We start from the raw sequence: 115,343 nt of genomic DNA, 5'->3' as shown, positions 1-115,343 counted from the left end.
CTTCGTTTGCAGAATAGTGAACCGCGCATTCATTCGACTGCACAGCTTAAAGGCTCCAAGTTGGGACGCTATGCTGACATTGGTGAGCGTGTAATACTGCGCGAAGTGACGGTTGGGGACTTCACCTATCTGGAGCGCAACAGTGAAGGCATTTACGCGGAGATCGGTAAGTTCTGCTCAATTGCCTCCAATGTACGGATTAATGCGCTTGAGCACCCGATGGAGCGGCTGACGACCCATAAGGTGAGCTATCGCCCGAATGAATATTTTCGCTATCTAGGCGTGGACAGTGCGTTCCGTGAAAGGCGACAGGCAAAGCGCGTGACAATCGGCAATGATGTCTGGATTGGCCATGGCGCGGTGATCACGCCCGGCATCAATATTGGTCATGGCGCGGTGATCGGCGCCAATGCTGTTGTGACGAAAGATGTGGCACCTTATCGCATCGTGGGCGGTGTGCCGGCTCGTATCATCCGAAAACGCTTTGATGATGCCATCGTGGATCGATTGCTGGCTCTGTGCTGGTGGGATTGGCCGGTAGAAAAACTTTATGAAGCAATTCCTGATATTCAGACGTTTGAAATCGAAGCGTTTTTGGAAAAATGGGGCGGTTGAGGCTTGCTCTCTTGCAATGCCTGATTTGCTACTCCACCTTTGAGAATGAAGTTGTTGGAGAGATCGAATGTCAAAGATGAACAGGTTCGTAGGATTGCTTGTCGCGCCCATGCTTTTGCTTGGCGCTTCTGCTGCCGTATCGGCTGAAGAAGTTGGCAAGGTCGGTGTTGACTGGCTCGGCAATGACATAGCAATCGATGCAGTTCAGGATCCGAAGGTGCAGGGTGTAACCTGCTATCTGGCATCGTTTTCGCGGGGTGTTATCGATCGTTTGCAGAAGGGCAACTGGTTCGAAAACCCGTCTAATGCATCGATTTCCTGCGAGCAGTCCGGCCCCATTACCATCGGCGACATTAAGCTTGGTAAGGGCGGTGAGCGGGTCTTTGCGGAGCGCACCAGTCTGATCTGGAAAAAGCTGGTTATCACCCGTATCTATGACCAGAAGAACAATACGCTTCTTTATCTCGCCCATGCGACACAAGTTCAGGATGGATCGGCTAAGACATCGCTATCGACCGTTCCGCTGTTCAAGGGTGATGTGACCTGGGAAAAAGGAAAGCCGGAGTAAACTCCGGCTTTTTTGTCTTAAAAGTTATGCGCGCTGAACGAAGCTGTCGAGAACGCGCTTCTGACCGGCCTTATCGAAATCAATGGTGAGCTTATTGCCATCGATAGTCGAGATTGTGCCATTACCGAATTTGATGTGGAACACACGGTCGCCGACGAAATAGGCGGATGGCTTATCGGTTGTTGATTTTGCAACCAGTTCGCCGTCAATCGTGCGCCCTTTTATCGACCCACGACCCGCACCAAAGCCGGAATCAGTTTCGCCATAGCCGACGCGTTCGACATTCGCACCGGAGCGAGAGCCCCAATTGTTACGCGTTGCATCTGAACGGTTCTGTTGCGCGCGCTGCCAACCGGGCGTTGAATAAGAGTTTTCAAACGGGTCGGCCTTGTCGAAGCGCGATTGTCCGTAACTGCTATTGCCATAGCCGCCGTAATTGCCTTCCATCTCAGCCACTTCGACATGCGTTTCGGGAAGTTCTTCCAGAAAGCGTGACGGAATGGTCGACTGCCACATGCCGTGGATGCGGCGGTTGGAAACAAACCAGATATGCAGGTTCTTTTTCGCACGCGTCACGCCGACATAGGCGAGGCGGCGTTCCTCTTCGAGACCGGAACGGCCACCTTCATCGAGTGCACGCTGATGCGGAAACAGACCTTCTTCCCAGCCGGGCAGGAAGACGGTTTCAAACTCAAGCCCCTTCGCAGAATGGAGCGTCATGATGTTGACCGCATCCATATCGGTATTTTGCTCAGCATCCATGACGAGTGCGATGTGCTCGAGGAAGCTGCGCAGACTCTCATAATCCTCCATGGAACGGATCAGTTCCTTAAGGTTTTCGAGACGTCCCGGCGCTTCCGCTGATTTGTCGTTCTGCCACATGGCAGTGTAGCCAGACTCATCAAGAATGGTTTCTGCGAGTTCTGTATGCGGGGTGTTGTCGAGAAGCGTTTGCCAGCGGCGGAAATTATTGACCACTTCGCGCAGCGCCGAACGAGGCTTTGGTTTCAGCTCTTCGGTTTCCACCAGATCACAAGCGGCTGCGAACATCGAGATGTCGCGCGCGCGCGCATAGTCATGGATCAGGCGAATTGCCGCTTCACCAAGGCCACGCTTTGGCGTGTTGCTGATGCGCTCTAAAGCCAGATCGTCTGCGGGCTGGGCCACGACACGCAAATAGGCCATGGCATCACGGATTTCGAGACGCTCGTAGAAGCGCGGTCCACCGATGACCCGATAGTTGAGGCCAAGCGTTACAAAGCGATCTTCAAACTCGCGCATCTGAAAAGAAGCACGAACAAGGATCGCCATGTTGTTGAGCATTTGCCCCTGACGCTGCGCCTGTTCAATTGCTTCGCCAACGGCGCGGGCTTCTTCTTCCGAATCCCATGCTGCATGGATTTTGACTTTTGGATCATCGGGATTAGGCGCTTCGGTAAAAAGCGTTTTGCCGAGACGACCTTCATTATGCGCAATCAGATGTGCGGCCGTGCCCAGAATATGCGCTGTCGAGCGATAATTACGCTCAAGCTTGATCACAACCGCGCCAGGGAAATCCTTGTCGAAGCGGAGGATATTATCCACTTCCGCACCGCGCCAGCCATAGATCGACTGATCGTCATCACCGACGCAGCAAAGGTTTACTTTATTGTCGCTCAAGCCTGATGAGGCCTGCCGAGCATCTGCCGGAACTGGAGCCGTGCTTTTCGATTGTGGCCTTTGAGCAAGCAGACGCAGCCACATATATTGGGCCGTATTGGTGTCCTGATACTCGTCCACCAAGATATAACGGAACTTCGCGTGGTATTCGCGCAGAATGTCGGGATTGTTGCGGAAGATACGGATCGGATGCAGCAGCAGATCGCCGAAGTCGCAGGCGTTCAACGTGCGCAAGCGTTCCTGATAAGCCTGATAAAGCTCGCGGCCCTTGCCGTTACCGAATGAACGCGCGTCACCTTCGGGGATATCAGCTGGCCCAAAGCCCTTGTTTTTCCAGCCATCAATCATGTTCGCAAAAGTGCGGGGTGGCCAGCGCTTGTCGTCGAGACCCTCAGCCTGAATAAGCTGCTTGATGAGACGGATCACGTCATCTGTATCAAGAATGGTGAAATCTGAAGTGAGATGCACCAGTTCTGCATGTTTGCGCAGAAGTTTCACGCCGATGGAGTGGAACGTGCCGAGCCAAGGCATGCCTTCAACCGCACCACCGACCAGATGGCCGATACGCTCTTTCATTTCGCGTGCGGCTTTGTTGGTAAAGGTCACAGCGAGAATTTGGCTTGGATAGGCGAGGCCAGTCGTCACAATATGCGCGATGCGGGTTGTGAGCACGCGGGTCTTGCCGGTGCCTGCACCTGCGAGAACAAGAACCGGACCTTCGGTGGTCAAGACGGCCTGACGCTGCTCAGGGTTGAGACCCTTTAAATAATCGGGTTCGCCACGCTGCTGGTTGCGTGCTGCCATAGCGCGCGCGGCAATTCCGCCTGTCGCAGGTGTGCGGTCAGCCGGTGTGTCATTGCCGAAAAACGGCATATCATCGGGAAAATCAGACATTGCTACCGAATGTAGTGATTCGTTGATCAAAAACCAGCGAAAGCGTTAAATTACTCAAGCTGTGAGATGCGACGGTCGGTGAAATTGAGCCGATGTGAAGCAAGCGCTTCGACAAGGCCGCGCATTTCCGGCTCGCGTTGCAGCAGTTCATCAAGCTCCGTCATCTGGTTCATGGCGATCAAACGAAGAATATCGTCGCGGATCATTCCATCTTCCCGACGCGGCAAATGCGAAACCGGCTGGATGAGTTCAAGCTTGGTGCCTTTGAGCCGCGCACGCAGGCTTTTTTCGTCTGCATCGGCAGTTTCAACAAAGGCGTAGAGGCCGACGCCTTTGGCGGGCAGTGAATAAAGCGTGAGCGCGACGTCTTTCACACGCGGATCAGACTTGAGAGCCGCCATAATAGCCGGGCCTTCATTGTCGATACGGTCGCCGGTACCTTCACCATCGGACCAGTTGAAAATGCCGCGCGTGATGAAGTTATAAACCTTCTTGCCCGTAGCAAGCCAAATGCGTGACGGCAGCGAACGACGCGCCAAAATGCGCTTTTCGGTCGGTGTCATCAGATCGGGCGCAAAGGCGCGCTTCTGTTTGATCAGGTGACGGAAATCTTCATAGGCGAGCAAACGATAAAATCCGCCACGACGGCGATGCACGCTTGCCAGCTGAAAATCGATGACGGCTGCTTCGCCTTCCGGCGTCATCAGCCAGTTTTGCGGCTTGGCCAGATCGTTGTGAGTAACGCCCATGCGGCGCATATCACGCAGGATACGATGCGCGGTGCGATACCATTTGAGCTGCGCCGGACGCGCAAGGTGCAACGGTGTGCCTTCCGTCCATGACCGATAGAGGCCGTCCTTGTCGGTATAGAGAAGTTGAGGAACACCTTCGATGCCGCGCACGGTTTTCAGGCCGCGAATTTCACGTCGTGCCAGAATCCAAGCCAAAGGCTTCGACCACCAAGGCGCTGCACTCACCACACGACGGATAATTCTTGTCTCGGGATCGCCCGCAAAATAGCCTGCGCGTGTTTCGGAAAAAACATCGCGTTTGAAAACTGCGGTCTCCACAAATTGCGGTATGCGGTCGCCTTGTGCGGGTACATCAATATTTGGGTTCTGAGCCATGCAGTTCCACTAGCCGCTTGCGCTCAATCAATCAAGTTTGATGGTGGCGTTCCACGGTTGCAATCATGTGAATGAGGGCGCAAAAGAACACAATAATTGTTTTGGGAATGGTTTTGGGGAGAAAGCGGATCATGGCGCAAAGCGACGACATCAAGCAGATCATCCGGCAGGAACAGGCGCTTATTTTCACGAGCTTTACGGAGAATGATGCGTTTTCCCTCGGTCATCGGCTACGCGATATTGCGGTGAAACAGAAGCTGGCGGTTGCGATTGATATTTCGCTCTGGGACCGCCGTTTGTTTTTTGCAGCCACTGCCGGAACGACCGCTGACAATACCGAATGGTTGCGGCGTAAGTTTAATGTCGTGCGCCGCTTTCACGCTTCGAGCTATCGCCTTGTTCTGGAACAAAACCGCGAAGATAAAATGTTTGCAGAACATAAGGCGCTTGATGTCGCCGATTATGCCTTGGCGGGTGGCGGATTTCCGATCCATGTCGCAGGCGCGGGCGTAATAGGGACGGCGATTGTTTCGGGCCTTCCGCAGCGTGAAGATCATAACCTTGTCGTGCGTGCCATTGCCGAGCATTTGGGACAGGATCCTGTCGCGCTGGCCTTAGCCGCAGCGTAATTTGAAATACGGAGAATAAACGATGTCGCTTCAGAATGTGGTTGCCCTTCAGCGTAATGAAGAGGGCATTGCAGCCGCAGTTGCACTCCTCAAGCAGCGGTTTGGTGAACGCGCCCAGACTGGACAGGCAATCCGCGAGCAGCATGGCCACACGACGACTTATGTGCCGACGCAGGCGCCCGACATTGTCATTTTTGCCCAAACGACCGACGATGTGCAGGATGTGGTCCGCATCTGTGCCGAGCATAAGGTGCCGGTGATTGCATTTGGTGCTGGTTCCTCACTTGAGGGGCAGGTAAATGCACCTGCGGGTGGCGTGTCGATTGATCTCACACAGATGAACCGTGTTTTGGCAGTTCATGCGGAAGACCTTGATTGCGTGATTGAGCCGGGAATTACGCGACGCGAACTCAATGAATATTTGCGCGATACCGGGTTGTTTTTCCCAATCGATCCGGGCGCGAATGCGACCCTGGGCGGCATGGCTTCAACTCGGGCGTCTGGCACAAACGCCGTGCGCTATGGCACAATGCGCGAAAATGTTTTGGCGCTGAAAGCGGTCATGCCCGATGGTCGCCTGATCGAGACGTCAAAACGCGTGAAGAAGACTGCCGCAGGCTATGATCTGACAAGGCTGCTGATCGGTTCTGAAGGCACGCTCGGTATCATCACGGAACTGACGTTAAAATTGCAGGGGATTCCGCAAGCTGTATCGGGCGGGATTTGCCCATTCTCGGATGTTGAATCGGCCTGTCGTGCCGTGATCGAAACTATCCAGATGGGGATTCCGGTTGCGCGCATTGAGCTTGTGAACAAGCTTCAAATGGAAGCGCTTATCCTGCACTCCAAGCTGCCCTATGAGGCGCAGCCTTATCTGTTTGTCGAGTTCCATGGCACGGAAACAGGCGTTGCCGAACAGGCGGAAATCTTTGGCGAGATCGCTGCGGAAAATGGTGGCGGTGAATTCCGCTGGACCAATGATCCGGAAGAACGCGACCGCTTGTGGCGTGCGCGGCATGACGCTTATCTGGCATCCTTCCTTTTGCGTCCCGGTGCGAAGGGTGTTTCGACTGATGTTTGCGTGCCGATTTCACGGCTTGCCGATTGTATTGCCGAGACTGAAAAAGACCTTGCTGAAAGCGGGTTGATTGCTCCTGTCGTTGGCCATGTCGGAGACGGTAATTTCCATTTGCTGCTTTTGCTCGATACGGACGATGCATCGGAAATGGAACGTGCCGAAGAGTTTATGGATCGTCTGGTAAAGCGTGCGCTTGCCATGGAAGGTACGTGTACCGGCGAGCATGGTATCGGGCAGGGCAAGATGAAATATCTTGCAATGGAGCTTGGTGACGCGACCGACTACATGCGGATGATCAAGAAGGCGATCGATCCAGATAACATTATGAATCCGGGAAAAATTCTGATTTCGTGATTCAAATCAGTCGTTTGAATCGTCTTTTTAAGAAGGCGATTCAATGTCGCGGCTGAATCAGCGATTGCGCAGGCAATTTGCCTTGTTATCGCCGGATCGATCCCGCTATGTTGCACCGATAAAAATCGCGTGATTCAAGATTTGCATCACGCTTTGCATCTTATCGGAGTTTCGCTTGGGCCGCATATTCGTCATCGTGGGTGGGGTACTGGTACTGTTTTTGACCGCAGCGCTGGTCGTTCCGCCATTTGTCGACTGGAGCGGCTATCGTGCCGAGTTCGAGCGCGAGGCAAGCCAGATTCTTGGACGTCCGGTTCATGTGACGGGTGACGTCAGCGCCAGGCTTTTACCGTTTCCATCAGTGACATTTTCTGATGTGCGGGTTGGTGCAGACAATGCAAATCCGGTGATGACCGTCGACAGGTTTTCGATGGATGCGGAACTGATGCCGTTTTTGCGCGGCCAGTTGCTGATTTTTGATATGCGCGTTGAGCGCCCCAATACGATTATTTCGCTCGACAAGGATGGTAAGGTTGATTGGGCCATTCGTCCTACCACGCCACTTGATCCAGCGCAGATCAAAGTCGAGCGGCTCTCAATTACGGACGGTACGGCGACCCTCATCGATGAAGCGAGCGGACGTGTTCATAATGCCAGCGATATAGATGCGGTCCTCTCCGCAAATAGTCTTGCGGGGCCATGGCTTGCAAACGGCACTTTACAAATTGAAGGTCATAAGCTGGCGCTTGATCTTACCAGCGGCGAAGCCAAGCCGGACGGGTCGCTGCGCTTGCGCGCGCGCATATCGCCCGAAGCGGTGCCTGCTTCGTTTGAGACTGATGGTGACATTACGCTTGATGATGGTCGCCTAAACTATGCTGGCAGCTTTTCACTGCGTTCTGCTGACGCGATGGGATCGGCGTCCAAGAACCAGCACGAGCCAGTACAGAAGCCGTTTTTCAGCGATCTCCGTGTCAGTGGCAAGTTTTCTGCAAACAAGAGCCATTTCGATGCTAGCGAATTTCGCATGGAGCAGGGGCCAGCCGATAATCCTTATGTGGTGAACGGCAAGGCACTCATTGACTACGGTGATAAGCCACATTTTGAAATCAGCGCTGATGGCCAGCAGATATTCTGGGGGCCTGTCGAGACGACACAGGATCAGCAACCCGCACCTGTCGCTGACGGCGAACGCCTTGAGACGTTACGGCGGATACTTGAGCAATTGCCGATCCCCGGAATGCCCGGTAATGTTGATTTGCGGTTGCCTGCTGTAATAGCTGGTGGCACGACTATTCGTTCCGTGACAATCAGTGCGGAGCCTGATGGCAATGGCTGGAATATTGGTCAGTTCGAAGCGGATCTGCCGGGACGTACAAAGGTTGAAGCCAAAGGCAGGCTTTCGGTCGGGCGCGATTTCGGCTTTGAAGGCGATATGCTTGTGGCGTCACGCCAGCCATCCGGGCTTGCAGCATGGCTGAATGAAACGGTTGATGAATCCATTCGTAAACTCGATAGCGTGGGCTTTTCAGGCAAAGTCAATTTGCGTGAAGGCATGCAGAGTATTGATAGTCTCGAAGTTGGTATGGGCCAAACGACGCTGAAAGGTACATTCCTGCGGCAAGTCGCAGGTTCTGCCGAACCAGCGATTACGTTGCGGTTGCAGGGGGGATCAGTTGATAGCAATGCGCTCCGCGCATTTACCAGCTTTTTCTCAGGCGGTCATGGCGTTGCTTCACTTGATGGACAGGCACTTGATATTGGTTTCACCGCCGGCCCCGTTCAATATGAGGATATGGAAGCGGCGAGTGTTGACGTTGCCGTCCGTATTCACAATGGCCGTTTTGATTTTGACCGGCTGATGATCAATGATGTTGCAGGAACGACGCTGACTGCAACAGGTACGTATGAGCCTTTTGCAGCAACGCCGTCCGGCAAGCTTGATGCCACTTTGCTTTCCGCTGATCTGTCACATTTTTTGACACTTGCAGCACATCGTCATCCGCAAGTTCCGTTTTTCCGCTCGCTTTCAGCGCGCGCTGATAATTATCCCGGTCTGTTTGAGGATACAGAGATAAATATCATCGCTAATGCCGTAGCACCTACGGGCAACGGTGTCGCTGCCGCGCCAGTTGCGGGAAGTGCCAAAGGATCACGCGCTAAGGAAGTGCCCGCAAAAACACCTGCAAAGGGTGGCGAGGCATCATTTAGTGTGACGGGCAAAGCAGGCGGCATGAAGCTTGATTTGTCTGGGACGACCAGTGGCGGAAGTGCTGAAAACGATCCAATGCAAATGCAGCTCAACGGAACTGCAACGTCCACAAATGGCGAGACGGTTCTGGCTTTGTTGGGTGTTCCAACATTGCCGCTGGGACTTGCTGGCGAATTGACGGCTGATCTTACCATGCAGGGGGCGCCAAGTGCTGGTATGCGGACGCAACTCAGGCTGACTGCGCCCGACGGTACGGCTGTTGCGGATGGTATTCTGTCGATGGTTGGCGGTGATATTGCGGCAAGTGGTAAGGCTCAGGTGAAATCTGCTGATCTGCAACCTTTTATTGCAACAGCGGGTTACACGCTTCCAGGATTTGGCGAAGGGCTGTCTGCCGATCTTTCGAGCGACTTCCAGTTTGCCAAAGGTTTGCTTCGGTTCCCCAATTTTGCGGGTAAGCTTGGCGGCGATGATATTTCCGCTCGTCTTGAAGCGAATTTCTCAGATAGTGGACTTCCGCAGATCAAAGGTGAGGCAAAACTGACCTCTGTTGAAATTGATAGCCTTGCAGCAATCATGCTCGGTCAGGATGCACTTGAGCCATCTTCGCCGCGTGAGGCTTCTATCTGGCCAAATACGCCATTTGCAACACGCCCGTCTTTGCCGCTGCTGATGGATATGAAGCTGACTGCGGCGCAAGCACATATGGATGGCTTTGGAACCGTGAGCGATTTTTCCACGCGCGTTCAGAAGAATATGGATGGGCTGGCGCTCAATGAGCTAACCGGAAATTGGGCCGGCGGATATCTGGTTGGCAATGTTTCTTTACGCAACAACGATAAAACAGCGCTGCTGTCTTCTGATCTTAAATGGAGTGGTGCACGGCTTGAAGATTTTTATCATTCTTCCACGGGCAGCAGCCCATTGAATGGAACGATCAAAGCTGCTCTGACTTTGAATGGTAGCGGCTCAAATGTTGCCGAACTGGTTGCGTCTCTTGCGGGTTCAGGCAGCGTTGATGTTGAGAATTTTGTAATTAATGGCCTCGATCAGGGGGCTTTTCCGGCAATGTTGGCTGAGGCTGATAGCCTGGGAGATCAGCCCGCAGGTGCCACGCAGCTGGATGCAAAGGCGTTTGGCGCATTGACTAATAAGGCAATTGGTCAGGGCCGGTTTGCGGCTGGTAATCCGCGCTTTGATTTCACAGTTGCAGGGGGTATTGCACGATTTTCGCCAATCAGTCTTGTAACGGGCGATGCAACATTGAGCGGCGATATGCAGATTAATCTGTCTACGTTGGGTCTTAGCGGTGAGGGAAGTTTCGCATTTGATCAACAGGACGACGCGCAGTCATCTACGTCACCAAGCCTTCGTTACACAATCGGCGGAACCTATGATGATCCTACGGTTCAATTTGATCGGCAGCCGCTGGTTCAGTTTCTGACGCAGCGCGCATTGGAGCGCGAGCAGGAACGCGTCGAAGCGATGCAGGCGAGCATCATGGAAAAGCAGCGGCTGAGACGCCAGCTGGACCTGCTGGCCTCGGATGCCAAAGAACGAGAGCGTGTGCGTCTTGAGGAAGAGGCTCGCAAAAAAGCAGAGGCAGAGGCTCGTGAACAGGCTGCTAGAAATGCATTGGAAGCACAGAAGTCAGCCGAGGGAAGCAATCTACCTGCGCAATTAAATGGGCAGGGTGGTCAGTCCATCAACGAGTTTTTGAAAGAACTTGAGCAGGCGCCAAATGTTGCGCCCAATTCTCAGCCTTGAGACTGAATTTTCGATTTTAGCCAGTCGAGGATATAAAGCCTGAGAGCAGAAGAGAGATTGACGCTCCGTTCGCGCTGTCCGTCGATCTCCGTCACAAGCGATGCGACAGATACTTGCCGCGTGTTTGCTATCTCTTCAAGCAGCTCAAAGAATGGGTCTTCAAGCGTATAGCTTGTGGCATGTCCACGAATACTCACAGAGCGCTTTTTGAGCCGTCCTGTAGTGCTGACGTAGCCGTTCACTTTTCAGCTTTCGGCTTGTCGATTGGCTCAAGCTTATTGTTTTTGAGAAAGTTATTGGTTTTGCGCGTTTCCTCTTTTGCGAAGCTTTTTTCGGCTTTCGTTCGGCCAAACAGAATGCGGTTCTGATCGGCTTGTTCTTCCCGCGAGGCACGCGCTTTGTTCTTTTTGAACTGACGCAGATTGATAATTTCACTCATGAATGCCTGCCATGGATATCAGAGCGCATTTCGATCTGAGTTAATCAGATCTGCGCCCTCAATGTTTGTTTGAACGCGCATCTTTTCCCGAAAACCGTTCACACCTTTCAGGATGCGCTCTTGTGGGCGTCGTCTTATTTGTTCGGTGATTTTGGATTGGTCACCCACCAGATGATCAGCGAAATTACCACGAGCAGCAATAGTCCGAAAGTCATTTGCCACATCGAAAAGTTTGGCGTGTCTTTAGCGACGAAGAAACCGGCAATAATACCGCTAAACCAAAGAACGATCTGAGCAATAATCCGCAACATGGTGGGCCTGTCCTGTGATGCGTTGTTGGTGAACCCAGTTTTAAAGAGCATTTGTTGAGATGCCTTGATCGAAGTCAAGAGCATCACGACTGCTATAAAAAAACACCGGCGGGATGCTCAGCCGGTGTTTGGTATCTCTAAGGAAGACGATGCTTATTTTTTTCGGAAAGAATCGAGTGAAACCACGTCTGCGGATGGTTTGGCTTCAGCTTCTTTACCCTCAGATGCAGGCTCGTCTTTTGCAGCGGTGTCACCCTTATCAGCAGCAGGCTTGCGCGACTTGGATTTAGGCTTGGCCTTTTCGGGCGCATCTTCTGACGAGATCAACTCGATTGAGGAGACCTTACCACCTTCGTCATTATCGCTTGTTGGCTGGACAACCGATACATCGAACTCAAGTTCAAAGTTGACAGATGGGTCGTAGAAGCCACGAATGGCAGAGAATGGGATTGTCAATTTTTCCGGCACATCACCGAAAGACAAGCCGATTTCAAACAGCTGATCAGTGACAACCATGTCCCAGTATTGATGTTGCAACACCACTGTCATCTGCTCAGGATATTTTTCCTTAAGCCGAGACGAAATGCGTACACCGGGCGCTCCAGTAAGGAACGTGATGAAGAAGTGATGATTGCCAGGCAAGCCAGTTGCTGCCACTTCCGCAAGAACCTTGCGAATGACGCCACGGAGGGCTTCCTGAGCGAGAATATCGTAACGGATGAGATCCTGAACCATAGATTGCTTATCCCACGGATTCGCAGGTTGATGTCAAGTTTGTTCTCTGACAAATCTAAAATAATTCAAGAAAAAAGTGAGGCCGGGAAGGTGCTGAAATGCTTACGTGCGCGCACCAAAGGCCATCAAAAATGTTCGAACACCATTGATCGCACTTTTCTCGATGATGGAATCATCAACAGCCTGACCAGTTAGCAGGTGATAATGAATATCCGCATTGATGAGAGCCAGATAATGACGTGCTGCCAAATCAGGGTCTTCAATGACCAGATTGCCAGCCAGTGCTAAACGCGACAGATGGGCGGCAATGGCCGGAACAGCCTGTGCTGGGCCTTTTGTGCTGCAAACATTGCCATGCAGGGGTAGGGCATCTTCATCGGACTGAAACAGTTTGCGCAAGAATACGGTAGAAGAATCATGCACGCAATTGCGGCTCATCCTGATCGAAAATGCGATCAGGTCTTCTTCGAGGTTTTCACCAGACTGAGGAAAAGTCGCGAGTACAGCAAAGAGACCAGACGACATTCTGTCGAATGCGTCCTCAACAACAGCTGCCAGCAGCGCTTCTTTGTCCTTATAGTGATTGTAAATGGTCTGACGCGATACGCCCGCTTCGCTGGCAATCAGATCGATGCTGGCACCCTGAAACCCATCCCGATAAAAAACGCGTGCTGCCGCGCAAAGAATGAAGTCGCGCTTCATGCATTGACCGGGTTTTAGCCCCGATTTTGAGGATGCAGAATTCGCCCCTTCAGAAACGAGAGGGCGTCTGTCTGCCAGAACGGCACTATCGAGCATGTCAGTAGGTTTCATATCCATAACATAATGCGGCTTGACGGTTTGGACAATAGTGTCTAATTTTACAGTAGTGTCAAAACAGTTATTAAAACTCGTCCATAATGGGGATGGCTACACGCTTTTGAGAGATTACGATGCCCGGTTGGGGGCTGAGAATATCGCAAATTTATCGAAATTATGTAGCATAAACATGTGGATAGTTGCCTAGTTGCGATATTTGGTCCCGGCTTACCCATCCTCCCAAGCGATGCGCTGGAACTAAACTCGTAACGGGTGACTCACGAAACATTGATGAAAGTACGCCCCCAATGAGTTCAGGCTCTCCCACTTCAGGTCTCGTGCGCAACGCGATTATTCTCGGTCTTCTTTCGGCAATTGGCCCATTTGCCATTGATATGTATCTGCCCGCATTGCCAACCATTGCGACCGATCTCCACGCTGAGACCGGTGCTGTGCAAATGAGTCTTTTGGCGTTCTTCATTGCTTTGGCGCTTGCGCAGCTTTTTGTTGGCCCTCTGTCGGACATGGTTGGACGCAAGCTCCCGCTTTATGGCGGACTTGCGCTGTTTGCTGTTGGTAGTATCGGTTCAGCTCTTGCGACCAATATCGATATTTTGGTCTTGTTCCGCTTCATTCAGGGATTAGGTGCAGCGGCAAGCTCGGTTATTCCGCGTGCCATTGTGCGTGATCTTCACACAGGCGTTGATGCGGCAAGGCTGATGTCGCTGCTTATGCTCGTCTTTTCTATTTCACCTATTCTTGCGCCGTTGAGCGGTTCATTTCTTATTGATTTCTTCGGTTGGCGCGGAGTTTTCTGGGCTGTGTTCGTGGCAGCCATTGTAGGCGTTGTGTTGATAGCAACCGCACTTAAAGAGACGAGGGGTAGTGAGGCGCGGCTTGATAGCAATATCAGCAGTGCACTTGCAGGTTATGCCCGGCTTCTCAAGGATCGCTATTTTATGGGACTGGCCTGTATTGGCGGCTTTGGCATCGCGTCATTCTTTGTTTATCTGGCGAACTCATCGTTTATTCTGATTGATCATTACGGCCTTAGCCCAAGCCAGTATGCGATAGCGTTTTCGATCAATGCCGTTTCGTTCTTTAGCGTTTCGCAGCTCAATGGTGTCTTGGGTGCGCGTTTTGGGTTGCGTCGTGTGATGCAGGTTGCCGTTTCGGGCTTTGCAGCTGTTATGCTTGCAATGTTTGCGGCAGTCTTGATGGGGCATACCGGCCTTTGGTTGATCGCTGGCTTTCTTTTCGTTGGATATGGTTTTCTGGGGCTTGTCATTCCGACGACCGCTGTGCTGGCACTTGAAGATCACGGCGCGATTGCTGGAACAGCATCGGCGCTGCTTGGAACGTTGCATTTCGTCATAGGCGGCATTGCGATTGGTGTAACCGGCGCATTCTTTGATGGTTCTGCCAAACCGATGATCGGCGGTATTGCGATCTGTTCACTTATCGCATTTTTTCTGAGCCTCGTTGTGTTTGCACGCAAAACACAGCCAGAAGCGGAAGTGGCAACAATCTAAAGATGGGAAAAGTGGAGGCTTCTGTTGCCAGGTGCCTCCGAACCCCGCCTCAAGGTGCTAACCAGAAGGACTTAGGTTGGGTTTCCCGCACCGCGATTAAGCAGCGAGAGCGTAACCCTGAGCTTTGTTGTCATTTGCAACTACTCAATTGACCCGATAACGGTGGTATCATGCCGAGCAAAAGAGCGATCTTTACACCCTTGTCGATCCTATTTCGCCCCCGCCACAGCGCAACTCGCGTTGAATGCTTCTTGCGTTCTGGTGGAGGCGCCGGGTACCGCCCCCGGGTCCAATAGGTTTATTACATCGTCCGTTTATCACCATAGTCAGCTTGCGCTGACACGACGTATATAGGCGTCCTTCTCCACGATTGGAAGAGGGGAGTTGTGATTTAACAGGTTGTTGACGCTCGTTTGTCTTCGCTTTTTGCGTTCATTTTTCATTGACAGCAATCACAGGCTGGTCAATCCTGAGAAGACTAGCGGTGCATGCCGGATCGGGATTGTCATTGTCCGGCTGTAGCGGAGGTTTAACCGGGGCTAAAGCCAATCGAAGGAGAGTGAATCTATGAGTGACTATCTCGCGGATGTCCGTCGTTATGATGCCGCTGCTGATGAAGCCGTTGTCGAGAAGATCGTAAAGCATCTTGGCATTGCGCTGCGTAATCGCGATTCCTCTCTTGTCTCTGCAACCGATCCTGAAGAACTTAAGCGCGTCCGCGACAGCTGGGTTCACAAGAAGCTTGGCGTTGCGGATGAAGCGAAGGCCGTTGAAGTGGTCAATCATGTTGCAGAAGTTATGAAGGGCGATCGTAACAAGGGTCGCGTCACCTTCTATTATCTGGTTGCGAAGCAGCTTGGTAAGCTCGGCGATCTTTAATCGTCGTCCACAGTCCAGACGGAAAACCCCGGTGTTATAAGCCGGGGTTTTTCTTATATTGGGTTAAGACGAATCGGCCCGGAAAGTACCCCTATGCGCACCTATCTCGATCTTCTCCAGCATGTGCTCGACAATGGTTCAGACCGTGGTGACCGCACAGGGACAGGCACGCGTTCGGTTTTCGGTTATCAGATGCGTTATAACCTGGCCGAAGGGTTTCCGGTTCTCACCACCAAGAAGCTGCATTTGCGCTCAATCATTCATGAACTGCTGTGGTTCCTGAAAGGCGATACCAATATCGCCTATCTCAAGGAAAATGGCGTTTCGATCTGGGATGAATGGGCCGATGAGAATGGCGATCTCGGCCCGGTCTATGGTTATCAGTGGCGCTCATGGCCAGCGCCGGATGGTCGTCATATCGATCAGATTGCGAATCTTTTGAAGATGTTGCGCGAAAACCCTAATTCACGACGTTTGATCGTTTCAGCATGGAATCCGGCGCTGGTCGATGAAATGGCTTTGCCACCGTGTCATTGTTTGTTTCAGTTTTATGTCTCGGATGGCAAGTTGTCTTGCCAGCTCTATCAGCGTTCGGCGGATATTTTTCTTGGCGTTCCGTTCAACATTGCGTCTTATGCGCTGCTGACCATGATGATTGCGCAGGTTGCAGGCCTTCAGCCGGATGATTTTGTGCATACGCTGGGGGACGCACATATTTATTCCAATCATTTTGAGCAGGCACGCCTGCAACTTACCCGCACACCGAAAGCTCTGCCGACCATGCGGATCAACCCGGATGTGAAAGATCTGTTTGCTTTCCGTTACGAGGACTTTGAGCTGGTGGGCTATGAAGCCGATCCGTCGATCAAAGCTCCGATTGCGGTGTAAGATATGATCAATAACAAAGCCGCTCTTTCAATTGTTGTTGCCGCGTCCGAAAACAATGTCATTGGCCGCGAAAATGATATGCCGTGGAAGCTTTCGACCGATCTCAAACGCTTTAAGGCGCTGACACTCGGTAAGCCCGTCATTATGGGACGAAAGACATGGGAATCCATCGGTCGCCCGCTGCCCGGCCGTCCCAATCTTGTTGTGACGCGCGATACAGCATTCAAAGCGGACGGAGCGACTATTGTCAGCTCGCTTGATGAAGCAATTGAACTGGGGCGCAAGCTTGCGTCTGAGCTTGGCGTGGATGAGGTTTGCGTCATCGGTGGTGGCAAGATTTATGTGCAAGCATTGCCATTTGCTGATCAAGTGCATCTGACGCGCGTTCTCGCGTCGATTGATGGCGACACGTTTTTTCCGGAACTCGATTCGAAAATCTGGAAAGAAATCAGCTCCGAAGATGTGCCTGCGGGTGAGAAAGATAGTCATCCGACACGCTATATTCGGTACGACCGACACGTTATGTAAATTATAACGCAGGAAATTTGCCGCTTCACGTTGAAAGCGGCCCTCGCGATGCCTATAAAACGGTAACATTAGTTGATGACGGGAAATTGAACAGGATTTTCCGTCTCCCGGACGAGAGGTGAGGATGCCCTGGAGTAATCAGAATGGCGGCGGCGGTGGCCCATGGGGTGGCGGCGGCGACAACAATAATAATGGCGGCAATGGCGGTAACGGTGGCCCTTGGGGTCAAGGTCCGAAAGGTCCACGCAATGGCGGTCAGAACACGCCTCCTGATCTTGAGGACATTCTTCGCAAAGGACAGGATCGTCTGAAAAAAGTTTTCCCGGGTGGGAGTGGCGGTAAAGGCGGAAGCAATCGCGGCGTATTCTTTCTGATTGGTGCTGCATTGCTTGGTCTTTGGGTGTATCAGTCGGTTTACACCGTGCAGCCCGATGAGCTTGCTGTCGAACTCGTTTTTGGTAAACCAAAGGCAGAAGTTTCTGAGCCGGGTTTGCATTTCCTGTTCTGGCCGGTTGAGACTGTTGAAAAAGCGCAGATCGTTGAAAAACAGATTAATATTGGTGGCCAAGGCTCGCGCAACGCGACACAGGGCCTGATGCTGACCGGCGATCAGAACATCGTCAATGTTCAGTTTTCGGTTCTTTATCGCGTTGCCAATCCGCGCGACTATCTGTTTAACGTCGAAAGCCCTGATGCGATGGTGCAGCAGGTTTCCGAAAGTGCGATCCGTGAAATCGTTGGCCGCAGGCCGGCACAGGACGTTTTCCGTGACAACCGTGCAGCGATTGCACAGAGCGTTCGCGATATTATTCAGGCAACGCTTGATCGCTATAAATCCGGCATCCAGATCAACGCAGTTTCCATCGAGGATGCAGCACCACCACGTGAAGTGGCTGATGCATTTGATGAAGTGCAGCGTGCTGAACAGGACGAAGATCGCTTTGTAGAAGAGTCGAACCAATATTCGAACCAGAAGCTTGGTCAGGCACGTGGTCAGGCTGCACAGCTTCGCGAAGAGGCAGCAGCTTATAAGACCCGTGTTGTTCAGGAGGCGGAAGGTGAAGCACAGCGTTTCGGCTCTGTTCTTTCCGAATACCAGAAAGCACCGGAAGTGACGCGCAATCGTCTTTTCCTCGAAACGATGGAAGACGTGCTTGCTGGAACGAAGAAGGTTATCGTGGAAGCCGGTAAGGATGTTGTCCCCTACCTTCCATTGAGTGAACTGATGCGCCAGCAACCGCGATCGGGTGCTGCTGATGCAACGACGAATAGCGGAGGTAACTAATCATGGCCAATAACAGGCTTCCGTTTATTTTCGGTCTTATCGCCGTCGTTGCTCTTGCAATCTATTCTTCTGTCTTCATCGTGAATGAACGCCAACAGGCAATCGTTCTGCGCTTTGGTCAGATCGTTGACGTGAAAACCGAACCGGGTATCTACTTCAAAATGCCATTCGGTTTCCTTGATGCCGATACAGTTCAGTTGATCGATGATCGTCTGCTACGTTTCGATCTTGACGATATCCGCGTTCAGGTTTCCGGTGGCAAATTCTATGACGTAGATGCGTTCCTTGTTTACCGCATCACCGATCCACGCAAGTTCCGCGAAACTGTTTCGGGTAGCACATTGCTTGCCGAACAGCGTCTGCGTACGCGTCTTGATGCTGCATTGCGTGGCGTTTACGGTCAGCGTGGCTTTGAAGCTGCTCTTTCCGAAGAGCGTGGCGATATGATGCGTGAAGTTGCCAATCAGCTTCGTGCTGACGCGACATCGCTCGGCATCACTATCGAAGACGTTCGTATCCGTCGTACGGATTTGACGGCTGAAGTCTCGCAGCAAACTTATGACCGCATGAAAGCAGAGCGTCTTGCTGAAGCAGAGCGTCTGCGCGCGCGTGGCCGTGAAGCTGCTCAGCGTATTCGCGCTATTGCTGACCGTCAAGTCGTTGAAACCATTGCTGAGGCGCAGAAGGACTCTGAAATCCTTCGCGGTGAAGGCGAAGCACAGCGCAGTGAAATCTTTGCAAGTTCTGCAACGAAAGATCCGGGCTTCTATGCCTTCTATCGTTCGATGGCCGCGTATCGCAAGGCACTGGAAACACCAGATACAACATTGGTCATTTCACCGGATTCGGAGTTCTTCAAGTTCTTCCGTGATGCTGGTGGAACACTTCCAACACCAAAGCAGTAAGAGAGATTATCGCATATGAGCGATTTTCTAGCCGCCGTAGGACTTCTCTTCGTATTCGAGGGGCTGCTCTACGGCGGCTTTCCTTTGATTGCCAAAAAGCTGGCGCGAGACGCATCTCATGCGCCTGAAAGCATATTGCGTATCGCCGGGCTGTGTGCACTAGCGATTGGCGTGTTTATTGTCTGGCTTGTCAGGGGATAAGCCCACTCATTCATTATATTTCTGCTCTCCACTCTATGCGGGGCCGTAAACAGGCCGTATTTTGCAGCGATCTAATCTTTTCGCTGTTTCATGCAGACAAAAACGGAGCGGAGCTTCATGGCAATTGCATCCAAGGCGGGATTTGGCCGCACCCTTTTAGCAACCGTCGCTCTTGGAGCGATGAGTTTTACAGGGACAGTTGCAATTGGCATATCTCCCTCTTTTGCTCAGCAAACAGCGCCGATCAGGCAGGGGCCTGGCTCTGTGGCCGATTTGGCTGAAGGTTTGCTTGACGCAGTCGTGAATATTTCAACATCGCAGACGGTTAAAGATGACGGCGAAGAGGACAGCGGCGTGCCGATGCCACAAGTGCCGGAAGGTTCGCCGTTTCAGGAATTCTTCAACGATTTTTTCAATGAAAAAGACGGTGACAAGAAAGGCGATTCGCGAAAAGTGCAGTCGCTCGGTTCTGGTTTTGTGATTGATGCCGAAAAGGGCTTTATCGTCACCAATAACCACGTCATTGCTGATGCCGATGAGATCGAAGTCAATTTCGTTGATGGTTCCAAGCTCAAAGCGGAGCTTGTCGGTAAGGACACCAAGACAGATCTTGCCGTGCTGAAGGTTGATCCGACCAAGCATAAGCTCAATGCCGTTGAGTTCGGCAATTCCGATAAGGCGCGTATTGGTGACTGGGTGCTGGCAATCGGCAATCCGTTTGGTCTCGGCGGTACGGTGACTGCGGGTATTATTTCCGCACGTAAGCGCGATATTCAGTCTGGCCCTTATGACGATTTCATTCAGACCGATGCTGCGATTAATCGCGGTAATTCTGGCGGTCCGCTGTTCGACATGGATGGGAAGGTGATCGGCATCAATACAGCGATCTATTCACCGTCTGGTGGCTCGATTGGTATTGGTTTTGCGATCCCCGCAGAAATGGCCGTCGGCGTTATTGATCAGCTCAAAGAATTTGGTGAAGTGCGTCGTGGCTGGCTTGGTGTTCGTATTCAGCCTGTAACCGATGATATCGCGCAGAGTCTTGGCCTAAACGATGCTAAGGGCGCGCTTATCGCAGGTCTCATAGAGAATTCAGGCGTTGATAATAAAGCGATCAAGGCGGGCGATGTTGTTATCCGCTATGACGGTAAACCTGTCGAGCGTGCGCGGGACTTGCCGCGTCTTGTGGCCGAAAGCGCTGTGGGCGATGAGGTTGAGATTGTTGTCGTGCGCGATGGCAAGGAGCAGGCCGTCAAGGTTAAGCTCGGCCGTTTGATCGAAGACGATAAAAGCACAGATGAGGCAGTCGAAGATCAGGCTCCTCCGCCAGATATGGAAGAAGGTGAGGAAGGACAGGAACTTCCGGATGCCCCAAAGCCCGATGCCAAGAAAAAAGAGCAGAAGGAGCAGGCAGCTGCAACGGTGCTTGGCATGAAGCTCTCGGAGCTCAATGAAGATGTGCGCGGCGAATTTGGCATTGCTGAAGATGTCGAGGGTGTTGCCGTTCTTTATGTTGTGCCGGGTTCTGCTGCCGGAGAAAAGCGTATCGAAATGGGTGATGTGATTGTCGATATCGGACAGGTCACTGTAAAGTCGCCGGTTGATGTGAAAAAGCGAATTGATGCGCTGCGCCGCGAAGGTCGGAAAAACGCGCTTTTGATGCTTGCGTCGCGCTCTGGAGAACTACGTTTCGTGACAGTGCGTATCGACTAAAAGCCATTTTTCTTAACAAAAAGGCGTCGCAATGCCTGCGACGCCTTTTAAAATGAATGCCTTTGCGTTTTGGAGCAGAAGCTTATTGCAGATTGACTGCTGTATTGTTTTCCTCTGCCGCTTTTTTCAACGCCTTCGCCTCTTTGTCTTTGTCGTAGTGCCACTTAATGGCAAAAAACATTGCGATACCCAAAACAACGAGCTTGAACGAACCGGCGACTATAGGGAACCATTCCATTTTCTGAACATTTCCGTGTTGCTATCTTCTCGCAGGTCGTTAGCACAATTTTTGTGATGGGGTAGTTCATTTTTGTTTGATTGCTATTTTCACAATAAGGGCGCGCCTAAATCTCTGCGAACTTTACAATGTGGTTGAGCCGGGTTTCCGTTTGCTGTTCGGACTATCGGAGCGAACCGGCACTTGACGATATCTAGATAACCCTCATTCCACGAAATCCGATTTACGATAACCTTGAATATAAAGAAGAGCAGTGAGATCGCCATGGTCGATGCGCACTTTTGCCTGTGCTGCGACGGCTGGTTTTGCATGAAGGGCAACGCCAGTTCCGGCAAGCTGGATCATGCCAAGATCATTTGCGCCGTCACCCACAGCGATCGCATCCTGTGGTGTGAGACCAAGACGCTCTGCTATCTCGACCAGCTTTTCGACCTTAGCCTCGCGGCCCAAGATCGCATCGGAAACGGTGCCGCTTAGATATTGGCCGTCATGAAGGAGCGTGTTGGCGCGATCTTCATTGAAGCCAATCATTTCTGCAACGCGCTTTGTAAATGATGTGAACCCGCCGGATACGAGTGCTGTATAGGCGCCGTGCTTGCGCATTGTACGGACGAGTTCCACACCACCGGGCATAAGCGAAATGCGGGTCGAGATAACTTTGTCGATAACCGAAAGCGGCAGGCCTTTGAGAAGTGCCACGCGTTCGCGTAGAGCTGGTTCGAACTCAATTTCGCCGTTCATGGCACGAGCGGTAATTGCCGCAACATGTTCACGCAGACCAGCTTCTTCAGCCAGTTCATCAATGCATTCTTGCTGGATCATGGTGGAATCCATGTCGGCAATCAGAATTTTCTTGCGTCGGCTGTCCTGTTCCTGCACCACGACATCAATTGGTGCACCATCAAGAGCGGCTCGCAGAGCTTGCTCAGCCTCGTCTGAGGTGATGGTTGATGGAAGTGGTATATCGCAAGCAATGCCATCGGCCAGCCAGTAAAGTCCGGTTGCATTCACTGCCGCCGAGGCTTTAATCCCCAGCGAAGGAATAAGCTGTGCTTTGGCTGGATTGGCAATCAGTGTAGCAATAAGAGAAGCGGATCGGGACATGAGGAGCATTTCCTGCGATGAGTGAAGCGGCGAAGGATGCAATCCTGATAGCTGGCCCGACGGCCAGCGGCAAGTCGGCTCTTGCCCTTCATCTGGCAAAGAAGACTGGCGGCTTCATCGTAAACACCGATTCCATGCAGGTTTATGGTGTACTTGATCTGCTGAGCGCTCGCCCACAGCTCGATGAGTTGCGTGAAGCTGAACATTATCTTTATGGGCATGTTGCTCCATCTGTTTCCTATTCAACCGGCAAATGGTTTGCTGACGTGGAGGCGCTGCTGTCGCGCAGCGACCTTAAAGGGCGCACGCCAATCTTCGTTGGCGGGACGGGACTCTATTTTCGTGCTTTGCTTGGCGGGCTTTCGCAGATGCCGGAAGTGCCTGCTGATGTCCGCGATTATTGGCGCAACAAAATAAGCGAGGAGGGCGCGGAAGCTCTTCATATCATGCTCGCGGAGCGAGATCCGGAAATTGCTATCACGTTACGGCCGACCGACAGTCAGCGTATCGTGCGTGCATTGGAAGTGTTTGAAGCAACTGGAAAGTCGTTGCTGCACTGGCAGAAAAATACAGGAACGGCACTGGTCGACGATGCGAGCGCGAACAAGATTATTTTGTTGCCAGATCGTCAATGGTTGGGCGAGCGGATTGCACAACGCTTCAATCTGATGTGGGATCATGGTGCACTTGAAGAGGTGCGTGCATTAATAGCGCTGGACCTTGATCCGGCATTGCCGGCTTTAAAAGCGATTGGCGTACGCGAGATTTCTGCATTTTTTTCCGGTGAGATGACGCGTGAAGAAGCCATCGAGCTTTCGGTTATTGCCACGCGCCAATATGCCAAACGACAATCAACATGGTTCAGAAATCAGCTCGATGATAGCTGGAAACGCTATATTTCGGGGCAAGATGCGCTGCTAAGGCAATAATCTTATCGAAGTTGCTCTTTTTATATAAGAAAATATCACGTTTTATGCATTTTCGCGTTGACGGCGCGATTTTCGCTGATTACTCTCGCCGCCATGAACAGAACAGCTCTTATTCTTGTGGTACGTACGCGCATGGGCAGGATGGTGTAACCATCCGGCGAAAGCTCCCATGCGCGAAAGACAGGCTCCCTCGGGGGCCTTTTTTGTTATCTGAACATCAACGAAATTGAATATGTTAAGCAGACGGGAAGTGACGACGATGACGGCAGCAAAAAGCGAGGCGGCGACGATCTCCGCAGGGCAACGCGAAATGACCGGCGCGGAAATGGTGGTTCAGGCTATGATCGATCATGGCGTGGAGCATCTTTTCGGCTATCCGGGCGGTGCCGTGCTGCCGATCTACGACGAACTTTTCCAGCAGGATAAGGTTGAACATATTCTTGTTCGCCATGAGCAGGGCGCTGGCCATGCTGCTGAAGGCTATGCCCGTGCAACCGGCAAGGTTGGCGTTATGTTGGTTACGTCTGGTCCGGGTGCCACCAATGCGGTTACGCCTTTGCAGGACGCCTTGATGGACTCGATCCCTCTGGTTTGCATTTCTGGTCAGGTTCCAACATCGCTGATTGGTTCTGATGGTTTTCAGGAAGCTGATACTGTTGGCATTACGCGCCCTTGCACCAAGCACAACTGGCTGGTTCGTGATGTAAATGATCTGTCTCGCATTCTGCACGAAGCGTTCCATATTGCTTCAACGGGTCGTCCGGGTCCGGTTCTGGTTGATATTCCAAAGGATATTCAGTTTGCGACCGGCATTTATACGCCACCGCAGACATCGCCGCGTACCAGTTATCGCCCAACGATTGAAGGCGACAAGAATGCTATAGCACAGGCGGTTGAAATGCTGCTGACTGCGAAGAAGCCGATTATCTATTCAGGTGGTGGGGTTATCAATTCTGGTCCTGCAGCCACGAAATTGCTGCGTGAACTGGTTGAGATTAGCAACTTTCCGATCACATCAACACTGATGGGCCTGGGTGCCTATCCTGCATCGGGTAAGAACTGGCTTGGTATGCTGGGCATGCACGGGACATACGAAGCCAATATGACCATGCATGATTGCGATGTCATGCTGTGTGTTGGTGCACGTTTTGACGATCGCATCACCGGTCGCCTCAACGCGTTTGCTCCGCATTCGCGCAAGATTCATATCGACATTGATCCATCCTCGATCAACAAGAATGTCCGCGTTGATGTTCCGATCATTGGTGATGTAGCCCATGTTCTGGAAGACATTGTTCGTCAGTTCCGCGCGTCCTCTAAAAAGCCGGATGCAAACGCAATTGGCGCATGGTGGGATCAGATCGATCGCTGGCGTGCGCGTAAGTCATTGGCTTATACGCCAAACAAAGATGTCATCATGCCGCAATATGCATTGCAGCGTTTGAACGAACTGACGAAAGACCGTGATACCTATATCACGACCGAAGTTGGCCAGCATCAGATGTGGGCAGCGCAATTTATGGATTTTGAAGCGCCAAATCGCTGGATGACATCGGGCGGTCTTGGCACCATGGGCTATGGTCTGCCTGCGGCCCTTGGTGTTCAAATTGCGCATCCAGATGCACTGGTAATCGATATTGCAGGTGACGCGTCGATCCAGATGTGTATTCAGGAGATGTCGGCAGCCATACAGTACAATGCGCCAATCAAGATTTTCATTCTGAACAATCAGTATATGGGTATGGTTCGTCAGTGGCAGCAGTTGCTGCATGGCAATCGCCTGTCGCATTCTTATACCGAAGCAATGCCTGATTTCGTGAAGCTTGCAGAAGCTTACGGTGCGCATGGCATTCGTTGTGACAAGCCAGCTATGCTTGATGATGCGATCATGGAAATGATTGAAATCAAAAAGCCGGTCATCTTCGATTGCCGTGTTGCCAATCTGGCCAACTGTTTCCCAATGATCCCGTCGGGCAAAGCGCATAATGAAATGCTGTTGCCAGATGAAGCGACTGACGAAGCTGTTGCCAATGCTATTGACGCCAAGGGCCGTTCCCTAGTCTGATCCGGAGTAAAGAACATGAACGCACAAAATCTAGCATCCGGCTCGGCATATTTCATTGCAGCGGATACCCAGACACCAGAAACGCATACGCTTTCGGTTCTCGTTGATAACGAACCGGGCGTTCTAGCACGCGTCATTGGCCTGTTTTCAGGTCGTGGCTACAATATTGAGAGCCTGACGGTTTCTGAAACCGAGCATGAGCAGCATTTGTCGCGCATTACGATTGTAACGCGCGGCACGCCCAATGTGCTTGATCAGATTCGCCATCAGCTGGAGCGTATTGTTCCGGTACATCGCGTGGTTGACATGACCTATCGCGCTGTTGAACTTGGCCATGAGCGTCCGATTGAGCGCGAACTGGCGCTGATCAAGGTTGCAGGCAAGGGCGAGGCGCGCGCCGAAACTCTGCGTCTGACCGATGCTTTCAATGCAAAGATTGTTGATGCAACGACCGAGCATTTCATCGTCGAGATTACCGGCAAGACAGCAAAGATTGATCAGTTCATTTCGCTCATGAAGCCACTTGGTCTTGTGGAGATTTGCCGCACTGGTGTGGCTGCAATGAACCGTGGCCCGCAAGGCCTCTAAGCTTATTCCGCACTGATACAAAATCCTTTGTAACCGGCACAATGTTTTCATTGTGCCGGTTTTTTATTGGGCTAACTTCTTCTCACCAAAAAGCTGCTGATTACTGAAAAGGTGAACGATGTTTCCGCTTCCGACCTATGATGATGTGGTATCTGCGGCTAGATTGATTGAAGGTCATGCGCATAGAACGCCAGTCTTCACGTCATCGACCATTGACGCCCAAACAGGTGCACAGTTCTTTTTCAAATGCGAGAACTTTCAGCGCATAGGTGCGTTCAAATTTCGTGGCGCTTACAATGCTTTGGCGCGCTTTACGGATGAACAGAAGAAGCGCGGCGTGCTTGCGTTTTCGTCTGGCAATCATGCGCAGGCGATTGCCCTATCTGCAAAGCTTCTTGGTATCGGTGCAACGATTATCATGCCAGAAGACGCTCCGACTGCAAAACTCGACGCCACACGCGGCTACGGCGCAAAGGTCGTCACTTATAATCGTTATACCGAAGATCGTGATGCGCTTTCTAAGAAGCTTGCGGACGAGGGCGGTCTAACGCTCATTCCGCCATTCAATCATCCTGATATTATTGCCGGGCAGGGCACCGCAACCAAGGAACTCATCGAAGAAGTTGGGCCATTGGATGCATTGTTTGTCTGCCTCGGCGGTGGTGGTCTGCTGGCAGGATCAGCTTTGACTGCTAAAGCGCTTGCGCCATCATGCGATGTTTACGGTGTAGAACCAGAAGCTGGCAATGATGGCCAGCAGTCATTCCGCTCAGGCCAAATCGTACATATTGATGTACCAAAAACGTTGGCCGATGGCGCGCAGACACAGGCGCTCGGCGAAATGACTTTTGCGGTCATTCAGAAAACTGTCCGTGATGTTTTGGCTGTCAGCGATGATGAACTGGTGCAAGGTATGAAATTTTTTGCCAGTCGTATGAAGATGGTGGTTGAACCGACGGGTTGCCTTGGCTTCGCGGGAGCTTTGCAGATGGTGCCAGAACTAAAAGGCAAACGCATCGGCGTGATCGTCAGCGGTGGCAATGTTGATCTTGAGAGATTTGCAACACTGATTGGTTAGGCTATTTGATCACGGTTTGATCTTGTTTTTAAGTGCCGAATCCTGTCTGAACAGGGGATGCAATTTTCACCAGAACAAGATCAGGCTTTAAAAGCCGTTGGAAAATGGCTGAAGGAAGGGCGCTCGCCTATCTTCAGGCTGTTTGGTTATGCCGGAACAGGTAAAACCACACTTGCGCGCTATTTTGCCGAGCATGTGGATGGTGAAGTGCAGTTCGCAGCCTTTACCGGCAAGGCCGCGCAGGTTCTGCGGTCCAAGGGCGCGAACAATGCCCGCACGCTGCATTCGTTGATTTATCGTCCGCGTGGTGAAGAAGCCATTGAAGACGAAACGACTGGCAAGACATCGATTGCTCCGACGTTTTCGCTAAACCGTCAAAGCCCGGTAGCCAAAGCAGCACTCATCGTTGTGGACGAATGTTCGATGGTCGATGAGCAGCTTGGCCGCGATCTGATGACCTTTGGCACGCCTATTCTCGTTCTGGGTGATCCAGGGCAGTTGCCGCCGATTTCGGGCGGTGGCTTTTTTACTGAACATGAGCCTGATTATCTGCTGACTGAAATTCATCGTCAGGCACGCGACAACCCGATTATTCGTATGGCGCTGGATGTCCGCGAAGGCCGCGAGCTCAGCTATCGCGATGAAGGTCGGGCAAAGATTATTTCCAAGTCTGAGGTCAATCAAGATCTGGTTCTTTCTGCCGATCAGGTGCTTGTGGGAACGAACCGCACACGCAAGCGCTATAACCAGCGACTGCGCGAGCTGAAAGGCTTTAGCGCTGAGTATCCGCAGGCAGGCGATAAGCTTGTGTGCCTGCGTAATGATCCGGCCAAGGGACTGCTGAACGGCTCGCTATGGAAAGTCATGACGTCTTCCAAGGAGACTGTTAAGCCCGGCATTAATTTGCTTGTTTCGCCAGAAGATGAAGATCGCGGCGTTGCCAAGATCAAGCTGCTCAAAGCCCAGTTTGAAGATCCGGATGCTGAAATTTCGTGGCAGACCAAGAAACGCTTCGATGATTTCGATTATGGTTATGCCCTAACAGTGCATAAGGCGCAGGGTTCACAGTGGGATAATGTGGTGCTGTTTGACGAGAGCTATGCGTTCCGTGACACGCGTGAGCGCTGGTTGTACACAGCTATAACCCGCGCGGCAGAGCAGCTTACAATCGTCAAATAATCATTGATCAACGGGTTCGGCGTTTAGCCATTCCCATGCTTTTGGTTCGTCCTCGGATTCGAATGTCTTCATTTCAATAGAAAGAAATGGCTGCATTAGCGTGACGCTTGCCTGTATCCATAGTGGTCCACCGACAATTGCGTAGCGACGCAGGTGTTTGAGGGACTTAGCGCGCATCGACAGCATACTTTCCGAGAATGCAGAACCCCAATCGACACCTTCATATCCGGTCAGACGAATGAGAAGATCAATTTCTTCGTGTCCTTCATAGGCTGCGTCGAGCAAGCCATAGAGATTTTCAAGGGCTGCATCATCGAGATGTCCTTCGATTGCAAAGGCAAACACATCTTCACGATTGGTTGGAATGCGACGGATGACCGGAATGTCTTCATTGCGCATAAGAACCTCCATTTGTAGAGCAGTGCTTTTTGTAAACGTCATGTCTTTTTGTGATCTTAACGTTTTTGATGGGGCAAAAGTTGCGTTCAGACGGGTAAAATTTGAGTAATGTATTTCTTGACGATTCATTGTGGGGTGCGACGGGAAAGCACTGACATTTTTTACTATCGCGGGATATAAAGCCATATCCTTATTTGTGGGAGCGATGCCCTATGCCTGCCAAATTGTCTGTCAATCTCAATGCTATAGCCATGTTACGCAATCGCCGTGACTTGCCATGGCCAAGCGTTACAGGCCTTGGGCGAGCAGCGCTTGCAGCAGGTGCCGCCGGTCTGACGGTACACCCACGCCCCGATCAGCGCCATATTCGGTTCTCCGATCTGGGTGATATTCGCGCGCTCATTGATGACGAGTATCCGCAGGCTGAGTTCAACATTGAAGGTTTTCCAACAGAGGCATTTCTTGATCTGGTTGACAAACACCAGCCCGAACAAGTGACGCTGGTTCCCGATGATCCGATGCAGGCGACGTCTGATCACGGTTGGGACTTTGAAACCAAATCTGATTTCCTGGCTCCGATTGTTCAGCGCCTCAAGGCAAACGGTATGCGTGTTTCGCTGTTTGCTGACCCTGATCCGCTTGGCTATGATAAAGCTAAGGCCATTGGTGCTGACCGTATCGAGCTTTACACTGGGCCTTATGGTGCGACTTATGACGATCCTTCAGCTGCAACGCGGGAACTTGCCCGTATCGGTAAGGCAGCTGATGCTGCAGCCAAACTTGGACTTGCAATCAATGCCGGGCACGATTTGACAGTTGAAAATCTGCCAGCGCTGGTCAAACGTGTACCGCAGTTAAGCGAAGTTTCTATCGGTCATGGCCTGACGGCAGATGCTCTGATGTATGGTATGCCGGTTACGGTCAGTCGCTATATTGCAGCGCTGGCGGGATAGGTGGTGCGTAAAACGCATGGCTGCTAAACAAGCCGTGCGAAATCTGCATTTGTGCGCGGACGTAACAAGTTATAGACCGCGCGCCTGATGTTTATGTGCTGGGGGCATGCAGGATCAATTAAGGGAAGCATAAATGAAGTTTTCCGCAGTCCAAGATTTGTACCCCGGCGATTGCTTAAGTTATCCGAAGTTTGTTTTCGTCGAACTGTTGAGTTGTTAGCGGACTGAACGAGGAACTTTTACGTCTGGCCAGAGTTTTTTCTGACGAAGATTTTCCTCTTTTTCTTTTTTCCTGCAGGTTTACAAATTACGGCCTTGTGAGGTGTCTGCATATGAGCAGCGAGAATACCGATAAGAACCAGCCAGTTGCCGATGAAGCACAGGCCGGATCTCAAAACACGCTGCCTGTTGGCGTTATTCCTGAAAACGGTACAGTTTCCGAAGAGAACGATCATTCGCACGACAGCATGAAAATGCTCGTGCTTGGGGCATTGGGCGTTGTTTACGGCGATATTGGAACCAGCCCGATTTATGCGTTCCGCGAAGCATTGCACGCCGCGACATCGGACGGTTTTCTGTCACGAAGTGATATTCTTGGCGTCGTTTCCTTGATTTTCTGGGCGCTTCTGCTCGTTGTAACCATCAAATATGTGATCTTCGTGCTGCGTGCCGACAATAATGGCGAAGGCGGTATTCTCTCTCTGATGGCTTTGGTACGGGCTGCCTTGAAAGGGCGGCCCGATGTCATTTTGGCAGCTGGCATCTGTGGTGCAGCGCTGTTTTTTGGCGATGCGGTGATTACACCTGCGATTTCTGTGCTGTCAGCTGTGGAGGGTGTGCAGATCGTTGCGCCCCACATGACGCCCTTTGTGGTGCCGATTACGGTGGTGATCCTTGTCGTTCTGTTTTCGATTCAGAAATATGGAACGGGCAAGGTCGCGATTGTTTTTGGGCCGATTATGGCCGTTTGGTTCTTGGCGCTCGGCGCTTCGGGGCTCTGGCATATCTTTGATGACCCGACCGTTATGGCGGCCCTCAATCCTTACTATGCTTTACGGTTTCTAGTGGTTAGTCCCGGCGTTGCCTTCATCACGGTTGGTGCAGTTTTTCTTGCGATGACGGGCGCTGAGGCGCTTTACGCTGATCTTGGCCATTTTGGACGCAAACCCATTGTCCGTGCATGGCTTTGGATCGTGTTTCCATGCCTGTTGCTTAACTATTTCGGGCAGGCGGCATTCGTGCTTTCGCATGGCGAAGCGGCGGCTCTGCCATTCTTCGAGATGATGCCGGAATTTGCACTTTGGCCGATGGTTTTGCTTGCAACTGCTGCAACAGTGATTGCAAGTCAGGCGGTCATCAGTGGTGCGTTTTCAGTGGCACGTCAGGCCGTGCAGCTCAATATTCTGCCGCGCTTAGAAATTCAGCATACATCGGAAAAGCTGCATGGGCAGATTTATATTCCGCGCGTCAATCTTCTGCTTGGTCTGACTGTTATCATACTGGTGCTTGGCTTCGAGAAGTCGAACAATCTGGCTTCCGCGTACGGTATTGCTGTGACGGGCAATATGCTGGTCACGACCGGGCTCCTTTATTTCGTCATGACGCGTATCTGGAACTGGCGCGTCAGCCGCGCACTACCAATTATTGTCGGCTTCCTAATTGTTGACCTTCTGTTTTTCAGTGCCAACATCATTAAGGTGCATGATGGCGGGTGGGCATCTATCCTGTTTGCTGCCATTCTTGTGATCATTATGTGGACATGGGTACGTGGCACGCGCCACTTGTTCCAGAAAACACGCAAGGCCGAAGTGCCGCTTGATCTGATTGTCGAGCAGATGAACAAGCGTCCGCCTACGATTGTGCCCGGCACAGCTGTGTTCCTGACCGGCGATCCCAAGAGTGCTCCTACTGCGCTAATGCACAGTCTCAAGCACTACAAAGTCCTGCATCATAACAATGTGATTTTGACTGTAGTTACGGCATCTAAGCCCTGGGTTTCGAGTGCTGACCGTGTGCGTGTTTCGCAATATAATGAGCGTTTCATGCAGGTGACGTTGACGTTTGGCTACATGCAGCAGCCCAATATCCCGCGAGCCTTGGGGCTTTGCCGCAGGCTTGGCTGGAAGTTTGATATTATGACGACGTCGTTCTTCTTGTCGCGCCGCTGGCTGAAAGCATCGGCGCATTCAGGCATGCCGCTCTGGCAGGATAAGCTGTTTATCCTGCTTGCGCGCACGGCATCCGATGCGACGGAATATTTCCAGATTCCAACAGGTCGTGTTGTGGAAATTGGAACGCAGGTGAATATCTGATATTGCAGTTATAAAATCTCTCAGGGCGTCTTCTCAGGAATTGATTCCAGAAGACGCCCTTTCTTTTTGAATTTGCTGGCTTCTTTTTATTGCCGGACACAGTGTTCGGATCACAATTCTAAAATCTGCATTCGCTTTGAAAAATCCTGCTTGACGGTGACCATATCACACACTAATAAACGGAACCGTACCGTACGGTACAAGTTGGAGGGATTAACCGGTGACTGATAAAAGCGAAGAATTGCAGGCTCAGAAGCAGCCGTCTTTCTCGCCGCGTCAGAACGAAGTTCTGGAGCAGGCGTTGCGCCTTCTTGTTGAAGGCGGGGACCGCGCTTTGACAACGGCAAGCATTGCGCGTGCTGCCAATTGCTCCAAGGAAAGCCTCTATAAATGGTTTGGTGATCGAGATGGTTTGCTGACGGCGATGGTTCGCTGGCAGGCATCGAAGGTTCGCGTTGTGCCCGTGGCACGCGAGAAGCTGGATGCTGAATCGCTTTTCTCCAGCCTTGAACATTTTGCTCGTGACTGGTTGCTGGTTTTGTCGGGGCGCACATCCGTTGCGCTGAACCGTCTGGCCGTCAGTCACTCTGCCTCTGGTAAGTCGGCATTGGGTGACATCGTTCTCTCAAATGGTCCGGTTGCCATGGCCAAGCGTCTTAAGCCGATCCTTGAAATGGGACAAGAAGCAAAGCTTCTGGCTTTTGACGATATTGATGAAGCTTTTCGTGCGTTTTTCGGGCTTGTTGTCCGGGATATGCAGATCCGGTTGCTGCTTGGCGACCGGCAGGAACTAACTGACGCGGAGGTTATCCGGGACGCCCGGCGCGCCACCAAGCAGTTTTTCGCTCTTTATGGAGCTTAATCTTCTGCGGATAAGAGGAAGCCGCAGAGCAATTTGAATGAAGGGAATATCGAAATGCGCGTTTATTACGATCGCGATGCAGACGTAAACCTGATCAAGTCGAAGAAGGTTGTGATTGTCGGTTACGGTAGCCAGGGTCGCGCTCATGCGCTGAACCTCAAGGACTCCGGCGCTGCCAATGTGCGCATCGCTCTTCGTGAAGGTTCGGCAACTGCAAAGAAGGCAGAAGCTGATGGCTTCGAAGTGATGAATGTTGCTGACGCTGCCAAGTGGGCCGACCTGCTGATGATGGCAACCCCTGATGAACTTCAGGCTGACATCTACAAGGATCACATTCAGGACAACATCCGTGACGGCGCAGCAATTGCTTTTGCGCACGGCCTCAACGTTCATTTCGGCCTTATTGAGCCAAAGAAGACCGTTGACGTTGTCATGATCGCACCAAAGGGCCCAGGCCACACTGTTCGCGGCGAATACCAGAAGGGCGGCGGCGTTCCTTGCCTTATCGCTATCCATCAGGATGCTTCGGGCAACGCACATGACCTCGCTCTGTCCTACGCTTCGGGCGTTGGCGGCGGCCGTTCGGGCGTCATCGAAACCACCTTTAAGGAAGAGTGCGAAACCGATCTGTTCGGTGAGCAGGCTGTTCTTTGCGGCGGCGTTGTTGAACTCATCCGCACAGGTTTTGAAGTTCTGGTCGAAGCTGGTTACGCACCAGAAATGGCTTACTTCGAGTGCTTGCACGAAATGAAGCTCATCGTAGACCTGATCTACGAAGGCGGCATTGCCAACATGAACTACTCGATCTCCAACACTGCTGAGTGGGGCGAATACGTCACTGGTCCACGCATCATCACTGCAGAAACCAAGGAAGAAATGAAGCGCGTTCTGAAAGACATTCAGACCGGTAAGTTCACTTCCGATTGGATGCAGGAATATCGTGCAGGTGCAGCGCGCTTCAAGGGTATCCGTCGCAACAACGACAGCCATCAGATCGAAGAAGTTGGCGAAAAGCTCCGCGGCATGATGCCATGGATCGCAGCGAACAAGCTCGTCGACAAGGCACGCAACTAAAAATCTGAGATATTCAGGCTTTCGCTGTCTGCAAATGGCATTTTGTTTCACTTCCGGTGCTCACGTACTCTATGTACGCTCCGCTCCGGTTCTCACAAAAAACCATTTTCGCCAAGCGAAAGACCTGAATCTCATCAGATTTTGCAGTGCTCTACGATCAGAGAAAAAGAGGGGCGTTTCTTACGCCCCTTTAGCACATGGCAATGAACTGGTTTTTCAGTGTGGGTATTCGCGCACGAAAAGATCGTCTGATGCTTTTGGAATTTATGTTTTGTGCGTTGTTTAGCCAAAACAATTCAGAATATCTTTATTCCGTCTGAGCATGGAAGAAAGTGTTCTCGTTAGCAAAAAATTGCGCTATCGCTAGAACTTTATCTGGCGAGTTTGAGGAGGCTTTGCCTCCATCGTATTGAGGAGATTTCCGGTGCTGGACTGGGAAACTGTATTTGCAACGCGCTCGAAGCGTATGCGCGCTTCTGAAATCCGTGAACTTCTGAAATTGCTGGAGCGTCCGGATATTATTTCCTTTGCCGGTGGCATTCCGGATCCGGCGTTGTTCCCACATGCTGAATTTCAGAGCGCTTATCAGGATATCTTTGGTGGTCCTGAAGCCAATGCAGCTCTGCAATATTCGGTATCCGAAGGCTATAAGCCACTGCGTACATGGCTGGTAAGCGAACTCGCTAAGATCGGCATTCCATGCACTGAAGATAATGTCTTCATTACCTCCGGTTCGCAGCAGGCGCTCGATTATCTCGGTAAGCTTTTCATTTCACCTAATGATACGGCGCTAGTGACCGCGCCGACCTATCTTGGCGCTTTGCAGGCATTTAATGCCTATGAGCCGACCTATGATATTCTCTCGCTCAACGGGAATCGCACACCGGTTTCTTATAAGCAGCATGCGGAAGATGCTGGCGGACAGGTCAAGTTCGCGTATCTCTCGGCAGATTTCAGCAATCCAACCGGCGAAACCGTTGATCTCGCAGGCCGTAAGAAGCTTATCGCCGATGCGGATGAGCTTGATATTCCGATCATTGAGGATGCTGCCTATCAGTATCTGCGTTATAATGGTGAAGCCATTGCGCCGATCCTGTCGCTCGATATAGCGCGTAACGGCGGTGACATCGAAAAGACCCGCACGATCTATTGTGGCTCCTTCTCAAAGACACTCGCGCCCGGTTTGCGTGTCGGTTACGTCGTTGCTTCGCAGTCGGTTATCCGCAAGCTCGTTCTGTTGAAGCAGGCTGCTGATCTTCATTCTTCGACCATCAACCAGATTGCTATTCATCGAGTTGCGTCGACCGGTTTTGATAAGCAGGTTTCAAAGCTGCATGGTGTTTACAAGCATCGCCGTGACAAGATGTTGGAAGCACTGGCCAAGTATATGCCGGAAGGCACAGACTGGACCAAGCCTGAAGGCGGTATGTTCATCTGGGTTACGCTGCCAAAGGGTATGGATGGTGCGGCACTGCTTGCTGCTTCTATTGAAAGCGAGAAGGTTGCATTCGTGCCGGGCAAGGCATTCTTCGCAGATGGCACCGGCGCGAATACGTTACGTCTTAGCTATTCATGTGCCAATGATGAAATGATTGATGAAGGTATCATGCGGCTCGGTCGCTTGATCCGCACGCATTCCAAATCGGAAGCTGCATAAAATCAGAAGCCGGGCATTGCCCGGCTTTTTATTTATTGGAATGGGGAATTACAGCCGGTGCGCGGCCCTGCCAACGGCTGATAGGTGTTATCCGAAGTGCGATAGCTGCGGTAGTGGTTCGAACACCATGAAATATGGTTGCTGCTTGGACCAAAAGTTTTAACAGCTGTACGATCAGCGGGGCGAACCTGAAGCGGATCGCCATTTTTGTAGATGGGGATGCCTTCACGCGAGATGTAATTGCCGCTGTCGCGGCAACCTGCGCCATAGCATTTGGGCGATCCGGCCTGTGGCTGATAGGGGCGTGGCAAAGCCCCAGCGATAGGCGGCGAGCTTGGGCGCAAAGACGGCACGTATGGCGTGTTCAAATCAACAGCCGCCGCGCTGCCGATGAGGCTTGCGGCAAACAGACCTGTGCAAATCGCAATGCGTCCTATCTTTCCAAGCATCTCGTTATCCCGATTTAAAAATAGTATATGGTGACTTTTCAGAGCAAAACCAGCGTGGCTGTAAATTCCTGAAAAGAACCACTTGCTAATTGTAGCGCAAGTCGCGAGATTGCGCAGGCATGTTTACGATAGCCACATTTAATGTTGAAAATCTGATGCGCCGGTTCGATTTTTCCGGTTTTCGTAATGAATTGTATCAGGATCGCTCGCTTAAGCTCTTTGAGATCAGCGATGAAAATCAATATCGTTTGCTTGAGCAGGCGCGGGCGGTTGCGCATGCCGACGACACGCGGCAAATGACTGCTCTGGCTATTGCTGAAACGCGTGCCGACGTGCTTTGCCTGCAGGAGGTCGATAATGTCGCAGCACTTAATGCCTTCGAATATGGCTATCTTTTCAAGATGGTCGGGCAGGGCTATCGCAATAAATATCTGATTGATGGCAATGATAGTCGCGGCATCGACGTTGCCGTTATGGCGCGGGATACGACGCGCGATGGTCAGCGTATTGAAGTGCTTGAAGTCACCAGCCACGCGCATGTGACCTATAAGGAACTCGACCTTTATCAGCCGGTGCTGGCTGAGCTGGGGTTAGAGCCGCATGACCGCATTTTCAAACGCGATTGCCTTTGTCTTGATATGCGTATCGACGGGAAGCCGCTGACATTGTTTGTCGTTCATCTGAAGTCGATGAGTGGTTCGCGTAACGGGCTGGATGGGCGTACTGCGTCATTGCCAGTTCGGCAGGCTGAAACGCGGGCGATACGCCATATCATCGAAGAGAAGTTTGGCGCGAACAATACGGCAGATAAGCGCTGGCTCATTTGCGGCGACTTCAACGATTATCGCGAACGGATCATCATCGAGGGTGATGAGTGGAACGGTTATCAGTTCTCACCAGTCAAAGAAGCGGCCAGCGCGCTCGATACTTTGTTGAGCGATGGCTTTGCTATCAATCTTGTGGAACGTCGCGCTGAAATGGATCGCTGGACGCTTTATCATACACGTGGGCCACAGGAGCGGCATCTTTGCCAGCTTGATTACATCCTCGCATCGCCAGCGCTGGCAGACAAGAACGGTGGTGCGATCCCGCAGATTATCCGCCGTGGTCAGCCATGGCGTACGGTTTTTCCGCCGGGACAGGAAGTGGATCGCTATCCACGGACTGGATGGGATCGTCCGAAAGCCAGCGACCATTGCCCGGTGGCTGTGACGCTGAACATCGTTTGAGAATGAGTCGGCTGATGCAGAATGTAAAAGAAAACACGGTTTATGAAATTGACCATGTGAATGTGCAGATTTTGCCGGGGCGGCTCGATTATGTGCAGGTGAACGAGGATGCCATTGCCAAAAATTGGCAGCGCGAGCGCGAGGCCAACCCGACATTGTTTGATGGTGAAATTTATCTGGCGCCTGAAGCACGCCTTGAAGGCCGCTCATTTACCGCCGGTTTTCATCGTACCAGCTTTGCAACGCTTATGTATTGGCGCAAAGACGTCCAGAATGTGCGGCCATGGCACATTTTTGGTGTGGGCGTGATTGTATCATCTGAAGGACACCTTATTGCCGCGCGTATGAGTTCGCATAATGCGGTCGCTGGACGTGTTTATTTTCCGGCGGGCTCTATTGATGACAATGATATAGTCGATGGACATGCGGATTATGAAACCAATATGGCGCGTGAAGTCTTTGAGGAAACGGGCCTAAAACTTAGCGATGCCAAGGTAGAAGCAAAGACGCATCTGGTTATGGCTGCAGGGAGCATCGCGCTTTTTCGCCGATATTACTTTGAACTTTCGACGGCTGAATTGTTGAAACAAATTGAGGCCAATCTGGCGTTACAAGTTGAACCGGAGCTTTCGGAAATCATTCCGGTCACACAGGCGGGGGTAATGGGGCAGGCGACGCCGTCTTATGTGCGGGCGTTTGCCGACTGGCATTTTGATAATCAACAGTAACGATTGGTTCTTACAGATGACAGCGCCGAGAAATTGGCTATGCTCGCAGCTTAAGGCTATTCGCCGACTGTGATCTGAGGGAGACGTGAACGATGACCGAAGTTGCCAGTACCGGCCGGTATTATGAGGTTTTTGATGTTTTTGCCGATAAGGCATTGGCAGGAAACCCGCTGGCTGTCGTTCATGACTGCGAAGGTCTGACCGATGCGCGCATGCAGGCAATCGCGCGCGAGTTCAATCTGTCTGAGACGGTCTTCATTTTTGCGCCTGAAAATCCAGTGCACGAAGCGGCGGTTCGTATTTTTACACCGGATTACGAGCTGCCTTTTGCCGGACACCCGACTGTTGGTGCCGCCGTATCATTAGCACGACATCGCCGGACAGGTGATGAGTCCGACCGGATTGTTACGCTCGAAGAGAAAGTCGGCGTTGTTCGTTGCGGTGTAATTCTCGGTGAGAATAGCGCCTTTGCCGAATTTGATCTGCCACGCTTGCCAGAAAAGATCGATATTAAAATCGAGAAAGAAGAAGCGGCTGCCGCTATCGGACTTGGAACGCATGAAATCGGTTTTGAAAACCATATCCCTGCGATCTGGAGCGCTGGTACACCCTATCTGCTGGTGCCGGTTCATAATCTGATTGCAGCTGCAAAGGTCTCTATCGACCCCGTCTATGTGAGTGAAAGCCTGCCGCATGTCGGCGACCGGCCATTGCCGATCTATGTCTATTGTCGTGAGACTATTCTGTTCGATAGCAACTATCATGCACGTATGTTTGTGACCGGATCGAATGTCTATGAAGACCCGGCAACTGGGTCTGCGGCAGCGGCTTTTGCGGGTATGATTCTAGTCAAGGACAAGCCGGTAGACGGAAGTTCACAATGGTGGATTGAGCAGGGCATGGAAATGGGCCGACCATCGCGTATTCGTCTTGAGCTTGATGTATCTAAACAGGTGCTTACCGGCGCGCGTATTGGCGGGACGGCTGTAAAAATTGCTGAAGGGCGATTGTTCGTCTGATTTTCATGTTTTGATTGCAGTCAAATCGCAATCGTTGCTTCATAGTAATCTATTGATAGGTTGGATGAATAGAGGACACTGAATATGTTAATCAAAGAAATGTCTGACATTGATGTCCGCAATATGATCCAGCATAGCGAGATTGGGCGGCTGGGTTATGTGCTTGATAATCGGCCCTATGTCGTCCCGCTCGGGTTTAAGTTCAGCGGCGGCGCGCTCTATTCTTTCACCACAGATGGCCAGAAAACTGAAGCCATGCGAAAGAACAATGCCGTCTGTATTTTGTTTGATCAAATAGTATCAAAGACGCAATGGCGCAGCGTTGTCGTGAATGGTCATTATCGCGAAATCACGCGGGATCAGGAAAAGGCCGCCATCGTGAACATGCTCTCAAATGAGCCAACGTGGTGGGAACCTGCCTACACCAAGACGATTACCAGTGGCGGCACACAACGCAAACTGGAGCCAGTTTTCTTCCGCGTTGATATTGAAAGCGCCACTGGGCACCAAACGGCTTAATTCTCTCTTTCGCCCATTATCCCACACAAAATCGCTTCGCAATTTTGTTGGAAATGCTTTAGCGAACGACCAGCACCGGCACCTTGCTGTGCGTCACGACTTCATAAGTCTGACTACCAAGCAACATGCCCTCGAGGCCACGGCGACCGTGGGACGCCATCACAATCAGATCGTTGCGCAGTTCTTTGGCGGTTTCGATAATCGATGTCGCCGGATGCTGGGCTACGACGTGCAATGTTTGAATTTCAACACCTGCTTGATTTGCTAATTCGCGGGCGCGCGCGAGAGCCGCGTCGGCATAGTCGTTCCACTCTTCTTCATAACGTTCGATGAAAGCTGGACTATCAGTAAATCCACCCGGAAGTCCGGTAAGCGAATAGGGTGCAGTTACTATGAGGACGGTAGCTTTGCTGCCCATTGCTTTTGCGGTGTCAAACCCATGAATAAGACCGCGTTCGGCAAATTCCGAACCATCGGTGGTTAAGAGTATATTCTTATACATCGTGCCCTCGCTTTGACTATTTGAACCTATAAATTAGGTAGCAATTTATCCATATCAAACTGGATATAGCGTTCAAATTGAATAAAGCAGGACTTGAGAGTTTTATGCCACTTGATTGCGATACATTTCATGCGAGCTGGGTTGCGACTGTTCTTAATCTGGATTGGCCATCCAGAGATTCGACACAGATTGAAAACGATTCCGAGCGGGTAAAGCTTCAGAAGCAAGAACTGGTGCGCATGTTTGATGAGGCAACCGAACATGGCATCAATGCCGTTATTTTTCAGGTTTCGCCTGCTGCGGACGCTTTTTATAAATCAGATTATCTGCCTTGGTCGTCTTATCTGACAGGTACGCTTGGAAAAGACCCGGGCTTTGACCCGCTGCGCTTTGCAATTGCGGAAGCGCATAAGCGCGGCATTGAGCTTCACGCATGGCTTAATCCTTACCGCGTTTCGATGGATGTGCGGCCTGCTACACGAAAAGAGCTGAAGAGTTCTTCGAATGATTCCCCGCCGAGCGTCTATAAGACCAATCCGGAATGGGTGGGTATTTCAGCGGATCGTTATGTCCTTGATCCAGGCATTCCAGCTGTGCGCCAATGGGTGAGCAATATCACTGCCGAAGTCGTTCAGAAATACGATGTCGATGGTATCCAGTTCGACGATTATTTCTATTATGAAACCCAAGGCTCGCCGCTCAAGGACGATAAAACTTATAAGCGTTTTGGGACGAAGTTCGCCAGTAAGTATGACTGGCGACGTTATAATACTTATACACTGGTGCAGGAAATCTCGGATCGGATCAAGGCGATCAAACCGCATGTTCGCTTCGGCATTAGCCCGGGCGGTGTCTGGCGCAATCAGGCGGATGATCCGCGAGGTTCCGCGACGCGTGCAGGCAAAACCAATTATGATGGTGATTTTGCTGACACACGTGCTTGGGTCAAGGACGGTTTGATCGACTATATCGCGCCGCAAGTTTACTGGTCTTCTGGACGCAAAGATGTGCCCTATGGTCCGATCGTCCGCTGGTGGGCGGATACTGTGCGCGGCACGAAGACTGATCTCTATATCGGTATGGCGCTCTATCGTGCCGGCAGTTCTTCGAAGTCCGAACCAGAGTGGGTTGAGGGAAATGGTGTTGATGAAATCAAGCGGCAACTTGATCTCAACAACTCCATACCAGAAGTAAAAGGCAGTATTCTTTTCCGCCAAGGATTTCTGTCTGACCCCAAACTTAAAAGCGTTTCTGCATATCTGAAAAAGACTTGGGGTAAGTGCCGCCCGCAAAAATAGCGGTCGAGGTTGCTGATATTTATTATCTAATTGATTTAAATCAAAGAAAGCATTTGTGCACTGGTGCTAGTGATTGATCGTTGTCAGGTTCCACCAGAACTGACGGCCCGGGATGTCGAGGCCCAACCTAAAGCGACATCCCGGCTAAGAATTTCTCATTAAAGGATCTGTCGAGCGCACCAGCGCGATCTTTTTTTGCAGTGTTGCCCTGATCGACAGTCAGCGGGTGCTGTCAACATTGCCCTCCATCTCTCTCAATCAGCACCCGCGAATTTTCTTCAATATTCTGATATTTTAGCCATGAAACTTCGCAGCATTTGAGTATAGTTGATTGTAATCAAGGCACGTATTTTCAAGTAAAATACAGCTATTTCAACTTGAGTTAGATTGGTCAGCATATCGATTTACTGTGCTGCCTAGAAAATGATGATGCGGAGGTCATTTCGGATGGGCTTTAATCGCAAGCAGTGGATCGTAACGGGTGTCGTCGTCGCTTTGGCAGCTGGAGGCTATTATGGCTGGAAAACACTAAGCGATCCCGGAATGCCGGAAGGCTTTGCAGGCGGTAATGGTCGCATCGAAGCGGTTGAGATTGATGTCTCAACCAAAAGCCCCGGACGTATTCGCGAAATTCTTGCCGATGAAGGGCAGTTTGTCGAAGCAAACGCCGTTCTGGCGCGGATGGATACTGCCCAGCTTGAGAGCCAGCGCAAACAAGCAGAAGCGCAGCTTCGTCGTGCGCAAATCAGCATAGACACAGCGAAAAGCTTAGTTGCGCAGCGTGAGGCGGAGCAAATAGCCGCGCAGGCGACTGTCGCACAACGGGAAGCACAGCTTGATGCTGCTAATCGCCGTCTGGCTCGCTCGCAGCAACTGTCAGAATCACGCACCGTCTCTCAGCAGGTGCTCGATGATGATCGCGCTACTGCGCAGGGTGCTGAGGCAGCCGTTGGAGCTGCAAAGGCACAGTTGGCGGCTACAGCTGCGGCGATCAGTGCAGCGAAGGCGCAAGTCGTCGATGCGGAGGCCTCAGTGGAAGCCGCAAAGGCGGCTATTGCGACAATCGATACGGATATAAACGATGCCACTTTACGCTCGCCAAAGCCGGGTCGTGTGCAATACCGCGTTGCGCAACCTGGCGAAGTGCTGTCGGCTGGTGGACGTGTGCTTAATCTTGTTGATGTCAGCGACGTCTATATGACTTTCTTCCTGCCGACTTCGCAGGCTGGCCGGGTGGCGATTGGTGCTGATGCTCGAATCGTGCTCGACGCCGCACCGCAATATGTGATTCCCGCTAAAATCAGCTTCGTCGCCGATGTTGCGCAGTTCACGCCGAAGTCGGTTGAGACGGAGGAAGAGCGTCAGAAACTCATGTTCCGTGTTAAGGCAAAAATTCCGCAGGATTTGCTTCAGAAATATATTCAGCAGGTTAAGACGGGGCTTCCGGGCATGGCTTATGTGAAACTCGACCCTAATGCTGAATGGCCGAAGAACCTTGCGGAAACCGTAAAATGAGTGAGGTTTCGATAAGGGCTGGCGTGGGCGACGACAGCTTTGTCGTTCGCGCAGAAAGCGTGGAGCTGTCCTATGGATCAGCTCAAGCACTGCGCGATATTTCGCTTAATATCCCAGCCGGGTGCATGGTTGGCTTGATTGGCCCCGATGGCGTTGGCAAATCGAGCCTTCTATCTTTGATTGCTGGCGCTCGTGTTATGCAGCAAGGCAGGATTGACGTGCTTGGAGGGGATATTGCCGATAAGCGTCATCGTCAGTCCGCCTTCCCGCGTATCGCCTATATGCCGCAAGGTTTGGGCAAAAACCTGTATCCGACACTTTCCGTTTTTGAGAATATCGAATTTTTTGGGCGGTTGTTTGGCCATGACAAGCAGGAGCGGGAACGCCGTATCGCTGATCTTTTGGCGAGAACCGGAATGTCTCCTTTTGCGGATCGTCCGGCGGGTAAGCTTTCGGGCGGCATGAAGCAAAAGACCAGCCTTTGCTGTTCGCTGATCCATGATCCTGATTTGTTGATCCTTGATGAGCCGACCACGGGCGTCGATCCTTTGTCGCGGCGTCAGTTCTGGGAATTGATTGACGATATCCGAAAAGACCGTCCGGGTATGAGTGTGATTGTGGCCACAGCCTATATGGAAGAAGCGGAGCGCTTTGACTGGCTGGTGGCGATGAATGACGGCCAGATTCTGGCGACGGGTACGCCGCAAGAATTGCTTGAGAAGACGAAGACGCCCAATTTGGATGCGGCTTTCATTGCGCTTTTGCCGGAAGAATTGACTAAAGGGCATAGCGAAGTGGTTATGCCGCCGCGCAATACGCAGACAGATACCGGCATCGCTATCGCAGCTGAGCATGTCACGGTACGATTTGGCAATTTTACTGCGGTCGATAATGTGAGTTTCCGTATTCCACGCGGCGAGATTTTTGGGTTTCTCGGCTCCAATGGCTGTGGCAAATCCACGACGATGAAGGTCTTGACTGGCTTGTTGCCAGCAAGTGAAGGCACGGCAAGGCTGTTTGGACGCGAAGTCGATCCAAAGGATATCGATATACGCCGTCATGTTGGTTACATGTCGCAAGCATTTTCGCTCTATTCGGAACTGACAGTTCATCAGAATTTGGAGCTTCACGCCAAGCTGTTTGGCATGGCGGAAGAAGACACCAAACGTAGAATCAAGGAACTGGCCCAAAGGTTTGATTTGGCTGCGGTTATGGATGATCTGCCCGACTCGATGCCGCTCGGCATTCGTCAGCGCCTGTCGCTGGCTGTCGCGCTGATCCATTCGCCGGATATTCTTATTCTTGACGAGCCGACCTCGGGCGTTGATCCGGTTGCGCGTGATGCGTTCTGGCAAATTTTGGCTGATCTTTCGCGCAACGATAATGTCACGATCTTCGTCTCAACCCATTTTATGAATGAGGCGGAACTCTGTGATCGCATTTCCTTGATGCATGCTGGCAAGGTGTTGATCAGTGATACACCAAAAGCCATCACAGCAAGCCGCAATGCAGCAACACTGGAAGACGCTTTCATTGCATATCTCGAAGAGGCGATTGGCGAAACAGCGCCTGAGAAAGACGTTGAGGAGACGGTGAAAGCTCAACCAGAAAAGGTTGAGAAAAGCAAAAAGCCGTCTTCCAGTTGGTTGCCAAATCCCCGGCGGGTACTGGCTTTTTCTCGTCGGGAAGCACTGGAGTTAAAGCGCGATCCGATCCGCGCGACGCTCGCTATTCTTGGCACTGTGATCCTGATGTTCGTTATCGGATACGGTATCAATCTGGATGTTGAGGATCTTACATTCGCTGTTCTGGATCGCGACGATACGACAATCAGCCGGGATTATACGCAGCAGCTTGCTGGTTCGCGGTATTTCACCGAAAAAGCGCCCATAACCGATTATGATGATCTTGATCGGCGTATGCGCGAAGGTGAAATCAGTCTGGCAATTGAGATCCCGCCGAATTTCGGCAGTAATGTCGCGCGTGGCCGTCCTGTCGAAATTGGTGCCTGGATTGATGGTGCGATGCCAACGCGCGCTGAAACCGTGCGCGGTTATGTGCAGGGAATGCATGCCAATTGGCTGACACAAAAAGCACGCGAGCTTTATGGCAGCGCTGCCACTGTCGGCAATTTCAATCTCGAAATTCGTTATCGTTATAACCCGGATGTTCAGAGCCTTGTAGCGATGGTTCCAGCCGTTATCCCGCTACTTCTCCTGATGATACCGGCTATGCTGGCAGTTCTGAGTGTCGTGCGCGAAAAAGAACTTGGCTCGATCATTAATTTCTATGTGACGCCGGTGACTAAGTTCGAGTTTTTGCTGGGTAAACAGTTGCCTTATATCGCGCTTGCCTTCCTCAATTTCCTGATGTTGACGGCCTTTGCAGTGTTCATTTTCCGTGTGCCTTTCACAGGCAGTTTCCTGACCTATGCCACAGCCGCGCTGCTCTATGTCATCATCACAACCGGGATGGGACTGGTGATCTCGACTTTCATCAATAGCCAGATTGCAGCGATCTTCGGCACCGCATTGCTGACGCTTATTCCGGCAGTGCAATATTCCGGCATTATCGATCCCGTTTCGTCTTTGCAGGGGGCGGGCGCCTTTATCGGCAAGATTTATCCGACGACTTATTTCGTGACGATCTCGCGCGGGACTTTCTCAAAGGCGCTCCATTTCTCTGATCTCGCCGGATCATTCCTGCCGCTGCTAATTGCTATACCGGTTCTGACCGTTCTCGGCATTGTTCTTCTCAAGAAGCAGGCGGGTTGAGATGCGGATTTCCAACATATTCCAGCTTGGTGTGAAGGAACTGCGCGGACTGGCGCGTGATCCCATGCTTTTGCTGCTGATCGTTTATGCTTTTACGCTTGCGATCTACACGGCTGCAAAGGCAATGCCTGAAAACCTCAACAATGCGGCTATTGCGATTGTCGATGAAGATCAGTCGCCCGTTTCGGGCCGTATTACGACGGCGTTTTATCCGCCATATTTCGTGCCGCCAAAACTCATCTCATCTCATGAGATGGATAAACGGATGGATTCGGGCCTTGATACATTTGCACTCAATATTCCGCCAAATTTTCAGCGTGACCTGCTCGCCGGACGTTCGCCAACGATCCAGCTGAATGTCGATGCAACCCGTATGAGTCAGGCCTTTACGGGTGGCGGTTATGTGCAGTCGATTGTTTCGAGCGAAGTTAACGAGTTTGTTAATCGCTATCGCGGTGAGGCAGAAGCGGTCGTTGGATTGGGCTTACGTGCGCGGTTCAATCAGGATTTGAACAAAGGCTGGTTTGGTGCGATCACCAATGTCATATCGTCGGTGACGATGCTTTCCATCATTCTGACGGGTGCGGCTCTCATCCGGGAGCGTGAGCATGGCACGATTGAACATCTGCTTGTTATGCCCGTCACACCACTTGAGATCATGGTCTCAAAAGTCTGGTCAATGGGTATGGTTGTGCTGGTGGCAACCGCTTTCTCGCTGATCGTGGTTGTACAGGGCATTCTGGCCGTGCCGATCAATGGCTCGCTGACACTGTTTCTGGCGGGTGCTGCATTGCAGCTCTTTGCGACCACAAGCCTTGGCATTTTTCTCGCAACGATTGCCGGTTCCATGCCTCAGTTCGGGCTTTTGTTGATGCTGGTTCTGCTGCCGCTTCAGGTTCTTTCGGGCGGTACAACGCCGCGCGAAAGCATGCCGGAAATCATTCAGAACATCATGCTGGCTGCACCCAACACGCATTTCGTGATGCTCGCGCAATCGGTGTTGTTTCGCGGCGCGGGATTGAGTGTCGTCTGGCCGCAATTGCTCGCCATGATCGTTATTGGAAGCGTTTTATTCTTCTTTGCGCTTCGCCGTTTCCGCGACTTCCTCAGATAAAAACTCATATGATTCAACCCTCTGGATCACTTCATTCGAAATGTGATTCAGAGGGGCATTATGTTGCAGTTGATAATCTATCGTGCCCTTGCTATCGCTCATCCTAGGATACGGTTCTGCCCGTGAGGGTGGATGAAAAGGGAACACGGTGAGGCTTATTTGAAGAGCTGAGACCGAGACTGCCCCCGCAACTGTGACCGGAGAGTCGTCCTCCCATGATCGGTATCGCGATCATAGCCACTGAATATTCGTGTTCGGGAAGGCGGAGGATTGATGAAGACCCGGAAGTCAGGAGACCTGCCGCATCCAGTCACCCATGGCTGACACGAGGGGTGTTCAGTCGCGGCCGTCCGTAGCGGTGACATTGTGAAATGTTGCCGTGGGACAAAGACGGGGTGCTTGCGCCCTGATTTCTGACACCTGCGGTGAAGCAACGCTTGCGCGCAGGAAGTAAACTAATGCATATTCTCAGACTATCGGCCTATCTCGCATCAACCATTTTGGTTGCTATGCCGCTTGACGCATTCGCTCAGACGAACGTGAATGCTCAGGATATCCTTGTGCTTGATACGATTGTCGTCACACCGCTTCGTCGTGCGACGTCTTTGCAGCGTTCTACGTCATCCGTTACGGTGATCGACAGTCAAGAAATAACTCGTTCGGCAGCGCCCGACTTGCAATCGCTCCTGCAACATTATCCCGGTATTTCGATTGCCACAAATGGCGGACAGGGATCGTCTTCCAATCTCTATATTCGCGGGATGTCGTCAAAACAGACCGTTGTTTTAGTCAATGGCGTGCGAACTGCATCGGCCACGACTGGTGCCACATCGCTTGCCAATATTCCGCTGAGTTCAATTGATCGTATTGAAATCGCTAAAGGTGCGCATTCCTCACAATATGGTGCGGATGCGATGGGTGGTGTGATTAATATCATTACCAAGCAGGGCGGTGCCTGCGGTGAGCGTTCTTTCTGTGGCAGTGTCACGACAGGTGTTACGCATCCATGGGGCGGCTATGCGTCTGCGTCTATGCAAGGCCAAAACAAAGACGGTATAGATTATGCGTTTGGTGCGGCGGTAACAGGCACGCAGGGGTATAATTTCAAACAGCCTGGGACGTTCGGCTATGAACCGGATCGGGACGGATTTCTGCAAGGCTCGTTCAATTTCTCCCTCGCAAAGGATTTCGACTGGGGCCGGATTTATACGGATGGTCTGTTGACCCGCGGGCGTAACCAGTATGACGCAACAGCGCCCTCTTTTAACGAAGCTTATACGACCGCGTTCAATGGAAAAATTGGTACACGTATTGATCATACAGACGATTGGTCTTCGACGATTGAATTAAGTTCCGGGCTGGATCACAGCCGGAATTTTCGTAAGAACGTGAGCGGGTCTGATCTGTTTGAAACCAAGCGCTATGGCATTTTTGCTTCGACTGAAAAGCAGTTTGAAACAGGCAGCATTTCTCATGTGGTGACGGGTGGCGTTGAAGCTTACCGCGAGGAAGTGAATGCGACGACTGTTTATGCAGAAACGAGCCGTGATTTGGCGGCTGTGTTCGGGCAATATTCGCTGGACTATGATGCGCTACGCTTTGATGGCGGCGTGCGTTATGATCACAATGAGCAATTTGGCGACGTTGTGACTTACAATGCCGGAGCGAGTTATGAGGTTTTGCCTGATTTGGTGCTGCGCTCGTCATTTGGCACAGGTTTTCGAGCGCCGACCTTCAATGAGCTTTATTATCCCGGCTACGCAAATCCTGATCTTCAACCCGAAAAATCCCGTTCTTATGAAGTTGGTCTTAACTGGCAGGCAACAGATAAAACCAGCATCGATATGGCTTTTTATCAAACCCGGTTGCGCGATGCGATCATGAGTACAGCACCATCCTATCTGCCCTATAATGTTGCCCGGGCAAACATTACAGGTTTTGAAGCCACGCTGTCTCATCGTTTTAATGAGAACTGGGGCGTGAAAGGCTCTATTGATCTGAAACGCCCGATTGATGAAGACAGTGATAATGATCTGGCTTATCGCGAACGGGTCAAGGCAACGGCAGAAGTTAGCTACAAGCCGGTCGAGAAGCTCGATCTGACTGCACGGCTGCTCTATGGCGGTTCACGTTTCACAAATGCTGCCAATACCAACAAGCTTAATCCATATGTGACGGCAGATTTCATTGCGCTTTATGACTTTGATGCACAGTCGCAACTTAAGCTCTCTGTGGAGAATATCTTCGATAAGGATTATCAGACGACGTCAGGTTACATAGCTCCAGGACGCACCATAAATATTGGGCTAACGCGGAATTTTTGATTGAAGATGATGTTGGCGTGTAAACAGGCGGTTGTGAAGAATATCAGGCTTTGTCTTCTGGCAGGCCTGTTTCTCGCTGGCTTTCATTCTGCATTCGCAGAAGATCGGCCTCAACGCGTCGTGTCGATCAATGTCTGCACGGATCAGATTGCGATGTTGGTGGCTGATCCCGCGCAGTTGCAATCGGTGTCCTATCTCTCGCGTGATCCGCTTTTATCGGTGATGAGTGAGAAGGCAAAGCGATTGCCAGTGAATCATGGGCAAGCCGAGGAAGTCTTTCTCATGAAGCCTGATCTTGTGCTGGCAGGTACATTTTCTTCGCGTGCTACGGTTGGGCTCTTGCGTGACTTGGGTGTGCGGGTTGAGGAGTTCGCGCCAGCACGATCATTTGAGGATATTAAAGCGCATATGAAGCGGCTGGGAGAATTGTTGGGGCGTGAAGAAGAAGCTGAACGGCAGATTGCTACTATGGATGCGGATTTATTGGCGATCAGAAAACCTGATCGCAAGCAAACTGTGGCGCTGTATTATGCCAATAGCTATACGGCGGGGCGCGGCACGCTGATTGATGAGGCGATCCGTCTGGCAGGGCTTGATAATATTGCAGACAAGGCAGGCGTTCGCGGCTCAGCCATGCTGCCGCTGGAAATGCTGATAATGGAGAGACCTGATATTCTTGTTCGCGGTTCGCGCGGGCGACCGCCTGCATTGGCCTTTGAAAATTTCGAGCATCCAGCATTGCGTGCTCTTGAAGGCCATACGCGGATGGTGGCGCTCAACGATAATCTGACAGTGTGTGGCGGGCCATTCAGTGTTGAGGCTGTCGCAAAACTCGCGGAGGCTGCGCGTGACTGAAACTGGCCGTTTTTATCTCCTGCTTGTTGGTCTGGGTTTGCTGGTCGTCGCGCTCTTTGCGCTCTCGCTGCTGGTTGGTCCGGCATCGATAAGTGTGGGTGAGAGTATCCGAGCGCTTTTTACCGGGCAGGGCGATGTGATTGCGCTGGTCATGCGTGAGATACGTCTTCCACGTGCAATCCTCGCCTTGCTGATCGGTGCTTCGCTTGGGCTTTCAGGCGCGGCCCTTCAGGGCTATTTGCGCAACCCGCTGGCAGAGCCGGGATTGCTTGGGGTGAGTTCCTCCGCATCCCTTGGTGCAGTGATCGCAATCTATACCGGGCTTTCACAGGTTTTTCCGCTGGCTCTGCCATTGTTGGCGCTGCTCGGTGCGTTTCTGTCAGTCTTTCTGGTAAAGGCTCTCGCGGGCCGTCATGCCGGAACGTTGACGGTTATTCTTGCAGGCGTTGCCGTAACCAGTCTCGCCGGGGCGATGACGGCACTTGCGCTTAACCTTTCTCCCAATCCATTTGCGGCGATGGAAATTGTATTCTGGATGCTGGGCTCTCTGGCTGATCGTTCAATGACGCATGTGTGGCTTGCAGCGCCATTTATCTTGATTGGCTGGGTGATGTTGTTTTCGCTCGGACGGGCGCTCGATAGTCTCACATTGGGATCGGATGCTGCCGCCAGTATGGGCGTTAATCTTTCCCGCGTTCAGGTCATGGCGGTTCTTGGCACTGCGGCCAGTGTCGGGGCCTCGACTGCCGTGGCGGGTGCAATCGGTTTCGTTGGACTTGTGGTGCCGCATTTGCTGCGTCCGCTGGTTGGATCAAGACCATCGCGACTGCTGGTTTCCAGCGCCTTTGGTGGGGCGGCATTGTTGCTGGCTGCCGATGTTCTTGTGAGAGTTATCATGCCGGGGCGCGAATTGAAGCTTGGTGTGCTGACCGCAATCATCGGCGCTCCATTCTTTTTGTGGCTTGTGTTCAAATATCGGAGACGGCTGGTATGACTATGCTCTCTGTCAAAAACCTTGATGTGTCGCTTGGCCACAAAGCAGTTCTTGAAGCTGTCAGTTTTGAGGTGCGTGAAGGCGAATTTATCGGTCTCATTGGGCCGAATGGTGCGGGTAAGACAACACTTTTGCGCGCTGTGCTTGGCCTGACGCATTCATTAGGTACTCTTTCGCTCAATGGTTCAGATTTGAGACGCATGCACGTCGCTGACCGTGCCAAGGCAATCGCCTATCTGCCCCAGGAGCGTGATGTTGGCTGGCCTGTTACAGTGCGGATGCTAGTATCGCTTGGACGCTCGGCGTTGAAACCGGTTTTTGCCGGTTTGGATAAGGGCGATGAAGCTGCCATTGAAATAGCAATGCAGCGTATGGGTGTGGCAGAGTTTACGTCGCGCCCTGCCAATGAATTATCGGGTGGTGAAAGAGCGCGCGCTTTGATCGCGCGTGTTTTGGCGCAGGATACACCTATCATCATGGCAGACGAGCCGGTGGCTGGGCTCGACCCCGCGCATCAGCTTGAATTGATGGAAGTGTTTGCGGGACTAGCCGCCGAGAAAAAGACAGTGATCGCCTCGCTGCATGATCTTGGTTTGGCTGCAAAATACTGCACGCGGCTGATTGTTCTTGATCAGGGAAAACTCGTTGCAGATGGCATGCCGGAAGAGGTTCTTACGCCTCATTTGCTCAACGATGTTTATGGAATCGATGGGCAGTTGTTGAAAATCGATGATGATTTCGTTCTGCATACGCGCAAACGACTAGGCTAGATTTTTACAGTTTTGATTGAATGAATTTGTAAAATTGCGGGCATTTTTCCACCGGATGGTCAAAAATCCCAAATTTCGGCCAATCCTGCTTGCTCTTACAATTTCTTGTGATTAACCAATTGCCCATCAGATACCGTTGAAATTGCGCTGAAAGGATGAGAAATCGTGGAGCAGGCAACGAGCGGAAAACGCAAAAGCGGACGCAAGGCGCTTTGGGCAGCCGTAGCAGTCATCGCCATCGCCGCTGCAGGTGCAGTCGGATACAAGATTACACTCGAAAAGACGATCAATGCTCAGCTTGAACGGCGTGGCGGTAAAGCTGCTTCAATTTCAGCTGACTTCCTTGGTCATATCAAGCTGACTGACGTCGTCCTGCCTCTTAAAGATGGCAAGGATATTACAATTGGTTCGATTGAAGGTCGTCCAAAAATCCTGTTCCTGAATGGCATGCTGGACGCCAAGGACATCAAAACTGAAGTTGCGCAGTTCAAAATCGCACTGCCGAGTGTTCTTATTGACGACGCCGATTTCGACATTGCAATGTTGCGCGATACTTTTGGGAATGGCGAACTGACCCTTGCCGAGCGCGTTGGTCGTTTTTCTGCAAAACGCATGTCTATTCCTGAAATCAATGTCGTTCAGATGCTGAACGATAAGGAACAGAAGACGTCCTACAAGGATGTTATGTTTGAAGATATCGTGAATGGTCACGTGGCGCGGTATACCTCGTCTGGAGCGACCTTTGATCTCGATCTGTCATTGCCGAATGAGGCAGGCAAGATTGAAGAAGAGCGCATGACGGGCACGATCGGCGTTTCAGAGGGTAAAGATATTGACGGTGTTTTCATCGCACGTCTTTACACTGAAGCTGCGGGTCCAAACGATACTGAAGCCAAGCCGGTTTATGGGCCGTTCTCTGCAAAAGATATCGTGATCAAAAGCACGAAATCGAATTTTAGCTATGCTGAAATCCGTAGCAATGGTTTCACGATGCGTCTGCCAGCGGAGCCGTTGACGGAGACTTTGCAGAAACTTGAAACTGCTAAGGATATTAATGCGCTAACGCCTGAAGAGCGCAAAGAGTTCTTTGTCCGTCTGATTGGTCTTTTTGATACGATTGGTAAGGGCGACGTCGAATTGTTTGGCATGAAGATCCAGCCCGGCGATCTTGAAAAGGGTCAGGGTAGCATCGAAAAAATGTCGATGGCGTTTGACAATAAGAAGTTTGATATGTCGCTCACCGGTTTCTCAGCTGGTAACGCTAAGGATTATTTCAAGTTAGACGAGTTTTCGCTTAAGGGCTTCAATTGGGCGCCTTCAGCAGAAGCGATAACGAAGTTTGCCGCTTTGAACGAAGAGGAAATGGAGAGTTTCCCGTTCACGACCATGCTGCCAGAGTTTGGGACAATCGTTGTCAAAGGTATCGAAGCCGATCTTCCTTATGATAATAACGCGTATGATGATATCGATATTGAGGATGAAGACGGTAATCCGGTGCCAAAGCCTGATGGCCTGCCGCATCGCTTGAAAATTGGCGTTAAAAGCTATGAAGTCGCACTGAATAAGCCAGTGAATGGTATTCCGTCTGATATTCGTATTGCCTATGAAGATATGTCTTTGCCTGTGCCAGCGGATAGCAGCGAAGAAATCTATCAGCAGCTGCGCAAGCTTGGTTATGAGCGCGTCACGATTTCTTCAAACTTGGAAGCGAACTGGGACGAGCCGACGCAGAGCCTTATCATTAAGGACATTTCTCTAAGCGGCAAAGATATGGGTAAGATTTCCATGTCTGGTCTGATGGGTGGCTTCTCTAAGGAGTTTTTCTCTGGTGACAAGGTGCTTGCTCAGGTTGCGCTTCTGGGGCTTAAAGCGCGTGAAGTGAAGCTGAAGGTGGAGAATGAAGGTCTCGCTGAAAAAGGACTGAAGCTCTATGCAGACCAAAACGACATGTCTGTTGAAGAAGCACGCAGCACACTCACACTCATTGCGAGTGCTGTCTTGCAGGAACTTGCTGCCGATCAGCCACAGCTTGAAGGTGTAATCTCGGCGTTCAATACGTTTTTGGCCAAGCCGAAGAGCTTTGAAGTGACTGCAAAATCCAAGTCTGAGCGCGGTATCGGTGCATTGGAAATGATTGCGGTTTCTCAAGATCCGATGTCGATCCTCGATAAGATCAATATTGAAGCAACTGCCGACTAAAACAAGCGTTCTTCAATAGCTGAACAAAAGCGCCGGCTCATGTAGCCGGCGTTTGCATTCTGAGCCGAATTTCAGATAGGGTGCGCAAATTAAAATTCATCATTCGGAATTCATCAATGCTCAAAAATATAAACCCACTGCTGACCGGTTCCCTTCTCGAAGTGCTTGCGGATATGGGCCATGGCGACGATCTGGTTATCGTTGACGCCAATTACCCTGCACAGGCTTCTGGCGTTCAGGTGATCGATTTGCCGGGCATCAGCGCAACTGACGTCGCAGAGGCTGTTCTGTCGCTTTTACCGCTTGATGACTTTGTCGATCTGCCTGCGGCTGTCATGGAGTGCCCTAGCGAGACGCCTGCGATTTTTGGTGAGTTTGAAGCGATTATTGAAAAGGCTGAAGGCCGCAAGATCGCGGTAGAGCAAATCGAACGCTTTGCTTTTTATGATCGTGCAAGTGCTGCGTATGCTGTCATCCGTTCGGGTGAAAAGCGTCTCTATGGCAATATTATTTTCAAGAAGGGCGTTATTCGCTCGTAATTGAAACTAAAAAAACCCCGCGATGCGGGGCTTTTTTATTCATGCTGTTTTACTGCTGAGGCTTTGGGTGATGATGTTCCATCTTGCCCTTGCCACCGTGATGCGGACCTTTTGGGCCGTGGTGGTGTTTCTTGGCAGTACGCAGCTCATGGCGGTCAAGCTTGCCGTCTTCATTACGATCAAGCGCTGCAAATTCCTTCTGGCGCTGCTTCTCAATCGCTTCCAGTGTGATTTTACCGTCACCCTTAACGTCAAGGCGGCGTTCTAAGCGATCTGCTGCACGGCTTACCATGCGCTTAAGGGCAAGAGCTTCGATTTCATCGCGAGACAGAACACCGTCACCATTGGTATCTGCGGCTTTTAGTTCATCCATGCGGGAGAACTTTTCCAGATCAATCGGTCCGCGCTTGCCTTTGGTTCCATCAGTTTGCGTAATGGAAGTATCCGTCGCCGATTTTCCTGTATTTTCGGTTGCTTTTTCCTGCGCAAAGGCCGCGGTAGAAAGCAATGCTGACGCGATAACTGCAACATACAAGGTCTTCGATTTCATGGTTCTATAACTCCATCACTCTATACAAGGGCGCCATTGATTGGCGTGTGAGTAATGTCGGCCATTTTAGGTGAACCTGATATGAACAAGCCAATTAATAATTGGTAATGTTATGTCGCCCGTTTTGCGCGCAATCTTTCTCTGAACATTGAGAAGAGGCCCGCTGCCACAACAATGCTTGCGCCTGTCAGGACGTTCCAGGTTAGTTGTTCGTGGAAGACCAGCACTGCAATCAAAGCGCCCACAACCAGCTGTAGATATGTCAGCGGCTGCACTTCAACGGCTTCAAGAATGTCGTAAGCGCGAATAAGGCAATAATGGCTTGCAATACCAGTTACGCAGAGCGCTGCCATCCATGGCCAATCGTGCAGAGCGATAGACTCTACGTGGAATAGGCCAACCATGGTGAGGACAACTGCGCCGCCAATGCCAGTATAAAAGAAGCTGGTCATTGAGGTGTCGGTTTTACTGACAGCGCGTGTTGCAATGGCATAAAATGCAAATATGACGGTGGCGCTAATCGGAAACAGCAGTGCCCAGTCAAACTGGACATGGGTCGGGTCGATAATGAGCAGGACGCCAAATAAACCCACGAAAATAGCCAGCCAGCGACGCCAGCCAACCTTTTCGCCGAGCAGTGGCACTGAAAGCATGGTGATCAGCAGCGGGGCTGCCTGAAAGATTGACTGCGTCATCGCCATACCGACACGGCTGAGACCGTAAACAAGTATAACAATTTCTGCTGCGAGCAGTATGCCGCGAAGAACCTGCAAGACTGGACGTTGTGTCGAAGCTGCGCGCGCAATTCCCCCTGAGCGCGTTGCTACAAGAATCACAAAGGCTGCAAAAACCCAGTAACGCACCATCGTTATAAAGATGGGCGAATAATGTGAGCCGAGATACTTCGAAATGCCGTCCTGTGTGGCGAAAATTGTGACAGCGAGAAGAGTGAATGTGTAGCCAAGGCTTTTGCGGGTCATGAGGCACTCATAGTACCGCTGCACCAGTTTCGCTATGTCTATTTGTACGGAATCGTTCTTTTAAGCGAACAAAAAATCGACAAAGAATAGCTAGGAATTTTTCGAAAGAGTTTATCCGTTGCCCTTGCTCGGGCATTCGGTAATCAGCGGTAACTCTTTGTAAGAAATGAGAAAATGGTGGGTGATGTAGGGATCGAACCTACGACCCGCTGATTAAGAGTCAGCTGCTCTACCAACTGAGCTAATCACCCACTCGCTTCTCCGAGGCAGCGGCCCCGGTGAGGTGAGCGGTTCTATAAAGGCCGCTTTTCTTTGTGTCTAGCCTTCAATTGAAAAAAAACGAAAAAAAGTTCAATGAATTTAAAAAGGCCCAGAAATGATGGGTTTTTCTAAATTAACATTTGCGCGTATATGGTGCACATCTTTGATCTGCGCCTTGTGATTGCCGGCCCGGGGCCAAATCCAGGGAATCAAATTGTTCATGATTCTGTTTTTGAAACATTTTTTCGGTGTGTGGTTGCAACGAAGCGCCTGAATTTCCATATGCATGAAGCTCAAATCACATGGGTTTGTGTATCGTGATGAGGATCGCTTCCGGCTTTTCATGAGCGCGCCGCAAATGTCGCAGTCATGTCATCAATTTTTGATGCTTGTCTGAGATGCTTCGGCATATAAAAGACTTGATAGGCGAATATGATTTTTGCCATTGAGAAGATGCTGCAAGCGTTTGTTACGAGCAGGCAGGCGAGGGGTTCACGCACCGGATTGTCCTCGTTTAAGAAAACCCGAAGCCGCACCCCATGTTGGGATGCGTTTTCATAATCCGGTTCGCGGCATTTTGAGGACGGAATGGAAAGCATAATCAGCGACCTCGGACAGTTCATCTCCGATCATCGGGCATGGGCCGCTCCTATCGTGGGCGTAATCGCCTTCGGCGAGTCCCTCGCTATTATAGGTATGCTTATTCCAGCGACGCCGATCATGCTCGCAATTGGTGGCCTCGTTGGTGCTGGTATCGTTGAGCCATGGCCAATTATCATTGGTGCGATTATCGGTGCCGTTATCGGTGATATCGTTTCCTATCTGCTCGGCTGGTGGCTTGGTCGCAGCATTATTCACAAATGGCCGCTCAACAAACACCGCACAGGAATTGCGCGCGCACGCTTGCTGTTTCGCCGTTATGGTTTTTCCGCTGTCTTCCTCGGACGCTTCTTTGGTCCGGTGCGCTGCACCGTACCGATGGTCGCAGGCATGATGTCGATGGATCAAAAGCGATTCCAGACGGCAAACGTTCTTTCTGCTATGGTCTGGGCACCTGTTATGTTTTTGCCGGGCTGGCTCGCTGGTCGTGGAATCGGTGTCTTTGCCAAGATGGATGGCGACCATATGTTCTGGGCCGTCGTCGGAATCACGCTTGTGACGATTGTTGCAACCTTGGTTGGCATGCGCTTTTTCAAGGGCCGTCCGCGTCGTGAGCGTAAGCGCGGCGTTCATGTTTCTCCCGCAGAATAGCATATGGCCTTGCGCGTGAGCCGCGCGTCTGCATAATGCAGCAAACTTATGCTTATTTAACAACATGGCATTTGAGGGTGAGCAAGCAGCTCCCTTCGTGTCTTTTGAAAAGGTTCATCGCGCTTTATGCCCGACGACAGTTCTGACGATCCGTCTTCACGAAGTCCCGCTCCCTTTCAGGGAGCGTCGGACTTAAAAGGCTCTGAGCTTACTCACGCCGTTTGCAATTTCTTCTCGCCGTTCCGTGTTTCTACGGTTCGAGGAGGAAACGCATGCGGCGTTTTTTCTGTTTCCTCGTCTTTTTGATTTTATAGGAGCCGACACATCATGGATTGGTCCATGGACTGGATTGCCGACCCCAATGCCTGGATAGGTCTGGTAACATTGGTGGTGCTTGAGATTGTTCTCGGCATCGACAATCTCGTTTTTATCGCAATTCTCGCCGATAAACTTCCGCCGCATCAGCGTAATCGTGCGCGTATAATTGGTCTTACACTGGCCCTAGTCATGCGCCTTGCGCTTTTGGCGTCGATCTCGTGGATTGTGACGCTGCGCGAACCGCTGATTAGCGTCATGGGCCTATCATTCTCTGGCCGTGATCTCATCATGTTAATTGGTGGTCTCTTCCTTCTTGCCAAGGGCACGATGGAATTGCACGAACGCCTTGAAGGTGCCCATGGGCCAAAGAACTCGCGCGTTGTCCATGCTGTTTTCTGGCAGGTTATTGTTCAGATCGTTGTTCTTGATGCGGTATTCTCGCTCGATAGCGTGATTACAGCTGTCGGTATGGTGCAGCATCTTCCTGTGATGATGATTGCCGTTATCATTGCTGTTGGCGTTATGATGCTTGCATCGCGTCCGCTGATGGACTTTGTGAATAAGCATCCGACGGTTGTTATTCTCTGTCTTGGCTTCCTGATGATGATCGGCTTCAGTCTGGTTGTTGAAGGTTTTGGCTTCCACATTCCGAAGGGCTATCTCTATGCGGCAATCGGCTTCTCGGTATTGATCGAGGCAGCAAACCAGATGGCGCGTAAGAATCGTGAGAAGCTGGTGACGACCAACGATTTGCGCGAAAGAACCGCTGGAGCGGTCTTAAGGCTCCTTGGTGGTCAACGCGATGACAGTCCTCTCTCGGATACAGTGGATGTGATTGCACAACAGACGGCGTCCAGCGATATCTTTCTTCCCGAAGAGAAGGAGATGATTCGTGGAGTTCTCGATCTCGCAGATCGTCCTGTTCGCACCATCATGTCTCCGCGTAATGAAATCGAATGGCTCGATCTGGATGAAGACGAGGCGGAATTGCATCAGGCAATTCGTGAGCTTTCGCATTCGCGAGTCGTTGTAGCACGTCGTCAGGTTGATGAGTTCGTCGGTGTGGCGCTGGTCAAGGACTTGTTGCTCGATATGAGTGACAAGAAGCCGATTGACTGGGACAAAGTGGTCAAGCAGCCGCTTGTGGTGCATGAAAATGCGAATGTTCTGCGCGTTATGGAGCAGTTGCGTGTTTCGCCGGTACAGCTCGCCATTGTGGTTGATGAGCACGGTTCATTTGAAGGCGTGGTTACGCCGACCGATGTTCTTGAAGCCATTGCTGGTGAGTTTCCTGATGAGGACGAGGAAGCGTCCGTTGCAGAATCAGATGGACAGGGCGGCTATCTCGTTGATGGCTTTACTGACATTCGCCGGCTCAGCAGCATCCTGCAACGCGATCTCGTGGATGACAGTGATCGTTACACGACGCTGGCCGGTTATGTCATCTGGCATCTGGGGCATTTGCCGCTGGGTGGTGAAAGTTTCACTGCTGATGGGTACGAGTTTACGATCCATGCGATGAATGGTCGCCACGTCGAAAAGGTTCATATTCGGCCTGTTGACGATTACGAGGTGTAAAATGGAATAATTTTGCGAGCAGCTGAAAGGTTGCTCGCAAAATATTTCACCCTGTTAATTCCTATAGAATAAGTAGGATATTGACTTTTTCAGCCAAGCCTTCAAAATTAACACATCGTTCAATGTTGTGGCGAAAACACGGCCTTGAGGTGATGGTATTAACGGGAGGCTCTTATGAACCGCAAATTTTTATTGCTGATTAAAAGCCTGAAAAGTGGTGGGCTGGCAGTCATGTCCTCTTTGGAGCAACCTTGGCGCGGCATGAAGCTGAATGCGGAGGAAATTGCACGGCGACGCCGTAATCGCGTTGAACGCGGCGAGCAAAATTTTCTCTGGTGCTGGCAGCATCGCGGGTTCTGGTAGGCATTAATAGCCGGAAAAAAGTTTTGAAAGCCGGAAGCAAAAGCTTCCGGCTTTCTTGTTTTTGTTGCGCGTCTTAAAGACTCTTTGGAAAATTATTCTCCATCAGACTTTGCTGTTAGGCAGGGTTTTCAAGAATAGCTCCGAAGGTAGTTTATATATTTAAATCAATGATTTAGATTGATTCTTGTCTATCTCTCTGTAGATTTGTTTCCCAATGGAAGTCGATTTATGGGCGCTTTGCGCAAGCAAAGTGAGAATGGTGTAATCTATGAAGAAAATTATTCTATATGCCGCAGTGGCGCTCGGTTTGGGTGCAGTTCCTGTGCAGGCGCAGGAGCAGCCGAAAGAAATCCTTAATGTGTCTTACGACATTGCGCGTGAGCTTTACGAGCAGGTCAACAAGGCGTTCGTTGCTGATTGGAAAGCCAAGACGGGTGAAGATCTCACCGTCAATCAGTCTCATGCCGGTTCTTCCAAGCAGGCCCGCTCCATCTTGGAAGGTTTGGAAGCTGATGTTGTTACTTTCAATCAGGTTACGGATGTTCAGGTGCTGCATGACAAGGGCGATCTGATCCCTGTTGACTGGCAGAAGCGTTTGCCGAATAATTCATCACCCTATTATTCGTTTCCCGCATTTTTGGTGCGTGAAGGCAACCCAAAGGGCATCAAGAATTGGGATGATCTGGCGCGTGAAGACGTGAAAGTTGTGTTCCCAAATCCTAAGACTTCGGGCAATGCACGCTATACCTATCTCGCTGCCACGGCCTACGCGAACGAAGCCTTCAACGGAGATCAGGACAAGGTTCACGAATTTATCGGAAAGATTTTTAAGAATGTACCGGTGTTTGATACTGGCGGTCGTGGTGCAACCACTACCTTTGCTGAACGCGGCATCGGCGATGTTCTTGTGACATTTGAAGCGGAAACCCGTGGAACTGAAAAGGTTCTTGGCGCTGACAAATATGACGTTGTCGTTCCTGAAGTGAGCCTGCTCGCTGAATTCCCGGTAACGGTTGTTGATAAGGTTGTCGACAAGCGTGGATCGCGCAAGATTGCTGAAGCTTATCTCGATTATCTCTATTCCCCTGAAGGTCAGGAAATTCTTGCGCAGAATTTTAACCGGGTCCACGACAAGGATGTGATTGCGAAGCACAAGGATATCTATCCTGATGTTCGTCTTGTGACTGTTGAAGATGCTTTCGGCGGTTGGGAAAAGGTTCAGAAAGAGCATTTCGCCGAAGGTGGTGTGCTTGATAAGCTGTTCACTGCCAAGTAAATAAAACTACCCGGCGGGGGGGGGGGTATTCGATCCCCGCCTTTCTTTTGAAAAAATCTAAAGTGCATCCCGAAAAGTGTGAAACGGTTTTCGGAGTAAGATGCACGTTAAACTAGATAGAGCATTTCAAATGCCTCAAACTATATTGGAAATGCTCTCGTGTCACTTCTGAGCATGAAACGTAATTCAGTGCTGCCGGGGTTCGGGTTGACCCTCGGTTGCACCTTGCTTTATCTGGCAGTGATTGTTGCCTTGCCGCTGTTGGCGATGATCCTAAAAACTGCAAGCCTCGGTTGGAGCGATTTCTGGAGGATCGTCACCTCAGACCGCGCTTTGGCAACATTTCGCATTACGATTAGTGCCGCAGCGGTAGCTACTGTCTTTAATGGGTTGTTCGGCTTGCTGTTGGCATGGGTTTTGTCACGCTACCAATTCCCAGGCAAGCGGCTGATCGATGCGGCTGTTGATCTGCCATTTGCACTTCCAACCGCTATCGCTGGCTTAGCGCTTGTGACGCTGTTTGCACCAAATGGCTGGTTTGGACAATATCTTGAGCCGATGGGCATCAAGGTTGCCTATGCACCTATCGGCATCATGGTTGCGATGTTTTTCACCAGTATTCCCTTCGTCATCCGCACAGTGCAGCCAGTGTTGGAAGATATGAGTGCTGATGTTGAAGAGGCTGCACGCAGCCTTGGTGCAAAGCCGTGGCAGATTTTCACGCACCTCATTTGGCCGACCATCTTTCCGGCGTTTCTTGCGGGTGCTTCGCTGTCTTTCGCGCGTAGTCTTGGCGAGTTTGGCTCGATTGTTTTCATTTCCGGCAATTTGCCTTTTGAAACGGAAGTGACCTCGCTGCTCGTCTTCATCAGGCTCGATGAATATGATTATCCGGCAGCGGCTGCTTTGGCTTTTGTCATGCTGTTGATGGCGTTCTTCATGCTTCTTGTGACCAATCTTATTCAGGCAAGGCAGCTTCGCTATGCAGAGCGCTAGTGTTCAGGCGCGCAATGCGCCCGGTCCTGTCCGTAACCTGCTGATTGGCCTTGCAGCTATTCTTTCCGCGATCTGCATTGGCGCGCCTCTGGCAATTATCTTTTCCTATGCGTTCAGCAAGGGCGTCGATGTTTTTTTCAGTGAAATCTTAAAGCCTGATACCTTGCATGCGGTCTGGCTCACGATCCTGACGGCAATTGTCGTTGTGCCAATGAATATGGCCTTCGGCGTTTGTGTGGCATGGCTTGTCACGAAGTTTCGCTTTCCGGGGCGTAGGCTTCTGATTACCTTTGTCGAAATTCCATTCTCGGTGTCACCAATTGTTGCGGGTGTGACTTATCTCTTCTTATATGGCTCTCAGGGGCTGCTTGGCCCGTTGCTTGAGAGTTACGACATCAAGATCATGTTCACGGTTCCAGCGATCTTTCTGGTGAGTCTGTTCGTGACATCGCCTTTTGTGGCGCGGGAACTGATTCCGCTCATGGAAGTGCAGGGAAGCGATGAGGAAGAGGCCGCTCTGACGCTTGGAGCGAATGCCTGGCAGACATTTTTCTATGTCACGCTGCCGAACATTAAGTGGGCGCTGCTTTACGGTGCTGTGCTTTGTAATGCGCGTGTGATGGGTGAGTTCGGAGCTGTATCTGTTGTTTCAGGCGCTATTCGCGGTAAAACCAATACGCTGCCTTTGCAGGTCGAACTGCTGTTCAATGATTACAACGTAGCAGGCGCTTTTGCTGCCGCTTCGACTTTGGCTGGCATTGCACTTTTGACACTGGCTTTAAAAATCTGGCTTGAGCGCAAACAGCATAGCTGAAGCGCATCCCGAAAAGTTTTAAGCGGTTTTTGGCGAAGATGCGCTTATGAAAAATGAAACCGCCCGACTTCAAGAAAGCGGGCGGTTTGCGGTCACGCTGCTTGGGAGAGCGTGTGTGTTATTGGTTCTCTTTGTAGCGACGACGCGAGGATTGCGCCTTCCGGCCAATGCGTAAAGCCGCTGGCTACATTGATATGTCCTGCATGGCCAATATCAACAAAGCCTGAACCCCAGACATTGGCGATAGCTTCGGCCTTTGCAAAGCTCATATATTCGTCATCGCGGCTGGCGACGACAATCGACGGAAACGCCAGTTCATGACGCGGTAAAGGTGCGAAGCTCGCAAAGCGACTGTCGCGGCGCGACATGGTTTCCACGTCTGCCGGAGCGACCAGAAGCGCACCCGCAACATGCGCCGCAGCCGGACGACTTGCGAGATGCGAAACAAGAATACAACCAAGACTATGGGCAACCAATACTGCACCGGGATTTTCGGCGAGCTTGGCTTCGAGCGCGTGCATCCAGTCGGATAGCACCGGATAGTGCCAGTCGTCCTGTTCGACGAGCACTGCTGACGGATCGTCATGCAACCATTGGCGCTGCCAGTGGCCTGCTTCCGATCCCTTATAACCGGGGATGATCAATGTCGCAGGCATACGTTAGTTCCTCTTGGAAAATGCCTTGGGAGGCTGTTTTTGCTCTGTATTGGGAGGCTTTGCGAAGCAATTTCCAAGATAAGGGCTATTTCATATCATTTTAAGGAAAATAAATTCAATTAGAGGCGGGAGTGTAAAAAATAATCCCGCCTCTGCAATCCTATTTCTTTTGCTTATCGTTCCAGCGAAGCACGAATTGCGATTTCTCGAAAACGAGTACGACAATCAACGACATTGCAAATGGAATGAGAAGATAGAGCAGGCGGAACACGATGAGAGCCGCCAGAACATCAGCTGGGTTCATGTCCGGCAAGCCAGTGAGGAACACGAGTTCAAGCACACCGAGGCCGCCGGGTGCGTGCGAAATAAGCGCTGCTGAGAATGACACCAGAAAGATGCCAAGAATGATCAGGAAGCCCGGATTTCCAGCTTCCGGCAGTGCGAAATAGATGATGCCAGCCGCCCCAATCAGCTCCAGTGGAGCGACGATGAGCTGCTGTGTCACGACAGGTAGACGCGGGTATTCCAGACGAAATTTGCCAATCTGCAAAGGACGAAGCTGTAGCCAGCTGCCAAAGACATAAAGCAAGACAAACGCCAGCATAGCCAAAGCAATAATGATCGAAATGGTCGGTGTGAGTTCTTCATTGAAGCGCATCAGAATATGCGGTTCCAGAAGCAGAACGATACTCGAAGTGATGATCACGCCCAGAATAAACGTGAAGGAACAGAAGGCAATCAGGACGGCAATTTCGCTGCCGGGCATGCCCTGTGAGGAATATGCACGGTAACGAACCACAGCACCTGATACGACCGATGCACCGATATTGTGCGACAAGGCATAGGTTGTGAACGAGCAAAGGGCGATGAAAAGCCAGGATATTTTCCGACGCAGGTGAAGAAGCGCGATGCGATCATATCCAGCGAGCGAGCTATAGGCGAGAAGTGCAGCTGCTGCAGACAGAAGCCAATGATGCGCGCGAATTGCGTAAAGACTATCCAGAACGTCGTCGAGTGAAATGCTACGCAGTTCCCGATAGAGAAGCCAAACAGATATAGCGACTGCACAAAGGCCAATGATCGGCCAAATATAATCCTTGAATTTCATTAACTGGCCACCGCACCTTCAATTCGCATTCAATTCCCCTTTGTCATGCGCCCCGGACTTTCCGTTTATCGTGGAAACGCTCGTAATCCGTTGTTCCTTCTTTATCGCCTTTTCCATTGCTGCGGCGATTTCTGCTTCGCCGAGAATGACAGAGTCTGCACCTAGATCATGCAGATATTGAGCTTCGGCTTGCGAACAGGCACGCACAACAATGCGCACATTTGGGTTCGCCTGCTTTGCAAGACTTGTGATGCGTCCTGCCTCGAAAGCGTTCGGAATTGCAATCACAACATTTTGGGCAAAAGATGGATTCGCCGTCTCCCATATTTCAGCATCCGAGCCGTTGCCCGCAATAGCTTCAATGCCGATTTCTTTCAATCTGAAATAAATCTTTGGCGAATCTTCGACAACAAGGAACGGAATGTGATTTTCCTGAAGACTTGCTGCCACGCGACGGCCAATCTGACCATATCCGACAATCACCGTATGATCCCTGAGCTTGCTCTGCGGCAGTCGTGCAGGCTCAGAAATGCTGACGTCTGCCTCCGTGCTATCGCTATCGGATGGCTGAATGCCAAGGCGTTTTTCGATCCGTGGTCGCAGACGGTCTGCGGCTATGAACATAACCGGATTGAGGAAGATCGATAGGATTGCGCCTGCAAGGATCAGGTCGCGTCCTTCTGGTGGCAGTAAATTGAGCCCAACGCCGAGCCCCGCAAGAATGAACGAGAATTCTCCGATCTGCGCTAGGCTTGCAGAAATGGTGAGTGCTGTTCCGACAGGACGTTTGAATGCGCGAACGATAAAGAATGCGGCAACCGACTTGCCCACGAGGATGATGGCAAGCGTTGCAATGAGGGGCAGGGGATCACGGATGAGGCTCATCGGATCAAACAACATGCCCACGGATATGAAGAAGAGAACTGCGAAAGCATCACGTAGCGGCAGAGATTCTTCTGCGGCGCGATGGCTGAGTTCAGATTCACTCATCACCATGCCAGCAAAGAACGCACCGAGCGCGAAGGAGACGCCAAAAAGATGCGCTGCACCAAAGGCAACGCCAAGGGCAATCGCCAAAACGCCTAAGCGGAACAATTCGCGCGAGCCGGTTTGAACGATGACATTTAAAAGCCATGGGATGACCTTGCGTCCCACAACCAGCATGAGCGCTATGAAGACGACAACTTTGGCAATCGTCAGCAGAATAATGCCGCCAATGCCAAGGCCCAGCCATTGAGCAATGGGATCACTTGTCGCGGCATGGCCGGCTTCACTGCCGATACTCGCAAGCGCTGGCAGAAGCACTAATGCCATGACCATAGCGAGATCTTCCACAATCAGCCAGCCAATCGCAATGCGGCCGCGCTCTGTATCAATGAGGCGCATATCCTGCATTGCGCGCAGGAGGACGACGGTACTTGCCGTCGAAAGCGCGAGACCAAAAACCAGACCGGCTTTTACGTCCCAACCGAGCGCTAAGCCAAGTGCGGTACCGAGTGCTGCGGCTGTCGCAATCTGCGCCAAAGCGCCAGGAACGGCGATAGCTTTAACGGAGAGAAGATCTTTGAGAGAGAAGTGCAGGCCGACGCCGAACATCAGCAGAATAACGCCTATTTCGGCTAGCTGAAGGATGAGATCCTGATCTGCAACGAAACCCGGTGTATGCGGACCAGCAATGACACCTGCGAGGAGATAGCCAACAAGGGGAGAGATTTTTAGTCGGGTGGCGATAGTGCCGAAGATGAATGCCAGACACAGGCCAACGACGATTGTCGCAATCAGAGGCGTGTCATGGGGCATAGCGGGGCCTTCCCGATTTCAATCATGCAAAGTTTTATGGGAGAAGCCGGGCATGGCGAAAACCATGCCCGGCCATGAGTTTACTTCTGTGGTGAAGTGCCGTTTTCAAGAACAGCCTGATGCGCTTCCTGACGACGCTGCCACCAGTTGCCCAGCAGAAGCAGGATCGGTGCTGCAATGAAGATCGACGAGGTTGTTGCGATAAAGATACCGAACAGCATTGGCACGGCAAAATTATGCACCGCGCTTCCGCCCCAGATTGCCATTGGCAGCAAGCAGAGGAATGTCGTCACAGAGGTATAGATACAGCGGATGAGAACCTGATTGATACTCATATCCACGATCTCGCGCAGCGGCTTCGACTTATAAAGACGCATGTTTTCACGCATGCGGTCATAAACCACAACCTTATCGTTTACTGAGTAACCAATGGCTGTCAGCAGTGCTGCAATAGCCGTCAGGTTAAAGTCGAGCTGTAGGAGCGCAAAGAAGCCTACCATCTTGGTTGTATCGAGAACGAGCGTGATAATCGCGCCAACTGCGAAGAACCACTCAAATCGCCACCAAAGATAGATCAGCATACCGAGAGCTGATAACAAGACTGCGATGAAGCCTGAACGCGCGAGTTCGCCGGAGACTTTCGGGCCAACAACTTCGGTACGCTCGATTTTTGCGCCAGCATCGATTGCCGCAATTGCCTCACGCATTTTGTTAACTGCAACGGTCTGTGCTTCTTCGCCGCCATCTTGTCGCTGAATGCGGATCAGCACGTCGTTCGGACTACCAGCTGACTGAAGGGCAACTTCACCCAGTCCCAAGGCACCGAGTTTTTCACGCAATTGCGCGAGATCTGCTGGTCGTGATGTGGTTATTTCAGCCTGAATACCGCCCTTGAAGTCGATGCCATAATTCAGACCCGGCTTAAAGAACAAGCCGATTGAAGCGAGCGACAACACAATAGAGGTTGCGATACCAAGGTAGCGCGCATTCATGAAGCGGAAATTTGGATTTTCCGGAGCGATCCTCATAAATGGCTTGATTTCAAGTACCTTCAATTTGCGCTTGCGGACATACCAAGCCATCGCCATGCGAACGAGTGTGACGTCAGTAAACATCGAAATGACGATACCGAGCATCATGGCGACAGCAAAGCCGCGTACAGGGCCAGTGCCGAACATGAAGAGCAGGAGTGTCGAAATCAGCGAGGTGACGTTCGAGTCGACAATCGTAGCAAAAGCTGCATGGAAGCCTTTATCGAGCGCCGCCATAGCGCCAAGGCCTTTGCGGGTTTCTTCTCGAATACGCTCGTTGATCAAAATATTCGCGTCAACCGCGATACCGATACCCAGAATAATACCTGCAATACCGGGCAGTGTTAGCGTTGCTCCGATAAGACTGAGGGCTGAGAAGGTGAGGACGGTATGGAGCAGAAGCGCTACGTTCGCAATAAGACCCCAGACGCCATAAAGCAGCTGGATAAAGACCGCGACGAGGATAAAGCCTGCGATACCGGTGATCAGACCCATCTTAATAGCGTCGCCGCCAAGGTCAGGTCCGACCGTACGTTCTTCGATAACTGTCAGCGGAGCAGGCAATGCGCCAGCGCGGAGCAGTGCAGAAAGTACAACACTGTCCTGAACCGTGAAGCTGCCGGTGATCTGACCAGAGCCGCCTGTGATTGGTTCATTGATACGCGGAGCAGTTAGAACTTTGCCATCAAGGACGATGGCGAAAGGACGGCCTGTGTTCTTGGTTGTAATATCTGCGAACTGACGCGCGCCAAGGCTATCGAAGCGAAACGAAACGATTGGCTCGTTGGTGCGTTGATCGAATCCTGCACGCGCATCGGTCAGGCGTTCGCCTGAAAGCGCGATCTGATCTTCAACAGGATATTTGACGTTTGGGTCTTTAGAATCCGGCAGGATGCTGACACCGGGAGGTGGTGGGTCATTCGGATTTACGTCTGCGACCATGTGGAAGCTCATCTTCGCGGTGCTGCCCAGCAGCTGGCGAAGATGTGCTGGGTCTTGAAGACCTGGAAGCTGAACAACGATACGGTCAGAGCCTACGCGCTGGATCGATGGTTCGGCCACACCGACCTGATCCACACGCTGACGGATGATTTCAAGGCTCTGCTGGAGAGCCGCATCAAGGCGGTATGTAAAGCCAGCCTGTGTTAGCGTCAGACGGATCTGATTGTCACTGCTGGTTACATCAATGTCGTTGATCGCCGTGCCAAAGCCAGTCGTGTTAACCTGAGAGATCAGAGTTTTAAGAGCTGTATCGGCCTTCGCGCGCTGATCGGCATCCGGGATTGTCACGATGACAGAGTCGCCAACAGCACGGATGGATTGAGGCTGAATGCGTTCAGCACGCAGCTTTCCACGCGCATCATCAAGCAGCGCGCGCATACGGTCACTCTTGAGGCTCGCTGCATCCACTTCGAGAACGAGGTAGGAGCCGCCACTCAGATCAAGACCCAGTGTAACCTGTCGTTTTGGGAACCACGAAGGCATTGCTTCGAGTTGTGTTTTTGTGAAAAAATTGGGCAAGGCAATGATGATACCGATCAGAACGATCAGTCCATAAAGCACTGCGACCCATTTAGAAGTACGCATAAGTCTAAATTCCGGATATTGAGTGCTATAAGTTTGTATTAAAACAAAGGCTTATCGCACATTTTTTCGTAATAGATTCAGGGTTGGCCGAAGCCGCCTTCAAAAGAAGATTTCACGCCATCGCTGGCGGAGCGCGTGCAGAAACAAAACTGCTTTGCGAAAGCCTCAAAAAATGTGGGTTTTGGGCGGTTTGGACGGGCTGCCCGTCGTAAACGACAATCTCGCTGGCGAGAGTTGCGATCCCATCGCCATTCCCGTGAGGATAAGCTGCCTTAATTTTAGCTGCAATCGCATCTGTCAGGACAGCACGCATCGGCTGGGTTGCCGGTGTGGATTGCTGACGTGGGGGAAGTGCAGGTGCGTTATCGACCTGCTGCGCAGCCATTTTTCCGGGGAGCGAACGGCTCGCTTCGCCGCCGAGTGCAGAAAGGTCAATTGCGAACAGAAAAGCGGCGAACGACAGAACGCACGTCACAACAAGCATGAAACCATGCTGATGAGAACGATCAGGACGCTGATCTGCGTTGTTCATGCCTTTAATCAAAATGCCCGAACTTTCTTCGACAGCCTTTCCGCAGAAAGAAGCCAGTTTCAGAATGATTTTGCCTATAGCTAAACCGTTCTGTTTATTCGATTTTATGCAATGCCCGATTCAAAAACATCGTATTTTTACCAAGGCTTAGCGATGACACCTACAGCATCGATTCAAAAAAGGGAATCGTTTTCTGTATGGGGCTGATCATGCATTGAAATCACTGAATAAAATCACAAGCTCATTTTGGTATCGAGCCTGCCATAGTATTGCTTCTGTTATCATGCGCTGTATGTTCAAAAGCAGATCGAGAAACCGGCAGAGTTCAAATTGACATATTTATCGATGTTCCGTGCAGTTGCATTTGCTCTGGCTTTTTCGCTGGGCGCGATGGGGCAATCAAATGCGCAAGATCCCAAAGTGTCAAAGCCGCAAGCTCCCGTAGCTGCTCAACAGTTGGCACCTGAACAAAAAGCTGTTGTTGAAAATAACACACCCGTCTTTGATGTTGTGCAGCAGCAAAAGCCGGTTATCAACGATCTCAAGCAGCAGACGAAAACGATCAGTGATCAGTTGCAGAAATCTGTAACAAACGATGAAGCTCTTGCTAATTTCAAGCTGCAGCTCGATGGACTTTCCAAGAAGCTGCTTGATGCTGGCGTTGCTTTTCGTCCACGTCTGACGGAAATCAATACACGGCTGGAACAGTTGGGGGCTGCGCCTTCCGGTGATCAGGCAGCGGAACCAGCAATTGTTGCTGAAGAGCGCGCACGGCTGATCGCTGAAAAAGCCGAAATCAATGCTGTTATTGGCGAAACAGAAGATGCATCACTTGCGGTCAATCAGATGGCTGCAAAAATCGGCAATATGCGCCGTGATCTGTTTGCACAAACTTTGTCGCAACGTGTGAACCTTGATCTTACGCTTGGTTCGGAAGTGACCGCCGCCGCGAGCAATCAGATGGTTTCACTGTGGAGTATCGTGAAATCATGGTGGCGGTTCGTTTTCACCTTCAAGCTGAACTCATTTCTGGCTGCGGCTTTCTTTGCTGTTATTGCCGCTTTGGTTATTCAGCTCGGTGCTCGACGGGTTTTGGGATCGCTTTACGAACGAGATGTTACCAACGAAGCGCCTTCTTATCTCAGCCGCTTGTCGGTCGCCTTCTGGTCAACGGCGATCCCTTCGGGCGCGGTCGCCGTTTTCCTAGCTACGACCTACTTCTGTCTCGACTATTTTAACGTACTTAGGCCCGACATTGGGACGCTGTTGCAATCGCTCTTTATTGTGCTCGGTATTGTCTTCTTTATCAGTCGTTTGGCCTTTGCCTGCATCAGTCCTTACACTCCCGCATGGCGGTTGGTGCCTATTGCGCCGCGTCCGGGCAGGGCGCTGGTTTGGTTGATTACTGGTATGGCACTGATTAACGGGCTGGATTCGTTTTTCAGCAAGGTCAACCAGGTTCTGTCGTCACCATTGTCTTTGACTATGGCGAAAAGCCTGCTGTCGACCGTTGTGATTGGCGTGCTTATTCTCATTATAGCGCTTGTAAAGCCGGTTGAGAGAAATGTTGGAGAGGCGGTTCGCCCTTGGCCGAAAGCCTTCCGCGTTTTTCTCATCTTGCTTGGTCTCATCCCGATTGTTGCGGCCTGCTTGGGCTTCATTGGCCTTGCGCGCTTTATGGCGCAACAGATCGTTGTCACCGGCGCATTTCTCGTAACGATGTATCTCGGCTTTTTGACCGGACGTGCGATTTCGGAAGAACAGGCCTTTGCGTCCAGCCCAATTGGCCGGGTGATGCGTGATCGCTTCCATTTTGACGAAGCAAAGCTGGATCAGCTCGGGCTTGTTGTCGGTATTCTTATCAATCTCGCAGTTGCCTTAGTCGGCATACCGCTGGTGTTGATGCAGTTCGGCTTCCAATGGGTCGAACTCAAAAACACGTTCTATCATTTGATGACAGGCTTCCAGGTTGGCAGTATTTCCATATCGCTGATGGGAATTTTGACCGGTGTAGGCTTGTTTATCATCGTCTATCTGATGACACATTGGTTCCAAAACTGGTTGGATAGCAAGGTTCTTGCGCGCGGCCGCGTCGATTCTGGCGTTCGCAATTCTATCCGCACTGTTATCGGTTATGTTGGGCTGGTACTCGCCGGGTTGGTCGCAGTATCTGCCGCTGGTTTCAATCTATCCAGTTTGGCTCTTATCGCTGGTGGTCTGTCGCTTGGTATCGGTTTTGGTCTTCAGAATATTGTCCAGAACTTTGTTTCCGGTCTTATTTTGCTGGCAGAACGTCCGTTCAAGGTCGGGGACTGGGTGGAAGCGGGAACAGTCAGCGGTATTGTCAAAAAGATCAGCGTCCGTGCGACCGAAGTTGAAACCTTCCAGAAACAGTCGATTGTCGTTCCAAATTCGACACTGATTAACGGAAATGTCGGTAACTGGACGCTGCGGAATAAACTGGGCCGTATCGATATCAATGTGCAGGCGGCCTATACGGATGAGCCGCGCCGTGTTCACAGTCTGCTGTTGGAAATTATTCGCGGCCATCCATCGATTTTGAAAAATCCAGAGCCGTTTGTTGCACTCCAGAGCATGACGGATTCCTTGCTCGTATTCGATGTTTATGCGCATGTCGCAGATATTACATCGACGGGTGGTATCAAGAATGAGCTGCGGTTCCAGATTGTTGAGCGGTTCCATGCGGAAGGGATTCAGCTGGCGTCTTCTTCAACGGATCTGGTGCTGGGTATGCCGGAAATTGAAAAGCTTTCTGATCTGATGAATAGAGAAGCATCACGCGCCGTAAAGCCGCGAAAAGAAAAGGCTGCGGAAGCAGACAAGCCAGAACATGATGACAAGGTATGAACGGCGTGTTCAGTTGCGGTTCAGTTTTGAAGTCTTATAAGTAATCAAGAATGAGAGCAGAGGACTGCTTAAACGAGTGGGGCCGATTTTCGGCTTGTAGCGGGAGCGGCGGTAACGCTGAAAAAGATATGAATAAGGTTCACGTCCATTTTGCTGGCAAAGTCGCACTTGGCGCAGTGCTTGCACTCTCTTTTGCTGTGCCAAGCCTCTATGCTGCCAGTGTTTCCAATAACGATGCAGCTCAGCAGACAATTGTAGTGACCGAAGGCGTAGCAAAGCGCGAGATGCTTATTGCTGCTGGTGAGACCGTCGAATTCTGTGACGGTGGCTGCTTCGTAACGTTTCCGAATGGTGATCGTGAAGCGCTGAAAGGCGATGAAAAGATTGTTATTTCCGGCGGTAAGGCATCTTTTCAATAGTTTCGGTTTTTGAATGTAAAAGCCGGGGTTTTGCCCCGGCTTTCATTTTTGCGCATGTCGTTACCGGAAAACCGGGTTCCACTTTTCCGCGACATGCGTTAGCTTCGCGGCTTAAGATTTTCGGGGTCGTAAAGCGGTTTATAACCAATCGATACGACTTCGACAGGGTAGGTCTCGCCAAAATATTCCACATTCAGCTTGCGGCCTTCCTGACAATAGGACCATGGCAGATAGGCGAGCGCGATATTTTTGCCAATGGTTGGTCCATAGGCGATGGACGATGTGAAAGAGCGACGACCGAGTTCATCGACAAGTGTTTCACCTGTTTCAGGATGGAGCACCGGCAAAATGCCGACCGGATAGCGTGCAACGCCTTTGGAATCGACGTTCTCGCTCATGACCAACGTGCAGAGCATTGCTGGCTGATGTTCGCGAGCTTTATATTCAAGGTGCTTTGCCTTGCCACAGAAGTCTGCTTCCTTAACCTTCGGGCGGGCAAGGTCGGCTTCCAACAGGTTATATTCCGTGAGCAGGTCTGCATTTTGAAGACGCAGACTTTTTTCCATGCGGCGTGTATTGGCGTAGGTTTCAACGCCAACAGCAATGGCACCCGTTGAGCGCAGCGCATCCCAGACGGCAAGCCCGTCTTCGTAACGCATGTGCAATTCCCAGCCCTGTTCGCCGACATAGGAAATACGGAACGCGGTAACGTCTTTACCTGCAATGCGGATTGGCTTGATCGCTGCAAAAGCGAAGTTTTCGGGATCAAGACCATCCGGGTCTTCGACAACTTTTTTGAGATTTTCGCGAGCATTCGGTCCCCAAATGCCAATGGTGACGTATTTTTCCGTCACATCGGTGATGGTGACATCAAAGCCTTTATCCTCAGCAACCCGGCGCATGTAATGGAAATCGCGGGGACCAGCATCTGCACCGTTGATCATACGAATGCGGTCAGCCATGCGGATTGCGGTAAAATCGGCGCGCACCATGCCTTCACTGTCGAGAAAGTGTGTGTAAATGCCTTTGCCGATATTCGTATCGCCGCCAATTTTGGCAGCACAGAGCCATTCCATCAGGTCGACATGGTCCGGGCCTTCAATGTCATACATGGCGAAGTGCGAGAGATTGATAATGCCGCAATCTTCGCTCAATGCGAGATGCTCGGCATTGGAGACACGCCAGAAATGGCGGTTATCCCATTCGTTTTCGCGGACGGGAATGCGGTCACCATATTTTTCCAGCAGATGTTCATTGGCTGCATAACCATGCGCACGCTCCCAGCCGCCTAATTCCATGAAGTAGCCGCCGAGTTCTTTTTCACGCTCATAGAAAGGCGAGCGGCGAATATTGCGGCCTTTGGAGAATGGCTCACGCGGATGTACTGCTGGATTATAGACCTTCATCGCGGTTTCGGTGCAGCGATCCCAGATGAACTGCTCGGTCATTTGGTGCGGATAAAAGCGCGAATAGTCGATGGCATGATGATCAATTGACGTCCGGCCATCGGTCATCCAATCGGCAATGAGCTTGCCCATGCCGGGGCCGTCCTTGACCCATATTGCAACAGCGTACCAAAGACCGCGCACTTTCTGGCTTTCGCCCATCGATGGGCCGCCATCGGTCGTCACTTGAAGAAAACCATTAAAAGAATGGCTCTCATTATAACCAAGTTCGCCCAGAATGGGGGTCAGTTCAATCGCGCGTTCGAGCGGTTCGAGCACCTGTTCCATATCCAGATCGCGCTGTGAGGGCGACAGGCGGGCTTCGTGCTTTTCAAGCAGATCGCGGGGGTGGCAAAGGCGCGGATTGGTTTCCTCGTAATAGCCCCACTCGATTTGGCCGCCTTCGGCAGTCTTTGGGTCGCCCGTGTCACGCATATAGGCCGAATTGCCCTGATCCCGCAGAAGCGGCCAGCCGATTTCCTTGCCGGTGCCTGCAAACTCATTATAGGGTCCGAAAAAGGTGAGCGGATGATCGATCGGCATGACTGGCAGGTCTTCACCAACCATTTCGGCAATCAAGCGGCCCCAAAGTCCGGCACAAATAACGACATAATCCGCTTCTATAGTTCCGCGATGCGTAACAACACCTTTGATGCGACCATTTTCAACAATCAGCGACTGAGCGGGCGTATTCGCAAAGCTCTGTAGTTTGCCAGCGGCTTCTGCCTGATCGATCAGCTTGCCAGCAACGGTTTGTGACCGTGGAATGACAAGGCCCGCATCGGGATCCCAAAGAGCGCCCTGAACGAGGCTTTCTTCGATGAGTGGGAACTTCTCTTTGACTTCGGATGGCTCCATCAGTCGAGCGCGAGTGCCAAAGGCTTTGCCAGATGCGACCTTGCGCTTCAGCTCTTCCATGCGGGAATCATCACCGACGCGAGCTATTTCGATGCCGCCGACACGGGCGTAATGCCCCATCTTTTCGTAGAAATCGATGGAGTAAAGCGTGGTCCAACACGATAGAAAGTCGTGACTGGTCGCATAACAGAAATCGGAAGCATGTGCTGTGGAGCCGATATCCGTCGGGATACCGGACTTATCAATGCCGACAATGTCGTCCCAACCGCGCTCAATCAGGTGGTGGACGACCGATGCACCGACGATGCCGCCAAGTCCGACAATGACGACTTTTGCCTTCTTAGGAAACTCTGCCATTTTATGCGATCCCATTTATAATTTGATGGAATCATAGTGATTGGTGTGGGCCAACAATAGTCATTCTACGACATAATCAGAGCGTCCGGCGACCGAAGTTAAATGTGTTTCTGATTGAGCCATAATGTTGATTTCTATATGCATAAGATATTGAGATTTTGATCCATGAGGCGTGGCTATCGCCCTGATTTAAAATCAAAAGCCACGCTAAGGAGCGTGGCTTTTAATGTGATCATGCTGCTATAAGCATTTTACGATCAGCTCGCTCCTGCTGTGGTGAACGGCCATAAAGTTCGCGGTAACACTTGGAAAAATGCGACGCGGACACAAACCCGCATGCAACAGCCACTTCCACCACCGGCATAGAGGACTGCAATAGAAGATGCCGCGCCCGATCAAGACGTATTTCAAGATAATATCTGGCCGGTGAACGGCCCATTTCCTGCCGGAACAGCCGTTCAACCTGACGGCGCGACAGACCTATACTATGCGCCACATCAATAAGAGTTTCCGGCTCCGAAAGATTGGCCTCCATCATTTCGATGATGGTGAGAATTTTTGAGTTTTGAATGCCAAGGCGCGCACGCAGTGGCAGGCGCTGACGATCGTGTGGATTGCGGACGCGGTCGGTTAGTGCCTGTTCGCAGATACGATTCACCAGATTGTCATCAAAGTCATCGCCAATCAGTTTCAGCATCATATCGAGTGCTGCTGTGCCACCAGCGCATGTGTAAATATTGCCGTCCACCTCAAAGAGGTCGGCATAAACTTCTGCTTTCGGAAAAGCTTCGGAGAACCCTGGCAGGTTTTCCCAGTGTATCGCGCATCGTTTGCCGGAGAGGAGACCGGCGGCGGCTAGAATATGCGCGCCGGTGCAGAGGCCGCCCACCGCTACGCCGCGATTATATTCTTCACGTAGCCACGCAAACACCGATTTGTTTCGGAACTCTTCAACGTAAACGCCTGAGCAAACGAAGACCATGGATGGGCGTTGCTCGCGCTGAAGGAAACGACGTTCGTCTTCCAGCGAAGCATTGACTGCGCATTCTACGCCGTTCGATGCTTTGACCGGCTTGCCATCACTTGATGTGAGCCGCCAGCGATAGGCTTCATAGCCCAGCATGCGATTGGCAATGCGCAGCGGTTCAATCGCTGTCGCAAATGCGATCATCGAAAAGTCCGGCACCAGAAAAAAAACAATAGATCGCTTAATCGATGAAGCTTCAATCATAGCCTGACCGTTCCCATTCTTAAAAGCCTTGTTGCGGGTTCCCGACGCAATTCAGGCCTTGTGCCTCCGTCATGACACCGGAATTTTACCGGTCTTGTCATCCGGTCGTTTTTTGACCGGTCATCCTGTTGCGACAGCCTTGTTTTATAAGGGGGCGGCTATGGCGCAAACAGAACAGACATATTGAGACATAGAACGTTCAGATTGAATAGTGCGGCTAAATGCCTGCCGTAAATTGGTGCCTCGATGTCGCTAAATTGAAGGCATGGAATATCCTGCCCTCAATTTGCATTATTACTAACGTCTTTCGGCTTTCAGCATAGGAGCAGGTACCCGATCATCGACGCACGGCCAGCCGATATCGTGCAGAATGTGTTCGGGCAAAGCCTCCAATGCCCTGCGGCTCCTTTTAATGTGTCGATGGTATTTCCAGTTGGAATAAAATTCGTTGAATGTTGCTAGGTTTGCCTTGAGCCAGCTTGGGATCAAAGACGAGCGTGACCCACATTCGTTTTGCAATGCTTCACATTGAAGGCTCATTTTCGTTCTCCAGACAAAATTGACATCATGTGTTCGGGAGTGACTTGATCTCTGCCCGAAGCTTGCGGTCATCTTGACGTTCAATCAAACGAAATATACAAAGCTATATGATCAGAAAAATTGAACTAGCGAAAAGCTATGGAGTTCAACATGACAGCGCCGGTTCAGCATCCCATGCCTATGCTCGACATTGATGTGTTGCGTACATTCGCGGCTATCGCAGACACTGGCAGTTTTTCTGCCGCCGCGAATGTCGTGTTTCGCACACCCTCAGCAGTCTCGATGCAAATCAAGAAGCTTGAAGAGCAAATAGGCGTTGTTGTGTTTGATCGCGATGCGCGGTCTGTGACATTGACCAGCGATGGCGAGATGCTTCTAGGCTATGCACGGCGGCTGCTGGCTCTCAATCGTGAAGCCGTCGCTAAATTTCTGGCTCCTACGATTACGGGTGTTGTTCGTCTGGGATCGCCGGATGATATTGGCGAATGTGTTTTGCCGTTGGTGTTGAAACGATTTGCCGAGACACATCCCGGTGTCACGGTTGATGTGGTGATTGATCAAAGCACCAATCTGCGTAAGCGTCTGGACGAGCGGCGTCTGGACGTTACGCTCGTTAACCTCTCCCATACTGTTCCAAGCAAAGGCGACATTGAAGTTTTGCTTGATGAGGAGCTTGTCTGGGCGGGTGCGAAATGTGGAACGGCCTATCGTCGCGATCCGCTGCCGCTTTCAATATGGGAAGAGGGCTGTGCATGGCGCGGCAATGCGCTGGAAGCGTTGGAGAGCTCGGGTCGTCAGTATCGCATTGCCTATATGAGTTCACACTCAACGGGGCAGCGTGCGGCAATACAAGCTGATCTTGCGATTGCACCGTTTGGTAAGACGCTACTTGGTGAAGGCATTGTTGCGCTCGGCCCTGAACATGGTTTGCCGGAATTGGGACGTTATCAGCTTGGAATGATCATTCGTCCGGATGTAGGGCCGCATATTCAGGTTGTGGCGGATCATCTGCGCAATGTCTTTGAATCTTATCGCCGCAGTGGTCGGTTTGAAACTTTGCGTTCGGGTTGGAGTAACCTTGCAGCGGTTTGTGGCTAAGCCGCGCTCTTGTCGGGAAAAAATGCTGCGCTAGATGGCTGATGTGACAGCTGTAAAAACAGCTTCACCACCAGAATACCGGGCAGGGCGGGCCGGTCTTTCAGGCGGTTTACTTGTTAGACTGTGACCTCAATGGAGAGCCCCGATGAAGCTATCTCGTATCGTTCCTGTTGCTATTGTCCTTTGCGCATTCACGTTAGCTTCCTGTGCTAATACGGTTCGCGGTGTAGGGCGCGATGTGAAGAGCACTGCGCATGCTGTTCAAGAAACAGTTGAGTAAATGAAAAAGGTTCGGGTTTGCCCGGACCTTTTTATTTCTTTAAAAAATAACTGACAGTGAGGTGTTGATCTGGTCGCGTGAGATAGATGATATCTTTTGTGCTTATGCCTGTTGCTGGCGGGTTGATCCGCGCTTCATTGATAAGTGGTGATACACGTGCATTGGGTGTGGTGTCACCAAACCACATTACAAGCACATCGCTGGAAGCTTTGGAGGCGCCATAGGGAGTTTCCGGATGAATTACTTCAATTGATGGATCAAAAAGTCGGAAATTTCCTGCAATCTGCGGATAGTCGGTAATGATCGTTTTGAAGTTTCCATCTTTATGAATCTCTTCATAAAGCCCGCGATAATCTAGCTGCCCATAAGGCGGATTACTGGACCCATAATTGAGGTAGTAGGCGAGAACCGCCGGAACAATCAGGGCAAAAGCCGTACTAATTAGAGCAAAGTCGATAAGCGCTCGACTGTCTCTTCGATATTGTGAAAACAAACAGGCGATAGTTGCAGGCGTTAAAAACAGAACAGGCTGTAACCAGCGATCTTTTATATTGCTAACGCCGGCAATTATCACGCCTGTAAAAACAATTAAAATCCCAACGATGAGAAGCCGACGCATAAGCTGTTCACCAGCTGTGAATGGTGTTTTTGCCGTGGTTCGTTTGCGGTAATGAATGAGCGAAATAATACCGGCAATAGCCAATATCAAAATAGAAAACAAAAACGCAGCTTCTGCAAAGCTAATGACGCCCTGCAAGCGGTCGACAAACAGATTGCCTGATGCGCCGATTTGAAGTTTTTCAGAACGGGCAATGACACTTGACTTATGCGCAAGCATCCAGATGGCAGTGGGCGATACACAAAGAGCAAAAGTGGCGATGGTGATGAGAGACAGCTTGGAAATCAGTGCTTTACGATATTCAGGGATGGATAGTGCAGTGATCACCAGCATCAGGATGAAGAGAGAAGCGTTGAACTTTCCAAGCACTGCTGCCGCCATCGCAACGCCGAATGCTGCTGCCGATACTACGCTACGAGCGCGCATATACCATGCAAAAGTGAGGAAAGCCCAAGCGCAACCGGATGTGCTTGCAACTGAATGTGTGAGTGCGCGCTGAGATTCCCAACCGATTTGCGGAATGAGAAACAGTCCCAGCATTGATGCAGATGCAACCAAATTGGAAAAGCCGAGCAGCCGCATTCCGCCATAAACGCTTGCGAATAAGCTTGCCAACAATCCGAACTTGACGATCTGAAGTGTCAGCATGGAAGTTCCAAGCACGGATGACGTAAGGCTTGTTATCCATGTATAAAGAGGCGGCTGAGATCCGCCATATCCCCAATCCAGGTAGCTGATATTCGCCAGTTGTTCCGCGTCATCAAGGCCCGCGCCGTTGGAGACGACAGTTACCAGTAGCGCTTGAAAGGCGAAGTAGCACAGAATAAAGACGACGGCCAACGGAAGGCCGAAGAGGGTTTTGTCAGTTGAAGACGAGGCTATTGGATTGAGAGTAGTCAAACTTAAGTTTTCCAAAACTGAATATTTTCATCGCCTAGACTTCGTATCGCGCACAATTGCGGCAGAATATCTAAATTTAGATAAGGCAAAGGTCTGATTGGTTTTCGCCATTATATGTCCGAAAGGTATGCGTGTCTCGGATCATGTTGCATCAGTCACAAGATTATGACCTGATTCTATGCGTTTCAGAAAAAAGCAAAAAACCGCGCTGCCTCGTCAGGTGCACGGTCTTGCCAAATACGCATGGCGCTTCCACCAAACAATACGCGGTGGAAGAGACTGAAGCTCCGGTACGCAGTACCAAATCCGGAGCCAGAGAAGAACTCAATCGTCTCTGGCCCCTCTTTTAGCGCAACATCGTTACCGGACAGTTATCAGAGACTTAAGCAAATCTAAACAATGTCAGTTTTTTGCGATTTATAGAATATAAATACCGATTTTACGCTTTTATCGAGCGTAAATAATTGATGATGCCGGAAAAATCGTCTCCGCCGTGTCCATCATTACCGAAGCGCTCGTAAATCTCTTCTGCATGCGCGCCCAATGGGGTGGCTGCGCCTGCACTTTTTGCAGCTTCTTGCGAAAGTTTTAGGTCTTTGAGCATGAGTGCCGCTGCAAATCCGGGCTGGTAATCACGGTTGGCCGGGGATGTCGGTACTGGTCCGGGCACTGGGCAATAGGTCGTCAGCGACCAGCATTGACCAGAAGAAGTGGAAGCCACATCAAACAGTGCCTGATGTGACAGTCCGAGTTTTTCAGCCAGAACAAAAGCTTCGCTGACCCCAATCATCGAAATGCCGAGAATCATATTATTACAGATTTTTGCTGCCTGACCTGCACCATCGCCGCCGCAATGCACGATCTTGCCAGCCATTGGGTGAAGAAGCGGCTCAGCCTTTGCAAAGGCATTATCACTGCCACCCGCCATAAAAGTGAGGGTACCTGCTGCGGCGCCACCTGTGCCGCCCGAAACCGGTGCATCAACAGAGAGATGGCCATACTGCGCTGCTATCTCGTGTGCTTTGCGTGCCGAATCAACGTCAATGGTTGAACTGTCGATGAAAAGTGAATCTTTACGCGCCTTAGGCGCGATGTCTTCATAAACAGAAAGAACATGTTTGCCAGCAGGCAGCATGGTGATAATTGCATCGACATTGCTTGCAGCTTCGGCGGCGCTTGCCGCGACCTCAAGCCCGTTGGCTTTGGCTTCTTCCAGGTGGGCAGGCAGCAGATCAAAGCCTATGACCTTGTGACCGGCTTTCACCAGATTGGCGGCCATAGGTCCGCCCATATTGCCGAGGCCGATAAAAGCGATAGTGGCCATGGTTTCCTCCCATTCAATAAATGTATCAGCGCCCGATCATCTGGCGTGCTATGATGACGCGCATGATTTCGTTGGTGCCTTCAAGAATCTGATGAACGCGCAGATCGCGGACCAGTTTCTCGATGCCGTAATCATGAAGATAGCCATAGCCGCCAAGAAGCTGCAGCGAATCGTTTGCGACATCAAAGCCGGTGTCCGTTACAAAGCGCTTGGCCATGGCCGACCATTTGCCAGCATCATGCGTCTTGCGGCTGAGTTTGCTCGCGGCAGTGTAAAGAAGCTGTCTTGCTGCCGAGAGCTCGGTCTCCATATCAGCAAGACGGAACTGCAACGCCTGAAACTGGTCGATTGTCTTGCCGAAAGCTTTACGCTGTCCCGTATATTCCAGTGCTTTATTGAGTGCAGATTGTGCGCCACCCAGCGAGCAGGCGGCGATGTTCAGTCGTCCACCATCAAGGCCGGCCATGGCGATTCGGAAGCCCGTACCTTCATCACCCAGACGGTTGGCGACAGGCACGCGGCAATTGTCGAAAATCACTGTTCGGGTGGGCTGCATATTCCAGCCCATTTTGTGCTCATTGGCGCCAAACGATAGACCGGGCGCATCTTTCGGTACAACGATGGTGGAAATTCCTTTCGGGCCGTCCTCACCGGTACGCACCATTGTTACATAAAGATCGGTGGCGTCCGCACCGGAAATAAATTGCTTGGTGCCGTTGAGTATATAATGGTCGCCATCGCGCTCTGCGCGGGTGCGAAGCGCGGCTGCATCGGAGCCTGAACCCGGTTCAGTCAGGCAATAGCTGGCAAGCCATTCCATCGACGTGAGTTTGGGCATAAACGCCTGACGTTGGCTTTCATCACCAAACGTATCGATCATCCATGCTGCCATATTGTGAATGGATATAAAGGCTGAGAAAGCGGGGCAAGCCTCGGCCAATGCCTCGAAAATAAGGACGGCATCTGACCGTTTGAGTGCAGATCCGCCGACGTCTTCGCGAACATAAATACCGCCCATGCCGAGCGGGCCGGTTTCCTTTATGACGTCAATCGGGAAATGCTTGTCGCGATCCCATTGCAGGGCATAGGGCGCAACAAAATCCGATGCGAAGCCACGCGCCATATCCTGAATGGCGCGTTGATCGTCATTGAGTTCAAACTGGTTCTGGTCGCCAGTATCCATGGTTTCCTCCCTATGAGCACCGCACCCTCCTGAGGTGACTAGATCACAATGGTTCGTGGCTGCCAACGCTACATTGGAATAATCTTGCTCACTTTTGTAATAAACTGATGCGCATTTTTGCATATAAGGTTGCCGCAACCGGTGGCGATTGCCAGTGGTATGAAGTTGGGATAGGCAAGCTCGCATGACACGCGCAATCATGTTTCAGGGAATGGGTTCGGATGTCGGCAAAAGCGTGCTTGTTGCCGGTCTTTGCCGCGTTGCACGCAATCGCGGGCTCAAAGTCCGGCCGTTCAAACCGCAAAACATGTCGAACAATGCGGCCGTCAGCGATGATGGCGGCGAGATTGGACGCGCGCAATGGCTTCAGGCTCTGGCTTGTGGCGTGCCGTCATCGGTTCATATGAACCCGGTTCTGCTGAAGCCACAGACTGATATGGGCAGCCAGGTGGTTGTTCAGGGGAAAGTGCGGGGCGAAGCGCGTGGGCGCTATTATCAGCAGCTTAAGCCGCAATTAATGGCAGCGGTGATGGAATCCTACGCGATCGTCAGCGAAGGCGCCGATCTGGTGTTGATCGAAGGTGCGGGGTCGCCTGCCGAAATCAATCTGCGCGCCGGCGATATCGCCAATATGGGCTTTGCCACGCGTGCAAATGTGCCAGTCGTCTTGGTGGGTGATATTGATCGCGGCGGGGTGATTGCCTCACTGGTCGGCACGCACACAATTTTGTCTGATGAAGATCGCGCTATGGTGCGCGGTTTCCTGATCAACAAGTTTCGTGGCGATATTTCGCTGTTCGATGAGGGGCTTGAGGCGATTACCCGCTTTACGGGCTGGCGTTCCTTTGGGGTCGTTCCATGGCTGAAAGCCGTGTCGCGACTGCCTGCGGAAGATTCGGTTGTTCTGGAACGCGCTACGCGCGGTGATGCCAAAGCATTGAAAGTTGCAGTGCCGATGCTGCCGCGTATCGCAAATTTCGACGATTTTGACCCGCTGAAAGCAGAAAACCAGGTTGAGGTTGTCATGGTTCCGCCGGGACAGCCTTTGCCGCATGACGCAGGGCTTGTGGTTTTACCGGGAACAAAATCGACGATTGCCGATCTGATTGCATTTCGCGAAAACGGATGGGAGCGTGATTTGCAGCTCCATGTGCGGCGTGGCGGGCATGTGCTTGGTATTTGTGGTGGGTTCCAGATGCTTGGCAACCGGATAAGCGATCCGGGCGGTATCGAGGGTCAGGTGCGCGACATTGACGGGTTGGGGCTGCTGGACGTCAAGACTGTGATGGAACCGGAAAAAGTCGTGCGCAATGTTGCGGCTCACTCGCAACTTTATGATGCAGCACTTGATGGCTACGAGATTCATATAGGGCGAACCAATGGTCCCGACGCTATCCGCCCATTCGCGCGGATCGGCGATCACGATGACGGGGCAGTCTCGGCGAACGGTCGGGTGATGGGCACCTACCTGCATGGTGTTTTTGGTGCAGATGAGTTTCGTCGGCAATTTCTTGCAACGCTCGGCGTGAGCAGTTCGGGTGAGAATTATCGTGCAGGTATTGAAATGGCACTTGATGAACTGGCTGACGGTCTTGAAAACTGTCTTGATATTGATGCGTTGTTCGCACTCGATTGACGTCGCATGGGCGAAAGCTTAGTGTCAATTTGCACAACAGGTTTTGCCGGGACGAATCCCGGCGATACCAAAAGGGAATGCGACGGACGGACCCAATCCGGGCGTCTTTATCGCAGCCGACCCCGCGACTGTAGAGCGGAGAGGGATGAGGCAAGCCGGTTAATCGGCAACCACTGGAAACTAAGCGTTTCTGGGAAGGCGCTTCAAACCCTACGACCCGTGAGCCAGGAGACCTGCCTGTAGTGTGAAGGGCATTTTGTCCGCACCCCATGGGAGGTTTTCCCTGCTGCCTACACGGAGGTTGTCATGGCTGCACGTACCAAAAATTCTGTTCCCAGCACTTTAGCTATGCCGCTCGCAACGCGTCTTGCCACCGCAGTCGTTTCGCTGCTTCTCGGTGCATTTCTGATTTACGGCGTGGGTCTCGCCCATTCCGATACGCTGCACGATTCAGCGCATGATACGCGCCATTCATATGGGTTTCCTTGCCACTAAGCCGTTTAGCTTTTTGAAACAGGAAATGAGCAGCGCTTGATGGTGGACGGCCATCGGCGAATGATTGCTGTTGAGGGACTAAAATGTTGATCCGTTATCTTCTGGCCACGCTTGCTGCTGGCCTTTTGGCAGGGCTTCTGGTGACGCCTGCCATGTATTTGAAAACTGTTCCGCTGATTATTCAGGCGGAAACTTATGAAGACGCTGGTGGAAGTCATAGTCATGGTGATGCAGCCGAAGCGGCTGCACCGCACGATCATGCAGCAGCTGCAACCAGCGAAGGTGAAGATGAGGCCGGGGCAGAACTGCCGTTTGGTCGTCTGGGGAATACTATTCTCGCTAATCTCGTTGCGGGGGCAGGTTTTGCATTACTTCTCGGCGGTGTTGCTCTGTTGCTTGGTCGTCGTATTACGCCGCAGAACGGTATTTTCTGGGGTGTGGCCGGTTTCTTTGCAGTCGCTTTCCTGCCAGCTCTGGGGCTTTCGCCGGAACTGCCTGCGATGCCTGCCGCTGATCTGGCGCAGCGTCAGCTCTGGTGGATTTTGACGGTGGTGTTGAGCGGTGTCGGCATTTATTTGCTGGTTTTGCATGGTGAGATCATCTCCAAAATTTTCGGACTTGTGTTGATTATCGCACCACATCTTTATGGGGCACCGCATCCTGAAGATATTGCATCGCCAATCCCATCACTGCTTGCTTCGCAATATGCTGTCGCATCGCTTGCAACAAACTTGTTCATGTGGGCCGTCATTGGTCTTGCGCTGGGCTGGTTCATTCAGGCTTATGCAACGTCAGATATTGAAGGCTGATCGGCATGGCTCTGCCCCGAAATGAAAATGCAAAAATTACATTCGTTCTTGGCGGAGCTCGTTCTGGTAAGTCGTCGTTTGCGGAAAAACTGGTTGAGGACTCAGGACTTCAGCCAGTTTATCTCGCAACAGGGCGCGCATTCGACACAGAAATGGAAAGCCGTATTTCCATTCATCGCAACCGTCGCGGGAGTGAATGGCAGACGGTGGAAGAGCCACTCGATCTTGTAGGGGCGCTTCAAAAACACGTGGGGCATGACCGTTTCGTGCTGGTCGATTGCCTAACGCTCTGGACAACCAATCTGATGATGGCAGAGCAGAATATCGCTGCTGAAACTAAGACGCTGATAGCGGCATTGCCTCAGCTTTCAGGTCCAGTTGTTTTCGTTTCCAACGAAGTTGGCTTGGGTATTGTGCCAGAAAATCGGATGGCGCGGGAGTTTCGCGATCATGCCGGTTTTTTGCATCAGGCTGTGGCATCAGTGGCGGATGAAGTTTATTTCATGGCGGCAGGTCTGCCGCTCAAAATGAAGGGATAATTCGATGCAGGGACAAAAGATTCCAGCGACCGTAATCACCGGCTTCTTAGGTTCCGGCAAGACAACGATGATCCGCAATCTGCTGGAAAACGCCAATGGCAAGCGTATTGCGCTCATTATCAATGAGTTTGGCGATCTGGGCGTCGATGGCGGAATTCTGAAAGGCTGTGGTATTGAAAGCTGCCGTGAGGAAGATGTGATCGAACTTAACAATGGCTGCATCTGCTGCACCGTTGCCGATGATTTTATTCCGACCATGACCAAGCTTCTGGATCGTGCGGATCGTCCTGATCATATCGTGATCGAAACTTCCGGCCTGGCACTGCCTCAGCCGCTGGTCGCTGCTTTCAACTGGCCTGAAATCAAGACGCAGGTGACGGTCGACGGCGTGGTGACAGTTATTGATGCCGCGGCCGTTGCTGAAGGCCGCTTTGCTGACGACCACGACAAGGTAGACGCTCAACGTGCAGCGGATGAATCTCTTGACCATGAAAGCCCTTTAGAGGAACTTTTTGAGGATCAGATTCATGCAGCTGACCTTATTGTTTTGAACAAGGCTGATCTGGTTGATCCATCGAAACTTGATAGCGTGAAGGCCGATGTGGCGGAACGCTCATCGCGCCGCGTCAACATGGTGCCAGCAAGCTTCGGCAAGCTTGGTGCGGACGTGCTGCTCGGCCTTGGCGTGGGTACGGAAGACGATATTGCCAACCGCAAGTCGCATCATGAAATCCATCATGCTGATGGCCATGAGCACGATCACGATGAGTTTGAAAGCTTTGTGGTCGAAGCAGGCTCGGTTGCTGATCCAAAGGCATTTACTGAAAAGCTCAAGGCTGTGATTGCGGAACACGATGTTCTGCGTCTCAAAGGCTTTGTCGATGTGCCGGGCAAGCCGATGCGTCTGGTTGTGCAGGCCGTTGGCCAGCGTATTGAGCATTATTTCGACCGCCCATGGGGCAAGGATGAAGTGCGCAATACGCGCCTTGTCGTCATTGGTCTGCATGAGATTGACGAGCAGGCAATCACCAAAGCCGTGAAAGACGCCGTTTCGTAATGCATCTTTTACTTGCCCAGAAAGGAACGATAGGCGACGGCAATGAGGCCGTGGACCTCGGCCAGACGCCGGCTGACATATTGTTCCTTTCCGCTGCCGATACGGAGCTGGCTAGTATTTCACAGGCCTATAAGCTCGTGAAAAATGGGCCAAGCCTCCGGCTCGCCAATTTTCTAAGCCTCACACATCCCATGTCAGTCGACGCTTATATCGAGCGCACGGCACAACATGCGAGGCTTATTGTTGTGCGGATTATTGGTGGCGAGACCTATTGGCCTTATGGGCTTGAGGCGCTTCATGCCTGTGCGGTTTTACACGGCATCAAGATCGCAGTGCTGCCGGGTGATGATAAGCCTGATTACGGACTTGAACGGTTCTCAACTATTTCGTTGCAGGAGCGGAATGCTCTCTGGCAATATCTGATCGAAGGCGGAGCCGCCAATACGTCGCGCTTCCTTGATTATTGTTGCGCATTGATTGATGACAGCGAAAAGCCGGAAGAGGCTGCACCGCTTCTAAAAGCTGGGCTGTGGTGGCCCAATATGGTCGCGCCTTCGCTTGATCTCATCCGTCAGCAATGGAAGGCCGCTGATGCGCCTGCCGCGGCAATCATTTTTTATCGTGCGCTGGTGCAGAGCGGACAGACACAGCCAGTAGAAGCACTGATCAGTGCGTTGCAGGGTAAGGGCTTGAACCCTGTTCCGATTTTTGTTTCCAGCCTCAAGGATCGGCTTTCGGCGGCGGTTGTGGATGGCCAGTTTGAAGATTGCCAGCCGGATATTGTGCTCAATGCAACCGGCTTTGCGATTTCGTCGCCGGGGGCGGAGCGTAAACCCACTGTGCTTGATAAGCGCGGCAATATGGTTTTGCAGGTGATCTTTTCCGGTACGCCAAAGGCAACATGGGAATCGTCGCAGCAGGGTTTGCTGGCGCGTGATCTTGCGATGAATGTTGCATTGCCGGAAGTGGATGGTCGTGTGCTGTCGCGCGCAGTGTCGTTTAAATCGGCAAAGCAATTCGATAGCGCGGTTGAAGCCAATATCGTCACCCATGAACCGGATGAAGGTCGCGTGACTTTCGTTGCGGAACAGGCGGCAAACTGGGTGCGCCTGAAGCGTAAGAAGCCAGAAGAGCGCCGCGTTGCACTGATTCTTGCTAATTATCCGAACCGCGATGGCAGGCTGGGCAATGGTGTTGGGCTTGATACGCCAGCCGGAACAGTAGAAGTGATGCGCGCCATGGCAGGTGAGGGCTATCAGGTGGGTGATGTGCCTGCTGATAGTGATGCCTTCATGCAGCTTTTGATGGCCGGCCCAACCAATGCCGCACGTGATGGGCGTGTAATCCGCGAAGTTATTTCTCTGAGTCAATACAAAGCGTTTTTCAAAAAACTTCCCAATGTGATTCAGCAGGAAATTGAAACCCGCTGGGGCGGTCCGGAGAATGATCCGTTCTTTGATAGCGAGCTTGAAGGTTTTGCGCTGCCGCTCATGAAGCTTGGCGAAACCATTGCGGGAATTCAGCCAGCACGCGGTTATAATATCGATCCGAAAGAGACCTACCACTCGCCTGATCTGGTGCCGCCGCATGGTTATATCGCGTTCTACGCTTATCTGCGTGACGTAGCGAAGATTGATGCCATCGTGCATATGGGCAAGCATGGCAATCTGGAATGGCTGCCCGGTAAAGCCTTAGCGCTATCGGAAAATTGCTATCCAGAAGCGGTCTTCGGCCCTACGCCGCATGTCTATCCGTTTATCGTCAATGATCCGGGCGAAGGCACGCAAGCCAAACGTCGTGCGGGTGCTGTTATTATTGATCATTTGACACCGCCGCTGACGCGTGCCGAAAGCTATGGCCCGCTTAAAGATTTGGAAGCACTGGTTGATGAGTACTATGAGGCCTCGGGTGTTGATCCGCGCCGTTTGCTAAGGCTGAAAGCGCAGATACTTGATTTGGTGCGTGATATTGGTCTCGACCGCGATGCAGGCATTCACGACCATGACGATGAAGACATGGCGCTGCAAAAGCTTGATGCCTATCTCTGCGATCTCAAGGAAATGCAGATCCGCGATGGGCTGCATATTTTTGGTCTGGCCCCTGAAGGGCGTTTGCTCACCGATTTGCTGGTAGCGCTGGCACGTGTTCCGCGCGGCATTCCTGTTGCTCTGGGTGGTTTGCCGGGCGAACAGAGCCTGCAACGTGCAATCGCAAAAGACGCAGGCCTTGGCGAAGAGTTTGATCCACTCGATTGTGCAATGGCTGATCCATGGATCGGGCCGAAGCCTGCATTGCTTTTGGCGGCAAGCCCTGCAACTTGGCGTATTGCTGGTGATACGGTTGAACGTATCGAATTGCTTGCCGCACAGTTTGTTGAGGGCGAGGTTGATTGCCCGGCAGATTGGACGCAGACCAATGCCGTATTGCAATCGATCAATGATCATTTGCGCCCTATGGTGACATCCTGCGGACCTTCAGAGATTGAAGGTTTTCTGTCTGCTATTTCAGGGCGCTTTGTGCTGCCGGGGCCATCGGGTGCGCCAACGCGTGGTCGGCCTGATGTTTTGCCGACCGGACGTAATTTCTTCTCGACCGATAGCCGTGCTGTACCGACACCTGCCGCATGGGAGCTTGGTCGCAAATCGGCTGAATTGCTGATCACGCGTTATACGCAGGATCACGGCGAGTGGCCGACCTCGTTTGGCTTGACTGCTTGGGGCACGTCCAACATGCGCACAGGCGGCGATGATATTGCGCAGGCTTTGGCGCTGATCGGCGTAAAACCTGTCTGGGATATGGCTTCTCGGCGTGTCACTGGCTACGAGATCGTGCCGATTGCCAAGCTTGGGCGCCCGCGCGTGGATGTGACTTTGCGTATTTCCGGTTTCTTCCGCGATGCATTCCCCGAACAGATTGCACTGTTTGACAAGGCTGTGCGTGCTGTGGGTGCGCTTGATGAAGAGGCGGAAGACAATCCGATTGCTCGCAGCATCAAAGCTGAACAGGCGCGGCTTATCGCAACAGGTGCTGATGAAAAGACTGCCGAGAGTCGCGCGGGCTATCGTGTGTTTGGATCAAAACCCGGTGCCTATGGTGCTGGATTGCAGGCACTGATTGACGAAAATGGCTGGGCTGGTCGCAATGATCTGGCGGAAGCCTGGCTTGTATGGGGTGGATATGCCTATGGAGCGGGCGAAGAGGGGCAGGCGGAACGCGGTCTCCTCGAAGAGCGGCTTCGCTCTGTGCAGGCAGTGGTGCAGAATCAGGATAACCGTGAGCATGACCTGCTCGACAGCGATGATTACTACCAGTTCGAAGGTGGTATGGCCGCAACGGTTGAAAATCTGACTGGCGCGATGCCGACCGTCTATCACAATGATCATTCACGGCCCGAAAAACCGGTTATCCGCACGCTGGAAGAAGAACTTGCGCGCGTCGTGCGTGGACGTGCGGCTAATCCCAAGTGGATCGCTGGCGTGATGCGCCATGGCTATAAGGGCGCTGCTGAAATTGCCGCCACCGTCGATTATCTTTTCGCTTTTGCGGCTACGACTGGCAAAGTCGGCAATCATCACTTTGAGGCAGTTTATCAGGCCTATATCGCTGATGGAGCGGTGCATGATTTCATGTTTGATAAGAATCCGGCTGCCCTGAGTGAAACCGCTTCAAAGCTCAACGATGCAATTGAACGTGGCTTCTGGGTGCCACGTTCCAATTCAGCACGCTTTGAGCTGGAAAATCTTATGGAATATCGCACGAAAGCAGTGATGTGACATGCCACTCTTTGTTTGCAAGCAAAGTCTGATGTGGAAGATCTGTCATCTTCACCTGACCTTGCTAAACTTAAAAAAATGATTCCGGAAAGGGCATTAAATGGCTGAGAAATCTGCGAAACTTCTTTCGATGACGGAAGAGGAATTGAATGCCCGCCATGCGGATAAGATGCGCAAGAAGAAAGCCGCGCGCGACAAGATTCAGGCCACCAAAACCGACGAAAAAGGCCTTGTGATTGTCCATACGGGCAAGGGCAAAGGGAAATCGAGTGCTGGCTTTGGCATGGTTTTTCGCGCACTTGGGCATGGTATGAAGATCGGCGTTGTGCAGTTCGTCAAAGGTTCGTGGGATACGGGCGAGCGCTGGGTGTTGGAGAAGTTTCCCGAACAAGTCACAATTTCGGCCCTTGGTGAGGGCTTTACATGGGAAACGCAGGATCGTGCCCGCGATATCGCCATGGCGCGTGATGCATGGGAACAGGCGAAGGCCCTGATCCTCGATGAAAGCTATGACATGGTGCTTTGCGACGAGCTTAACATTGTACTGCGCTATGATTATCTGCCGGTTGAGGAAATCATCGAAGTGCTTGCCGCCAAGCCCGAGATGAAACACGTCATCATCACCGGCCGCAATGCTAAGGATGAGCTGATTGAGTTTGCAGATCTTGTGACCGAGATGGAGATGATCAAACATCCGTTCCGTTCGGGTGTAAAGGCGCAAAAAGGTATCGAGTTCTGATTTTCTACCAGTTCGATGACTTAGAAACCGAGCATCTGGCGAATGGGATTGCTCGGCTCCATCATTAGTCTTATGGCGAGCGCTAGGCTTACCACGATTAACAAGGGTTTGATGATACGCGAGCCTATCTTCATGGCAAGGCTTGCGCCAATTTGAGCACCGATGAACTGCGCAATACCCATGCAGATGCCGATTTTCCAGTTGATCGTGCCAACGAGAGCGAAAGTGGCAAAGCCGCCGATATTGGACGCGCAATTGAGCAGTTTGGTATGAGCGGTCGCTTTGAGTACGCCGTAGCCTGCAAGTGCGACGAATGCCAGCATGAAGAATGAGCCGGTTCCCGGACCAAACAGCCCGTCGTAAAAGCCAATCAATGGAACCAGCGTGACGCCAAACAGGAATGGTCCCATCCGGCGTGCGCGATCCACGTCACCAAGGCTTGGTTTCACCGCGAAGTAAATGGCAATTGCAATCAGCAGAACAGGCAGTGCCGCCCGCATGATGTCGACGGGCAGGACGGTTGCGAGAAGAGCACCGAGAACCGATCCAACAAGGGATGCAATGGCTTCTGGCCATTGTTCACTAATATTGACGTGGCCTTTGCGCGCATAAGCAATTGTTGCAGAGGAAGAGCCGAACAGCCCCTGAAGTTTGTTTGTGCCAAGCGCTTCGACAGGCGGCACACCTGCCAGAAGCAAGGCCGGGATCGTAATCATACCGCCTCCGCCTGCGATAGAATCGATAATGCCCGCAATGAAAGCGGCCATGGTCAGCAGAAGCGTTAATGTATCGAAAAATTCAAGCATGGAGGGGTCCGGCAAAAGTTGATGCAACATAAAGCAGACAACCACATTGCGCCAGACGGCTATTTGCGGAACCTTATCAAGGCTGACATTGTTTTTCGGTTCGTGCACCATTATCAATGCAGGTCTGTTCGGTATCAGGAGACAGTCATTCATGAGCGAAAGCTTTTTCGAACGTATTACTGCGTTTCTCAGCAAAAAGAGTGCTGTGCAGCGTGTTGCCGAAGATCCGGCGCTCGCCTCGGAACTGCTTCTTCTGCTTCATGTGGTCTTTGCCGATGGTGATCGCCATCCAGCGGAAATTGCTGCGTTCAGGCAGATCGTTTCCGAGAATTTTGGAATTTCGGCGGAAGAGTTGCCGGAAGTGACGGAATATCTCAAAGACTTTGGTTATGAGACGACCACCAAGCAGGCGGCTTCGATGCTGGCTGAAATGGCACCTGAACGCCGTGCTTCATTGTTGCGCGATCTGGTTCGGATTGCGCGTGCGGACGATCATGTTGATCAGTCAGAAACAACCATGATCAAGCGTATTGCAGATATTCTCGGTGTCACATCAGAGGATATCAGAGAAGCGCAGCAACCGGCGCCCCGTGCCGTCTAACGAAAACTTTGTTGCTCTTGGAATGGGCTGCTCCTCAGGCGTAAGTCTTGAGGAGCTTATTCTGCTGGCTGATAAAGTGCTGGCAATTGCCGGAGCGGAGCGGCCGGCGGTCATATCAACGATTATTACCAAACAAGATGATCCTATCTGGGGTCAACTCTCTCGGCATTATGATTGCGAGCTACGCTTCTTTGATGCTGCGCGGCTTGAACAAGAAACACCAAATCTCGAGCACCCGTCAGACGTGGTTTTCGCTACAGTTGGCTGCCATGGTGTCGCAGAATCTGCGGCTCTTGCGGCGGCTGGGGTTGATGCAGAACTGGTGGTCAGGAAAACAACCAGCGAACGCGCCACCGCAGCAATTGCGGTGACGCGAAGCATATGAGCTAAGCGATCTTCACTTTGCGACGTTGCACGATATAGGTTGCAACAGTGGCAATGAGCAGCAAGATTGCTGCTGCAACGATGACCGCCACATAGGCATTTTCGAATGCCTGAGATGCAAGGCTAATCAAGGCATTGGCATCAGTTGCGGGCATCGATTGTGCAGCAAGAAGTGCTTCATCAAGACTATCACGCACAATAGGCGGAATGTTTGAACCGGCAGGCAGGACAAAGCTGGCTGTGTAGAATGCCGACAAAATGCTGCCGAAGATTGTTACACCCAGCGCATTGCCAAGCTCGAATGAAACTTCTTCAACAGAAGCGGCCATGCCAGCCTTTTCAATAGGCGCATTGCCCATGATCGCTGACGATGCTGCTGTCATGACTGCACCAACGCCAAAGCCGAGAATTGTCAGGCCAGTGATGTAGAACATCGGTTCTTTTTTATAGGTCAGACTATAAATGATAATACCCGCTGCCGTAATACCAAGCGATGTCCAGAGGACTTTGCCTGCACCAAGACGTGGCAGTTGAATACCGGCAAGCGGGCCAGCCACGAATGCAGCCAACGGAATTGGCAGAATCATCAATCCTGCCTGTAAGGGTGACAAGCCCTCGATTAGTTGCAGGCGCTGACTGAAAACCAGTTCCATGCCCGTCAGCGAGCCTGATGCGACCAGAGCCGCAAATACGCCGGTCGAGAATAGCCTGTTGTTAAATAGCGAGAAGTCAATCAGCGGTTCCTTGCTCGCAAATTGGCGTCGCACGAAAATGGTCGTTGCAATGAGACCTATAATCAGGGCTCCCGCAAAGACAGTCATCGATGCATCGCGCTTGGCCAGTTCCTTGACAGCATAGGTTAGCGCGATCAGGCCAACCATGATCTGGATCGAGCCAACCAGATCCCATTTGCGCTTAGAGCCAAGGGGACGGTTTTCAAGGTTGAAGGCCGAAAGTGCCAACGCCACCAGAACTACAGGCACGTTGATGAGGAACACCGAGCCCCACCAGAAATATTCAAGCAGTATACCGCCTGCCACAGGGCCGATGGCAGCGCCGCCCGAGGCAATTGCCGCCCAGATGCCAATGGCAAGTGAGCGTTCTTTTTCGTCGGTAAAGGTCAGTCGAATGATGGATAATGTGGCAGGCATCATCATTGCTGCGCCGCAAGCGAGGAGTGCGCGCGCTGCGATCAGCACTTCAGGATTTGGCGAATAGGCTGCGCACAGCGAAGCGAGGCCAAACACTGCGAGACCATTCATGAACATGCGCTTATGGCCAAGCTTATCACCCAGCGTACCAAGGCCCGGCAGCAAGCCTGCCACCACCAGCGGATAGATATTCATGATCCAGAGCTTCTCGGAAGCACTTGCCGCCAGATCATGGGTGAGGCGGGGCAGTGCCGTGTAAAGCACTGTCATATCCACAACGATCAGGAACAACGCGCTGGAAACAATTGTGAGAACGAGCCAGCGATTTTGCGGCAACATTGGATTTAACCTTTTCAATACGATCGTATTCAAACTTGTCAGGGTGGCTGACATAATATAAATCCGTCCGTATGGAAAGTAAGAAATTGCAAAAAACCGGTCGTCCACGCTCAATCGACCGTGACCATGTGCTCGACATGGCCGAGAAGCTGGTTGCCGAGGGTGGTATCCTTGCGCTGACAATGGATGCGGTTGCGCAGGCTTCCGGCGTCACCAAGGGTGGCGTTCAATATTGCTTTGTAAATAAAGACGGGCTGATGAAAGCCATGATTGAGCGGTGGGGCGACCGTTTCGATGATCAGGTAACGGCGCGCAAACAGCACAGGCAGGATGCGATTTCACATATTGCAGCGCATATCGCTGTCACGCGTGAGAGCGATGCCGAAGATGATTCTCGATTTGCTGCGATGATGGCGAGCCTTATTCCCAACTCGCATTATTTGGATGAAACGCGTGCCTGGTATCGCAAGCAGTGGGATGGTCTTGATGTTTCGACGCCTGAAGGCAGGCGCGCTCGGCTGGCGTTTATTGCCAATGAGGGCGCATTTCTGCTTAGAAGCTTTAATTTCTTCGAGCTGACGCCGGAAGAGTGGCAGTCGATCTTCAACGATATTGAAGCGCTCTTGCCTGAAAAAGATTGACTCTTCTGTCATCTGACAGGCATTCGAAATGCCTGAACAGAGGAAGACAATGTGACAGTTCATTTCATTGGCGCTGGTCCCGGTGCTGCCGATCTTATCACTGTGCGCGGTTTGCGACTGATCGAGAGCTGTCCTGTCTGCATTTACGCAGGATCACTGGTGCCGAAAGATGTCATTGCGTCTGCACCTAAAGATGCGCTGCTGATTGATAGTTCCTCGCTCACGCTTGATGAAATCATTGCGGCGATTGAGGCTGCACACGCTCAAGGGCATGATGTTGCACGCGTACATTCAGGCGATCCGTCGATTTATGGCGCGATGGCCGAACAGATGCGCAGGCTTGATACGCTCAATATTCCTTATGATGTGACGCCGGGGGTTCCGGCTTTTGTTGCTGCTGCGGCTGCGATGAAGCAGGAACTCACAATCCCGGAAGTTAATCAGAGCATTATTCTCACACGCACTTCGGTCAAATCTTCTGCCATGCCGAAGGGCGAAGAGCTTGCTACTTTTGCAAAATCCGGTGCGACGCTGGTTATTCATCTTTCTATTCGCAATCTAGCGAAAATCGAGGCTGAGCTGATGCCATTTTATGGTGCTGACTGCCCGGTGGTTGTTGCCTATCGCATCGGCTGGCCAGATGAGCAGATTTTGCGTGGAACACTGTCTGATATTGCGAAGAAAATCGAGCTTTCAGGCGTTAAACGAACTGCGATGATCTTTGTAGGGCGTGGTCTTGATCCGAAGAATTTTCGTGACTCAGCGCTTTATCATGAAGCGCATAGCCATGTTGCGCGCTCAAAATCGTAAATTAGAACGAGCGAAATCAAGTGCTTCATCCACTGTCGCGACAATCGTTCTGGCCGCAACTGGTGGGCGGTTGATCATCATGACCGGGATGGCGAGATCACGGGCCGCTTTAATTTTAGCATAAGAAATGCTGCCGCCGGAATTACGGCTGACGATCAATCCGATTTTGCGTTCGCTGAGGAATTGGACTTCAGCTTCATAATCACCGGGCTTTGCCAGCACGATCTCGCAATCGTGCGGGAGGCTTACTTCCGGCGGGTCGATCATTCGTATAACGAAATGCACATCGTCACGTTTTGCAAATGGTGCAATATGCTGTCGTCCTAATGCGAGCAAGACGCGTTCATCGGCGCGGATAAGGTTCGCGGCTTGCACTTCACTCACGACATTAATCCAGTTGTCGCCACTTTCCTTTTCCCATGCTGGGCGTTCAAGCCTAAGCAGAGGGATATCTGTTATTTCAGATGCTTGCGCAGCATTTTGTGAAATGCGTTTTGCATAGGGATGCGTTGCGTCGATCAGGAGATCAATCTTCTCATTTACCAGATATGCCGCCAGACCGTCTGCGCCACCAAAGCCACCTGTTCGGATTTTACCGCTGATTGCTGTCGGGTTTGCCGTCCGGCCTGCAAGTGAGGTGATAGATTCAACGGGCAGGGAGACGAATGCACAAGCAAGTTTTGCTGCTTCTGCTGTGCCGCCAAGAATGAGTATCTTAGAGACGGGCAAGGATATTGCCTTTGCGATCCGTCACGATGATTTCGACCTCAACGGGCGCGCCGCGCAATGTTGCAACGGCAGTTTCTTTTGCTTTTTGCGCAATTGGCGCGGCCATGTCGATGCCAAGGTCTTGAGTCAATTCAAGGACTTCGAGTGCAGTGTTCGCAAAAAGAATCCGGTCCTTTATGGCAATTGGCGCACCAGCTTTTTCGGCGATTTGCCAGAGGAAGTTTTTATCGACCTGCGAGCGTGCCGAATGAAGATCAAGTTCCCCCTGTGCCAGCTTTGTTAGTTTAGCAAATCCGCCGGCAATTGTGAGCTTGTCGATTGGATGTTCACGCAGATATTTGAGAACACCACCTGCAAAGTCACCCATGTCAAGAATGGCGAATTCCGGCAGATCATAGATCGCCTGAGCTGCATCTTCGGAGGTTGAGCCCGTGGCAGCGAGCACATGTTTTTGCTTTTCGGCACGGGCTACATCGATGCCGCGATGGATCGAATGGATCCATGCGGAGCAGGAGAAAGGATGCACAACGCCTGTCGTGCCTAAGATAGAAATGCCGCCGACAATGCCAAGGCGCGGGTTCCAGGTTTTCTGTGCAATTTCCTCGCCACCCGGAACCGAGATCGTAACCACCAGATCAGCAGGCAGCCCATATTCAGCGCAAATCTGCTCGCAGATTTCGGTCATCATGCGGCGGGGTGTTGGATTGATTGCCGCTTCGCCCGGCTGAATTTGCAGGCCGGGTCGGGTTACAGTGCCCACACCTTCGCCAGCCTGAAACACAATGCCTGTTCCGGGAGGTGCGGGGAAGACTGTTGAGATGATTGTCGCGCCATGCGTTACATCAGGGTCATCGCCAGCATCCTTGACGATACCGGCCATGGCATAGCCTTCACCAAGTCCTTCATACTCGAGCTGGAAATAGGGCACTTCGCCTTTGGGCAAGATGATGCCGACCGGATCAGGAAATTCGCCCGTAATCAGCGCGGTGAGTGCTGCTTTGGTTGCTGCGGTGGCGCAGGCGCCAGTCGTCCAGCCACGACGCAAAGGTTCTTGCCCGTCATTTTGCGTTTTTTCCTTGCGGGGCGTGGTTTCGTCGTTCATGGATGCCTGCGGATTATCTGGTGACACATTGCAAAATGACTGAAAATATTCAACCCAACATTACCCCATCTGGCGCTGACAGGATAGCTTTGCCTGCAATGGAGCCGGGGCATGTCTGGTTGGTGGGCGCCGGTCCCGGAGATCCCGGTTTGCTGACGCTTCATGCCGCCAATGCATTAGGTCAAGCCGATGTGATTGTCTATGACGCTCTGGTTGACGAATCTTGCCTTTCGCTGAGAAATACCAAGGCTGTTCTTGAATATGCTGGTAAGCGCGGTGGCAAGCCGTCGCCGAAGCAGCGCGATATTTCGCTGCGTCTGGTTGAGCTGGCAAAACAGGGTAAAAAGGTTTTGCGCCTGAAAGGTGGCGATCCGTTCGTCTTTGGGCGGGGAGCTGAGGAAGCGATGACGCTCGTAGAACATAGCGTACCGTTTCGTATTGTGCCGGGCATTACAGCAGGCATTGGCGGCCTTGCCTATGCTGGAATCGCGGCCACGCATCGCGATATCAACCAATCGGTCACATTCCTCACAGGCCATGATGCAACCGGGCTGATGCCAGATCGCGTTCATTGGGAGGGGATTGCGCAGTTCTCTCCGGTTATAGTGATGTATATGGCGATGAAGCATATCGACCTTATCACAGAGCGTTTGATGGCTGCGGGACGCTCACCAGATGAGCCGGTGGCTTTTGTCTGTAATGCCAGCTTGCCTGAACAGGTGGTTTTGGAGACCACGCTGTCACGTGCGGTTGCCGATGTCGAAGCATCGGGTCTCAAGCCACCGGCAATTGTGGTTGTGGGCGAGGTTGTTAAGCTGCGCTCCGGGCTTGATTGGATAGGTGCGTCTCAGGGACGTAAGCTGACAAGTGATCCGCTTCATCTCAACAAGGAGAAGAGCGCATGAATGGTTTCATGATTGCTGCACCTGCCTCCGGTTCAGGAAAGACAACTTTAACGCTTGGGCTCCTGCGCGCTCTAAAACGGCGTGGCGAGGCGCTTGCACCGGCAAAAGCTGGTCCCGATTATATCGACCCTGCCTACCATAAGGCTGCGAGCGGTGTGGATTGTTTCAATCTTGATCCATGGGCCATGCGGCCAGAGCTTATCAGTGCTATTTCATCTCGTATGACTGAGGGCAACAAGCTGCTTGTTGTTGAAGGTATGATGGGGCTTTTCGACGGGGCGCTTGATGGAAAAGGCTCGTCGGCAGATTTGGCGCGTATGTTGGATCTGCCAGTGGTTCTGGTGGTTGATTGCGCACGCCAATCCCATTCCATTGCTGCACTCATTTCGGGTTTCAGCCAGTTTCGCAAGGACGTGCTGATTGCCGGGGTTATCCTTAATCGTGTTGGCAGTGGCAGACATGAAGCCATGCTGCGCGAAGCGATCAAGCCACTCGGTATTGCCGTGCTGGGCGTAATCCCGCGAGATGAAGCGCTGGTTTTGCCTTCAAGGCATTTGGGTCTCGTTCAGGCGGGTGAACATGCCGATCTGGACCGTTTCCTTGAGCACGCTGCGGATGTGGTTGATGCGCGTATTGATTTACGCGCATTGGAGCATATCTGGTCGCAGCCAAAGCATCATGAGGCTATGGCGAATGTTCCTCGCCTCACGCCGCTCGGAAACCGCATTGCAGTTGCGCGAGACGATGCCTTTGCCTTTGCCTATGCGCATCTGCTTGCAGGCTGGCGCAGGCGTGGCGCGGAGCTTTCATTCTTTTCACCGCTTGCTGATGAAGCGCCCGATGAAAACGCTGACGCTATTTATCTGCCGGGCGGTTATCCTGAGCTTTATGCCGAAAAACTGAGCCAAGCGAAGCATTTCCAGCAGAGCATGAGAGGCGCTGCGGATCGTGGCGTGCGCATTTATGGCGAGTGCGGAGGCTATATGGTGCTGGGTGAGACGCTGGAAGATTCGTTTGGCGTGAAGCATCCGATGCTCGGTCTGCTGCCGCTTGAAACAAGCTTTGCCAAGCGCAAAATGCATCTTGGTTATCGCAAGCTGGAACCTTTGTCGGGTTCGCCATGGCAGGTGCCACTTACGGCGCATGAGTTTCACTATGCCAGTATTGTGCGCGAAGGGGATGCCGAGCGGCTGTTCCGCGTTCGCGATGCGTTGGATAGCGAGCTGGGAGAGGCGGGGCTGCGCGTTGGTTCAGTTGCTGGCTCCTTCATGCATGTGATTGATTTTTCCGGAGAGAATGCCTGAACATGACTATTGAGCATGGCGGAGCACTGGATAAGGCCATAGCGCGCTTTGGCGGCAAGGCCGAAGACTGGCTTGATCTTTCAACGGGTATCAATCCCGAACATTTTCCACTGCCAGAATTGCCAGCGCCCTTGTGGAACCGTTTACCGGATGAGGGGCTATTGTTACGGGTTCTGACTGCGGCGCGTTCATATTACGAAGCAGGTCAGGATGCGCCAATCGTTGCCAGCTCGGGAACGCAGGCGCTGATTCAGCTTATTCCGACATTGCTTGAACCTGCGACGGTCGCCATTTTGGGCCCGACCTATCAGGAACATGCGGTAGCTTTTAAAGCGGCAAACTGGAATGTGATCGAATGTGCGACGCTCGACGACATCCCGGAGGATGCGCGGGTGGTCACAATCGTCAATCCGAACAACCCGGATGGCCGGATTATTGCGCGGCCTGATTTGCTGGGGCTCGCACGAAAGCTGGGTGAGCGCGGCGGCTTTCTGGTTGTGGATGAGGCTTTTGCCGATCCGCACCCGGAAGTGAGCATTGCAAGACATGCCGCAAATGCGCCGCTGGTCGTGTTAAAATCCTTTGGCAAGTTCTTTGGCCTTGCAGGTGTTCGGCTTGGGTTTTTGCTTGCAAATGATGAGCTTGTTAAGCGTGTTGCAGACAGGCTCGGTCCATGGGCCGTGGCGGGGCCAACCCTTGCAATTGCCATTCATGCTTTTGAAAGCGGTGTTGAGCTTGAGGCCTTTCACGGACGTATTGATACAAGACGGGCAGAACTGGTCGCGACGCTTGCGCGGTGTCAGCTCGTGGAAGTCGGTGGCACAGCTCTGTTTTCGCTGGTTGAACACGAAAATGCGTATGCAATTTACGATGCACTTTGTGAGCGGCATATTCTGGTCCGAAAGTTTGCCTATGCATCAAGCTGGCTGCGCATCGGACTAGCGCCCGATCAGGCGGGTCTTATGCGATTGGAACAGGCATTGCGGGATATTCTCCGCTTGAAAAAGTGATTCAGGAAAGCGCATCAAGTCCATGGAAATAAAGCTGATTATTCTTGCTTTAGCGCTTGTTCTGGATCGTGTGGTGGGTGATCCGCCACAGCTTTGGCAGAAAGTTCCGCATCCGGTGGTTCTGTTTGGCAAAGCAATCAGCTGGGGTGAAAAACGTCTCAACGATGATAGTCTTGCCGTCAATGCACTGCGTAGCAATGGCATGTGGCTGATAATCGGACTGGTCATTTCCTGTGTTGTAGTGGGGTTGGCGCTGGATTATTTGTTACCTTATCTCGGTACAGCGGGTGCGCTGGTCGAGATCATTATCGTTGCAGTGTTTCTGGCCCAGAAAAGCCTTGCCGATCATGTGCGGGCCGTGGCCTATGGGTTGCGTGAAGACGGAATTGAAGGTGGTCGCAAAGCAGTTTCAATGATTGTCGGACGTAACCCGGATCAGCTTGATGAAGGCGGGGTCAGTCGTGCGGCGATTGAAAGTCTTTCAGAGAATGCTTCAGACGGCATCATCGCGCCAGCTTTCTGGTTTTTGGTGGGCGGATTGCCGGGGCTATTCGCGTATAAGCTCATCAACACTGCCGACTCAATGATCGGTCATCTCAATGACCGCTACCGTCATTTCGGACGCTTTGCAGCGCGTCTCGATGATGTCGCAAACTATATCCCAGCTCGATTGACCGGATTACTTACAGCAATTGCTGCTGCATTCACGGTCGACAAAAAAGCGGGGAAAAGAACACTTAGGGTGATGTGGCGCGATGCGCCGTTGCATCGTTCGCCCAATGCTGGTTGGCCGGAAGCAGCCTTTGCGGGTGCGCTTGAACTCGCACTTGCCGGACCGCGTCAGTACGGAACTGAAAAAGTGGAAGCGCCGCTATTTTATGGCGAGGGCAAGCGCGAAGCCGATGCCGCTGATATTGACGCGGCACTTTCGCTTTTCTGGTCAATAATGAGTGTGACGACAGGGCTTGTTATTGTGGCAAGTCTCATTGGACTTATCCATCGGCTGGTATGAAACTCGTGCCGTCATAGCGTTGCAGACGGTTTGGATTGTCTGTTCGATTGCCATTCCCATCAAATTTCAGCGTGCCAATTGCTGTTTCAAACGAATTGTTTCGTAAGACGTCAATGACGGACAGCTGCTGTTCCTGCGCCTGTTTTATCGTCTTGGCTGCGAGTTCAACTGTAGCAAAGCCCATGACTGCATAGTCTTCCGGTAAGATGCCCGCCTTGCTGATGGCGTCTGTTGCAGGCTTGGCAGTTGAAAGGTCTTGTGCCTTTAGCGGAGCAACCATGAGTGTTCCATCGCTTAGCTTTTGTTGCCCGGGAGCAGCATTCAATACGCTGCCGCCCGCGATAGTCAGCGGATATTGAAGTGCCTGAGCACTCGCACCAATGGCGGCGATATCATCACGTTCGCCGCCTACATAAACATGGGTTGCACCGGCGCGACGCAATCGAGAAACAAGCGCATTCTGGTTTTCGAGCCCGGGCCGGTAGGTATCGGTAAAGACGGGCTGTAATTGCTGGTCTTTGAGACTGTTCAAAACATGCGCCGCACGCTCGCGACCTTCAATGGTGCCGTCATCAATGATAGCAAAGGGATGCGCGCGCCACAGACTGCCAAGGAAACTGCCTGTTGCCCGTGTTTCCTTGTCGAGCGAAGTTGTAAGACGAAAAACAGCCATTGTTGGTGATGCGCGTTTTTCGGTCAGTGTGGGTTCGCTTACTCCAGAGGTGATGACAGGAATATTGTTTTGGGTGAGCAGAGGCAGCGCTGCTTCAAGTGCTTCGGAGCACAAAAAACCAGCAGCTATCTGCACTCTGTCCTGAACAAAACTTTCGGCTGCTTGCTTGCCACCTTCTGCATCGCAGCGATCCTCTGCGATTGTAAGCCGTGCGTTTGCTGCCGTGGCTGCCACACTCGCGCCATCTCGGAGCTGTTTTCCCAGTGCTGCAAAGTTTCCGCTTAAGGGTGCGGCAAAGCCGATACGTATATCGTTTGTATTGTCCTGTGCTTTGGCGCTTGCGCCAAACATTGTGCCAACCGACAGGGCGATCAGCAGCAGCTTCAAATGCTTGCGCCCATCCAGTCCGTCGCGGAAAACCGCTGTATATTTTTCTGGAAACTGCTTTGGCGTGATCACAGAGGCGGTCTTCTTCAAACATTTCATGACAAATTCAACGAAAAGTGGGTAGCGGTTTCCTCGCCTTTGTGCAATGCCCGTAAGCAGATACAGGTAAACGGAGAGACATCTGCGCTAACCTGACAGTCAATACGGATAGTTGCTCACGTGCAAATGCAAAATAATGCTTCCCCCGATGCTGTTTCTGTTGAGCCAAAGACTTATCGCGATGCGATGAGCCATTATGCTGGCGCAGTTCAGCTTGTCACGACTGCTGGTTCAGCTGGCCGCCGTGGTCTTACATTGACCGCTGCTTGCTCGGTTTCGGATAATCCGCCGACTGTGCTGGTCTGTCTGCAGAAGTCGCATCCGGAAAATCATCTTTTCATTGAAAATGGTGTTTTTGCCGTCAATACGCTTGCAGGAATCCATGAACAGCTGGCCGATGCTTTTTCCGGTCGCTTGGGGATGACGCAGGATGAGCGTTTTGAGCTTGCAGAGTGGGACGTGCTAGCAACTGGCGCACCAACATTGATAAACGCACTTGCGGTTTTTGATTGTCGCGTAACGAGCGTTCAGGAACATTCAACCCATCATGTGCTTTTTGGTGAAGTGCTCGGCTTGCGTTCAAATGCCGATGAAGAAGCGTTGATTTATCTCAATCGCCGCTATCATAAGCTGGAACTCTGAACGTGTTAGGGGGAGGGAAAATGATCGGGCGCGGTGGATTGGTTGCAAGTCTGTTGCTGTTGACAGCAACATCTGCTTTCGCCCAAGGGCCGCTTCCTCCCTTCAAAGATGACTATTTTGCTTATCCAGGCGTGCTTAGCAGCGCCGATAATGGCGATTATAAAGTCATCGATTACAATGAAACGCGCGATATTAACGGCCGCGATGCTGTACCGGAAAAGCGCGCCAAGGATGCCTATGTTTCGCTAAAAGCGCGGGCCTATCAAAAAGATATGGTCTTTCAGACAGCGGCAGGTCCGGTAAAGGCTATGGCTGTGGGCAAGCAGAACGGCGCTTCGTTCATTGTTATTTATTTGCATGGACGCGGCGGCAATCGCCTGCAGGGCATGAATGACTTTACTTTCGGCGGTAATTTCAACCGCGTCAAAAATCTGGCTGCACTCAATAGCGGACTTTATCTGACGCCGGACTTCAAAGATTTTGCCGCAGCGGGTGAAGCACAGATTGCCGGGCTCATTGAAACTGCCAAGGCAACATCACCATCGGCACCAGTTATTTTGGCTTGCGGGTCGCAAGGTGGGGCGCTTTGCTGGCGCATCGCCTCCAATCAAAAAGCTGGCAATCAGCTTGCGGGATTGATCCTGATGGGTTCGCTGTGGGATGAAGGTTTCTTTAAGTCCCCGGCCTTCAAAAAGCGTTTGCCGGTGTTTTTCGGCCATGGCAGTCGTGATCCGGTTTTTGCTGTCGATAAGCAAGAGAGTTTCTATCGGGAAATCCGCAAGCGTTCACCCGGTTATCCTGTTCAGTTCCGCCGTTTTGAAAGTGGCAACCATGGGACGCCGATCAGAATGAGCGACTGGCGCGAGATGTTGAACTGGATATTCACGAAACAATGATGACGTCGTTGGGGATGCTCAACGAAAAACCGGCATTGTGGCCTTCCTGCCACTCGACAATCTGCCAAAAGCGAATAGTTATCTCAGTTAAAATTTTACCTAATCAGCAGATCGTAAGAGGTTGATCATGTACGGACGCACCCGCAACGGAGCCCGTTTGTTTGTTATTGCTATGCTGGCTCCACTCGCTGCCGCTTGTACGACAACCACGCAAAATGCGACGGTTCCTGGCAAGTCGGAAGCTCCTGTTGCAGCTTCCAGCGTTTCATTTCCGCGCTTTGTTCCGACCTATTCGGTTGATTCATCGCTTGCTCAGCCTTGCATCACAGCTGCTGCTAACAAGTATTTCTTGCCTGAACGTGTGATTAGTGCCGTGAATTCTCGTCCGGGTGCCGGTGGTGGTACAGATGTTGACCTGAAGGTTGATCTGCGCACCGCTGTTTGCCAGCTTTCTGCAAGTGGTTCAGTTCGCTCAGTTATCGATACATCGCCTAAGAGTGCCGATCAGGTTGCAGCGGAAGCCGCAGCGGCTCAGACGGCTTCGGCTGCCTCAGCGCCGAAAAAATCGAAGAAGAAGTGATTCAATAAAACCTCGTAAGATGTGAAAAAGGCAGGGATTTCCCTGCCTTTTTGTTTTATTTTTTGGGTTTCCCGCCATACCAGCGCGGCGTATAAACCCACTCGCCGCCTTCCGCGCAAGGAAAGCGGACAGTGTGCGATGAGCCGACAATGACAACAGTGCGCATGTCGACATCGTCAGGTGTGAGTTGCCCGAGCGAAACAACGCGGGTTGTTTCCGTAGGCCTTCCTATATCGCGACCAAGCACGACTGGCGTTTCAGCATCGCGATACTGCAGCAGGATTTCTAGCGCTCGACCAAGCTGATGCGGGCGGGCTTTGGAAATGGGATTATAGAAAGCCATGGCAAGATCAGCTTGTGCTGCCAGTGCGAGGCGTTTCTCGATCACATCCCAGGGTTTGAGATTGTCCGAAAGCGAGATGATGCAGAAATCGTGCCCAAGTGGTGCACCAATGCGGGACGCCGCTGCCATGGCCGCCGAAATGCCGGGTTGAATAACCAGTTCAACACCCTGCCACGCCACATCAGATGATTCATGCAATGCCTCAACAACCGCTGCAGCCATGGCAAATACGCCCGGATCGCCGGAAGACACCATCACGACGTCGCGGCCTGAAGCTGCAAGCTCAAAAGCATGGCGTGCGCGCTGCATTTCTTCGCGATTGTCGGTCATGTGAATGATCTGATCGTCGCGAAAGGGCCCTGCCATACGGACATAGGTTTCATAGCCGAGTACGTCTTCGGCCTGTTCCAGATCACGCTGTACGGCTGGCGTCATCAGATCACGGGAACCGGGACCAAGCCCAATAACCGTGAGCTTGCCGCGTTTGCGACCGATAAAAAGAACATCGGCAGGAGTTGCTGCAGCAACCAGCGTCAGGCTTTCAGTCGCTATGTGTTGAACAGGGTTTTCGACAGAGGCGGCTGTAAGATCGGCATCACCTGCAACAAAGCGCAAGGGTGCTTTCAGTGCTTTGGCAGCCTCATGGATATACGGTGATGCGCAATCTTTCTCGTGAGCCAGAAGTAAAGCAAGTGAGTCTATCGATAGGCCTGTATCGTCAAAGGCTTGTCCGATCAGACCCGCAAGGTCTTCGGTCGGCTTTTCGATAGCGATGGCAATTGTTCGCGGATGATAGATCAGCTCATTTGCCTGTGGCGTGCGGGTTTCGGGCGTGATGCTGATTGTGAGCTGCCCATCGTCTGCAAACGGCAGTTTTGAAGCGGAGAGCCAGCGAGAATTGCCTTTGATTTGTAGTGTCTGGCCTGCCAGCAAGTCGGACATGAATGTCTTGGCAGCGTCCGGATTGGCGAGTGTCAGTTCTGCCGGAGGATGAAGCAGGTTGATGCCAAAGCGCAACTCGCCAGTTGTGGTGATTGCGGGCGCGACCTCCAATGCATGAGCGATTGTTCGCGCCATCTCGTTGACGCCCGACAGACCGCCAAGCAATGGCACGACCGCGCTGCCATCCTCTGCAACGGCCAGAACTGGTGGTTCGATGCGCTTGTTTTGCAGAAGAGGTGCAACGGCGCGGATGATGATGCCTGAAGCGCATAAGGCGATCACAGGTCGGCCTTCTTCATAAAGTGCGCGGATTACATCGCCAAAATGAGCAAAGCTTTTGTCGGCGCTTTGAACGCGGTTTTCCAGTCCCAGCACTTCCGCGTTTCCAAGTGCGGATTGCACTTTCCGCGCCGTGGAAATTGCAGCTTCGCTCAAGATCAGAATTGCAGGCTTCATGCGCCGTTCCATTTGCTGCCCGGAACGAGAATGATCGAGAAATATGGGCAATCGCTACCACTCACCTCGGCCAGTGGCGCAATACGCTGGTTTTGCATGGTTGCACGCTCGATATAAAGCGCACGATCCATCAGCCCAAGCTCCTTTAGCACATCACGCACCTTGTCGAGATTCTTGCCGAGTTTCATGATGGCTGCGGCCTCAGTACCAGTGAGGCGTGTTTTGAGTTCTTCCGCACCCATGACGCCTGAAAGGATCGACAGGGTTTGGTTGCGGTAGACTAAAGGTGCGCCGAGCACGGCAGCAGCGCCCAGAACAGAGCAAACGCCAGGCACGACTTCCGTTTCGTATTTTTCAGACAGTCGGTCATGGATATACATGAACGAGCCATAGAAGAACGGATCACCTTCCGCGATCACGGCCACATCATGGCCCGCATCAAGATGACTTGCAATCGTCGTTGTGATCTCGGTATAGAAATCGCTGACGATCTGCTCATAATCCATGTGATCGGGCAGTTTTTCCGTTGTTACCGGGTAGATGAGGGGAACCAAGGTCTGTTCTGACGACAGATAGGTTTCGACGATCGTCAGGGCATTGCCCTTTTTGCCCTTGGCTGCGTGGTAGGCGACTACGGGAGCAGATTTGAGCAGTCGAAGCGCTTTGAGTGTGATGAGTTCGGGATCGCCGGGGCCGACACCCAGACCATAGAGCATGCCTTTTGGGGCCATTATTCGCGCTCCGAAGCAAGTGCATTGACGGCAGCTGCGGTCATAGCGCTACCACCACGACGCCCGCGCACAATGACGAAAGGGACACTACGGCTGTTCTCAGCCAACTCGTCCTTGGATTCTGCAGCACCCACAAAGCCGACCGGCATACCAATAATAAGCGCAGGTTTGGGCGCGCCATTGTCAAGCATTTCAAACAGGCGGAAGAGGGCGGTTGGCGCATTGCCGATTGCAACCACGCTGCCTTCAAGGTGTGGAAGCCAGAGATCGAGGGCTGCGGCAGAGCGTGTATTGCTGATCTTTTTCGCCAGCTCTGGAACCGATGGATCGTTCAGTGTGCAGATAACATTATTATTGGCTGGCAGTCGCGAACGGGTAATGCCTTCTGCAACCATCCGCGCATCGCAGAGTATTGGCGCACCTTTGAGTAAAGCATCACGTCCGGCCTGTCCTGCGCCTTCTGAGAAGACGATGTCCTCAACGATATCGACCATGCCAGATGCGTGAGCCACGCGCACGGCGAGCTTTTCGAGATCCGCAGGGATACGACTCAGATCAGCCTCGGCGCGGATGATGGCGAAGGAGCGGTCATAAATGGCCTGCCCGTCGCGGATGTAATCTGTCATGGCGTCCGCTTTTGCTATTTGTTCAGCAGCTTTGCTGCCTCATCAATGGTGATGTTTGACGCCAATAACCGCCCAAAGCGCGCTGGTCCAGCTTTGTCTTGTAAAAACAGGTCGTAATGCATTGGGGAGCGGGCAAGAAGCGTATGTGGCAAGGGAGAAATTGCAGCGCAGGATTTGGCGCAGCCTGTAATGTGAATCTGTTTGGTGTCACTTTGTAGCTTAAGTGCAAGCTTTTCACTGTCCGCCTGCGTGTCTGCAAGCGCCGAGGCGCAGCCTTTGGAACCGGAACATGCACGAAGGCGGGCGGCAGGGGAAGTTGGCTCGGTTGAGAGGCCTAAGGCATGCAGCGCACTGATGATGCTCTCGCTTTCAGCTTCCCCAATATGCGGGATCAGAATGCCCTGCCATGGGGTGAGGTGCAGTTCTTCGCTTGCAAATTTGGCAAGTCCACGCAGTTGCTGCGGTGTTAGGCGACCAAGCAACGGCATGGCGCCGACATAGAAGTTACCATCGAGTTGACGATGTAAGCCAAGATGCTCGTGAGCGATGGGTGCCTTGCGCTGCCAGCTGGGTGATGCATCAAATGCAAATGGAAGTGTTTGCAGAAACTCTGCGACCGGCATCACCTCGAAGAGGTGCTTCATGCGGGCAATGCCTTTTTGGCTCGCGCCAAGGAAATGTTGTAGCAGAGCCTCGATAAAAGGCAGGGCTTGCTCGCTTGAAACTGCGCCAAGCGCCTGTTTGTCAGGCGAGGAAGCCAGTCCAAACGCATAGGCTTTGCCGCCTTCAATGGCTGAGAGCCAGATGTCGCCGGGATGCGAAATCATAGCGCAATCTTCGCCACCATCGATTTGGAGCGAGAATTTGGGCGACAGCGCGTGATAGGTCTCGTTTTCCTGCAAAACGGAGAGCAGATTGGCGGCGAGGGCAGTCACATCGCTAATCTGACCATGATCAATACCAGCAGTCGGGCTGACCATGACATTGCGAACATCATCAGCTCCTGCGTTTTGCGCGCCAAGCCCTGACTCATTAAGCGCTTCGATGACATCCTGCCAGACGTCAGGATGAATGCCGCGAAGCTGAATATTGGAGCGAATCGACAATTCAATCGCGCCCGTTTTAAATCGTTCGGCGATATCTGCGATGGCCTGAAGCTGTGCCACGCTGAGCCTTCCGAGCCGAAGCTTGATACGGGCGATTGCACCATCCTTGCTCATCACCATGCGCGAAAGTCCCGGACAGGCACTACGCCGGTCGGGTCTGATAGCAGTGGTCTGGCTATTTTGCTGGCTCAACATAATGGTCTTATACGCCTTCGCGCTTGCACTTGCTACTGCACCGCCATACGAACGAAGAAAAGGAGCAATGCTTATGAGCTGCTGGCTGACAGTTATCGGTATTGGTGAGGATGGGCTGACGGGTCTTGGAAAGAACGCCCGCGACGCGCTCGACCGTGCTGACGTGATTTTCGGCGGCAAGCGGCATCTGGCCTTGCTCAATCCTGACATTCAAGCCGAGCAGATTTCATGGCCATCACCGTTCGATAATGCATTTCCAATGATTGAAGACCAACGCGGCAGGCAGGTGGTTGTGCTGGCAAGCGGTGATCCGATGTTCTTTGGCATGGGCGCATCGCTGAGCCGTCATTTCTCGAAACAGGATATGCAGATCATCCCGTTTCCATCATCATTGTCGCTGGCCGCAAGCCGTATGGCTTGGCCTTTGCAGGAGGTACGCACGGTCAGCGTGCATGGTCGTCCTTTTGAACTGCTGTCACCGCATATCCTGCCGGGCGAGAAAATTCTCGTATTGAGCAATGATGGCACGACGCCTGCGAAAGCTGCGGCCTTACTAAAGGCCAAAGGCTTTGGCCAAAGCCGCCTGACGGTGCTTGAGCATCTCGGCGGAACAAAGGAAAAATCTATCAGCGGTAGTGCTGATGGTTGGTCACATGAAAACTGTGCCGATCTCAATGTTTTGGCAATTGAATGCATCGCGGCGCCAGATGCGGCTGTCTTTTCTCCTGTCAGCGGATTGCCAGACCATGCTTTTGAAAATGACGGTCAGCTTACGAAGCGCGATATACGTGCAGTGACACTGTCACGGTTGCAGCCGCTGCAGCGTGAGCTTTTATGGGATGTGGGTGCTGGTTGTGGCTCGATTGGTATTGAATGGATGCGCGTTCATCCTTCTTGTCGGGCTATCGCAATCGAAGCTGACGAAGCAAGGCAAGCTATCATTGAGCGCAATGCGCGTGATTTGGGCGTGCCCGGTCTGCAGCTTGTGAAAGGTGAAGCGCCGGAAGCATTGAGAGGCCTTGAAGCACCGGATGCGATTTTCATTGGTGGTGGCGTTACGGATGCGGGCGTGATCGAAGCCTGCTGGAAAGCCCTAAAGCCCGGAGGACGCTTGATTGCCAATGCCGTTACATTGCAAAGCGAAATGCTGCTTTTCAACTGGCAACAGCGATATGGCGGTGAATTGACACGCTTGCAAGTTGCACAGGCAGGCGCGCTTGGTTCCTTCGATGCATGGCGTCAGGCACTCCCCGTCACAATTTATTGCGGTATCAAGACAAAATGATGACTTGAATAGTCATATTATGTTCGGTTAAGGCTTGATCGTGATTTCTGATGAGGAGACAGGCATGTCCGAATTGAGCCTGAACGCCAACGCCCGTATTGCACTCGATAACCCTGATCGTATCGTTAATCAGCTGCTGGATCATTTTGATGAGCATGGTGATGTGGAACGGAACGAAAGCAGTGCAAAGCTGGTGCTCAGTTTCGGTCAGGCGGATGTGCGATGGAATGACGAAGCTGTCGATGTCGATGTACGCAGTGACGATGATACCGGCCTTGCCTATATGAAGCTGTCGATTGCTTCGCACATATTAGAGTTTTTGGACAAAGACGAAACGGCACCGAAAATACGCTGGGTTGGTGATGGTGCAGCCGGAGAATTGCTGCCTTACTTCCGCGAGATGAAGGTCGTTTCGGTTTCTGATGTCACGCCCCATATGCGCCGCGTGCGTTTGCAGGGCAGTGATCTCAAACGTTTTTCGCAACATGGCCTGCATATCCGTCTGCTCTTCCCGCAGAAGGCACTGGCTCAACCGCAATGGCCGGTCATGGGTGAAGATGGTCGTCCGGTATGGCCTGAAGGTGAAGCACAGATTGTTGCGCGTGTTTACACTATTCGCCAGCTGGATGCAGACGCAGGCTGGGTTGATATTGACATGGTCATCCATGGTGATGATTGCGATGCGCCGGGTTCTGGTTGGGCAACGAGCGTGAAGCCGGGGGATATTGTCGGCATGACCGGTCCCGGTGGCGGCGATGCGGCGCAAGATGCAAAGTGGTATTTGCTGGCTGGTGACGAAACAGCATTGCCAGCGATCGGTCGAATTTTGGAGCGTCTTCCGGAAGGGGCGAAAGCTGTCGTTCGTGTTGAAATTGATAGTGCGGCAGAAGAACAGATTATTCAGACCAAAGCTGATGTTGATCTTCAATGGCTGCATCGTAACGGTCAGGAAGCTGGAACGACCACGCTTTTGCAAGATGCTGTTCAGATAGTGGAGTTGCCCGAAAACGAAGAGAATATTTATGTTTGGGTAGGATGCGAGTTCAATGCGTTTCGCGCCATCCGCACCTATATGCGCAAAGAGCGCAATGTGCCTAAGGATAAGCAGCTGATTGTTGCCTATTGGCGGCGTGGCAAGGATGGAGATAATGCCCGTCGTGGATCGGATGATTGAAAAAAGGGGACCGTTGGGTCCCCTTTTTATTCGATTACCTGCGGAAACCTTCACTGGCAGCCATCAGGTTCTTCGTGTAGTCGGCCGATATTTTACCACTAACAAGATCACCGGCTTCCAGCTGCTCGACCACTTCACCATTACGCATGACGGCCAGCCGCTCACACATATGGGTAACAACTCCAAGATCATGACTGACCATAACGAAGGTCAGTTTACGGTCGCGGCGGACCTGTTCGAGCAGGTTGAGCACTTCGGCCTGCACAGAGGCATCAAGCGCTGAGGTTGGCTCATCAAGAAGCAGAATGCTTGGCTCGATGATCAGTGCGCGTGCAATCGCAATACGCTGACGCTGGCCGCCTGAAAGCTGATGCGGGTAGCGGAAACGAAAGCCGGAGCCTAGTCCCACTTCATCCAGTGCGCGCACGATACGTTTTTCCGTATCACCGATGCCATGGATAGCGAGTGGTTCAAGTAACAGCCGATCAACGGTCTGCCGCGGATGCAGCGAGCCATAAGGGTCCTGAAAAACCATCTGAACATTGCGATAGAAGGCTTTATCACGCGGTGTTTTGAGCACCGTTCCATCGATGCGGATTTCGCCGTCGTCAACAGGTGCAAGCCCGGCTACAGCGCGTAGAAGTGTGGATTTGCCGGAACCGGATTCGCCGACCAGACCATAGGATTCTCCGCGCGCGACATCGATACTCACTGATTTCAACGCATGGAATTCATCGAAAAACACGTCGATCTTATCGACGCTAAGTGCTGGTGCAGTGCTCATAGACGCCATGCCTCCTCACGCTGTAAGGTAGGAAGCGGATGACGGTCAGTTCCGAGTTTCGGCATGCAGTTCAGCAATCCTTGCGTATAAGGGTGTTTCGCATTGGCGAGATCACTCGCTGCGATTTCCTCAACAATTTTGCCCGCATACATGACAATCACGCGGTCGCAGAAAGAGGAAACAAGACGCAGATCGTGGCTGACAAAGATCAGCCCCATGCCGCGCTCTGCAACCAGCTTGTCGAGAATACCAAGCACCTCGAGCTGAACAGTCACATCGAGCGCAGATGTTGGCTCGTCCGCGATCAACATTTCCGGCTCTGCTACCAGCATCATGGCGATCATGACGCGCTGCCCCATGCCGCCCGATACCTCATGCGGATAGAGCTTCATGACGCGTTCGGGGTCACGGATTTGTACGGCTTCCAGCATGGCAATCGAACGAGAACGGATTTCCGCACTCGAAAATTTGCCATGAGCTTTCAGCGTTTCAGCAATCTGCCTGCCGATAGTCATCACAGGATTGAGCGAATATTTTGGATCCTGCAAAATCATCGCAATACGACCGCCACGCAAAGAACGGCGTTCGCGTGCAGATGTATTGAGAAGGTCGATACCGTCAAATTCAAGCTTCTTGGCGGTGATTTTCGCATGGGGCGGTGTAAGCCCCATGATGGCGCGTCCGGTCTGAGATTTACCAGAACCGGATTCCCCGACGATCCCAAGACGCTCACGGCCAAGCGTAAAGCTTACGCCGCGAACCGCTTCAATAGCGCCCGTGCGGGTTGGGAAAGTGACGCGAAGGTCTTCAACTGTCAGAAGTGGCTTCATTGGTTGTTACCCCGCGGATCAAGCGCATCGCGCAAGCCATCACCAAGGAAATTGAATCCAAGGCTGACGACGAGAATCGCAATACCCGGCATGGCGGCAACCCACCACTGATCGAGAATAAAGCGACGACCAGAAGCAATCATGGCACCCCATTCTGGCAATGGCGGCTGCGCACCAAGGCCAAGGAAGCCAAGGCCAGCTGCTGTCAGGATAATGCCAGCCATATCAAGCGTCACACGCACGATCAGCGATGATGTGCAAAGCGGCATGACATGGCGCAGGATGATGCGAAACGGCGAAGCACCCATCAGACGCACTGCGGAAATGTAATCCGAATTGCGAATGGTAAGGGTTTCAGCGCGTGCAATACGCGCGTAAGGCGGCCATGAGGTGATCGCGATAGCGATAATGGCGTTTTCAATGCCCGGTCCCAAGGCTGCAACGAAGGCGAGTGCCAGAATGAGCTTTGGGAAGGCAAGGAAAATATCGGTGATACGCATCAGAACCGCATCAACCCAACCACCAGCATAACCGGCAACGGTGCCGACCAGAAGTCCGATTGGCGCTGCAATGATGGCCACCAGAAGCACCACATAAAGCGTCAAGCGTGAGCCATAGATAAGACGCGAAAGAATATCGCGGCCCTGATCATCTGTCCCAAGCCAATAACCCGGCGTGCCCGGAGGAAGTAGGCGGGCGTTGGCAAGGTCGCCCGTATAAGGTGAATGGGGTGCCAGCAAAGGAGCGAAAGCTGCAACGAGCAGCAGTGCAATGATGATAAGCAGGCCGAAAACCGCCAGCTTGTTGGCCGTGAAGCGACGCCAGATCATGTAAGAACGACCGAGACGTGCCTGCATACGCGATTGTGGGCGCTCTGAAAGCAGCCATTCGCGCCACGAAAGATTGGATGTTTCTGTCATTTGGCTCATCGTGCGCGCGTCCTTGGATCGAGAAGCCGATAGAGAAGATCGGACACCAGATTAAGCGCAATGAAGACTGAACCGATGATGATCGTACCACCAAGAACGGCATTCATATCAGCATTTTGCAGTGAATTGGTGATGTAAAGACCAAGTCCCGGCCATGAGAAGATGGTCTCGGTGAGAACCGAGCCTTCAAGAAGACCTGCGTAGGAAAGTGCAATCA

The 115,343-nt window shown here is 51.9% G+C and carries 106 protein-coding genes, 1 tRNA gene, 1 other RNA gene and 2 riboswitches (2 of these 110 only partly in view); of the genes, 67 read left to right on the top strand and 41 right to left on the bottom strand.

The window, feature by feature from the left end; genetic code table 11:
• Both U2P60_RS16890 and U2P60_RS16885 read left to right on the top strand, forming a co-directional pair.
• A protein-coding gene (locus tag U2P60_RS16890) for a DapH/DapD/GlmU-related protein (RefSeq protein ID WP_413573434.1) crosses the window boundary here: on the top strand, positions 1-615 show its 3' portion. 18 nt of this gene lie to the left of the window's left edge; only the last 615 of its 633 coding nucleotides appear in the window; its start codon lies beyond the left edge, outside the window; it ends in the stop codon at positions 613-615.
• A 67-nt stretch (positions 616-682) separates the two neighbouring features.
• Positions 683-1,183, top strand: coding sequence for a CreA family protein (locus tag U2P60_RS16885; RefSeq protein WP_313826746.1), 501 nt, complete (start codon positions 683-685; stop codon positions 1,181-1,183).
• Between the two features lie 24 nt (positions 1,184-1,207).
• Here U2P60_RS16885 and U2P60_RS16880 read toward each other — a convergent pair whose 3' ends face one another.
• Complete coding sequence (locus tag U2P60_RS16880) at positions 1,208-3,736, bottom strand: ATP-dependent helicase (RefSeq protein WP_413573433.1); 2,529 nt, start codon at positions 3,734-3,736, stop codon at positions 1,208-1,210.
• Between the two features lie 50 nt (positions 3,737-3,786).
• Positions 3,787-4,863, bottom strand: coding sequence for a serine/threonine protein kinase (locus U2P60_RS16875; protein ID WP_413573432.1), 1,077 nt, complete (start codon positions 4,861-4,863; stop codon positions 3,787-3,789).
• A 131-nt stretch (positions 4,864-4,994) separates the two neighbouring features.
• On the opposite strand from U2P60_RS16875, the gene U2P60_RS16870 reads away from it, so the two are divergent.
• From U2P60_RS16870 to U2P60_RS16860, 3 genes are all read left to right on the top strand, one after another.
• Entirely contained in the window at positions 4,995-5,492 is a 498-nt protein-coding gene (locus tag U2P60_RS16870; RefSeq protein ID WP_313826743.1) for a heme-degrading domain-containing protein, read from the top strand.
• Between the two features lie 22 nt (positions 5,493-5,514).
• Positions 5,515-6,924: an FAD-binding oxidoreductase gene (locus U2P60_RS16865; RefSeq protein ID WP_413573431.1), complete on the top strand. Its 1,410-nt coding sequence runs from the start codon at positions 5,515-5,517 to the stop codon at positions 6,922-6,924.
• A 175-nt stretch (positions 6,925-7,099) separates the two neighbouring features.
• Positions 7,100-10,903, top strand: coding sequence for an AsmA family protein (locus U2P60_RS16860; RefSeq protein WP_413573430.1), 3,804 nt, complete (start codon positions 7,100-7,102; stop codon positions 10,901-10,903).
• Here the strand turns inward: U2P60_RS16860 and U2P60_RS16855 are convergent.
• From U2P60_RS16855 to U2P60_RS16835, 5 genes are all read right to left on the bottom strand, one after another.
• Positions 10,894-11,145 carry a ribbon-helix-helix domain-containing protein gene (locus U2P60_RS16855; RefSeq protein ID WP_413573429.1) on the bottom strand — a complete coding sequence of 84 codons (252 nt, stop codon included), beginning with the start codon at positions 11,143-11,145 and terminating at the stop codon, positions 10,894-10,896. The genes U2P60_RS16860 and U2P60_RS16855 overlap by 10 nt on opposite strands.
• A complete protein-coding gene (locus U2P60_RS16850; protein ID WP_413573428.1) occupies positions 11,142-11,342 on the bottom strand; it encodes a DUF4169 family protein in 201 nt (66 codons plus the stop codon). Before U2P60_RS16850 ends, U2P60_RS16855 begins: the two co-directional genes overlap by 4 nt.
• 134 nt (positions 11,343-11,476) lie before the next feature.
• A complete protein-coding gene (locus U2P60_RS16845) occupies positions 11,477-11,704 on the bottom strand; it encodes a hypothetical protein (protein ID WP_413573427.1) in 228 nt (75 codons plus the stop codon).
• 102 nt (positions 11,705-11,806) lie between these two features.
• On the bottom strand, positions 11,807-12,388 hold the full coding sequence (locus U2P60_RS16840; RefSeq protein ID WP_313826737.1) for an SspB family protein: 582 nt from the start codon (positions 12,386-12,388) through the stop codon (positions 11,807-11,809).
• A 102-nt stretch (positions 12,389-12,490) separates the two neighbouring features.
• Positions 12,491-13,207, bottom strand: coding sequence for a TetR/AcrR family transcriptional regulator (locus tag U2P60_RS16835; RefSeq protein ID WP_413573425.1), 717 nt, complete (start codon positions 13,205-13,207; stop codon positions 12,491-12,493).
• Between the two features lie 287 nt (positions 13,208-13,494).
• On the opposite strand from U2P60_RS16835, the gene U2P60_RS16830 reads away from it, so the two are divergent.
• Entirely contained in the window at positions 13,495-14,718 is a 1,224-nt protein-coding gene (locus tag U2P60_RS16830; RefSeq protein ID WP_413573424.1) for a multidrug effflux MFS transporter, read from the top strand.
• Between the two features lie 10 nt (positions 14,719-14,728).
• Here U2P60_RS16830 and ssrA read toward each other — a convergent pair.
• Positions 14,729-15,098: a transfer-messenger RNA gene (ssrA, locus tag U2P60_RS16825) on the bottom strand.
• Between the two features lie 187 nt (positions 15,099-15,285).
• Here ssrA and U2P60_RS16820 point away from each other — a divergent pair.
• From U2P60_RS16820 to U2P60_RS16790, 7 genes are all read left to right on the top strand, one after another.
• Positions 15,286-15,597: a DUF2853 family protein gene (locus U2P60_RS16820; RefSeq protein ID WP_250038882.1), complete on the top strand. Its 312-nt coding sequence runs from the start codon at positions 15,286-15,288 to the stop codon at positions 15,595-15,597.
• 93 nt (positions 15,598-15,690) lie between these two features.
• Positions 15,691-16,485 carry a thymidylate synthase gene (locus tag U2P60_RS16815; protein ID WP_413573423.1) on the top strand — a complete coding sequence of 265 codons (795 nt, stop codon included), beginning with the start codon at positions 15,691-15,693 and terminating at the stop codon, positions 16,483-16,485.
• Between the two features lie 3 nt (positions 16,486-16,488).
• A complete protein-coding gene (locus tag U2P60_RS16810; protein WP_413573422.1) occupies positions 16,489-17,013 on the top strand; it encodes a dihydrofolate reductase in 525 nt (174 codons plus the stop codon).
• 124 nt (positions 17,014-17,137) lie between these two features.
• Positions 17,138-18,298, top strand: coding sequence for an FtsH protease activity modulator HflK (gene hflK, locus U2P60_RS16805; protein ID WP_413573421.1), 1,161 nt, complete (start codon positions 17,138-17,140; stop codon positions 18,296-18,298).
• 2 nt (positions 18,299-18,300) lie between these two features.
• Entirely contained in the window at positions 18,301-19,203 is a 903-nt protein-coding gene (locus U2P60_RS16800) for a protease modulator HflC (RefSeq protein WP_313826731.1), read from the top strand.
• Positions 19,204-19,218: 15 nt separating this feature from the next.
• A complete protein-coding gene (locus U2P60_RS16795; RefSeq protein WP_313826730.1) occupies positions 19,219-19,404 on the top strand; it encodes a DUF2065 domain-containing protein in 186 nt (61 codons plus the stop codon).
• 117 nt (positions 19,405-19,521) lie between these two features.
• Entirely contained in the window at positions 19,522-21,117 is a 1,596-nt protein-coding gene (locus tag U2P60_RS16790; protein ID WP_413573420.1) for a Do family serine endopeptidase, read from the top strand.
• 82 nt (positions 21,118-21,199) lie between these two features.
• On the opposite strand, the gene U2P60_RS16785 is transcribed toward U2P60_RS16790, so the two are convergent.
• Together U2P60_RS16785 and serB are read right to left on the bottom strand one after the other, a co-directional pair.
• Positions 21,200-21,355, bottom strand: coding sequence for a hypothetical protein (locus tag U2P60_RS16785; RefSeq protein WP_413573419.1), 156 nt, complete (start codon positions 21,353-21,355; stop codon positions 21,200-21,202).
• 204 nt (positions 21,356-21,559) lie between these two features.
• Complete coding sequence (gene serB / locus U2P60_RS16780; RefSeq protein WP_413573418.1) at positions 21,560-22,459, bottom strand: phosphoserine phosphatase SerB; 900 nt, start codon at positions 22,457-22,459, stop codon at positions 21,560-21,562.
• Between the two features lie 17 nt (positions 22,460-22,476).
• On the opposite strand from serB, the gene miaA reads away from it, so the two are divergent.
• The 5 genes from miaA to U2P60_RS16755 all read left to right on the top strand — a co-directional run bounded on the left by miaA (position 22,477) and on the right by U2P60_RS16755 (position 28,298).
• On the top strand, positions 22,477-23,388 hold the full coding sequence (gene miaA / locus U2P60_RS16775) for a tRNA (adenosine(37)-N6)-dimethylallyltransferase MiaA (RefSeq protein WP_413573417.1): 912 nt from the start codon (positions 22,477-22,479) through the stop codon (positions 23,386-23,388).
• Positions 23,389-23,647: 259 nt separating this feature from the next.
• Positions 23,648-25,453 (top strand): acetolactate synthase 3 large subunit, encoded by a 1,806-nt coding sequence (locus tag U2P60_RS16770; protein ID WP_313828520.1) that lies wholly within the window; start codon positions 23,648-23,650, stop codon positions 25,451-25,453.
• A gap of 15 nt (positions 25,454-25,468) precedes the next feature.
• A complete protein-coding gene (ilvN, locus tag U2P60_RS16765) occupies positions 25,469-26,041 on the top strand; it encodes an acetolactate synthase small subunit (protein ID WP_265985384.1) in 573 nt (190 codons plus the stop codon).
• Between the two features lie 118 nt (positions 26,042-26,159).
• Complete coding sequence (locus U2P60_RS16760) at positions 26,160-27,119, top strand: threo-3-hydroxy-L-aspartate ammonia-lyase (protein ID WP_413573416.1); 960 nt, start codon at positions 26,160-26,162, stop codon at positions 27,117-27,119.
• 57 nt (positions 27,120-27,176) lie between these two features.
• Complete coding sequence (locus U2P60_RS16755; RefSeq protein ID WP_413573415.1) at positions 27,177-28,298, top strand: ATP-dependent DNA helicase; 1,122 nt, start codon at positions 27,177-27,179, stop codon at positions 28,296-28,298.
• On the opposite strand, the gene U2P60_RS16750 is transcribed toward U2P60_RS16755, so the two are convergent.
• A complete protein-coding gene (locus U2P60_RS16750; protein WP_313826724.1) occupies positions 28,299-28,697 on the bottom strand; it encodes an STAS/SEC14 domain-containing protein in 399 nt (132 codons plus the stop codon).
• Between the two features lie 212 nt (positions 28,698-28,909).
• Here U2P60_RS16750 and U2P60_RS16745 point away from each other — a divergent pair, with 212 nt between their 5' ends.
• From U2P60_RS16745 to U2P60_RS16725, 5 genes are all read left to right on the top strand, one after another.
• On the top strand, positions 28,910-29,650 hold the full coding sequence (locus tag U2P60_RS16745; protein WP_413573414.1) for a pyridoxine 5'-phosphate synthase: 741 nt from the start codon (positions 28,910-28,912) through the stop codon (positions 29,648-29,650).
• Between the two features lie 467 nt (positions 29,651-30,117).
• A complete protein-coding gene (locus U2P60_RS16740) occupies positions 30,118-31,962 on the top strand; it encodes a potassium transporter Kup (protein ID WP_413573843.1) in 1,845 nt (614 codons plus the stop codon).
• Positions 31,963-32,182: 220 nt separating this feature from the next.
• Positions 32,183-32,824: a TetR/AcrR family transcriptional regulator gene (locus U2P60_RS16735; RefSeq protein ID WP_313826722.1), complete on the top strand. Its 642-nt coding sequence runs from the start codon at positions 32,183-32,185 to the stop codon at positions 32,822-32,824.
• Positions 32,825-32,878: 54 nt separating this feature from the next.
• A complete protein-coding gene (gene ilvC, locus U2P60_RS16730) occupies positions 32,879-33,898 on the top strand; it encodes a ketol-acid reductoisomerase (RefSeq protein WP_265985376.1) in 1,020 nt (339 codons plus the stop codon).
• Between the two features lie 424 nt (positions 33,899-34,322).
• Positions 34,323-35,555, top strand: coding sequence for a PLP-dependent aminotransferase family protein (locus U2P60_RS16725; protein WP_413573413.1), 1,233 nt, complete (start codon positions 34,323-34,325; stop codon positions 35,553-35,555).
• A gap of 32 nt (positions 35,556-35,587) precedes the next feature.
• Here the strand turns inward: U2P60_RS16725 and U2P60_RS16720 are convergent, their stop codons facing one another.
• Positions 35,588-36,004 (bottom strand): BA14K family protein, encoded by a 417-nt coding sequence (locus tag U2P60_RS16720; RefSeq protein WP_413573412.1) that lies wholly within the window; start codon positions 36,002-36,004, stop codon positions 35,588-35,590.
• Between the two features lie 119 nt (positions 36,005-36,123).
• Here U2P60_RS16720 and U2P60_RS16715 point away from each other — a divergent pair, with 119 nt between their 5' ends.
• The 4 genes from U2P60_RS16715 to U2P60_RS16700 all read left to right on the top strand — a co-directional run bounded on the left by U2P60_RS16715 (position 36,124) and on the right by U2P60_RS16700 (position 39,499).
• Positions 36,124-37,233 carry an endonuclease/exonuclease/phosphatase family protein gene (locus tag U2P60_RS16715; protein WP_413573411.1) on the top strand — a complete coding sequence of 370 codons (1,110 nt, stop codon included), beginning with the start codon at positions 36,124-36,126 and terminating at the stop codon, positions 37,231-37,233.
• Positions 37,234-37,247: 14 nt separating this feature from the next.
• Positions 37,248-37,961 carry an NUDIX hydrolase gene (locus U2P60_RS16710; protein WP_413573410.1) on the top strand — a complete coding sequence of 238 codons (714 nt, stop codon included), beginning with the start codon at positions 37,248-37,250 and terminating at the stop codon, positions 37,959-37,961.
• 92 nt (positions 37,962-38,053) lie between these two features.
• The gene (locus U2P60_RS16705) at positions 38,054-38,980 is read left to right on the top strand and encodes a PhzF family phenazine biosynthesis protein (RefSeq protein ID WP_413573409.1); all 927 of its coding nucleotides are present in this window, start codon (positions 38,054-38,056) and stop codon (positions 38,978-38,980) included.
• An 84-nt stretch (positions 38,981-39,064) separates the two neighbouring features.
• Positions 39,065-39,499: a pyridoxamine 5'-phosphate oxidase family protein gene (locus U2P60_RS16700; RefSeq protein WP_413573408.1), complete on the top strand. Its 435-nt coding sequence runs from the start codon at positions 39,065-39,067 to the stop codon at positions 39,497-39,499.
• 58 nt (positions 39,500-39,557) lie between these two features.
• On the opposite strand, the gene U2P60_RS16695 is transcribed toward U2P60_RS16700, so the two are convergent.
• Positions 39,558-40,001: a universal stress protein gene (locus U2P60_RS16695; RefSeq protein WP_413573407.1), complete on the bottom strand. Its 444-nt coding sequence runs from the start codon at positions 39,999-40,001 to the stop codon at positions 39,558-39,560.
• A 104-nt stretch (positions 40,002-40,105) separates the two neighbouring features.
• Here U2P60_RS16695 and U2P60_RS16690 point away from each other — a divergent pair, with 104 nt between their 5' ends.
• The 10 genes from U2P60_RS16690 to U2P60_RS16645 all read left to right on the top strand — a co-directional run bounded on the left by U2P60_RS16690 (position 40,106) and on the right by U2P60_RS16645 (position 54,383).
• The gene (locus U2P60_RS16690) at positions 40,106-41,299 is read left to right on the top strand and encodes a glycoside hydrolase family 10 protein (RefSeq protein ID WP_413573841.1); all 1,194 of its coding nucleotides are present in this window, start codon (positions 40,106-40,108) and stop codon (positions 41,297-41,299) included.
• Between the two features lie 447 nt (positions 41,300-41,746).
• Positions 41,747-42,814 (top strand): HlyD family secretion protein, encoded by a 1,068-nt coding sequence (locus U2P60_RS16685; RefSeq protein ID WP_413573406.1) that lies wholly within the window; start codon positions 41,747-41,749, stop codon positions 42,812-42,814.
• The gene (gene rbbA, locus U2P60_RS16680) at positions 42,781-45,588 is read left to right on the top strand and encodes a ribosome-associated ATPase/putative transporter RbbA (protein ID WP_413573405.1); all 2,808 of its coding nucleotides are present in this window, start codon (positions 42,781-42,783) and stop codon (positions 45,586-45,588) included. The genes U2P60_RS16685 and rbbA overlap by 34 nt, the downstream gene beginning before the upstream one ends.
• A 1-nt stretch (position 45,589) precedes the next feature.
• Positions 45,590-46,702, top strand: a complete 1,113-nt coding sequence (locus tag U2P60_RS16675; RefSeq protein ID WP_313826711.1) for an ABC transporter permease — start codon at positions 45,590-45,592, stop codon at positions 46,700-46,702.
• Between the two features lie 94 nt (positions 46,703-46,796).
• Positions 46,797-47,022, top strand: a riboswitch (cobalamin riboswitch).
• A gap of 138 nt (positions 47,023-47,160) precedes the next feature.
• The gene (locus U2P60_RS16670) at positions 47,161-49,026 is read left to right on the top strand and encodes a TonB-dependent receptor domain-containing protein (protein ID WP_413573404.1); all 1,866 of its coding nucleotides are present in this window, start codon (positions 47,161-47,163) and stop codon (positions 49,024-49,026) included.
• 9 nt (positions 49,027-49,035) lie between these two features.
• Positions 49,036-49,881 carry an ABC transporter substrate-binding protein gene (locus tag U2P60_RS16665; protein WP_413573839.1) on the top strand — a complete coding sequence of 282 codons (846 nt, stop codon included), beginning with the start codon at positions 49,036-49,038 and terminating at the stop codon, positions 49,879-49,881.
• Positions 49,874-50,875, top strand: coding sequence for a FecCD family ABC transporter permease (locus U2P60_RS16660; RefSeq protein WP_413573403.1), 1,002 nt, complete (start codon positions 49,874-49,876; stop codon positions 50,873-50,875). Before U2P60_RS16665 ends, U2P60_RS16660 begins: the two co-directional genes overlap by 8 nt.
• Complete coding sequence (locus U2P60_RS16655; protein WP_413573402.1) at positions 50,872-51,645, top strand: ABC transporter ATP-binding protein; 774 nt, start codon at positions 50,872-50,874, stop codon at positions 51,643-51,645. Before U2P60_RS16660 ends, U2P60_RS16655 begins: the two co-directional genes overlap by 4 nt.
• 165 nt (positions 51,646-51,810) lie before the next feature.
• Entirely contained in the window at positions 51,811-53,844 is a 2,034-nt protein-coding gene (locus tag U2P60_RS16650) for a hypothetical protein (RefSeq protein ID WP_413573401.1), read from the top strand.
• Between the two features lie 116 nt (positions 53,845-53,960).
• Positions 53,961-54,383 (top strand): RbsD/FucU family protein, encoded by a 423-nt coding sequence (locus tag U2P60_RS16645; RefSeq protein ID WP_313826706.1) that lies wholly within the window; start codon positions 53,961-53,963, stop codon positions 54,381-54,383.
• A gap of 49 nt (positions 54,384-54,432) precedes the next feature.
• Here U2P60_RS16645 and U2P60_RS16640 read toward each other — a convergent pair whose 3' ends face one another.
• From U2P60_RS16640 to U2P60_RS16625, 4 genes are all read right to left on the bottom strand, one after another.
• Positions 54,433-54,933, bottom strand: coding sequence for an EF-hand domain-containing protein (locus U2P60_RS16640; RefSeq protein ID WP_413573400.1), 501 nt, complete (start codon positions 54,931-54,933; stop codon positions 54,433-54,435).
• Positions 54,934-55,043: 110 nt separating this feature from the next.
• Positions 55,044-55,913 carry a DMT family transporter gene (locus U2P60_RS16635; RefSeq protein WP_313826704.1) on the bottom strand — a complete coding sequence of 290 codons (870 nt, stop codon included), beginning with the start codon at positions 55,911-55,913 and terminating at the stop codon, positions 55,044-55,046.
• 175 nt (positions 55,914-56,088) lie between these two features.
• Positions 56,089-56,164: transfer RNA gene (locus U2P60_RS16630), tRNA-Lys, on the bottom strand.
• Between the two features lie 351 nt (positions 56,165-56,515).
• The gene (locus U2P60_RS16625) at positions 56,516-56,773 is read right to left on the bottom strand and encodes a hypothetical protein (protein WP_413573399.1); all 258 of its coding nucleotides are present in this window, start codon (positions 56,771-56,773) and stop codon (positions 56,516-56,518) included.
• Between U2P60_RS16625 and U2P60_RS16620 the strand changes: the two genes are divergently transcribed.
• The 6 genes from U2P60_RS16620 to cysW all read left to right on the top strand — a co-directional run bounded on the left by U2P60_RS16620 (position 56,763) and on the right by cysW (position 62,770).
• The gene (locus tag U2P60_RS16620) at positions 56,763-57,425 is read left to right on the top strand and encodes a DedA family protein (protein ID WP_250038913.1); all 663 of its coding nucleotides are present in this window, start codon (positions 56,763-56,765) and stop codon (positions 57,423-57,425) included. The genes U2P60_RS16625 and U2P60_RS16620 overlap by 11 nt on opposite strands.
• A 327-nt stretch (positions 57,426-57,752) precedes the next feature.
• A complete protein-coding gene (locus tag U2P60_RS16615) occupies positions 57,753-59,321 on the top strand; it encodes a TerC family protein (RefSeq protein WP_313826702.1) in 1,569 nt (522 codons plus the stop codon).
• A 174-nt stretch (positions 59,322-59,495) separates the two neighbouring features.
• A complete protein-coding gene (locus tag U2P60_RS16610; RefSeq protein WP_313828638.1) occupies positions 59,496-59,684 on the top strand; it encodes a hypothetical protein in 189 nt (62 codons plus the stop codon).
• A 268-nt stretch (positions 59,685-59,952) separates the two neighbouring features.
• Positions 59,953-60,960: a sulfate ABC transporter substrate-binding protein gene (locus U2P60_RS16605; RefSeq protein ID WP_413573398.1), complete on the top strand. Its 1,008-nt coding sequence runs from the start codon at positions 59,953-59,955 to the stop codon at positions 60,958-60,960.
• A gap of 174 nt (positions 60,961-61,134) precedes the next feature.
• Positions 61,135-61,956 (top strand): sulfate ABC transporter permease subunit CysT, encoded by an 822-nt coding sequence (cysT, locus tag U2P60_RS16600; protein ID WP_413573837.1) that lies wholly within the window; start codon positions 61,135-61,137, stop codon positions 61,954-61,956.
• A complete protein-coding gene (gene cysW, locus U2P60_RS16595; RefSeq protein ID WP_413573397.1) occupies positions 61,943-62,770 on the top strand; it encodes a sulfate ABC transporter permease subunit CysW in 828 nt (275 codons plus the stop codon). The genes cysT and cysW overlap by 14 nt, the downstream gene beginning before the upstream one ends.
• 92 nt (positions 62,771-62,862) lie before the next feature.
• On the opposite strand, the gene U2P60_RS16590 is transcribed toward cysW, so the two are convergent.
• From U2P60_RS16590 to U2P60_RS16570, 5 genes are all read right to left on the bottom strand, one after another.
• Positions 62,863-63,426 carry an alpha/beta hydrolase gene (locus tag U2P60_RS16590; protein ID WP_313826698.1) on the bottom strand — a complete coding sequence of 188 codons (564 nt, stop codon included), beginning with the start codon at positions 63,424-63,426 and terminating at the stop codon, positions 62,863-62,865.
• Between the two features lie 160 nt (positions 63,427-63,586).
• Positions 63,587-64,534: a lysylphosphatidylglycerol synthase domain-containing protein gene (locus U2P60_RS16585; protein ID WP_313826697.1), complete on the bottom strand. Its 948-nt coding sequence runs from the start codon at positions 64,532-64,534 to the stop codon at positions 63,587-63,589.
• Positions 64,535-64,552: 18 nt separating this feature from the next.
• A complete protein-coding gene (gene ybaL, locus U2P60_RS16580; RefSeq protein WP_413573396.1) occupies positions 64,553-66,334 on the bottom strand; it encodes a YbaL family putative K(+) efflux transporter in 1,782 nt (593 codons plus the stop codon).
• Positions 66,335-66,414: 80 nt separating this feature from the next.
• Complete coding sequence (secD, locus tag U2P60_RS16575) at positions 66,415-68,952, bottom strand: protein translocase subunit SecD (protein WP_413573395.1); 2,538 nt, start codon at positions 68,950-68,952, stop codon at positions 66,415-66,417.
• Positions 68,953-69,064: 112 nt separating this feature from the next.
• On the bottom strand, positions 69,065-69,484 hold the full coding sequence (locus U2P60_RS16570) for a hypothetical protein (protein ID WP_413573394.1): 420 nt from the start codon (positions 69,482-69,484) through the stop codon (positions 69,065-69,067).
• Between the two features lie 345 nt (positions 69,485-69,829).
• Between U2P60_RS16570 and U2P60_RS16565 the strand changes: the two genes are divergently transcribed.
• Both U2P60_RS16565 and U2P60_RS16560 read left to right on the top strand, forming a co-directional pair.
• The gene (locus U2P60_RS16565) at positions 69,830-72,352 is read left to right on the top strand and encodes a mechanosensitive ion channel domain-containing protein (protein WP_413573835.1); all 2,523 of its coding nucleotides are present in this window, start codon (positions 69,830-69,832) and stop codon (positions 72,350-72,352) included.
• Positions 72,353-72,480: 128 nt separating this feature from the next.
• Complete coding sequence (locus U2P60_RS16560) at positions 72,481-72,771, top strand: hypothetical protein (RefSeq protein WP_413573393.1); 291 nt, start codon at positions 72,481-72,483, stop codon at positions 72,769-72,771.
• A gap of 98 nt (positions 72,772-72,869) precedes the next feature.
• Here the strand turns inward: U2P60_RS16560 and U2P60_RS16555 are convergent, their stop codons facing one another.
• The 3 genes from U2P60_RS16555 to U2P60_RS16545 form a co-directional block, all read right to left on the bottom strand.
• Entirely contained in the window at positions 72,870-75,431 is a 2,562-nt protein-coding gene (locus tag U2P60_RS16555; protein WP_413573392.1) for a GcvT family protein, read from the bottom strand.
• 232 nt (positions 75,432-75,663) lie between these two features.
• Positions 75,664-76,662: a GlxA family transcriptional regulator gene (locus U2P60_RS16550; RefSeq protein WP_313826690.1), complete on the bottom strand. Its 999-nt coding sequence runs from the start codon at positions 76,660-76,662 to the stop codon at positions 75,664-75,666.
• 297 nt (positions 76,663-76,959) lie between these two features.
• On the bottom strand, positions 76,960-77,202 hold the full coding sequence (locus U2P60_RS16545; protein ID WP_413573391.1) for a DUF1127 domain-containing protein: 243 nt from the start codon (positions 77,200-77,202) through the stop codon (positions 76,960-76,962).
• 150 nt (positions 77,203-77,352) lie between these two features.
• Between U2P60_RS16545 and U2P60_RS16540 the strand changes: the two genes are divergently transcribed.
• Together U2P60_RS16540 and U2P60_RS16535 are read left to right on the top strand one after the other, a co-directional pair.
• Positions 77,353-78,300, top strand: a complete 948-nt coding sequence (locus tag U2P60_RS16540; protein WP_313826688.1) for a LysR substrate-binding domain-containing protein — start codon at positions 77,353-77,355, stop codon at positions 78,298-78,300.
• A gap of 145 nt (positions 78,301-78,445) precedes the next feature.
• Positions 78,446-78,580, top strand: a complete 135-nt coding sequence (locus U2P60_RS16535; protein WP_094539832.1) for an entericidin A/B family lipoprotein — start codon at positions 78,446-78,448, stop codon at positions 78,578-78,580.
• A 31-nt stretch (positions 78,581-78,611) separates the two neighbouring features.
• On the opposite strand, the gene U2P60_RS16530 is transcribed toward U2P60_RS16535, so the two are convergent.
• The 3 genes from U2P60_RS16530 to U2P60_RS16520 all read right to left on the bottom strand — a co-directional run bounded on the left by U2P60_RS16530 (position 78,612) and on the right by U2P60_RS16520 (position 82,606).
• A complete protein-coding gene (locus U2P60_RS16530; protein WP_413573390.1) occupies positions 78,612-80,099 on the bottom strand; it encodes a glycosyltransferase family 39 protein in 1,488 nt (495 codons plus the stop codon).
• Between the two features lie 439 nt (positions 80,100-80,538).
• Positions 80,539-81,423, bottom strand: a complete 885-nt coding sequence (gene mmsB, locus U2P60_RS16525) for a 3-hydroxyisobutyrate dehydrogenase (RefSeq protein WP_313826686.1) — start codon at positions 81,421-81,423, stop codon at positions 80,539-80,541.
• A 25-nt stretch (positions 81,424-81,448) separates the two neighbouring features.
• The gene (locus tag U2P60_RS16520) at positions 81,449-82,606 is read right to left on the bottom strand and encodes an isobutyryl-CoA dehydrogenase (RefSeq protein ID WP_413573389.1); all 1,158 of its coding nucleotides are present in this window, start codon (positions 82,604-82,606) and stop codon (positions 81,449-81,451) included.
• 184 nt (positions 82,607-82,790) lie between these two features.
• Here U2P60_RS16520 and U2P60_RS16515 point away from each other — a divergent pair, with 184 nt between their 5' ends.
• The 7 genes from U2P60_RS16515 (at position 82,791) to cobO (ending at position 91,654) form a co-directional block, all read left to right on the top strand.
• Positions 82,791-84,242 (top strand): cobyric acid synthase, encoded by a 1,452-nt coding sequence (locus U2P60_RS16515; RefSeq protein WP_413573388.1) that lies wholly within the window; start codon positions 82,791-82,793, stop codon positions 84,240-84,242.
• A gap of 21 nt (positions 84,243-84,263) precedes the next feature.
• A riboswitch (cobalamin riboswitch) is annotated at positions 84,264-84,498 on the top strand.
• A gap of 50 nt (positions 84,499-84,548) precedes the next feature.
• Positions 84,549-84,737 carry a CbtB domain-containing protein gene (locus U2P60_RS16510; RefSeq protein WP_413573387.1) on the top strand — a complete coding sequence of 63 codons (189 nt, stop codon included), beginning with the start codon at positions 84,549-84,551 and terminating at the stop codon, positions 84,735-84,737.
• An 83-nt stretch (positions 84,738-84,820) separates the two neighbouring features.
• A complete protein-coding gene (locus tag U2P60_RS16505; RefSeq protein WP_313826682.1) occupies positions 84,821-85,546 on the top strand; it encodes a CbtA family protein in 726 nt (241 codons plus the stop codon).
• Between the two features lie 5 nt (positions 85,547-85,551).
• The gene (cobU, locus tag U2P60_RS16500) at positions 85,552-86,085 is read left to right on the top strand and encodes a bifunctional adenosylcobinamide kinase/adenosylcobinamide-phosphate guanylyltransferase (RefSeq protein WP_313826681.1); all 534 of its coding nucleotides are present in this window, start codon (positions 85,552-85,554) and stop codon (positions 86,083-86,085) included.
• A gap of 4 nt (positions 86,086-86,089) precedes the next feature.
• Positions 86,090-87,142, top strand: coding sequence for a cobalamin biosynthesis protein CobW (cobW, locus tag U2P60_RS16495; RefSeq protein ID WP_313826680.1), 1,053 nt, complete (start codon positions 86,090-86,092; stop codon positions 87,140-87,142).
• A complete protein-coding gene (cobN, locus tag U2P60_RS16490) occupies positions 87,142-90,915 on the top strand; it encodes a cobaltochelatase subunit CobN (RefSeq protein WP_413573386.1) in 3,774 nt (1,257 codons plus the stop codon). Before cobW ends, cobN begins: the two co-directional genes overlap by 1 nt.
• Positions 90,916-91,015: 100 nt before the next feature.
• Positions 91,016-91,654 carry a cob(I)yrinic acid a,c-diamide adenosyltransferase gene (gene cobO, locus U2P60_RS16485; RefSeq protein WP_064320764.1) on the top strand — a complete coding sequence of 213 codons (639 nt, stop codon included), beginning with the start codon at positions 91,016-91,018 and terminating at the stop codon, positions 91,652-91,654.
• 20 nt (positions 91,655-91,674) lie between these two features.
• Here cobO and U2P60_RS16480 read toward each other — a convergent pair whose 3' ends face one another.
• Complete coding sequence (locus U2P60_RS16480; protein ID WP_413573833.1) at positions 91,675-92,460, bottom strand: TSUP family transporter; 786 nt, start codon at positions 92,458-92,460, stop codon at positions 91,675-91,677.
• Between the two features lie 151 nt (positions 92,461-92,611).
• Here U2P60_RS16480 and U2P60_RS16475 point away from each other — a divergent pair, with 151 nt between their 5' ends.
• Together U2P60_RS16475 and U2P60_RS16470 are read left to right on the top strand one after the other, a co-directional pair.
• Positions 92,612-93,061: a TerB family tellurite resistance protein gene (locus tag U2P60_RS16475; RefSeq protein WP_413573385.1), complete on the top strand. Its 450-nt coding sequence runs from the start codon at positions 92,612-92,614 to the stop codon at positions 93,059-93,061.
• 22 nt (positions 93,062-93,083) lie between these two features.
• A complete protein-coding gene (locus U2P60_RS16470) occupies positions 93,084-93,446 on the top strand; it encodes a cobalamin biosynthesis protein (protein ID WP_413573832.1) in 363 nt (120 codons plus the stop codon).
• Position 93,447: 1 nt separating this feature from the next.
• On the opposite strand, the gene U2P60_RS16465 is transcribed toward U2P60_RS16470, so the two are convergent.
• On the bottom strand, positions 93,448-94,935 hold the full coding sequence (locus tag U2P60_RS16465) for an MFS transporter (protein ID WP_413573384.1): 1,488 nt from the start codon (positions 94,933-94,935) through the stop codon (positions 93,448-93,450).
• 86 nt (positions 94,936-95,021) lie between these two features.
• Between U2P60_RS16465 and U2P60_RS16460 the strand changes: the two genes are divergently transcribed.
• Together U2P60_RS16460 and cobM are read left to right on the top strand one after the other, a co-directional pair.
• Positions 95,022-95,576 carry a TetR/AcrR family transcriptional regulator gene (locus tag U2P60_RS16460; protein WP_413573383.1) on the top strand — a complete coding sequence of 185 codons (555 nt, stop codon included), beginning with the start codon at positions 95,022-95,024 and terminating at the stop codon, positions 95,574-95,576.
• Between the two features lie 51 nt (positions 95,577-95,627).
• Entirely contained in the window at positions 95,628-96,386 is a 759-nt protein-coding gene (gene cobM / locus U2P60_RS16455) for a precorrin-4 C(11)-methyltransferase (protein ID WP_413573382.1), read from the top strand.
• Here the strand turns inward: cobM and U2P60_RS16450 are convergent.
• On the bottom strand, positions 96,375-97,115 hold the full coding sequence (locus U2P60_RS16450; protein ID WP_413573381.1) for a cobalt-precorrin-6A reductase: 741 nt from the start codon (positions 97,113-97,115) through the stop codon (positions 96,375-96,377). The genes cobM and U2P60_RS16450 overlap by 12 nt on opposite strands.
• A complete protein-coding gene (locus U2P60_RS16445; protein WP_413573380.1) occupies positions 97,102-98,217 on the bottom strand; it encodes a cobalt-precorrin-5B (C(1))-methyltransferase in 1,116 nt (371 codons plus the stop codon). The genes U2P60_RS16450 and U2P60_RS16445 overlap by 14 nt, the downstream gene beginning before the upstream one ends.
• 35 nt (positions 98,218-98,252) lie before the next feature.
• Here U2P60_RS16445 and cobA point away from each other — a divergent pair, with 35 nt between their 5' ends.
• Genes cobA through cbiB form a run of 4 tightly spaced genes read left to right on the top strand, consistent with a single transcriptional unit; the run spans position 98,253 to position 102,448 of the window.
• The gene (gene cobA / locus U2P60_RS16440; RefSeq protein ID WP_313826673.1) at positions 98,253-99,122 is read left to right on the top strand and encodes a uroporphyrinogen-III C-methyltransferase; all 870 of its coding nucleotides are present in this window, start codon (positions 98,253-98,255) and stop codon (positions 99,120-99,122) included.
• Positions 99,119-100,426 (top strand): cobyrinate a,c-diamide synthase, encoded by a 1,308-nt coding sequence (locus tag U2P60_RS16435; RefSeq protein ID WP_413573379.1) that lies wholly within the window; start codon positions 99,119-99,121, stop codon positions 100,424-100,426. Before cobA ends, U2P60_RS16435 begins: the two co-directional genes overlap by 4 nt.
• Complete coding sequence (cobD, locus tag U2P60_RS16430; protein ID WP_413573830.1) at positions 100,423-101,436, top strand: threonine-phosphate decarboxylase CobD; 1,014 nt, start codon at positions 100,423-100,425, stop codon at positions 101,434-101,436. The genes U2P60_RS16435 and cobD overlap by 4 nt, the downstream gene beginning before the upstream one ends.
• A gap of 22 nt (positions 101,437-101,458) precedes the next feature.
• Positions 101,459-102,448, top strand: a complete 990-nt coding sequence (gene cbiB / locus U2P60_RS16425; RefSeq protein ID WP_413573378.1) for an adenosylcobinamide-phosphate synthase CbiB — start codon at positions 101,459-101,461, stop codon at positions 102,446-102,448.
• Here the strand turns inward: cbiB and U2P60_RS16420 are convergent.
• Complete coding sequence (locus tag U2P60_RS16420; RefSeq protein WP_413573829.1) at positions 102,429-103,472, bottom strand: branched-chain amino acid ABC transporter substrate-binding protein; 1,044 nt, start codon at positions 103,470-103,472, stop codon at positions 102,429-102,431. The two genes, cbiB and U2P60_RS16420, sit on opposite strands and share 20 nt — an antisense overlap.
• A 261-nt stretch (positions 103,473-103,733) precedes the next feature.
• On the opposite strand from U2P60_RS16420, the gene U2P60_RS16415 reads away from it, so the two are divergent.
• The 3 genes from U2P60_RS16415 (at position 103,734) to U2P60_RS16405 (ending at position 105,725) form a co-directional block, all read left to right on the top strand.
• Positions 103,734-104,249, top strand: coding sequence for a flavin reductase (locus tag U2P60_RS16415; RefSeq protein WP_413573827.1), 516 nt, complete (start codon positions 103,734-103,736; stop codon positions 104,247-104,249).
• A gap of 20 nt (positions 104,250-104,269) precedes the next feature.
• Positions 104,270-105,145, top strand: coding sequence for an alpha/beta hydrolase (locus tag U2P60_RS16410; RefSeq protein WP_413573377.1), 876 nt, complete (start codon positions 104,270-104,272; stop codon positions 105,143-105,145).
• 127 nt (positions 105,146-105,272) lie between these two features.
• Positions 105,273-105,725, top strand: a complete 453-nt coding sequence (locus U2P60_RS16405; RefSeq protein WP_413573375.1) for a hypothetical protein — start codon at positions 105,273-105,275, stop codon at positions 105,723-105,725.
• A 55-nt stretch (positions 105,726-105,780) separates the two neighbouring features.
• On the opposite strand, the gene cobJ is transcribed toward U2P60_RS16405, so the two are convergent.
• The 4 genes from cobJ to cobG are packed head-to-tail and all read right to left on the bottom strand — an operon-like array spanning position 105,781 to position 110,124.
• On the bottom strand, positions 105,781-107,466 hold the full coding sequence (cobJ, locus tag U2P60_RS16400; RefSeq protein WP_413573374.1) for a precorrin-3B C(17)-methyltransferase: 1,686 nt from the start codon (positions 107,464-107,466) through the stop codon (positions 105,781-105,783).
• Positions 107,463-108,197: a precorrin-2 C(20)-methyltransferase gene (locus tag U2P60_RS16395; RefSeq protein WP_413573373.1), complete on the bottom strand. Its 735-nt coding sequence runs from the start codon at positions 108,195-108,197 to the stop codon at positions 107,463-107,465. The genes cobJ and U2P60_RS16395 overlap by 4 nt, the downstream gene beginning before the upstream one ends.
• Entirely contained in the window at positions 108,197-108,823 is a 627-nt protein-coding gene (locus tag U2P60_RS16390) for a precorrin-8X methylmutase (protein WP_413573372.1), read from the bottom strand. The genes U2P60_RS16395 and U2P60_RS16390 overlap by 1 nt, the downstream gene beginning before the upstream one ends.
• Positions 108,824-108,837: 14 nt before the next feature.
• Positions 108,838-110,124, bottom strand: coding sequence for a precorrin-3B synthase (gene cobG, locus U2P60_RS16385; protein ID WP_413573371.1), 1,287 nt, complete (start codon positions 110,122-110,124; stop codon positions 108,838-108,840).
• A 73-nt stretch (positions 110,125-110,197) separates the two neighbouring features.
• Here cobG and cbiE point away from each other — a divergent pair, with 73 nt between their 5' ends.
• Both cbiE and U2P60_RS16375 read left to right on the top strand, forming a co-directional pair.
• Positions 110,198-111,409, top strand: coding sequence for a precorrin-6y C5,15-methyltransferase (decarboxylating) subunit CbiE (gene cbiE, locus U2P60_RS16380; RefSeq protein WP_413573370.1), 1,212 nt, complete (start codon positions 110,198-110,200; stop codon positions 111,407-111,409).
• Between the two features lie 64 nt (positions 111,410-111,473).
• Positions 111,474-112,583, top strand: coding sequence for a DUF2218 domain-containing protein (locus U2P60_RS16375; RefSeq protein WP_413573369.1), 1,110 nt, complete (start codon positions 111,474-111,476; stop codon positions 112,581-112,583).
• A 34-nt stretch (positions 112,584-112,617) separates the two neighbouring features.
• On the opposite strand, the gene U2P60_RS16370 is transcribed toward U2P60_RS16375, so the two are convergent.
• The 4 genes in view from U2P60_RS16370 to U2P60_RS16355 are tightly spaced (each overlapping or abutting the next) and all read right to left on the bottom strand, a layout consistent with a single transcriptional unit that may run on beyond the window.
• Complete coding sequence (locus tag U2P60_RS16370; protein ID WP_413573368.1) at positions 112,618-113,367, bottom strand: ABC transporter ATP-binding protein; 750 nt, start codon at positions 113,365-113,367, stop codon at positions 112,618-112,620.
• On the bottom strand, positions 113,364-114,197 hold the full coding sequence (locus tag U2P60_RS16365) for an ABC transporter ATP-binding protein (protein ID WP_250042486.1): 834 nt from the start codon (positions 114,195-114,197) through the stop codon (positions 113,364-113,366). The genes U2P60_RS16370 and U2P60_RS16365 overlap by 4 nt, the downstream gene beginning before the upstream one ends.
• Positions 114,194-115,126, bottom strand: coding sequence for a nickel transporter permease (gene nikC, locus U2P60_RS16360; protein WP_310011175.1), 933 nt, complete (start codon positions 115,124-115,126; stop codon positions 114,194-114,196). The genes U2P60_RS16365 and nikC overlap by 4 nt, the downstream gene beginning before the upstream one ends.
• On the bottom strand, positions 115,123-115,343 hold the 3' portion of the coding sequence (locus U2P60_RS16355) for an ABC transporter permease (protein WP_413573367.1). It continues 847 nt past the right edge of the window; the window shows 221 of its 1,068 coding nt (coding positions 848-1,068); its start codon lies beyond the right edge, outside the window; the stop codon is at positions 115,123-115,125. Before U2P60_RS16355 ends, nikC begins: the two co-directional genes overlap by 4 nt.

Origin of the sequence: Brucella sp. H1_1004, assembly GCF_047308065.1 — a bacterium.
GTDB classification, from domain to species: domain Bacteria; phylum Pseudomonadota; class Alphaproteobacteria; order Rhizobiales; family Rhizobiaceae; genus Brucella; species Brucella pseudogrignonensis_B.
This window is presented reverse-complemented; position numbering and strand designations above follow the sequence as displayed.

Excerpts from the sequence above, each read along its gene's own strand:
- U2P60_RS16885 (WP_313826746.1), top strand. The coding sequence starts at position 683 with ATGTCAAAGATGAACAGGTTCGTAGGATTGCTTGTCGCGCCCATGCTT.
- U2P60_RS16880 (WP_413573433.1), bottom strand. The coding sequence starts at position 3,736 with ATGTCTGATTTTCCCGATGATATGCCGTTTTTCGGCAATGACACACCG.
- U2P60_RS16875 (WP_413573432.1), bottom strand. The coding sequence starts at position 4,863 with ATGGCTCAGAACCCAAATATTGATGTACCCGCACAAGGCGACCGCATA.
- U2P60_RS16870 (WP_313826743.1), top strand. The coding sequence starts at position 4,995 with ATGGCGCAAAGCGACGACATCAAGCAGATCATCCGGCAGGAACAGGCG.
- U2P60_RS16865 (WP_413573431.1), top strand. The coding sequence starts at position 5,515 with ATGTCGCTTCAGAATGTGGTTGCCCTTCAGCGTAATGAAGAGGGCATT.
- U2P60_RS16850 (WP_413573428.1), bottom strand. The coding sequence starts at position 11,342 with ATGAGTGAAATTATCAATCTGCGTCAGTTCAAAAAGAACAAAGCGCGT.
- U2P60_RS16845 (WP_413573427.1), bottom strand. The coding sequence starts at position 11,704 with ATGCTCTTTAAAACTGGGTTCACCAACAACGCATCACAGGACAGGCCC.
- U2P60_RS16840 (WP_313826737.1), bottom strand. The coding sequence starts at position 12,388 with ATGGTTCAGGATCTCATCCGTTACGATATTCTCGCTCAGGAAGCCCTC.
- U2P60_RS16835 (WP_413573425.1), bottom strand. The coding sequence starts at position 13,207 with ATGGATATGAAACCTACTGACATGCTCGATAGTGCCGTTCTGGCAGAC.
- U2P60_RS16830 (WP_413573424.1), top strand. The coding sequence starts at position 13,495 with ATGAGTTCAGGCTCTCCCACTTCAGGTCTCGTGCGCAACGCGATTATT.
- U2P60_RS16820 (WP_250038882.1), top strand. The coding sequence starts at position 15,286 with ATGAGTGACTATCTCGCGGATGTCCGTCGTTATGATGCCGCTGCTGAT.
- U2P60_RS16815 (WP_413573423.1), top strand. The coding sequence starts at position 15,691 with ATGCGCACCTATCTCGATCTTCTCCAGCATGTGCTCGACAATGGTTCA.
- U2P60_RS16810 (WP_413573422.1), top strand. The coding sequence starts at position 16,489 with ATGATCAATAACAAAGCCGCTCTTTCAATTGTTGTTGCCGCGTCCGAA.
- hflK (WP_413573421.1), top strand. The coding sequence starts at position 17,138 with ATGCCCTGGAGTAATCAGAATGGCGGCGGCGGTGGCCCATGGGGTGGC.
- U2P60_RS16800 (WP_313826731.1), top strand. The coding sequence starts at position 18,301 with ATGGCCAATAACAGGCTTCCGTTTATTTTCGGTCTTATCGCCGTCGTT.
- U2P60_RS16795 (WP_313826730.1), top strand. The coding sequence starts at position 19,219 with ATGAGCGATTTTCTAGCCGCCGTAGGACTTCTCTTCGTATTCGAGGGG.
- U2P60_RS16790 (WP_413573420.1), top strand. The coding sequence starts at position 19,522 with ATGGCAATTGCATCCAAGGCGGGATTTGGCCGCACCCTTTTAGCAACC.
- U2P60_RS16785 (WP_413573419.1), bottom strand. The coding sequence starts at position 21,355 with ATGGAATGGTTCCCTATAGTCGCCGGTTCGTTCAAGCTCGTTGTTTTG.
- serB (WP_413573418.1), bottom strand. The coding sequence starts at position 22,459 with ATGTCCCGATCCGCTTCTCTTATTGCTACACTGATTGCCAATCCAGCC.
- miaA (WP_413573417.1), top strand. The coding sequence starts at position 22,477 with ATGAGTGAAGCGGCGAAGGATGCAATCCTGATAGCTGGCCCGACGGCC.
- U2P60_RS16770 (WP_313828520.1), top strand. The coding sequence starts at position 23,648 with ATGACGGCAGCAAAAAGCGAGGCGGCGACGATCTCCGCAGGGCAACGC.
- ilvN (WP_265985384.1), top strand. The coding sequence starts at position 25,469 with ATGAACGCACAAAATCTAGCATCCGGCTCGGCATATTTCATTGCAGCG.
- U2P60_RS16760 (WP_413573416.1), top strand. The coding sequence starts at position 26,160 with ATGTTTCCGCTTCCGACCTATGATGATGTGGTATCTGCGGCTAGATTG.
- U2P60_RS16755 (WP_413573415.1), top strand. The coding sequence starts at position 27,177 with ATGCAATTTTCACCAGAACAAGATCAGGCTTTAAAAGCCGTTGGAAAA.
- U2P60_RS16750 (WP_313826724.1), bottom strand. The coding sequence starts at position 28,697 with ATGCGCAATGAAGACATTCCGGTCATCCGTCGCATTCCAACCAATCGT.
- U2P60_RS16745 (WP_413573414.1), top strand. The coding sequence starts at position 28,910 with ATGCCTGCCAAATTGTCTGTCAATCTCAATGCTATAGCCATGTTACGC.
- U2P60_RS16740 (WP_413573843.1), top strand. The coding sequence starts at position 30,118 with ATGAAAATGCTCGTGCTTGGGGCATTGGGCGTTGTTTACGGCGATATT.
- ilvC (WP_265985376.1), top strand. The coding sequence starts at position 32,879 with ATGCGCGTTTATTACGATCGCGATGCAGACGTAAACCTGATCAAGTCG.
- U2P60_RS16720 (WP_413573412.1), bottom strand. The coding sequence starts at position 36,004 with ATGCTTGGAAAGATAGGACGCATTGCGATTTGCACAGGTCTGTTTGCC.
- U2P60_RS16715 (WP_413573411.1), top strand. The coding sequence starts at position 36,124 with ATGTTTACGATAGCCACATTTAATGTTGAAAATCTGATGCGCCGGTTC.
- U2P60_RS16710 (WP_413573410.1), top strand. The coding sequence starts at position 37,248 with ATGCAGAATGTAAAAGAAAACACGGTTTATGAAATTGACCATGTGAAT.
- U2P60_RS16705 (WP_413573409.1), top strand. The coding sequence starts at position 38,054 with ATGACCGAAGTTGCCAGTACCGGCCGGTATTATGAGGTTTTTGATGTT.
- U2P60_RS16700 (WP_413573408.1), top strand. The coding sequence starts at position 39,065 with ATGTTAATCAAAGAAATGTCTGACATTGATGTCCGCAATATGATCCAG.
- U2P60_RS16695 (WP_413573407.1), bottom strand. The coding sequence starts at position 40,001 with ATGTATAAGAATATACTCTTAACCACCGATGGTTCGGAATTTGCCGAA.
- U2P60_RS16690 (WP_413573841.1), top strand. The coding sequence starts at position 40,106 with ATGCCACTTGATTGCGATACATTTCATGCGAGCTGGGTTGCGACTGTT.
- U2P60_RS16685 (WP_413573406.1), top strand. The coding sequence starts at position 41,747 with ATGGGCTTTAATCGCAAGCAGTGGATCGTAACGGGTGTCGTCGTCGCT.
- rbbA (WP_413573405.1), top strand. The coding sequence starts at position 42,781 with ATGGCCGAAGAACCTTGCGGAAACCGTAAAATGAGTGAGGTTTCGATA.
- U2P60_RS16675 (WP_313826711.1), top strand. The coding sequence starts at position 45,590 with ATGCGGATTTCCAACATATTCCAGCTTGGTGTGAAGGAACTGCGCGGA.
- U2P60_RS16670 (WP_413573404.1), top strand. The coding sequence starts at position 47,161 with ATGCATATTCTCAGACTATCGGCCTATCTCGCATCAACCATTTTGGTT.
- U2P60_RS16665 (WP_413573839.1), top strand. The coding sequence starts at position 49,036 with ATGTTGGCGTGTAAACAGGCGGTTGTGAAGAATATCAGGCTTTGTCTT.
- U2P60_RS16655 (WP_413573402.1), top strand. The coding sequence starts at position 50,872 with ATGACTATGCTCTCTGTCAAAAACCTTGATGTGTCGCTTGGCCACAAA.
- U2P60_RS16645 (WP_313826706.1), top strand. The coding sequence starts at position 53,961 with ATGCTCAAAAATATAAACCCACTGCTGACCGGTTCCCTTCTCGAAGTG.
- U2P60_RS16640 (WP_413573400.1), bottom strand. The coding sequence starts at position 54,933 with ATGAAATCGAAGACCTTGTATGTTGCAGTTATCGCGTCAGCATTGCTT.
- U2P60_RS16635 (WP_313826704.1), bottom strand. The coding sequence starts at position 55,913 with ATGACCCGCAAAAGCCTTGGCTACACATTCACTCTTCTCGCTGTCACA.
- U2P60_RS16620 (WP_250038913.1), top strand. The coding sequence starts at position 56,763 with ATGGAAAGCATAATCAGCGACCTCGGACAGTTCATCTCCGATCATCGG.
- U2P60_RS16625 (WP_413573399.1), bottom strand. The coding sequence starts at position 56,773 with ATGCTTTCCATTCCGTCCTCAAAATGCCGCGAACCGGATTATGAAAAC.
- U2P60_RS16615 (WP_313826702.1), top strand. The coding sequence starts at position 57,753 with ATGGATTGGTCCATGGACTGGATTGCCGACCCCAATGCCTGGATAGGT.
- U2P60_RS16610 (WP_313828638.1), top strand. The coding sequence starts at position 59,496 with ATGAACCGCAAATTTTTATTGCTGATTAAAAGCCTGAAAAGTGGTGGG.
- U2P60_RS16605 (WP_413573398.1), top strand. The coding sequence starts at position 59,953 with ATGAAGAAAATTATTCTATATGCCGCAGTGGCGCTCGGTTTGGGTGCA.
- cysT (WP_413573837.1), top strand. The coding sequence starts at position 61,135 with ATGAAACGTAATTCAGTGCTGCCGGGGTTCGGGTTGACCCTCGGTTGC.
- cysW (WP_413573397.1), top strand. The coding sequence starts at position 61,943 with ATGCAGAGCGCTAGTGTTCAGGCGCGCAATGCGCCCGGTCCTGTCCGT.
- U2P60_RS16590 (WP_313826698.1), bottom strand. The coding sequence starts at position 63,426 with ATGCCTGCGACATTGATCATCCCCGGTTATAAGGGATCGGAAGCAGGC.
- U2P60_RS16585 (WP_313826697.1), bottom strand. The coding sequence starts at position 64,534 with ATGAAATTCAAGGATTATATTTGGCCGATCATTGGCCTTTGTGCAGTC.
- ybaL (WP_413573396.1), bottom strand. The coding sequence starts at position 66,334 with ATGCCCCATGACACGCCTCTGATTGCGACAATCGTCGTTGGCCTGTGT.
- secD (WP_413573395.1), bottom strand. The coding sequence starts at position 68,952 with ATGCGTACTTCTAAATGGGTCGCAGTGCTTTATGGACTGATCGTTCTG.
- U2P60_RS16570 (WP_413573394.1), bottom strand. The coding sequence starts at position 69,484 with ATGAACAACGCAGATCAGCGTCCTGATCGTTCTCATCAGCATGGTTTC.
- U2P60_RS16565 (WP_413573835.1), top strand. The coding sequence starts at position 69,830 with ATGTTCCGTGCAGTTGCATTTGCTCTGGCTTTTTCGCTGGGCGCGATG.
- U2P60_RS16560 (WP_413573393.1), top strand. The coding sequence starts at position 72,481 with ATGAATAAGGTTCACGTCCATTTTGCTGGCAAAGTCGCACTTGGCGCA.
- U2P60_RS16555 (WP_413573392.1), bottom strand. The coding sequence starts at position 75,431 with ATGGCAGAGTTTCCTAAGAAGGCAAAAGTCGTCATTGTCGGACTTGGC.
- U2P60_RS16550 (WP_313826690.1), bottom strand. The coding sequence starts at position 76,662 with ATGATTGAAGCTTCATCGATTAAGCGATCTATTGTTTTTTTTCTGGTG.
- U2P60_RS16545 (WP_413573391.1), bottom strand. The coding sequence starts at position 77,202 with ATGAGCCTTCAATGTGAAGCATTGCAAAACGAATGTGGGTCACGCTCG.
- U2P60_RS16540 (WP_313826688.1), top strand. The coding sequence starts at position 77,353 with ATGACAGCGCCGGTTCAGCATCCCATGCCTATGCTCGACATTGATGTG.
- U2P60_RS16535 (WP_094539832.1), top strand. The coding sequence starts at position 78,446 with ATGAAGCTATCTCGTATCGTTCCTGTTGCTATTGTCCTTTGCGCATTC.
- mmsB (WP_313826686.1), bottom strand. The coding sequence starts at position 81,423 with ATGGCCACTATCGCTTTTATCGGCCTCGGCAATATGGGCGGACCTATG.
- U2P60_RS16520 (WP_413573389.1), bottom strand. The coding sequence starts at position 82,606 with ATGGATACTGGCGACCAGAACCAGTTTGAACTCAATGACGATCAACGC.
- U2P60_RS16515 (WP_413573388.1), top strand. The coding sequence starts at position 82,791 with ATGACACGCGCAATCATGTTTCAGGGAATGGGTTCGGATGTCGGCAAA.
- U2P60_RS16510 (WP_413573387.1), top strand. The coding sequence starts at position 84,549 with ATGGCTGCACGTACCAAAAATTCTGTTCCCAGCACTTTAGCTATGCCG.
- U2P60_RS16505 (WP_313826682.1), top strand. The coding sequence starts at position 84,821 with ATGTTGATCCGTTATCTTCTGGCCACGCTTGCTGCTGGCCTTTTGGCA.
- cobU (WP_313826681.1), top strand. The coding sequence starts at position 85,552 with ATGGCTCTGCCCCGAAATGAAAATGCAAAAATTACATTCGTTCTTGGC.
- cobW (WP_313826680.1), top strand. The coding sequence starts at position 86,090 with ATGCAGGGACAAAAGATTCCAGCGACCGTAATCACCGGCTTCTTAGGT.
- cobN (WP_413573386.1), top strand. The coding sequence starts at position 87,142 with ATGCATCTTTTACTTGCCCAGAAAGGAACGATAGGCGACGGCAATGAG.
- cobO (WP_064320764.1), top strand. The coding sequence starts at position 91,016 with ATGGCTGAGAAATCTGCGAAACTTCTTTCGATGACGGAAGAGGAATTG.
- U2P60_RS16480 (WP_413573833.1), bottom strand. The coding sequence starts at position 92,460 with ATGCTTGAATTTTTCGATACATTAACGCTTCTGCTGACCATGGCCGCT.
- U2P60_RS16475 (WP_413573385.1), top strand. The coding sequence starts at position 92,612 with ATGAGCGAAAGCTTTTTCGAACGTATTACTGCGTTTCTCAGCAAAAAG.
- U2P60_RS16470 (WP_413573832.1), top strand. The coding sequence starts at position 93,084 with ATGGGCTGCTCCTCAGGCGTAAGTCTTGAGGAGCTTATTCTGCTGGCT.
- U2P60_RS16465 (WP_413573384.1), bottom strand. The coding sequence starts at position 94,935 with ATGTTGCCGCAAAATCGCTGGCTCGTTCTCACAATTGTTTCCAGCGCG.
- U2P60_RS16445 (WP_413573380.1), bottom strand. The coding sequence starts at position 98,217 with ATGAACGACGAAACCACGCCCCGCAAGGAAAAAACGCAAAATGACGGG.
- cobA (WP_313826673.1), top strand. The coding sequence starts at position 98,253 with ATGACTGAAAATATTCAACCCAACATTACCCCATCTGGCGCTGACAGG.
- U2P60_RS16435 (WP_413573379.1), top strand. The coding sequence starts at position 99,119 with ATGAATGGTTTCATGATTGCTGCACCTGCCTCCGGTTCAGGAAAGACA.
- cbiB (WP_413573378.1), top strand. The coding sequence starts at position 101,459 with ATGGAAATAAAGCTGATTATTCTTGCTTTAGCGCTTGTTCTGGATCGT.
- U2P60_RS16420 (WP_413573829.1), bottom strand. The coding sequence starts at position 103,472 with ATGTTTGGCGCAAGCGCCAAAGCACAGGACAATACAAACGATATACGT.
- U2P60_RS16415 (WP_413573827.1), top strand. The coding sequence starts at position 103,734 with ATGCAAAATAATGCTTCCCCCGATGCTGTTTCTGTTGAGCCAAAGACT.
- U2P60_RS16410 (WP_413573377.1), top strand. The coding sequence starts at position 104,270 with ATGATCGGGCGCGGTGGATTGGTTGCAAGTCTGTTGCTGTTGACAGCA.
- U2P60_RS16405 (WP_413573375.1), top strand. The coding sequence starts at position 105,273 with ATGTACGGACGCACCCGCAACGGAGCCCGTTTGTTTGTTATTGCTATG.
- cobJ (WP_413573374.1), bottom strand. The coding sequence starts at position 107,466 with ATGAAGCCTGCAATTCTGATCTTGAGCGAAGCTGCAATTTCCACGGCG.
- U2P60_RS16395 (WP_413573373.1), bottom strand. The coding sequence starts at position 108,197 with ATGGCCCCAAAAGGCATGCTCTATGGTCTGGGTGTCGGCCCCGGCGAT.
- U2P60_RS16390 (WP_413573372.1), bottom strand. The coding sequence starts at position 108,823 with ATGACAGATTACATCCGCGACGGGCAGGCCATTTATGACCGCTCCTTC.
- cobG (WP_413573371.1), bottom strand. The coding sequence starts at position 110,124 with ATGTTGAGCCAGCAAAATAGCCAGACCACTGCTATCAGACCCGACCGG.
- cbiE (WP_413573370.1), top strand. The coding sequence starts at position 110,198 with ATGAGCTGCTGGCTGACAGTTATCGGTATTGGTGAGGATGGGCTGACG.
- U2P60_RS16375 (WP_413573369.1), top strand. The coding sequence starts at position 111,474 with ATGTCCGAATTGAGCCTGAACGCCAACGCCCGTATTGCACTCGATAAC.
- U2P60_RS16370 (WP_413573368.1), bottom strand. The coding sequence starts at position 113,367 with ATGAGCACTGCACCAGCACTTAGCGTCGATAAGATCGACGTGTTTTTC.
- U2P60_RS16365 (WP_250042486.1), bottom strand. The coding sequence starts at position 114,197 with ATGAAGCCACTTCTGACAGTTGAAGACCTTCGCGTCACTTTCCCAACC.
- nikC (WP_310011175.1), bottom strand. The coding sequence starts at position 115,126 with ATGAGCCAAATGACAGAAACATCCAATCTTTCGTGGCGCGAATGGCTG.